The organism is Pseudomonas chlororaphis (genome assembly GCA_001023535.1).
In the GTDB taxonomy this organism is placed as follows: Bacteria; Pseudomonadota; Gammaproteobacteria; order Pseudomonadales; family Pseudomonadaceae; genus Aquipseudomonas; species Aquipseudomonas chlororaphis_E.
The window spans coordinates 6,155,262-6,270,604 of the sequence record CP011020.1 but is presented as its reverse complement, the minus strand read 5'-3'; the positions used below and the strand labels follow the sequence as shown (position 1 = coordinate 6,270,604).

The window sequence follows — 115,343 nt, the reverse complement described above, 5'->3', positions numbered from 1 at the left end:
CTCGACCTGCAAGACCGTATCTGCGCCGCCCTGGAAACCGAGGACGGTGGCACTCGCTTCGTCGAAGACGCCTGGTCCCGGCCTGCCGGTGGCGGTGGGCGCACCCGGGTGCTCGAAAATGGCACGGTGATCGAAAAGGGCGGCGTCAACTTTTCCCACGTCTTTGGCAGCGGTCTCCCACCGTCGGCCAGCGCCCATCGGCCGGAACTGGCCGGGCGCGGTTTCGAGGCCCTGGGCGTGTCGCTGGTGATCCATCCGCACAATCCCCATGTGCCGACGTCCCACGCCAACGTGCGCTTTTTCATCGCGGAAAAGGAAGGCGAAGAGCCGGTCTGGTGGTTTGGCGGCGGCTTCGACCTGACGCCCTACTACGGCGTGGAAGAAGACTGTGTGCACTGGCACCGCATTGCCGAGCAAGCCTGCGCGCCGTTTGGCCCGGAGGTGTATCCGCGCTACAAGGCCTGGTGCGACAGCTATTTCCACCTCAAGCACCGCAACGAACCACGGGGCATCGGCGGCCTGTTCTTCGATGACCTGAACGCCTGGGATTTCGACACCAGCTTCGCCTTCATGCGCGCCATCGGCGACGCTTACATCGACGCCTACCTGCCGATCATGCGGCGGCGCAAGCATGACGCCTTCACCGCCAAGCAGCGCGAGTTCCAGGAGTATCGCCGTGGGCGCTACGTGGAATTCAACCTGGTCTATGACCGCGGCACCCTGTTCGGGCTGCAATCGGGCGGACGTACCGAGTCGATCCTGATGTCCTTGCCACCGCAAGTGCGCTGGGGCTACGACTGGAAAGCGGAGCCGGGCAGCGAAGAAGCCCGATTGACCGAATACTTCCTGCAGGATCGCGATTGGCTGGCGACGGCCTGAACGAGGAGCGCTCATGGATCGCTACGTTGTAATGGGTAACCCGATCGGCCACAGCAAGTCGCCGCTGATCCACCGGTTGTTCGCCGAGCAGACCGGAGAGGCGTTGGAATACAGCACGCTGTTGGCGCCCCTGGAGGATTTTTCCGAGTGCGCGCGGGCATTCTTCCGTGAGGGCCGTGGCGCCAATGTCACCGTTCCGTTCAAGGAAGACGCCTTCCGCCTGGCCGACAACCTGACCGAGCGGGCGCAGCGCGCCGGGGCCGTGAACACGTTGAGCAAGTTGGCCGATGGCCGCCTGTTGGGGGACAACACCGACGGTGCCGGGCTGGTGCGGGACCTGACCGTCAACGCGGGGTTCAGCCTTCAGGGCAAGCGCATCCTGCTGCTGGGCGCCGGCGGTGCGGTGCGCGGCGCCCTGGAGCCGTTGTTGGCGCAAGCGCCGGCCTCGGTGATCATCGCCAATCGCACGGTGGAGAAGGCCGAGCTGCTGGCCGAGCTGTTCGCCGACCTGGGCCCGGTGTCTGCCAGTGGCTTCGATTGGCTGCAAGAGCCGGTGGACCTGATCATCAATGCCACCTCGGCGAGCCTGTCTGGGGAGGTGCCGCCGATTGCCGCCAGCTTGATCGAGCCGGGTAAGACGTTGTGCTACGACATGATGTACGGCAAGGAGCCGACCTCGTTCTGCCGTTGGGCACGCGAACACGGCGCGGTGGCGATGGATGGCTTGGGCATGCTGGCCGAACAGGCGGGTGAGGCCTTTTACCTGTGGCGCGGCGTGCGCCCGGACACCGCGCCGGTGCTGGCGGAGTTGCGCCGCCAGTTGGCGCTGTAGGGCGTTGTGGGGGCAGGCCTTGCTCCCACAACGCGAACCGCTCAATCCTCGAATTGAATCGGGCAGTGCTCCGCCCCCTCCAGCTTCTTCAGCTCTTCCACCACTTGGGGCCGGGCCCGGCGCAGGGTCAGGCTGCGGCCCTGGCTGCGCAGGCGCCGGGCCTCCTGGTGGAGCATTTCCACGCCGGAGTAATCGATGAAGTTGATTTGCTGGGCATCGATGACCACCTGTTGTGCCTGCAATCGCTGCAGCCGCACTTGCAGGAAATGACTGGCGCCGAAAAAGATCGAGCCGCCGACCCGCAGGACCTCCGTTTCCCCTTCGCAATAATGCTGCACTCGCGGTTGGGAGGTGCGCTTGAGGTAGAAAAACAGCGAGGCCAGCACGCCCGCGTAGATCGCGGTTTGCAGTTCCAATAGCAGCGTCGCCAGGCAAGTCAGGCTCATGACCACGAATTCGGCGCGGCTCACCCGGTACAGCGCGCGGATAGCGCGGTGGTCCACCAGGCCCCAGGCGATCAGCAGAATGCTGCCGGCCATGGCCGGGATCGGAATGTGCGCGATCAGCGTTGCGCCGGCTACGGCGAACAGCGCCACCCACAGGGCCGAGAACACCCCGGCCAACGGCGAGCAGGCCCCGGCCTCATAGCTGAGACCGGAACGGGTAAAGGAACCGGCCGACAATGATCCGGAGAAAAAACCTCCAATGATGTTGGAAAGGCCCTGCGCCCTCACCTCCTGGTTCGCGTCGAGCAATTGCCCGGAACGAACCGACAACGAGCGGGCGATCGACAGGCTGGTGACCAGCCCGAGCATCCCCACGGCGACGGCGCCGGGCAGCAGGCGCAGGATCAGCTCCAGGTCCAATGGCAGCGGTGAGAGCGGCGGCAAGCGTCCGCTAAAGGCACTGACCAGTGCCACATGCCCGAACATCGCGGGCCACAGCCAGACCACGAGGCTGCTGATAACCAGGGTTATCAACAGGCTCGGCCAACGCGGCAACGCCTTTTTCAGGGTTATCCCCAGGGCCAGCGTGGCCAAGCCCAGCAGCAAGGAGGGTTTATCCACAGCCCCGATGTGACTGAGCAGCGCCAGCACGCCCTTCAGGGCCGTGGCTTCGTTCGGCAGGTCCAGGCCCAGCAGGTTTGGCAGCTGGCCCAGGGCAATGACCACCGCCGCCCCCAACGTAAAGCCCAGCACCACCGAGTGCGAGACGAAATTCACCAGCGCCCCGAAACGCAACAACCCCAGCAACCACTGGAAAACACCCGCCAGCACGGTCAGCAGCAGGATCAAGGTGACGTAGTCCTGGCTGGCAGGCACGGCCAAGGGGCTGATGCTGGCGTACAGGACAATGGAGATCGCCGCCGTAGGACCGCAGATCAGATGCCAGGAGGAACCCCACAGGCAGGCAATCAGCACCGGCACGATCGCTGCGTACAAACCATATTCGGGGGGCAGGCCGGCAATCAGGGCGTAGGCAATGGACTGGGGCAACGCGAGAATCGCGCCGCTCAGGCCAACGATCAGGTCCCGCCCGACGCTGGCGCGGGTCTGACGGGGAAGCCAGCTCAGGAACGGAAAGAGTGAATGGCGCGTGGGCAATGCCATGGGGCCTCGAGGATGGGGTTTGGCGCAAGAGTAACAGGACAATGCACCGCTCTCTCTGTGGTGAAGATCATATCTGTGGCGAGGGGATAAATCCCCTCGCCACAACAGCCGGCCTTACAGTTTGGCCTTCACCGCCGCCAACGCGTCCTTGTCATCCACGGTCTTCACGCCGTCCAGCCATTTATCCAGCACGGCTGGGTTGGCCTTGATCCAGGCTTTGGCTGCGTCGGCGTTGCTGACCTTGTTGTTCACCACGTCGGCCATGATGCTGTTTTCCATCTCCTGGGTGAAACTCAGGTTGGTCAGCAGCTTGCCGACGTTCGGGCAGGCCTGTGCATAACCTTTGCGGGTCAGCGTATAGACGCTGCCGGTGTCGCCGAAGTACTTCTCGCCGCCCTTGAGGTAATGCATTTTCAATTGCACGTTCATCGGGTGCGGCGTCCAGCCGAGGAAGGTCACGAACTTCTGTTTCTTCACGGCCCGGGAGACCTCCGCCAGCATCGCCTGCTCGCTGGACTCCACCAGCTTCCACTCACCCATGCCGAAATCATTGGTCTTGATGATCTCTTTCAGGGACAGGTTCGCCGGCGCGCCGGAGCCGATGCCGTAGATCTTCTTCTCGAACTTGTCGGCGAATTTGTTCAGGTCGGCAAAGTCATGCACACCGGCATCCCAGACGTAGTCCGGCACTGCCAGGGTGAACTCGGTCCCTTCCAGGTTCTTGGCCAACTGCGTGACATCGCCGGTGGCGACGAATTTGTCGTAGAAGCCCTGTTGCGCCGGCATCCAGTTACCGAGGAACACGTCGACCTGGCCATCCTTGAGGCCTCCGAACGTGATCGGCACCGCCAAGGTATCGACCTTGGCCTTGTAGCCCATGCCGTCCAGCAGGAAACCGGCGATGGCGTTGGTCGCCGCGATGTCGCTCCAGCCCGGATCGGCCATCTTCACGGTTTCGCAGCTTTGCTCGGCCCAGGCCGACACACTGCTCAATGCCAACAGCCCGGCGGTCAGTACTGTGGGTAACTTTTGCATGTGCTTCCCCTTACGTTATTGGTGTTGGCAGGGTTGTGGATAACGGGCCTTGCGCTCCAGGTCATCGAGGTCGATGTGGTTACGCATGTACTGTTGGCTGGCGTCGACCAATGGCTGGTGGTCCCAGCTCTTGAGTTTGCCCAGGGTCAGCGCCTGGGCGACAAACCGACGGCGCCGCTGGCTGGCGAGCACTTGTCGGTGAATGGCGGGGATGTCCCACTTGGCCCGGGCTTCGGCGAGAAAATCGGCGAACAGGCGCTGATGCTCCGGAGACTGGCTGAGATCCTCCAGTTCTTTGGGGTCATTGTGGACATCGAACAGCAGGCACGGGTCGTCCTCGCTGTAGATGAATTTCCAAGGGCCACGGCGAATCATCATCAAGGGGCTCACGGTGCCTTCGGCCATGTATTCACCGAAGACTTCGTCATGCCCGCCCTGCCCTTGCAGGTGCGGCACCAGCGAGCGTCCGTCCAGCGGCAGCCCCGGTTCCAGCGTGCCACCGGCCAGTTCCACCAGGGTTGGCAGCAGGTCGGCGGTGGACACCGCTGCACTCACCCGTCCGCTGGCGAATTGCCCCGGCGCGCTGATCAACAGCGGCACCCGTGCGGCCATCTCGTACCAGTGCATTTTGTACCAGAGGCCCTTTTCTCCGAGCATGTCCCCATGATCGCCGGAGAAGACGATGATTGTGTCCTCCAGCAGCCCGGTGTCTTCCAGGGTCTGCAGGAGTTTTCCGACGTTGCTGTCAATGTAGCTGCACGCGCCGAAGTAGGCCCGGCGGGCGTCGCGAATCTTATCCACAGGCAGCGGCTTGCCCCACAGGTCATACACTTTGAGCAGGCGCTGGGAATGCGGGTCCAGCTCAGTCTGTGCCGGGGTGAGCGGTAACGGAATGTCGTTGTCGTCGTACAGGTCCCAGAACGCCTTGGGAATGGTGTACGGGTCGTGGGGGTGGGTCATGGACACGGTCAGGCAGAACGGCTGGTCGCCGTCCTCGCGAATGTGGTCGAACAGGTATTGCTGGGCCTTGAACACCACTTCTTCGTCGAAATCCAGCTGGTTGGTGCGTACGCAAGGGCCGGCCTGCAACACCGACGACATGTTGTGGTACCAGCTCGGCCGCACGTCCGGCTCATCCCAGTTTACGGCCCAGCCATAATCGGCCGGGTAGATGTCGCTGGTCAGGCGCTCTTCATAGCCGTGCAGCTGGTCTGGCCCGCAAAAGTGCATCTTGCCGGACAACGCCGTGCGGTAGCCGAGGCGGCGCAGGTAATGGGCGTAGGTGGGGATGTCCGCCGGGAAATCCGCGGCGTTGTCGTAGGCGCCGATCTTGCTGGGCAACTGGCCGCTCACCAGGGTGAAACGCGACGGCGCGCAGAGCGGGCTGTTGCAATACGCCGCGTCGAATACCACACCTTCGGCGGCCAGGCGCGACAGGTTGGGCAGTTTGATCGGCGAAGGACCGTAGATCGGCAACATTGGCGCGGCCATTTGATCGGCCATGATGAAAAGAATGTTCTTGCGCTTCATGTATTCGCGGCATTCCATAGTGAGCAGTTATGCGACATTGCTGCGATTGAGCATGTAGCCCCCGGGTTTTGGGGTAAAGCCCATGTAGGATAATGACTAGGATAAGCACAGCTTATGTATGACGCCTTGGGTGACCTGTCCCTGGAGTTGTTCCGTGCCTTCGAAGCGGCCGCCCGCCAGCAGAGCTTCACGGCAGCGGCGATTGAACTGGGCACCACGCAGCCAGCCATCAGCCAACAGATCAAGCGCCTGGAAGAACAATTGGGCACACGGCTGTTCGATCGCATTTACCGCGGCATCGAGCTGACGGAGGCCGGCTCGATCCTGTTCGAGCAAGTCCAGGCCGGCTTGCAGAGCATCGACGCCGGGCTGAGTGCGATCACGGCGCAGCACCAGCACGAGGTGTTGCAGGTGGCCACAGACTTCGCTTTTGCGGCCTATTGGCTGATGCCGCGATTGCATCGGTTTCACGCCGCGAATCCGCAGATCGACGTCAGCCTGGTAACCGGCGAGCGCAACCACAACATGCTCCGCACGGACATTGACGTTGCCGTATTGTTCGGCGACGGTCGCTTCAAACAAGGCGAAAGTCGCTGGCTGTTCAGCGAAGAAGTCTTTCCGGTGTGCAGTCCGCTGCTGCTCAAGGCGCGGCCCCTGCCCTTGCCCGCACCTGCCTTGGCGGAGTTCCCATTGCTGCACTTGCGCGCAGGCAACGGCAGCAACTGGTTTGACTGGAACGGGGTGTTTCGCGAGTTGGGCATCACCTCGCCCCCGGCCCCCGGACAGTTGCGCTTCGACAACTACACCCTGTTGATCCAGGCGGCCATCGGCGGCCAGGGCGTCGCCATTGGCTGGCGGCACCTTGTGGATAACTTATTGGCCCAAGGCCTGCTGTGCCGGCCCATTGCCGAGACCGTGCTGTCGCGGTTGGGGTATTACGTGGTCTTGCCCCAGCGCAAACGGCGTGGGGCATTGATCAGGCTGTTCGTGGACTGGTTGATGGAAGAGCAGGCCAACAGCGCCGAATCACTGACCGGGCTGCCCCTGCCCTCCATTGCCGTTTGAACGCGCGGCGCCTTCAGTGGGCGGCGATGAAACTCACGTGCTGGCCCACGTGCAGGTTCAGGCGCAGCTCGTCGGCGATCCCGACCGCCACCCGGTTCAACCGCTCCAGGGCGTCCGCCAGGCCCGGTTCCAGGCTGGTGCTGACCTGGCTGAAGTGTTCGATGCCCAGGCCCGGCGCGGCGTAGGGCGAGTTGATCAGCGTCCACTGCAAGGTGCTGTTCTGCAGGGCGTCGAGCACTTCTTCGGCGGCGTGGCGTTGCAGGTCGTCGTCGCCCTGCTCCTCGTCGAGCACGGCGAAATCACCCACCAGGAACAGCCGCGGAATGTTCACCGCTTCCATCCCGGCAATCAGTGCGTCCACCGCCAGTACTTGTTCCACGGGGCCTGGAATCAGGTTGCGCTCCACCTGCTCGCTGTTCATCGGCAACCCTGGCGCGTTCAGCAGGCAGATGACGGCGCTGGCACCGGCTACGCTTTGCTTGACCCGCTCGGGATCGAACAGATCACCGGGCTTGGTCCGCAGGCCCGGCCGTGGCGCCAGGGCGGTGAGGTCGTCGAGGATGGCGATCACTTCATGCTGGCGGCGCAGCATTTCAGCCATCAATGCACTGCCGAGGCTGCTCATGGCACCATAAAGCACCACTTTGATCACCGGGGTTTCTGCATTTTTCATGGCTTTGTTCCTTTTTTGTCCCACGTGTAAGGCCTCTGACCCGCGACAAACGGCTGGGGTTCGGCCTCTTTTCGAGGAGTGACAGATGCAACGCATCAAGGGCTACCACGCCCACGTGTATTTCGACGCCAGCACCCTCGACCAGGCGCGGGCGCTGTGCGAGGAAGCGGCACAGTTGTTCCCGCTGAAAATGGGCCGCATGCATCAGCGCCCGGTTGGTCCGCATCCGGACTGGAGCTGCCAGTTGTCGTTCGACCCGCAGTACATCGGAGTGGTCTTGCCGTGGCTGGCGCTCTACCGCAAAGGCCTGGTGATTCTCCTGCACCCCAATACGGGCGATGAACTGGCCGATCACACCGACCATGCGATCTGGATGGGCGCCATGCGGCCGTTGGATCTGTCGGGTTTCTAGCCCCACTGCGATCTCTGTGGCGAGGGAGCTTGCTCCCGCGGGGCCATGCAGTAGTCCCAAACCGGGCCGCTGCGCGACCCCGCGGGAGCAAGCTCCCTCGCCACGGTTGTTCTGACGCTTCATCTTCCGAACTCGACATCCGGTTGTTGCGCGAAAGCTGGCTGAAAGCTTGCGCGATTAGGATCGCCTCACTACCGGCAAAAGACCGGTGGCCAACAACGGCTTTCGCCGCGGTCCTGGCCCCTCTACAACAACAATGGTGATTCTGATGTCCGCAACTACCTGTCCCGCCGCGCCCACTCCATCCGTTCGTCCCGAGCCCCGCATCCTGCGCTGACCTGTCCGGTTCGCCCTTGCCCGCCGCGCCACGCCTGGAGTATTTCCTATGCTGACTTTCCTTGGCTTCGCCATGGTCATCACGTTCATGTTCCTGATCATGACCAAGCGCCTGTCCGCGCTGATCGCCCTGATCATCATCCCGATCCTGTTTGCCCTGTTCGGTGGTTTCGCCCCGAAAATCGGCCCGATGATGCTCGAAGGCATCACCAAGCTTGCCCCGACCGGGGTGATGCTGATGTTCGCCATTCTCTATTTTGCCCTGATGATCGACTCTGGCCTGTTCGACCCGGCCGTGCGCAAGATCCTCAAGCTGGTCAAGGGCGACCCGTTGAAAGTTTCGGTCGGCACCGCCGTTCTGGCGCTCGTCGTTTCCCTCGATGGAGACGGCGCGACCACTTACATGATCTGCGTGGCGGCGATGCTGCCGCTGTACAGCCGCATCGGCATGAGCCCACGGATCATGGCCGGCCTGATCATCCTCGCCGGCGGCGTGATGAACATGACGCCTTGGGGCGGCCCGACAGCCCGCGCCGCCAGTGCGCTGCATGTGGATCCGTCCGACATCTTCGTCCCGATGATTCCGGCGATGGCGTTCGGCGTGGTGGCGATCCTGTTGATTGCCTACATGTACGGCAAGCGTGAACGTGCGCGCCTGGGTGAACTGCACCTGGCCGGCGATGAAATCGACCACAGCGAAATCAGCGTTTCCCAGTTCCCGGATGCCCGTCGTCCGAAACTGATCTGGTTCAACGGCGCGCTGACCCTGGGCCTGATGTGCACCCTGATCGCCGGCCTGTTGCCGCTGCCGGTGCTGTTCATGGTGGCTTTCAGTATCGCGATGATCGTCAACTACCCTTGCCTGCAACAGCAGAAAGACCGCGTTGCAGCGCACGCCGGCAGCGTATTGGCGGTGGTCGGGCTGATTTTCGCGGCCGGTATCTTTACCGGCATCCTGTCCGGCACCGGCATGGTCGATGCCATGTCCAAGAGCCTGCTGGCAGTGATCCCGGACTTCCTCGGCCCGTACCTGGCCGTGATTACCGCCCTGGCGAGCATGCCGTTCACGTTCTTCATGTCGAACGATGCATTTTATTACGGGGTGTTACCGGTTCTCGCCGAAGCCGCCAGTCACTACGGCATCACCGCCGTGGAAATGGCCCGTGCCTCGATCGTTGGCCAGCCCGTCCACCTGTTGAGCCCGCTGGTTCCATCCACCTACCTGTTGGTGGCCCTGGCCGGCATCGAATTCGGTGATCACCAGCGCTTCACCCTGAAGTGGGCAGTGCTGGTTTGCCTGTGCATAATGGTTGCCGCCTTGCTGATGGGGATCTTTCCGCTGTTCAGCACTCTATAAAAGCAATGCCCCCTGCCCGGCGTCTCCAGGTCACTGGCGGCGCCGCGTGGCCTAACACACGCTAAAGGAACTCACATGGAATGGCTGACCAACCCGGAAATCTGGGTTGCCTTCTTTACCCTGACCGCCCTGGAAATTGTCCTGGGCATCGACAACATCATCATGATCTCGATCCTGGTCAGCCGCATGCCCAAGCACATGCAGGCGCGCACCCGGATCTTCGGCCTGGCGCTGGCCATGGTCACGCGGATCCTGTTGCTGCTGTCCATCACCTGGGTGATGCGCCTGACCGCCGATTTGTTCGAAGTGTTGGGCCAGGGCATCTCGGGTCGTGACCTGATCCTGTTCTTCGGTGGCCTATTCCTGCTGTGGAAAAGCTCCCAGGAGATGTACCACGCGCTCGAAGGCGAGGACGAGAGCAACGACGAGCCCTCGGGCAAGGGCGGCAACTTCCTCTACACCATCATCCAGATCGCGATCATCGACATCGTCTTCTCCCTGGACTCGGTCATCACCGCTGTCGGCATGGTCTCCCATGTCCCGGTGATGGTGGCGGCAATCGTCGTTGCGGTCCTGGTAATGATGCTGGCCTCGGGCACCATCAGCACGTTCATCGACAAGCACCCGTCGCTGAAAATGCTGGCGCTGTCGTTCCTGCTGGTGGTGGGTACCGTGCTGATCGCCGAGTCGTTCGACGTCCACGTACCAAAAGGCTACGTGTACTTCGCCATGGCCTTCTCCCTGGCGGTGGAAGCCATCAACATCAAGATGCGCACGGCGATTGCCCGCAAGCGCAGCCAGCAGGACCCGGTAAAACTGCGCAAGGATATCCCGGGCCAGTAAAAGGACCGCGGCAATGAACGAAGGGGCTCTTGGAGCCCCTTTTTCATGCCGGTATGAAAGTGGCCTGGTGCATGACCTGTGGGAGCGGGGTGTTTTCGAGGGTGCATTTTTTATGACAGTTTTGTTTCAATCGGTTCTTTAGCTGTGCAATGCTGGCGCTCGAACCGTTCGCCAACTACAGCTTAAGTACAACAACGAATCCATGTGGCATCGTCAATTTGTCCCTTTGGGACGCTAACAGGGGGCTTGTCATGCTGACCCTGCTGAATTTGCTCTCCGCGGTGGCCTTGCTGATCTGGGGCACGCACATCGTCCGTACCGGCATCCTGCGGGTCTATGGTTCGAACCTGCGCCATGTCATCGGCCAGAACATGTCCCGGCGCTGGCTGGCGTTCCTGGCCGGCATCATGGTCACCGCGCTGGTGCAGAGCAGCAACGCCACGGCGATGCTCGTCACCTCCTTCGTCGGCCAGGGCCTGATGGCGCTGACCCCTGCCCTGGCCACCATGCTCGGCGCCGATGTCGGCACCGCGTTGATGGCGCGGGTGCTGACCCTGGACCTGTCCTGGCTGTCGCCGCTGCTGATTTTTCTCGGGGTGATCTTCTTCCTCTCGCGCAAGCAGACCCGCGTCGGGCAAATGGGCCGGGTGGGGATCGGCCTGGGGCTGATCATCCTCGCCCTGCAACTGATCGTCGAAGCCGCCGCACCCATCACCCACGCCCAGGGTGTGAAGGTGATCTTCGCGTCGTTGACCGGCGACATCCTGCTCGATGCGCTGGTCGGTGCCCTGTTCGCGATGGTCTCCTATTCCAGCCTGGCGGCCGTGCTGCTGACCGCGACCCTGGCCGGCGCCGCGGTGATCAGCCTGCCGGTGGCCATCGGCCTGGTGATCGGCGCCAACATCGGCAGCGGCGTCCTGGCGTTCCTCAGCACCAGCATGCAGAACACCGCCGGGCGTCAGGTGGCGTTGGGTAGCCTGCTGTACAAGCTGATCGGCCTGCTGCTGATCATTCCGGTCCTCGACCCATTGGTGGGGTGGCTGGACAGCCTGGACTTCAGTCCCCAGGAAACGGTGATCGGCTTTCACCTGCTCTACAACACCGTGCGCTGCCTGGTGTTGCTGCCCAGCGTCGCGCCGATGGCCAGGCTCTGCGCCTGGTTGCTGCCGGAGCGACCCGAGACCAACGGCACGGCCAAGCCCCGGCACCTAGACCTCACCGCCCTCGCCACACCGAGCCTGGCCTTGGCGAATGCCGCCCGGGAAACCTTGCGTATCGGTGATTTGATCGAAGCCATGCTCGAAGCCATGCTGGACGTGCTGCATGGCCAGCAGACGGCGGTCACCCAGGACGTGCGGCGCATGGGTGATGACGTCGAGGTGCTGTGCGGCGCCATCAAGTTGTACCTGGCGCAGATGCCCCGCGAAGACCTCAGCGAACAGGACAGTCGCCGCTGGGCGGAAATCATCGAGCTGGCGATCAACCTGAAGCTGGCCAGTGACCTCATCGAGCGCATGCTGCGCAAGGTCCAGCAACAGAAAACCGCACAACGCCGCTCGTTCTCCGACGTGGGCCTGGAAGAGCTGGCCGGGCTGCACAGCCAGTTGATCGCCAACCTGCGGCTGGGCCTGTCGGTGTTCCTCAGCGCCGACCGGGAAAGCGCCCGCCAGTTGCTGCGTGAGAAACGGCGCTTTCGGGCGCAGGAACGGCGAATGGCCCACGCCCACGTCAGCCGCCTGCAACGCAAGGTTTTGCAAAGCCTGGAGACCAGCGCCCTGCACCTGGAGCTGATTGCCGACATGAGGCGTCTGAATTCGCTGTTCTGCGGCAGCGCCTACGTGGTGCTGGAGACCGCTGAAATCGGTGCGCTGGCGGCCGATGAAATATCGGACATCACCCATTCGCCTTGAACATCTGGCGCATTGTCCAGTCAGTAGGATTGGACTGTCAGTCGCCAGGAAGCCGTTTATGCGTGGTCTGTTATTCGCCCTTTTCTTGCTCGGCGCCTTGCCTGCAGTTGCCCTGGACCGGTTTCAGGTCGAGGGCTACGCCTTGCCCAACGGGATGCAACTGGTGCTCAAGCCGGGCAGCGAGCGCGGGCATGTGGCCATTCGCCTGGTGGTCGGCGTAGGCCTGGATGACTTCAGCTGCGCCGATAAGGAACTGCCGCACCTGCTTGAGCATTTATTGTTCAGCGGCGTTGACGAAACGGGCGAAGGCGGCCTGGAGGAACGCATGCAGAGCCTGGGCGGCGAATGGAACGCCTTCACCAGCAACGCCGACACCACGTTCGTCATCGAGGCGCCGGCCAGCAATCAGCGCAAGGTCCTGGACCTGCTGATGGCGTTGCTGACCCGCACCCGCATCGACGAAAAAGCCCTGGAGGCGGCCAAGCGCGTGGTGGAGCGAGAGGACGGCGGCCATTACACCCACCTGCAACGCTGGCTCGACCGCCAGGACCTGGGACACAAGGCCAGTAACCAACTGGCAGTGGAACTGGGCTTGCGCTGCGCGGAACGGGCCGAGGTCGAGCACCTGACCCTCGCCCGCCTCGAGCACGTGCGCAAGGCCTGGTATGCACCGAACAACATGACGCTGATCGTGGTCGGCGACCTCGATCGGCTGCTGCCGGCCTACCTGGAACGCACCTTCGGCCAACTTGAACCGGTCGAACCCAGCCAACACGAGCCGCTGCCGCAGATCCGCTACAGCGCGGTCACCAAGCGCAACCTGATCCACGGGCTGGTCGGCAACGGCGCCAAGCTTCACTGGCTGTTCCCCGAACCGGTGCTGGACGAGCAGCACGACGAAACCTTCGATTTGCTCAAGGATTACCTGGACTGGGCGCTCTATCGCCAACTGCGCCTGGCCCGCAGCCTGTCCTACGGGCCGTGGACGGAGCGCGAGGTGTTCGGCGGCGTCGGTTTCTTCAGCTTGAACGCGGACCTGGCCCGCGAGGACCTGCCCCAGGCCGAGGAAGCGCTCGAAGAACTGCGCCAGAACCTGCTCAAGGACGGCCTGGACCCCGCCAGTTTCATGCGCATCAAGCGTGCGGCCATCGCGCATCAGTCCTGGGCGGTCCAGGGCAACAGCGCCCTGGCCGATTACTACTGGGGCGCCCTGGGCGACTACGAGGACGGCCGCTTCGCCAACCCGGCGCTGCGCTTGCAGTCGGTGAGCCTGGACCAGGCCAACCTGGCCCTGCGCGAACTGCTCAAGGACCCCGGCTACCTGCGCATCGAGAAGCCGTTGCTCAGCGATGATGAGTTCGTGTGGGGCGTGGGCGCGCTGCTGGCGGTGCTGGTGCTGGGGCTGGTGGCGTGGCGATTGCGCCGCCGGGCTTGAAACTGTTTCCAATGCCACACGGGTCAGATGAAAGGCTGGCGACGCACACCATGATCCTCGCCACACCGCCCCCTGGACGATACTCTGTCAGGGATATTTCCTACGACTTACTGTGAAACCGCCTAATGCAAAGCCTGCCTCGTTTTATCCAGCGCATCCTTGAACTGATGAAGCGCTACCCAGGGGTCATTGCGCTCGGCGGTTTCATCTCCGGCGTCGGCAGTTTCATGCTGGTGGACCGCCAGCAGGGCCTGGCCACCTGGATCGCGGTCATGATGCTGGTGAGCTGGCTCTGGCTGATGGTGGAGAACAGCATGACCCGGCTGTTCACGCGGATTTTCAAGCGAGAAATCCCCCAGCCGCTGTTGCGCTACGCCACGCAGATGATTCACCAGGAAAGCCTGTTTTTTGTCCTGCCGTTTTTCTTCATCACCACCACCTGGAACAGCAGCCAGCTGATTTTCACCAGCCTGCTGGCGGCGGCGGCGCTGATTTCGATCACCGATCCGCTGTACTACAAATGGCTGGCACCCCGGCGCTGGGCGTTCCTGGCGTTGCACACCCTGACGCTGTTCGCCGCCCTCCTCACCGCGTTGCCGGTCATCCTGCACCTGACCACCGACCAGAGCTTCAAGCTGGCGCTGGGCATTGCCATGCTGTTGTCATTCCCCAGCCTGGCGTCGATCTTTCCGATCCGCACGGTGCGCAACGCCTTGGCGATCCTGTGCATCACCCTAGGCATCGGCGCTGCCGGCTGGGTGCTGCGCTCCTGGGTGCCGCCGGCCACGTTGTGGATGACCGAAGTGGCGATCAGTACCCAGGTGGAGGATCGCACCCCCGGCGCCAGCCTCAAGGAAGTCAGTGCGGAACAGATTCGTGGCAACGGCCTGTACGCCTACACGGCCATCAATGCGCCGCGAGGCCTCGATGAGCGGATCTATCACGTCTGGCAGTTCAACGGCAAAGAGGTGGATCGCATCGCCCTGGACATCCACGGCGGGCGCAAGGAAGGCTACCGCGCCTGGACCCACAAGCAGAATTTCCCGGACAACCCGGCGGGCAAGTGGCAAGTGCGGGTGCTGACGGAGAATGGCCAGATGATTGGGGTGCTGCGGTTCAATGTGACGGGGTCGGCAGGTGGTTGAACATCGGGGCGGGGAGCAAGCTCCCTCGCCACGATGAATTTCACCGGACTTGCGCGCTGGCCTCAGCCAAAGAACCAGTAGCAGACCCCGATCGCCGACAAGACCCCGGCCAGTTCCGCCAGCAGCGCGCAACCCACCGCATGGCGCGCCCGCTGGATGCCGACCGCGCCGAAATACACCGCCAGCACGTAGAACGTGGTCTCGGTGCTGCCCTGGATAGTCGCCGCCACCAGCGCCGGGAAGCTATCCACCCCTGAGGTCTTCATGGTTTCGATCAGCATCGCCCGGGCGGCGCTGCCGGAGAACGGCTTGACCATGGCGGTCGGCAGGGCATCGACGAAACGCGTGTCCCAGCCGGCCCATTGCACCAGGTGGCGAATGCCGTCCAGGCCGAAATCCAGCGCCCCGGATGCCCGCAGCACGCCGACCGCGCAAAGCATCGCCACCAGGTACGGCAGCAGGTTCTTGGCGACGTCGAAGCCCTCCTTCGCCCCTTCGACGAAGGCCTCATAGACCTTGACCTTGCGCAGCGCCCCCACCACCAGGAACAGGATGATCAGGCCGAACAGCGTCAGGTTGCCGAGGATCGACGACAAGCCCGCCAGCGCGGTGGCCGACAACGTGGCCAGCAGCGCCATGAAGCCGCCAAGGGCCAGCGCCCCCGGCACCAGGTAAGCCAGCACCACCGGATCCCATAGGCGCAGGCGTTGCATGAACGCCACCGACAACAGCCCCGTGAGGGTCGAGCCAGTGGTGGCGATCAGGATCGGCAGGAACACCAGGGTCGGATCCGGCGCGCCTTGCTGGGCGCGGTACATGAAGATGGTCACCGGCAGCAGTGTCAGCGACGAGGCGTTGAGCACCAGGAAAAGGATCTGGGCGTTGCTGGCGATGGTCGGGCTGGGATTGAGGTCTTGCAGGGCGCGCATGGCCTTGAGGCCGATGGGGGTGGCGGCGTTATCGAGGCCCAGGCCGTTGGCGGCGAAGTTGAGGGTGATCAGGCCGATGGCGGGATGGCCGGCCGGTACTTCCGGCATCAGGCGCAAGAACAGCGGCCCCAGGGCCTTGGCCAGCCAGTCGACGATGCCGGCCTTTTCGGCGATCCGCAAGAACCCCAGCCACAGCGTCAGGGTGCCGAACAGCAGGACCATCACCTCCACCGACAGCTTGGCCATGGCAAAGATGCTTTCCACCATCGCGGCGAAGATCCCGGCGTTGCCGCCGATCAGCCACTGTCCCAGCGCCGACACGGCTGCCACGATAAAGAAGCCAAGCCACAGGCCATTGAGCATCGGTTAATCCCCTCGGAAGATGCCGCGAATGATAGCGGGGCTGGCAGAAACGACAAACCCCGGAGTGCTCCGGGGTTTGTGTTAATGGCTTTGACCTGGCATGCCCTCAGCGGCTGGAGGTTTCACCCGCCGGCAGCGGCTCTTTACTGCGCCAGTGCGGCAGGGAGTTCCAGTAGCGCTGGCCCTTGGCGTCGTCGTACATGCCTTCCCAACGGGCGATCACCAACACGGCCAAGGCGTTGCCGATGACGTTCAGCGCGGTGCGGGCCATGTCCATGATGCGGTCGACACCGGCGATGAAGGCCAGGCCTTCGAGCGGAATGCCCACGCTGCCCAGGGTCGCCAGCAGCACCACGAAGGACACGCCCGGCACGCCGGCGATGCCTTTGGAGGTCACCATCAAGGTCAGCACCAGCAACAATTGCTGGCTGATGGACAAGTCGATGCCGTACAGCTGCGCGATGAAGATCGCCGCGATGCTCTGGTACAGCGTCGAACCGTCAAGGTTGAACGAATAGCCGGTTGGCACCACGAAGCTGCAGATTGCCTTCGGCGCGCCGTAGGCTTCCATTTTTTCGATCACGCGTGGCAGCACGGTTTCGGAACTGGCGGTGGAGTAGGCCAGCACCAGTTCGTCCTTGAAGATGCGCATCAGCTTGAGCACCGAGAAGCCGAACAGGCGGGCGATCAGGCCCAGCACCACGAAGGCGAAGAACGCGATGGCGACGTAAACCAGGATCACCAGTTTCGCCAGCGGCAGCAGGGAAGCGAAGCCGAAGTTGGCGACGGTCACCGCGATCAGTGCGAAAACGCCGATCGGGGCGTAGTTCATGATCATGTGGGTGACCTTGAACATGCTTTCCGATACGCCTTGGAACATCTTCACCAGCGGCTCGCGCAGGTCCGATTGCAGGCTGGACAGGCCCAGGCCAAACAGCACGGAGAAGAAAATGATCGGCAGCATCTCGCCACGCGCCATGGCGGCAAAGATGTTCGATGGGATCAGGTTGAGGATGGTCTCGATGAACGCGTGTTCATGCTGGACTTCCGCCGCCGTGGCCTGGTACTTGGAAATATCCACCGTCCCGAGGGTGCTCATGTCGATGCCATTGCCTGGCTGGAAGAAGTTGGCCAGCAGCAGGCCGACGACGATGGCGATGGTGGTGACGATTTCGAAGTAGATGATGGTCTTGAGGCCGATGCGCCCGAGTTTCTTCGCGTCACCGACCCCGGCAATGCCGACGATCAGCGAGGAAATCACGATCGGGATCACGATCATCTTGATCAGACGGATAAAGATATCGCCTGCCGGTTGCAGCACATTGCTGATCCACCAGGCCTTCTCGGCACTGAAATGGTTGAGCAGAGCGCCCAGTGCAATCCCGAGGACCAGACCGATGAGGATCTGCCAGGCGAGGCTTAGCTTTGCCTTCTTCATATCATTACCCTTACTTCAGTTGGACTCGGGCAGCGGCATGGACGATAAACATCCGCGCATCTGCCCCCGTATAAGGTCACCCCGAGCGCGCTAGCGGCTTACTGGCAGGCGAAAAAAGGCGCAACTATTGCGATGCGGGATAGGCTCGTCTAATGCCGTAAACGCCTACCCTATGCCGAATCGGCATGAGATTTTCTAAACGAAACCCGCGTCCCAACCGGTTTGCGTAGGACATTTATGCAGGCATAAGCGCCGTGAACCGGCCATTTCAGCGTAGCCGGGCTTCCTCCACAAGGCTTGTAGAACCGATGAGAGGACCGCGGCCAGACACGTGCTGCAAAAGAAAACTGCTGCCGCGCTTCTCCGATATACGGTCGGAAGCGGGAAATGACTGGAGTGTCTGGAGACAAAATGCCGCAGTCGCGGGCCGGTGACGGGACTCCATCCACCAGCCGCTCTGGCACAGGCATTTTATAAAAGCGAAGCCCTGCGCAGGTTCGCCAAGTCGCCTGGACTTTGCGAACCTGCGTCGTAGCTTTTTCCTGACCCGGCCCTTTCGCAGGCACCCCTTGTGCCCGTAGGTCACTCCGACTCGATCAGCCAGAACGTCCCAGCCCCCTGGTCATGCATCGGCCCTCTTCGGGCTGTGCAGAAGGGAAAGGCAGGGTTGCCTTTCCCGTTTTCAGATTCAGTACCAGTTCGGATCTTTCTTGAGTTGTTCCATTAACAATTTCTGCATACCTTCATCGGGCTTGCCGAGGAAACGGTAGTCGGCATGTCGGGTCGGCGACTTGTCGGCCGGCAGGCCGGCGGGCACTTCCACCAACATGGCGTAGGCTTCGTCCTTGTCAAAGCTGAAGGCGACGATCAGGCGTTTGCTGCGACAGGTCGCCTGGGTCTCGCACAGGGGGCCGACCAGGTACTTGTCGCCGTCTTCCTCGACCGCGTTCATCTGCTCGGCATCGCCCGATAGGTTCATCACCCATTCCGGCAAGCGCTCTTCTTTCTTGACCACGTGCTGCCAGGTCTCGCGGTACTGCGGGTCGGCGGTCAGTAGTTCATTGGCGCGCATCTGCCCGTCATTGGCAGCCATTGCCACGGCACTGCCGCCCAGCAACAGGGCGGCGGCCAGTCCTTTAAGGGAAACGCTCATGGTCAGCCTCGGCCGCGACGGCCAAAGAAGAAGGAAGCGATGAACATCACCAGGAATACGACAAAGAGAATCTTGGCGATGCCCGTGGCGGTGCCTGCGATACCACCGAAGCCCAGTACGGCGGCGATGATGGCAATGATCAGGAAGGTAATTGCCCAGCTCAACATGGTGATTCTCCTTACACTTTTCTATTTAGTTAGGGTCTGGCGGTTGATGGTTCCGGTGCGACAGACGACCGGTCCATCGGGGTTAAAACACCCAGCGCTCCTGACGGGGCAGGTCGGCCACAGGCTGGGCCTGGTCGACGTCCATCATGCGCATCGAAGCGGCTGCTTCTTTCATGCTCGTGCTGCTGACGGCGCTGAAATGGGTTTGGGGAGCACGTTGAATCGACACATGCGGCGTTTCGGGCTGTTGGCTTTCTTGCCAAAGCATCCACTGCTGACCGACGACGAGCGTGATCAGCAGCGCCAGCGCGGCCCACAAGCCCTGTTGGATATGCAGGGAAGTCATGCGAAACGAGGCGGCACTTTGACGATTCATCCTGAAATTCCTCCCAGCCGGGTGTCGTGATCGGGTTACGGCGCTGGAACGCCATGTTGTTCGAGATATTGCAGACGTCATGCCAGAATTTTTAAACGAATAAAATCGTTTAAAATCAATAAGTTATGAAATGTAGAAAAGAGGCTAGAGGCGCATCCTGCACGATGGCCCCGGCGGGAGTCGTGCGTATTGCACGAACGGAAGAGGGGAGGCGTTAGATTCTTTTTGAATTGCCCGTCGCAAACCGCTGTCGGAATGAGCGAGCCGAGCCCCTCGAAACCGGCGAAACGGAAAAAAACGGACTCAAATCAATCTTTTAGCCAACTGACGTCCACAGGGTCCCTCTCGGTGGGTAATATTCCCTCGGAAACGACCATGCAACTTGCCCGATTTTTCTGACACTAACCATCATCATTCATTAAGGAGCGTAGGAAAAATGGAATCCGCCACTGAGCACCAAGGCCGCATTCTGCTGGTAGACGACGAGTCTGCCATCCTGCGTACCTTCCGTTATTGCCTGGAAGACGAGGGCTACACCGTCGCCACCGCCAACAGTGCGGCCCAGGCCGATGCGCTGCTGCAACGCCAGGTGTTCGACCTGTGCTTCCTCGACCTGCGCCTGGGGGAAGACAACGGTCTGGATGTGTTGGCCCAGATGCGTATCCAGGCACCGTGGATGCGGGTGGTGATCGTCACGGCCCACTCGGCGGTCGACACGGCCGTGGACGCGATTCAGGCCGGGGCCGCCGATTATCTGGTCAAGCCCTGCAGCCCGGACCAATTGCGCCTGGCGACCGCCAAGCAGTTGGAAGTGCGCCAGTTGTCGGCCCGCCTTGAAGCCCTCGAAGGGGAGGTGCGCAAGCCCAAGGACGGCCTCGACTCCCATAGCCCGGCGATGAAGGTGGTGCTGGAGACCGCTCGCCAGGTGGCCAGCACCGACGCCAACATCCTGATTCTCGGTGAATCCGGCACCGGTAAAGGCGAGCTGGCCCGGGCGATCCACGGTTGGAGCAAGCGCGCGAAGAAATCCTGCGTCACCATCAACTGCCCGTCCCTGACCGCCGAGTTGATGGAAAGCGAGTTGTTCGGCCACAGCCGTGGGGCGTTCACCGGGGCCAGCGAAAGCACCCTGGGACGAGTCAACCAGGCGGACGGTGGTACGCTGTTTCTCGACGAGATCGGCGATTTTCCCCTGACATTGCAACCCAAGTTGTTGCGCTTCATCCAGGATAAGGAATACGAACGGGTTGGCGATCCGGTGACCCGTCGCGCCGATGTGCGGATTCTGGCGGCCACCAACCTGAACCTTGAAGACATGGTGCGCGACGGGCGTTTCCGCGAAGACCTGCTCTATCGCCTGAACGTCATTACCTTGCACCTGCCGCCGCTGCGCGAGCGCGCCGAAGACATCCTGACCCTCGCCGATCGCTTCCTGGCGCGCTTCGTCAAGGAATATGCACGCCCGGCCCGGGGCTTCAGCGACGAAGCCCGCGAAGCGCTGCTTGGCTATCGCTGGCCTGGCAACATCCGCGAACTGCGCAACGTGGTCGAGCGCGCCAGCATCATCTGCCCACAGGAAAAAGTCGAAATCAGCCACCTGGGCATGGCCGAGCAACCAGTCAACAATGCCCCTCGCATCGGCGCGCCGCTCAGCCTCGATGAATTGGAAAAGGCGCACATCGGTGCGGTGCTGGCCACCGCCGACACCCTGGACCAAGCCGCTAAGACCCTGGGTATCGACGCCTCCACGCTGTACCGCAAACGCAAGCAGTACAACCTGTGAGCGACACCCTATGAAACTGGCGATGAAGCTGCGTACACGGCTGTTCCTCAGCATCTCGGCGCTCATTACGGTGGCGCTGCTGGGGTTGGTGCTGGGCCTGGTCAGCGTGATGCAGATGGCCCATACCCAGGAGCAATCGGTACGCAACAACTTCATCCTGCTGGACCTGGGGCTCAAGCTGCGCCAGACCCTGGGCGACCAGTTGATGATCATGCTCGACGACAAGCCCGACCTGGCCGCCCTGGAGGTGTCCAAGAAACAGTACCTGGCGTTGATCGACGAGGGCATCGCCCACGAGCGGAGCCTGGACGAGGTGCCGGACAACTTCAGCAAGGCCAAGGCCGACTACCTCGACTTCTACGAGGCGTTTACCGCCTCTCGCCAGCAACCGAACCCGCTTTCCGCCATTCAGGAACTCACCGACAAATTCAACGTGCTGCGCAACGGCCTGATCGAGAGTTATCGGCAGGCCCTGAACAACATCAGTGAAACCCAGACGCGTGCCCGCGAGCGGGCATTGTTGATCTCCGGGCTGCTGGGGCTGGTGGGGCTGGCGGTGTTGATCATCGGCTTCGTCACCGCCCACGGCATCGCCCGGCGTCTCGGAGCGCCCATCGAGGCGCTGGCCGCGGCCGCGGATGATATCGGCCAGGGCAATTTCGAAGTGACGCTGCCGACGTCTTCCGCCGCCGAGGTCAACCTGCTGACACGGCGCTTCGGCGTCATGGCTCAGGCGTTGCGCGAACACCAGGCCACCAATGTCGATGAGTTGCTCGCCGGCCAGCAGCGCCTGCAAGCGGTGCTCGACAGCATCGATGACGGCCTGCTGATGATCGACCGGCAAGGTCGCCTGGAGCACCTCAACCCGGTCGCCCAGCGGCAACTGGGCTGGGATGAGGAGCGCCTGGGCCAGGGCCTGGGCGAAGCATTGGGTCGCCCGGACCTGGATGACGAGCTGCAACTGGTGCTGCGTGGCGGGACATTGGAGCGTGCGCCCGAGGACCTGAGCATCGAAGTGGACGGCGAGTCGCGGGTACTGACCTACAGTCTCACGCCGGTGAGCCATACCCAAGGCCATATCCTCGGCGCGGTGATGGTGCTGCACGACGTCACCGAGCAACGCGCCTTCGAGCGGGTCCGTAGCGAATTCGTGTTGCGCGCTTCCCATGAACTGCGCACGCCGGTGACCGGCATGCACATGGCCTTCGGCCTGTTGCAGGAGCGTCTGCATTTCCCTGCGGAGTCGCGCGAGGCCGACCTGCTCGACACGGTCACCGAAGAAATGCAGCGGCTGATGCAGCTCATCAATGACCTGCTGAATTTCTCCCGCTACCAGAACGGCCTGCAAAAGCTGACGCTGGCGCCGTGTTCCATCGAAGAGCTGCTGGAAGCGGCCCGGCTGCGGTTCGCCGAGCAGGCCAGTGCCAAGGGCATCGAATTGCTCGTGGCGATCCAGGGCCCGCTGCCACGCCTGCATGCCGACGCCGCGCAGTTGGACCGGGTGCTGGATAACCTGATCGACAATGCCATGCGTCACACCGGCGACCATGGCCAGATTCGCTTGCAGGCCCGCCGTCACGGCGAGCGGGTGATCATCAGTGTCGAAGACAACGGTGAAGGCATTGCCTACGGCCAGCAGGGACGGATCTTCGAACCTTTCGTCCAGGTCGGACGCAAGAAGGGCGGTGCCGGCCTCGGCCTGGCGTTGTGCAAGGAAATCGTTCAGCTCCACGGCGGTCGCATGGGCGTTTACTCCAGACCCGGCCAAGGCACGCAGTTCTACATGGCGTTGACGGTCTGACGGGCTTCAGGCTTCGTCGTCCAGGCGCCGGCCGAGCAAGCGTCGCCCGCGGGTAATCAGCTCGATCAACTGCACCGCACTGAGTGCATGGGCAAACAGCCAACCCTGACCGAACTTCACGCCCTCGCTGCTCAAGTACGAGGCTTGGGCTTCGTGCTCGATGCCTTCGGCGATCACCTTGAGCTGCAACGCGTGGGCCATGCGGATGATGTGCGGGGCGACACCGCTGCTGGCGGCATCGTGGCCCAAGGCATCGATGAAGGCTTTGTCGATTTTCAAGCAATCCACCGGCAAGGTTTGCAGGTACGCCAGGCTGCAATAGCCGGTGCCGAAGTCGTCGATCAGCACTTGATGCCCGTTGTCGCGTAACGACTGCAGGTTGTCCCGGGCCACCAGCACATCGATCAACCCGCGCTCAGTCACCTCGAAGGCAATCTGCCGGGCCGAGACCCGGTGCAGCGCCAGCAGGCGGGCGATCACTTCGCCGATTCGCGGCACCATCACGTCGCAGGCCGCCAGGTTGACCGAGATGTACAACTGCGGATTGGCCCGCAGCAACTGGCCCAGCTGATCGAACAGTCGTTGCAGCACGAAATCGGTGATCTGGCGGATCTGCCCGGTGTCTTCGGCCATCGGGATAAACAAGTCCGGGCTGGTCAGGGTGCCATCCGGCCGGCGCCAGCGCAGCAGGGCTTCGGCGCCGACGCAATTGCGGCTGTTGAGGTCGAAGATGGGTTGGTACAACACCTGCAATTCACCGCGCCGTATTGCGCCGTGCAGCTCGGCGTCCATGGACTGTCGCTGGCGGGCCAGCAGCAAGACCTGGACGCCGATGCCCAGCCCTAGCAGCAGGCTGATAGGCAACATCCACCAGGCGTTGGATGGCATGTTGAAACCCTTGCGCGGGGCGATCAGCACCAACTGGTATTCCGGGTTGTCGGTCGGCATTCGGTAGATCAGCCGGGTTTGCGTCACTTGCAAGGCGTTGCGGCCTTTCGGCGGCCAGGGCTCCGTGGGCGGCCAATGCTGGTTGGTGCCCAGCACTGGAATGGCCCGCTTGCCGTGATCCAGGACCACCAACAGGCTTCCGCCCGGCGGCAGATCGACCACATCGGTCAAATGCCCGCGAGAGGTGGCCACCCGAAAATTACCGCGCCCCAGCATCAGTGCCGCGCGGTCTTCGTCAGGTTCGGTGGTGGTGTTGAGCCAGTAGCTGTAGGTCGGACCGCGCAGGTCGGGCAGGCGGGTTACCGACAATCCGCTCTGGAGAGGCCGGTTCGAACACGCGCCGGCGCCGTCGACATACACCGCTTCATAAACGAAGCGGTAATTGAAGCTCACCTGCCGCAAGGTCGCGATCATGTCATCGCTACAGCCCCGCAGCGGCTGGTTCTGCAGGTCATCGAGGCCTTCACGCAATTGCCCGAAAAGTTGTTCCAGCCGTTGCAGGAAGCGCTCGCCCTGGGCGTTCATCTGGTCGCTTTCACGCTGCTGGATCTGCTGAACGACCACAAACAGACTTCCGGCCAGCAACAGCAGCGTACTCAGGGCAGCCGCCATCGTCGCCAAGAAAAGAGGGCGATGGAGCCAGCTCTGCAAGGTTTCGCGGGCAGCCGTCATCATGGGTAATCCTAAAGGTCCCAATGAGTTATAGCTGCTGTTTGGGATTTGGCCCTGTTCGTCAGACGGGCGTCATTATTTTGTCTGGTTGAGCACCTGCAAGATCGCCGCGCTTTGCGCGTCGGGCACGCCATCGAAGCGGGTCGGCCGGTAGTGCATCTGGAACGCGGCCAGCACGTGGTGAGTGGCCACGTCCCATTCGCCGGTCTGGGGCGTCGGGTAGCCCAGGCGCGCCAATTCGGCCTGGAACCAGCTGGCGCTGGGCAGTTGTGCGGCGAAGACGACCTGTTGGCGCGCGACGGCCTGTTCGTCAGGCCAGAGGCCCAGGCCTGCCTGGGCCAGGCGCTTCCAAGGGAACAGCGGGCCCGGATCCAGCTTGCGCAGGGGCGCGATGTCGCTGTGGCCGATGATGGCGCGTGGGTTGATGCCATTGCGTTGGATGATGTCCTTGAGCAACACGATCAAGGCCTGCACCTGGGCTTCGCTGTAGGGGTACCACAGGCGACCGGTAGGGGTGTCGACATAACCGGGGTTGACGATTTCGATGCCGATGGAGCTGGAGTTGAGCCAGGTGCGGCCTTCCCACTCGCTTTCCCCGGCATGCCAGGCCCGACGGTTTTCATCCACCAACTGATAGACGGTGGCGTTCTTATCGTCGCCGACCAGGTAGTGGGCGCTGACTTCGCCATGGGTCAGCAGGGCCAGGGAGCGTTCCAGGGAGGCCGAGGTGTAATGCACCACTACGAATTGGATGCGGCTGTCGTGATTGACCGATGGATGGCTGGTGTCGAGCCGAGGGCCGCTGGCGCAGCCGGCCAGGAGGAGCAGGGAAATGATGAACGGAGCGAATTTCATGGCAGGAGACGTTACACGTTGAAATTAATGCAACAGTGTAACGTATCGTTGCGCGATGAGCCGGGCCCGGCCGCAGATTAAACAAATTGGAACAATTGCCTTCAGCCCAGCTCCACCCGGTTACGTCCGGCGCTTTTCGCCCGGTACAGCGCTTGATCGGCTCTTTTAAGCACAGAATCGCTGTGTTCTCCGGGTTTGAACGCCGTCAGCCCCATGGACACCGTCACCGTGACAGGCTCGCCCTTGAAGTGGAATGGGCAGGCTTCGATGGCAGCACGCAGGGCCTCGGCCAACTGGGTCCCGGCTGTCAGGGGCGTGTCGGGCACCAACAGGACGAATTCCTCGCCGCCGAAACGGGCGATGAAATCGCTGCTGCGCAGGCGTTTGCGCAAAACCGAGGCAATCAGTTTCAGCACCCGGTCACCGGCCAGGTGGCCATAGTTGTCGTTGATCCGCTTGAAGTGGTCGAGGTCGAGCATGGCCAGCAACAAGCTGTTGCCGTGCTGTTGCCACTCGGCCACTTCCTTTTCAAGACGCTCGCTCCACGCTGCACGGTTGGGCAACCCGGTGAGTGGATCGATCAGCGCCTTGAGCCGCTGCTCTTCCAGATTCTCGCGAACGATCAGGGCATCCTGTTCCATCAGCGCTACGCGCTCGGCGAGGCTTTTCAGGCGCGCCGAGACTTCCTGTTCACGCTGCTCGCGTTGCTTTTGGTGCTGGTCCATCGTCCCCAGCAGGCCTTCCAGGTGGTTCTCAAGCACCTGCTTGAGGCTTTCCAGGTCATCGGCCTGCTGGACGCTGCTTTGCAGGCCATCGACGTGCTCGCGAATCTGGATGTCCATGTCCCGGGAGACCGAGAGATTTTCCGCATGGTCTTCGCTGGCGGCCAGCAAGCTGTTCTGGAACGCCTCCAGCCGATCGTTGAGGCGCTGCAGGTAGGCTTCGAATTCGTGCTGGCCGCTGTCGGTGATCGCCAGCATGAGCACCGCCAGATCGTCGAGAATCGGCAGTAACTCGTACCAGTTCAAACCATTTTGCAGCTTCTCACGCATTGCCTCGGCTTGCGGGCGGTGCCGCTCGGGCAGTGTCAGGTCACCCAGCAGGCCCAGCAAGGTGTCTTCAATGTGCCGGGCCACCGAGCTGTAGGACGGTTCCGGGGAGTCGGGCAGGGCGTATTGGGCATCGGCCGCCTCGACAGCGGCCTCGGCGGCGTTGGCCTCTGATTCTGGCTCTGTCGCAGGAAGAGGCGCTGGCGTCTGCGGCAGCAGCTCATCGGGGTTTGCAGGCGTCGCTTGCGGGGTAGGCGGTTCAACGGTGGCCGGCTCGGTGGTGTCGTCCGGTTCGCTGGCCGGCTGCGCCTCTTCGGGTGCTGGCGCCGGAACAGGGGGCGCGGCAGGCGCCACGGGGTCAGCTTCCGGCGCAGCGACGGTTGCCGGTTCAGGCCGTACTTGAGCGGCAGGCGCGGGCTCTGCCGAGGGCGCTGGTTCCGAGGTCGGTGTGGGTGCGGGCTGCGGTTCCGAATCCGGCTCGACAGGTGCTATATCGGTCGCGCGGCGCTGCGGCGTGGGTGCGGCCTGCGCGACGGGTGCCGCGTCGACCTGGGCAGGCTCTTGCGGCGCATCCTCGTGGCCCTGGCCGCCAAACAGCCGCTGCAGCAGGCCGGGACGATGGGCTTCGGCAGGGGGTTCCAGCGCGCTCAGGGCCTGGCCTTGCAAGGTGCTCAGCTCGCTCAGCAACAGCGGGATCTCTCGGGTCTGGCCGACCCGGTCGTCCAGTCGCTTGGAAAATTTCTTCAGGGGCCGGCTGACGTCCTTGGGCAGCGGCAGGGTCTGCAACTGCGCCACCAGGGCCGTCAGTGCGGCGCTCATCTGCTCGACCCGGGTCTCGCGGCGCTGTTCGGAGTCGAGTACGGCTTTCTCCAGGCGCGGCAGCAGGGTGGCAAGGGCCGCATCCATGTCATCGGTGCGGATCGCCTCACGCATTTCCTTCATGCATTCGTCGACCGCCCGGTCCGAGCCTTCGGCGGCCAAGGTGCTGCGGACCAGGCCGCGACGCAGCAAGTCGAGCCGGGCATCCCAGCGGCGCTCAAGCTTTTCCTGCTGTTCGAGACTCTTGAGGTACTTCTCTCTCCAGCGTTCGGCGTCGTCGCTCATTCATCGGATCCGCGAGGGGCCGGACTTAACGCAGGGAAGGCGTCGGCCGTGAGCGAACCCGGCAAACGAATCTCGACCGCGACCGGCAGGTGATCGGAAATGGGTTGGGCCAGCACCTCGACGCGTTCGAGGGTCAGGGTGGGGCTCAACAGGATATGGTCCAGGCAGCGCTGGGGGCGCCAACTGGGAAAGGTCGCTTGCAGTTGCGGCGCAAGCAGGCCGAGATCGCGCAGGGGCGAGGTTTGCAGCAGGTCGCTGGCGTGGGTGTTCATGTCCCCCATCAGCACCTGGTGCTTGTAACCGCCGATCAGCTCGCGGATGTAGGCCAGTTGCATCGTCCGGGTACGTGCGCCGAGGGCCAGGTGCATCATCACCACGATGAGCGCCTCCGGGCCTTCGCCGAACCGCGCCAGGATCGCCCCGCGCCCTTTGGGGCCAGGCAGCGGATGGTCTTCGATCGCCCACGGTCGCAGGCGACTCAGCACGCCATTGCTGTGCTGGCCGAAACGTCCGAGGTTGCGATTGAGTTGTTGGTACCAGTAGGGGAAGGCACCCAGTTGCGCCAGGTGTTCCACCTGGTTGACGTAGCCGGACCTCAAGCTGCCGCCATCGGCCTCTTGCAAGGCCACCAGGTCGAAATCCTTGAGCAGGTCGCCGATTTTCTGCAGGTTACCGGCGCGCCCGGTGTGGGGCAGCAGATGTTGCCAGCCGCGGGTCAAGTAATGCCGATAGCGCTCGGTGCTGATGCCGACCTGGATGTTGAAGCTCAGCAGTCGCAGGCGGCTGTCGGCGGGCAGGCCCGTGGAGGCGACATGATGTTCGTTGACCCGCGGTTCATGCAGGCCAACGAGGCGTTCGGTACTCCAGCGGGCCATGGGCGTGGGCCGCGCTTAGTTGGCAACTGCCTTGGTCGTCGCCCGTTCCTTGGCGATCAACTGGTCGGCCAGTTGCAAGGCTTGTTCCGCACCGCCGGCAGAGCCGATGTCGAAGCGATACTTGCCGTTGACGATCATGGTCGGTACGCCGGTGATCTCGTACTTCTTGGCCAGCTCCTTGGCTTTGACGATCTGGCCCTTGACGGCGAAGGAGTCGAAGGTCGCCAGGAATTTATCCTTGTCTACGCCCTGGGTTGCCAGGAAGTCGGCCATGTCATTCTTGTCGGTGAGTTTTTTGTGTTCTTTCTGGATCGCGTTGAAGACCGCCGCGTGAACCTGGTGCTCGACGCCCATGGCTTCAAGGGTCAGGAACATCTGGCCGTGGGCGTCCCATGGGCCGCCGAACATGGCCGGAATGCGAACGAAGTTGACGTCCTTGGGCAGCTTCTCGACCCATGGGTTGATGACTGGCTCGAATGCGTAGCAATGCGGGCAGCCGTACCAGAACAGCTCAACCACTTCGATCTTGCCAGGCGCTGACACCGGAACCGGGTTAGTCAATTCAACGTAAGGGGCCTTCGCCTCGTCGGCGGTGGCTTGGGCTGCCATGCCGAACAGGCTGGCGACGACGAGCGCGGCGCTGGTGATCAGATTACGCATGCTTTACTCCTGGACAATAAGGGGGCCTCGCGAGGTGTGTTTCTCAGACAGACCTTGGCGGGTTCAGTTTCGCTAGTGTAACGGCAGCGGCCACAAAAAAGGGCGGCCAAAGCCACCCTTTTGATGCTTGCATCGACAGATTAATCGAGCGTTAACGTTACAAGCGGTGTACGCCCCTCGTAACGTCGCCCGAGGACCTTAGTGCAGGCCCTGGATGTAGCTGGCGACGGCGGCGATGTCTTCGTCGCTCAACTTGCGAGCGATGGTACGCATGGTCATCGCGTCGCCGTCGTTGGCGCGGCCGGCTTCTTCCTTGCGGAAGTCGGTCAGCTGCTTGGCAACGTACTGGGCATGCTGGCCACCCAGGTGTGGGAAGCCGGCAGCGGCGTTGCCGGCGCCGTTAGGCGAATGGCAGCCGGTGCAGGCTGGCAGGCCCTTTTCCAGGTCGCCGCCGCGGAACAGCTTCTCGCCACGGGCCACGAGTTTTGGATCGGCTGCCCCGACGCTGCCTTTCTGGCTGGCGAAGTAGGCCGAGATGTCCGCCAGGTCCTGATCGCTCAGGTTGGTCAGCAAGCCGGTCATCTCCAGCACCGTGCGCTTGCCGGACTTGATGTCGTGCAGTTGCTTGTTCAGGTAACGCTCGCCCTGGCCCGCCAGTTTCGGAAAGTTGGGCGCCATGCTATTGCCATCTGGACCATGGCAGGCCCCGCATACCGCCGCTTTCGCCTGACCGGCAGCGGCATCGCCAGCGGCGTGGGCTACACCGGTCATCCCCAAGGTCAACAGCAGACTCACGATCAGTTTGTTCATCAGCTAATCCAACTACGGCTAAGGGTTAAAGAGTTATGGACCGGGATCACTCGCTCATCCACTGGATGATTGCTCGGTAATCCTCGGCACTGCAGTCCATGCACAAACCACGCGGCGGCATCGCCTTGAAACCCTGGGTCACGTGTTGCACCAGCGTCTCCATACCTTTCGCCAACCTCGGCGTCCAAGCTTCCTGGTCGCCCTTGCGGGGCGCTGTGGGGAGTTGGCCGGAATGACAGGCACCACAAACACGGTTGTACACAGCTTCCGGATCCTGTGTAGCCTGAGCGCTGTAAAGCGGCATCAAGACACCGGCAGCTAGCAGCCATTTCGTCATAAAACGACCTTTTCAGGGTTGAGAGCGAGCTGCGTTCTAGTGCGCAATTTCGGTCGATCGCTCCCGTGAGCTTCATCCTACGCTGGGACAAAGCGCACACAAAATCTGCGGCATTATATACTGGCGTCACTGAAACGGAAACGACACAGCTTGCCGCGTCCATTCCCGACGCCGCTCACATCGGAAATCCCATGCAACTGAAGAACCCCATCCTTGGCCTGTGCCAACAGTCCACCTTCATGCTCAGCGCCGCCAAAGTCGACCAGTGCCCTGACGACGAAGGCTTTGAAGTGGCCTTTGCCGGGCGTTCCAACGCCGGCAAGTCCAGCGCGCTGAACACCCTGACCCATGCGAGCCTGGCACGCACCTCGAAAACCCCAGGTCGCACGCAGCTCTTGAACTTCTTCAAGCTAGACGATGAACGCCGTTTGGTCGACCTGCCTGGTTACGGCTACGCCAAGGTGCCGATTCCGCTCAAGCAACACTGGCAGCGCCACCTGGAAGCCTACCTGGGCAGCCGCGAGAGTCTGAAGGGTTTGATTCTGATGATGGACATCCGCCATCCGATGACCGACTTCGACCTGCTAATGCTGGACTGGGCCGTGGCCAGCGGCATGCCGATGCACATCCTGCTGACCAAGGCGGACAAGCTCACCTACGGCGCGGCCAAGAACACCTTGCTCAAGGTGCAGTCGGAAATCCGCAAAGGCTGGGGCGACGCGGTCACCATCCAGCTGTTCTCGGCGCCCAAGCGCATGGGCCTGGAAGAGGCCTATACCGTGCTGGCCGACTGGATGGAACTGGCGGACAAGGGCAGCGAAGCGGCCGAATAAGCCAAATCGCAGGCAAAAAAAACCCCGGACTTCGTATGGGGAGGGGGAAGTTCGGGGTCCAAGTTCCGGACCGCTAGGGCGGGGTCCAGATATCTGCCAACACTTAACACAACATAGGAGCATTGAAGGGCTTCACCAGCCATTCAAAATCTCTGAGTGGCAATTCACGGGTTTAGTTCAGATTATTTTTGGAAATAACCGTAGGGCTTTTCCGAACTTAAACGTTTTTGCCGGTTGCGCAGTGCTTTCTGTGGCGAGGGAGCTTGCTCCCGCTTGAGCGCGAAGCGCTCACAAAATGTTGGGGGCGGCTGCGCCACCCAGCGGGAGCAAGCTCCCTCGCCACAGGCTGTTCTAGCGCCACCGGCAGACCTATCAGTGCGCCTCGTCCCAGTTATTACCCACGCCCACTTCCACCAGCAGCGGCACATCCAGCGTGGCGGCGGCGCTCATGTGCTGGCGAATTTCAGTGCTGACCTGGTCGACCAGGTCTTCGCGCACTTCCAGCACCAATTCATCGTGCACCTGCAGGATGACCCGGGCGTCCAGCCCTGAGTTCGACAACCAGCGGTCCACGGCCACCATGGCCTTCTTGATGATATCGGCGGCGGTGCCTTGCATCGGCGCGTTGATCGCCGTGCGCTCGGCGCCTTTGCGCAGGGCCGGGTTCTTCGCGTTGATGTCCGGCAGGTACAGCCGGCGGCCGAAAATGGTTTCGACGAAACCCTGCTCGGCCGCCTGGGCGCGGGTGCGCTCCATGTACTGCAACACCCCGGGGTAGCGGGCGAAATAGCGGTCGATGTAGGCCTGGGATTGCTTGCGGTCCACGCCGATCTGTTTGGCGAGGCCGAATGCGCTCATGCCGTAGATCAAGCCGAAGTTGATCGCCTTGGCGCTGCGACGCTGGTCATGGCTGACGGCTTCCAGCTCGACGCCGAATACTTCGGCGGCCGTGGCCCGGTGCACATCCAGATTGTTGCGGAACGCATGAAGCAGGCCTTCGTCCTTGGCCAGGTGCGCCATGATCCGCAGTTCGATCTGCGAGTAGTCCGCTGCCAGCAGCTTGTAGCCTTTGGGCGCGATGAACGCCTGGCGAATCCGGCGGCCTTCGGCGGTCCGGATCGGAATGTTCTGCAGGTTCGGGTCGATGGACGACAAACGCCCGGTCGCCGCGACGGCTTGTTGATAGTTGGTGTGCACGCGCCCGGTGCGGCTGTTGATCTGCTCTGGCAGGCGGTCGGTGTAGGTGCTCTTGAGCTTGCTCAACGAACGGTACTGCATCAGCACCTTGGGCAGCGGGTAATCCTGCTCGGCCAGTTCGGCGAGCACGGCTTCGGCGGTGGACGCCTGGCCCTTGGCGGTTTTGCTGAGCACCGGCAAGCCGAGTTTTTCGTACAGGATCACGCCCAGTTGCTTCGGCGAGCCGAGGTTGAATTCCTCGCCGGCGATGGCAAACGCCTCACGCTCCAGTGCCACCAGCTTCTCGCCCAACTCAACGCTCTGTACACCCAGCAGGTTCGCATCCACCAGCGCGCCCTGGCGTTCGATGCGCGCCAGGACCGGCATCAGCGGCATTTCGATGTCATTCAACACCGTGCCCAGGCTCGGCGTGGCGGCGAGTTTCTCCTGCAAGGCCTGGTGCAGACGCAAAGTCACGTCGGCCCCTTCGGCGGCGTACGGGCCGGCCAGTTCCAGGGCGATCTGGTCGAAGCTCAGTTGCTTGACCCCCTTGCCCGCGATGTCCTGGAAATCGGTCTTGCTCTGGCCCAGGTACTTGAGCGCCAGGCTGTCCATGTCATGGCGAGTCGCCGTGGAATCCAACACGTAGGATTCGAGCATGGTGTCGAAGGCGATACCCTGGACGAAGATGCCGTTGTTCTGGTCCCCGCCGATGGCGCAGTTCGCCAGGATGTTGGTTTCGAACTTGGCGTGCTGGCCGATCTTGAGCTTGTTGGGGTCTTCCAGCAGCGGCTTTAGGGTCTTGAGTACGGTGTCGCGGTCCAACTGCTCGGGCACGCCCATGTAGGAATGGGTCAACGGAATGTAGGCCGCTTCAAACGGCGCCACCGCGAACGACAAACCGACCAGTTGCGAATGCTGGGCGTCGTTGCCGTTGGTTTCGGTGACGAACGCGAACAGCGGCGCCTTGTTCAGCTTGTCGAGCAACGCCTCGAACTGCGCCTGTTCAAGAATGATCTCGTACTGGGCCTCGGCGGCGCCGGGCTGTTCGTCGCTGACTTCGACGATCTCCTGGCCAGCGCGCTTGGCGTCCCGCTGGTTTTCCTCGAACCAGCTCTTGAACTCCAGCAGGGTGTAGAGCTCGGCGAGTTTCTCGTGGTCCGGTTCGCCCATCTGCAGGTCGTCCAGGCCAACGTCCAACGGCACGTCGGTCTTGATGGTTGCCAGCTCGTAGGACAGGAACGCCATTTCCTTGTGCTCTTCCAGCTTGGCGGGCAGGGTCTTGGCGCCGCGGATCGGCAAGGTGGCGACGATGTCCAGTTGTGCGTACAGCTCGGTCAGGCCGCCGTTGACGCCCACCAGCAGGCCGGACGCGGTTTTCGGGCCGATGCCCGGCACGCCCGGGATGTTGTCGGAGGAATCGCCCATCAACGCCAGGTAATCGATGATCTGCTCCGGAGCGACGCCAAATTTCTCCTTAACGCCAGCCACGTCCAGTGCGCTACCGGTCATCGTATTGACCAAGGTAATGTGCCCATCGACCAACTGCGCCATGTCTTTGTCGCCGGTGGAGATCACCACCGGGCGATTGGCCGCCGCGCTGCTGCGGGCCAGGGTACCGATCACGTCATCGGCCTCGACGTTGTCCACGCAAAGCAGCGGGAAGCCCAGGGCCTTGACGCTGGCATGCAGCGGCTCGATTTGCACGCGCATGTCGTCGGGCATGCTCGGGCGGTTGGCCTTGTATTCGGCGTACAGCGCATCGCGAAACGTCCCGCCCTTGGCGTCGAACACCACGGCGAACGGGCTGTCCGGATACTGCTTGCGCAGGCTCTTGAGCATGTTCAGCACGCCCTTGACCGCACCGGTGGGCAGGCCTTTGGAGGTGGTCAGCGGTGGCAGCGCGTGGAAGGCGCGGTACAGATATGAAGAACCGTCCACCAGGACGAGGGGGGCTTGGCTCATGAGCACGATCAACCTTTTCGGCGGGTCCGGGGCTAGAATAGCGGGACCGTTGACGACAAAGGGACAAGGTTATCATGCGCACACTCAATCGCCTGTTACTGGCTGGCTTGTTTGCAACCGTTCCATTGGCCGTCATGGCCGCGGACGATGCCCCAACGCCAGAGCCGGAAGTTACCATCCGCACGGAAGGGGACAAGGTCATCCAGGAGTACCGCCAAAACGGTTTCCTGTACGCGATCAAGGTTACGCCCAAAGGCGCACCGCCGTATTTCCTGGTGCGCGCCGACGGGACAGATGCAAACTTCATCCGCTCGGACCAGCCGGACATGTTGATTCCGTCCTGGAAAATCTTCGAGTGGAAGTAGTTGCCTAACTTTAATCGGCGCCGCTGCACCGCGGCGCCAGAACTGAGCAGTTTTTAACCATGTCTGTGTTTACCCCCTTGGCCCGGCCCGAGCTGGAAACCTTTCTCGCCCCTTATGGGCTCGGCCGCCTGCTTGATTTCCAGGGGATTGCCGCCGGTAGCGAAAACACCAATTTCTTTATCAGCCTGGAGCGGGGCGAGTTCGTCCTGACCCTGGTTGAACGCGGCCCGGTGCAGGAAATGCCGTTCTTCATCGAACTGCTCGACGTGCTGCACGACGCCGACCTGCCGGTGCCGTACGCCTTGCGCACCACCGACGGCGTCGCGCTGCGGGAACTGGCAGGCAAACCGGCGCTGCTGCAACCGCGCCTGGCGGGTAAGCACATCAAACAGGCCAATGCCCAGCATTGCGCCCAGGTCGGCGAATTGCTGGCGCACCTGCACCTGGCCACCCGTGACAACATGATCAAGCGCAAGACCGACCGCGGCCTGGACTGGATGCAGGAAGAGGGCGCCAAACTGCTGTCGCACCTCGACGCCGAGGCCCGCCGGTTGCTGGAAGCCGCGCTGGAAGAAATCGCTCAGCAAAAGGTCGGCATCCTGGCGCTGCCTCGCGCCAACATCCACGCTGACCTGTTCCGCGATAATGCGATGTTCGAAGGCACCCACCTGACCGGCTTGATCGACTTCTACAACGCCTGTTCCGGGCCGATGTTGTATGACGTGGCCATTGCCCTGAACGACTGGTGTTCGGACGACGACGGCGTGCTCGACGGCCCACGGGCGCGAGCCTTGCTGGGCGCCTACGCGGCACTGCGACCGTTCACCGCCGCCGAGGCCGACCTCTGGCCGACCCTGCTGCGCGTGGCGTGCGTGCGCTTCTGGCTGTCGCGCTTGATCGCCGCCGAATCCTTCGCCGGGCAGGATGTGCTGATCCACGACCCGATGGAGTTTCAGCAGCGGTTGGCGCAGCGGCAGGCGGTTCGTGTGATGCTGCCGTTTGCGCTGTAGGCAGATGGGGCATCTGCTTTAATCGACTGGGCCTTGGAGCATTCAAGGCCTGTAGGTCGAGGGATGCTTCGAGTCAGATCATGGAGTCGACATCCAGCGCATAGGGTTTGCCAATGGAGTAGCCATGGGCATTTCTGAGCCCATCACCTTCGGCGTCCCGGGTCGGTGTAGGTGCCCATTGCACCATCCGCCGGTTCTGCGGGTGCGCCTGCCAACGGGTCAAACTTTGCGCCAACTGTTCGGGGCGCTCCGACACGCTGCCGTACACGTCTCTTTCACTGACCGAGGCGGTGCGTAAAGTCGCCAGGCGAGCGTGCGTGGTGCGTAGTTTGTCGATCTCGTGGGTAAGTGCGTCGTTAATGGGAATGTGGCTGCGCCCGTTGGGAGCACCCTGTTCCATCGCACGGGTTTCGCTGCGCAGTTGCTGGGTAATCCGTGCCAATGCGTTGGCCACCCATTCATATTCTCGCTTTGTCACCAATGTGTCTCCGGCTGCTTGCGCTTGCTGCCAGCGACGCAGCGTTGCCCAGCACGCGGGAATGTAGCCCGGGACCATGAAGTGATTGCCGGTATGGACCAGTTGAGCCAGTAACGACGGGCGATCCGGCAAACCATGGCGGTGCTGTAAGGCCACCTGGCAGGCGGCTTGCTGGGTGATGGTGTCGCAACTGGGGGTCCATAGGATCGAGGACTTTTCCTGGCGACCGAATTCAACCGGTAGGAAATGTCGCAAGGTGCCGTGGTGCGCGTAGTTTTCGCCTGTCCAGTTGGTGATGCCCGCCACGAACACCGAAAGTCCAACCGGTACGTTGACGAAAGTCAGTGCTGCACCTGTGCCATAAACGCCTGCCCGGGTGTTCATCCAGCTTCCGGGAACGCTGGGTATCGGGTCGTTGTGGTTGACCATGCGGTGGTGCGCAAGGGGCTCGGCATTTTTTGTGAAGGTGGCATCAGCCGCACGGGGTGCGCCGTAAGTGTAGAGCTGGATGCGGTAGTCAAAGCCTGCTCGGCGACGCAGCATTTCAGAAAGTAACAGGGCTACGGCACCGCCCAGGCTATGACCGCAAATCAATAGCTGTTGCCCGGTATGGAACCGGTCCAGATAACTTGTCACAAAGGCCGCCGCTTTTTTGGCCGCGCCATAGAATCCGCGATGTACTTGGCCATCACCCTCTTCAAATGGCACTTGAAGTGCATCGGCATCGCGCAAACCGTCAGCGAGCATTTCCGATGTACCGCGCACGGCAATCAGGATCACTTCGTCATGGTGGGTAATGAACGCTTGAGTATCAGTAGCTTCCTTGCCGAGCGTACGATCATCCAGAAAATGGACCTTGGCAGGGTGCTCCTGCTCTTCACCCAGTTTTGGGTCGTTCACCGCATAGAGTTCGATGTCGAACGGCACGATCTCCAGGCGTTTGGAGTAGGGAACATCTTCGTACAGCGGGTAGTAGCAGGGTTCTGGTTGCTCTGGGCCTAGCTTCCAGAGCTCCTCGGATTTGGCCAGGCCATCCGCGAACCAGTTGCCGACGCTGGGTTGGAGAGTGAAGCTTATCGGCGTGTTTATCGGAGGTTGGTCGGGTTTCTGGCCGAAGGGGCAATAGCTCAGTGTCGACATGAGGGCCAACTGATACAGGTTAAGCGCGCAGAATTCAGGAGTCAGTGATAACAAGGGCCGCAGGGCTCGCAACGGGCGCACTTCCAAAACCGTATGTTTTTCCGGCATCAAGGCCACGCCGAATTTGCCATGTTCGCCTAGCAGTCGTGCGGGGCCGCCGCGCAGCGGGTAATGACGATATACCTCGGGAGGCAAGTGAGCGGCGTGTTTGACCAGATGACGTACTTCCACCTGAAAGAAATCGTCCGCACTGGCTTGTGCAGGGTTTTCTCGGGTTCGGGTGGCATTGTTGTTCAGGTGACGGGTTTGTTCGGCACGGACTTGGAGTTCGGTGATTTCCAAGGGGTAGTGATCCCTGCCTTGAAGCGTTAAATAGAGCTCTTCGGGACCTCGATATTTTTGCTCAAAGATCAGGGCAACCGGTCCCGCATGGTGGTCATTGATCCTACCCATGCCGTTGGAGTCCAGGTTGTCCGTGTATTTTTGCCCTTCTGAATCGATTGCGACGTAAGTCAGTCCGGCGTAAGGCTCGCCAGAGCCGAACTCATCGACGAGTTGAAATCCAGTCCATTTTCCCTTCACGGGGCAGCTCAGAATGCGACTGCCCAGCCGGGATTCCAATTCCAATTGCATTGATGTCATGGTTGATGTCCTTATTCACTGCACCCTGGATAGAGGGTGCATTTCTGTCCGTCCGGCATCTGAAAGCCACTGAAGTCCTTGTGGTTTCCTAAACAGAATGCGTATGGATCCTCGAAGCTCTTGCCGAGGCAGCGCTTCCAGCCGTTAGGAAATTTCACCCAGGTGTCGCGCATGTAGGGCCGTTCCTCTTCCGCCAAGTTGATCCTCATCCTGAGCGTCTTGCCCGGTAGTTGATCCAGGGTATAAGCGGAGAACGGGCGACCAACTTGCAGCTCGCCTTGCGCATTGGTTTCCTTGCAGTCGAGGATCTTGACGATGCGACGCCTGGGCCCTGCGGTGCGGAACAGCCACTGGCATTGACCATAAAAGACACTTTCACCCGTTTCGCTGAAAGTGCCCTTGTATTGCGGCTCCAGCTCATCACGTATGGCAACGGTTGCGGCATCCCCGCTGATATCTCCCCAGTCGTCTCCGTAGGCCGAATTGATTTCGAGCTTGATCCTGTAAATCACCAGCTGGCAGCCGCTGACCCTTCGATACAGGGCGATTTTCGAATCTGGCTGGTAATGCTTTCGCCAGTGCAGGTTGTACCCAACTTCGGTATTTCTTCCACCCGGTACAGTGCAGGTTTGTCCTTTGGCAGGGACATATACGGCAATGGCCTGATAAGCAAAGTCAGGTGGCAGATCAGCGGTGAATGTGAAGGTATTGGATGGCTTGTAGATGCAGCCAGCCGTGATCGCCAGGCCCAAGCCAAGAATCGTTATCGGGAGGATCGTCATAGCGGTGCGCCTCCTTGCCAGAAGTCCGCCATCGATCGAACCCGGTCAAAATGCTCGTCGGGATCTTCGCCAGGACGTACGTGCCAGTACGGCGGCATCGGTTCGAGTGTGCGCAGGCGTTGGGTCAGCAAAAATTCCAACTGCCCAGGCGCCTGCCAGTTCCACGTTTCGGCCAGATCGAGTACGGATTGCAACCAGGTATCAGCGGCCTGCTGTTCGGCGAGTTCGGCATAGGCCTGGAGATGCTCGGCCAACAGAATCCGGTGTGCATTGAGCCGGCGGGCCTCCATCGCTTGCGGTCGTGGGAAGGGCACCTCTAACCAAAGCGGTGAGTCTGGCACCGGGTGCTTACCGGGGGCCGGGTTATCGACATTCTTCCAGCGCGTGCCCTGCCAGTAACATACGCTGATTGCTGGCCCGAGATAGGCGGGATAGGCCTCAAGGGGCAGGTGTTCAAGTGCCCGGCTCAATACCCGATTGTCATGAAAGCGATACAACGCCTGATGAGGGCGCGTTCCGACAATCATTCGCTCACGCCAGTGTTCGACCAGCCGGAAGAGGCTTCCCTTGGGCAGGCTGGCCAGCCATCCCCAGTGACTTTCTGGGCGCCTGAGCAGTTCGCTGACGTTCGGGTCGTCAGGTTGATCGAAACCAAAGACAAAGGGGCCGGCATCGTTGAGGTCGCTGGCCTCGGTTTGGCCATAGACGCTTAGGTACTGATCGGGTCGGCTGTTCTTGAGAAAGGCCTGGCGTGCCGGGCCCTCATTTTCCGAGTCCAGGACAACGCACAAACTGTGGCCAAGGTGTTGGTGCTCACTCAACCATTGATGGGGATAGGTTTGAGTCATGCGGCGACGGCTTCCGTACAGCAAATCCCTTCGCGGCAAGTCTCGCAAATCGGACAGAAGTCCAATCCCAGGGCTTTACTGGCGCTCATCAAGGCGCGCTGAGTAGGGGCGAGCGATCGAGGTGACTCTATCGGTGAAACAAGGGGGAGCGTTGTACCGTGCGTGTGTGATGAGGCGGGCGCAGCGGTTAGCGGTGCTCCGCCGATCTGAATTTCACTGCTGCTGTAGATGCCGCCGTGGCCTATGACGATGTGCTGACCTCCAGCATTCAAACTCAGGGTCGTGCCTGCGTGCAGAACCAGATGAGCGCCTGCCTTTATATGCACTTGCTGGCCAGCTTCGACGATCAATGTTTGATCGACGTGGGTATGTCGGTTGGCCGCGTGCAGGTGATCGTCCCCCTCCACCCGGATCGTGCGGTTGGAGGCCGTGGTTCGATGTTCTTCGGCACGTAGCACGGTGGTGCTGTTGCCCATGACGGTTTCCAGCCTTTCGTTGCCCACTTCCAACCGGCTGTCATGTTCAATCTTCTGTTCCATGTCGCGCTGGGCCCGCAGGTAGATCAATTCCTGCCCTTCGCGGTCTTCCAGATGCAGCTCATTGAACCCCTTGCCGCCCGGCGAACTGCGGGAGCGAAGCACCGTGCGCGTCTTGAGTTCGGGCAGGGGGTAGGGCAAAGGGTTACTGCTGTTGGTCAGACATCCGCTGATCAAAGGCTTGTCGGGGTCGCCTTCCATGAAGGTCACCAATACTTCCATCCCCACTCTTGGAATCGTCACGGCGCCGTAACCGTTGCCTGCCCAATTGGACGCGACGCGCAGCCAGCAACTGCTGCCATCGTCCAGAGGATCCGCGCGATCCCAGAAAAACCTGACCTTGACCCGACCGTAATGGTCGCAGTGGATGTCTTCGCCCTTGGGACCGGTAACCACGGCGGTCTGGCTACCCGCTATACAGGGTTTTTGATAGACCCGTCGTGCGCGAAAGATCACATCCCAAGGAGTCGCGACGAAGCGATTGCGATAACCCTGGTCGAAGTCTCCGGCGTGCGTGGAGGGGGCGCCAGCGGCGCCTTCTTCCAAGACTTGCGGCTGCCTGCCTTCGTGATGCACTTCCGTCAGCAGCCATAGATCATTCCATTCCTGGCGAGGATGTTCACTCAGCATCAGGAAGTGTCCGGCCGCCAGCGTGGGCTGACCACTGTGGCCTTCCGCCTGCTGGTAGTCGGCGCGATGGCGTTCCAGGCTGCGCCTGCTCAGCAGTCGACCTCGTTTATCCCGGGTAAAATTGCCGGGATAATCATAGTCCTCCAAGTCTGGTTGGACGCTTTCGTGGTCTGGCTGCCAGTTATTTTCCATTAGAACCGAGGCTTTTTCGAAATCGTAGTCTCGACGCCGGACTTGGCTGGTCCGGGTTTCCAGCCTTAAAGCAAAACGTCGTATCACCGGTTCATCGGCGATCATGCCGCTGTGCTGTTTATAAACACCAAGGTGGTCGATTCGGGGAAACACAGTCTGGTCATCGCCAAATACCAGGTAATGGCTCGATTCACTGTGCCGGAAATGATAGTGCAAGCCCTCTTCTTGACACAGGCGCTCAATGAAGTGCAAGTCTGATTCTCGGTACTGTACGCAATAGGCGCGGGGCGCGTAGTGTTCACTCAAGTGAAAGTGATGGGCATCGGAAAGAATGCCATGTTCCTTGAGGATCGATGTGATGATTTGCGGGACGCTGAGGTGCTGGAAGATCCGTTGATTAATGCGATGTGCCAAGTAGAAAAGTTGGGGTTTGAGTTTTACCTTGTAATGAGTGAGCCGCTTGCCGGAGTCGCCTTGTGCAGCGCGGTAGATGAGTCCGTGCACACCGCATGTCTGTTTTTCTTGTTGGCCGAATGTAAGAAATGCCTGTCTATGGAGCAGTTTCTCAAGATCGATGTCCTTTCGCTCACTGACGAGTTCTACATCGAACGAATAGGGCTGGCTGATAGCCTCTCTACCTTTGAATGTATGAACTTGAAATTCAGGTTCAAGGCCAGTGATGGCGATTCGGGATTTTGAACGGGCATGGAAGTGAGACATCGATTCGTCCTTGGGTTTGCAGTGGCTCCTGAGGACATTGAAGCAGCCTTGAAGGACAAAAACCTCAATAGATTAAAAAAAAGAAAAGTATGTAGGAAATTTCTCTTAACCATAAGTTTTGTCAACTTGTGTAATGATTTAGCTTTCTTGATGGTTGACGTGGAGTTCGACTTGGTATCAGTGATGTGATCTGGGTTGGGTTTTTACTGTCTGTTTGTCTTTTTCGTTTTGTTCCAAGTAAAAACCGAAATTTCCTACTTTTTTATTTGTTGAACCTTGGCATGCTCTGCTGCGTTCGAGTGGAGGGTAGCTGCTGGGGTGTAGTGGCAGTTGTCACCCACGTTATCTGAAGTATCCATTGCTTGCTTATGGATAGCCTGCGTCCTGAATAGTCGGACCATAAACCGAATTCATCTAAACAGAGTCGTGAATGTCGTACTCAGGAAAACTTTCCGCCCATTACCTGGCTCTCGCCAAGTCGCCTGTGTCCAAGGACAGCTTTGCGGGTGCGGACGTGCGTTTTTCCAATGAGTACGAAGCGTTGGAAAGCGAGTTGATCAAATCTCGATCGATGTATGAACACGATCAGGTCGATTGGCTGAAGGTTCTTGAACAGAGCGAATCGCTACTGCGCCGGCAGTCGAAGGATGTACGGGTCGCTGTCTGGCTGACATGGGCGCTGTATCAGCGTGAATCTTTCCAGGGGCTGTTGGCCGGCCTTTGTCTCTTGCATCACCTTTGTAAAAGCCATTGGGCCGAGATCCATCCCGCCAGGCTTCGAACCCGTGCCGCCAGCATCAATTGGCTGGTCACGCGCTTGGATCAAGTGCTGGGGGATAACGTGGCATTCAAAGAGCAGATGCCGTTGTTCCATCATCTGGCGGCTCAGCTTGAAGGCCTTGATGCGGTTTGCAGCGCTTATCTGGGCGACGAGGCGCCCTTGCTGTTACCGCTTTGCCGGCGAATCAAACACATGATCCAACGAGTCGCCCAGCACCAGCCGCAACCCGGTGTCATCCATGCGGCAGTTGCCCAGGTGAAACAGACGGCCGCTCAATTGCTTGCCTGCGAGACTCCGATTGAAAGCGAAAAAGAGGCTTGTAGAACCCTGCGCGTCCAGCAGGAAGGTGCCCGTTCACTGTGTGCCTGGTGGCTCAAGCAAAAAGCAACCGACGCTCGGGCCCTGCGGTTGAATAGGGCCTTGTTATGGCTCTCGATCGATGTAATGCCTGAGCGCAACGCAGAACAGGTTACTCAACTGCGTGGCGTACCGATGGACAGACTCAAGAGCTATCAGGAAACCTTCTTGCAGGGCCGCTATGCGGACCTGCTTGTTCAAGTCGAAGCCAGTCTGGCCAAGGCTCCATTCTGGTTCGATGGTCAAAGGCTCGCCTGGGAATGCCTACAAGGCTTGAATGCCGAGCAGGCCATGCGGGAAGTGGAAGTCCATTTTGCGCAGTTCATCCAGCGCCTGCCGGGTGTATTGGAACTGCGCTGGCATGACGGCGTGCCGTTTGCCGATCCGGCGACTCGTGGTTGGATCGCCGCCCATGTGATGCCTCACTTGCAATGCTCCAATGCCCCGCTTGGCATCGATGTCGTCAACAGCGACGCGCCGTGGGACCTGGCCCTCGAAGAGGCGCGGTCGATTCTGCATGAGGATGGCCTCAAGCCTGCTGTCCAGTCACTCAGGCACGGCATGCGAAGCGCTCTTGGCTCCCGTGAGCGATTTCTCTGGCGGTTCGCAATGGCTCGCTTGTGCATATCGGCCAAGAAATACGAACTCGCCAAGATCCAGCTCGAAGCACTGGATCAGAACCTTCAGCACGCCGACTTGAATGGGTGGGAGCCCGATCTTGGGCTTCAGGTACTGCACCAGTTGCATCACTGCTGTGAGCTTCTGCCACAGAGCCACGCCGTACGTGAGTGCAGGAACGAGACCTATCGCAGATTGTGTTACCTCGACCTGGAACGGGTCATTGAATAGGCCTGCGGGTCAAAATCTTAAGGAAAAAACCATGGCCAAAGATGGCTCTGTAGCGCCCAAGGAACGTATCAACATTACGTTCAAGCCCACGACTGGCGGGGCTCAGGAACAGATTGAACTACCGCTGAAATTAGTCGCAATGGGTGATTACACCCACCGTGCAGACGAGCGCAAGGTTGAGGATCGCAAGCCGATCAGCATCGACAAGATGACGTTCGATGAGGTCCTGGCCAAGCAAGAGTTGAAGCTGACGCTGAGTGTGCCGAACCGTTTGCTGGAAGAAAGCGAAACAGAAACGTTAGTTGTGCAACTGAGCGTTAATTCGATGAGGGATTTCAATCCGGCCAGCCTGGTCGAGCAAGTACCTGAGCTCAAGAAACTGATGGAGCTGCGCGACGCGCTGGTAGCTCTCAAGGGGCCCCTGGGTAACGCACCTGCATTTCGAAAAGCGATTGAGGGCGTGCTCGCCGTCGATGAGTCCCGGGCTCGTGTGCTGAGCGAGCTGGGCCTTGAAGCTGACCCCATTAGCCAAGGAGGCTAACCCCATGAGCAGCAGCGTAGCGCAGCAGAAAAACAATGAAGCAGTCGAGTACAGCCTTCTCGACAGCATCATCGCTCAAACCAGTCTTTCTCCGGACGACGAGGCCTACGACATCGCCAAGCGCGGCGTCTCTGCATTCATCGAGGAATTGCTCAAACCGCAGAACAGCGGTGAACCGGTCAAGAAAGCCATGGTTGACCGCATGATCGCCGAGATCGATGCCAAGCTCAGTCGTCAGATGGATGAGATTCTGCACGACCCGGAGTTCCAGGCCTTGGAGTCCTCTTGGCGCGGTTTGCAGTTGCTGGTGGATCGGACCAATTTCCGCGAAAACATCAAGGTTGAAATGCTTAATGTCTCCAAGAGTGATCTGTTGGACGACTTTGAAGACTCGCCAGAGGTCATGCAATCGGGCTTGTACAAACATATCTACACCGCAGAGTACGGTCAGTTCGGCGGGCAACCAGTAGGGGCGATCATTGCCAACTACTTCATGTCGCCAAGTTCGCCGGATGTGAAGCTCATGCAGTATGTATCCAGCGTTGCGTGCATGGCCCACGCGCCATTCATCGCCGCTGCCGGTCCTAAATTCTTTGGCCTGGAAAGCTTCGCCGGCCTACCGGACCTCAAGGACCTGAAAGATCACTTCGAGGGCCCGCAATTTGCCAAATGGCAAAGTTTTCGTCAGTCGGAAGATGCGCGCTACGTTGGATTGACGGTGCCACGCTTCTTATTGCGGACTCCTTATGATCCAGAGGAGAACCCGGTCAAGTCGTTTGTGTACAAGGAGACCGTTGCCAATAGCCACGAGCACTATTTGTGGGGCAATACCGCGTATGCATTCGGCTCGCGTCTGACCGACAGCTTCGCCAAGTTTCGCTGGTGTCCCAACATCGTTGGCCCACAAAGCGGCGGCGTGGTTGAAGACCTGCCTTTGCATCATTTCGCAAGCATGGGTGAGATCGAAACCAAGATCCCGACCGAAGTCCTGGTGTCCGATCGCCGCGAATACGAGTTGGCCGAAGAGGGTTTCATTTCCCTCACCATGCGCAAGGGCAGCGATAACGCCGCGTTCTTCTCAGCCAATTCCGTTCAGAAACCTAAGCTCTTCGGCAACAGTGTCGAGGACAAGCAGGCTGAGCTGAACTACAAACTGGGCACCCAACTGCCTTACATGATGATCGTCAATCGCCTTGCTCATTACCTGAAGGTTTTGCAGCGGGAGCAGTTGGGATCGTGGAAAGAGCGCATGGATCTGGAGCGTGAGCTCAACAACTGGATTCGCCAGTACGTGGCTGACCAGGAAAATCCAAGCGCCGAGGTCCGTGGTCGTCGTCCATTGCGTGCGGCAAAGATTGTTGTAAGCGATGTGGAAGGCGAACCAGGCTGGTATCGCGTTGGCTTGAATGTGCGCCCGCATTTCAAATACATGGGGGCCGATTTCACCCTGTCGCTGGTTGGCAAGCTGGACAAGGCGTAAGCACGGGTCATGGCCTATGGCAGCCTTTTCGAGCGCCTGGCCGGCGAAGCCCAGATGCGCAACGGTTTGAATGTCGAGGCTTGCATCATGGCATCCGTGGCCGCTCATCTGGCCAGGATGCTCAGCGTCCGCGCAGGCAGTGTGCGGACGCTATCCGATTACGGGCTGCCGGACCTCAATGACATGCGCTTGAGCCTGCATGATGCAAAAAGCCAGGCCCGCCGCGCGATCGAAGCCTTCGTTGAGGCTTACGAGCCTCGTCTCAGCAATGTTTGTGTCACTTCGATGCCGGGTCATCACGGCCAGCTGAGGTTGTCCTTCAGCATCGAGGGCTTGCTGGATGTTAAGGGTTTCAAGCGACAGGTTAGTTTTCTCGCGTGCCTGGATGGCGGCGGTCAGGTCAAGGTCAGACAAGGATAGCGATGCATGGCATTTAACCATTACTACCAGAGCGAGCTGACGGCGCTTCGTCAGCTGGGTCGACGTTTTGCCGATCGAAACCCGGCGCTGGCTCCTTTTCTGGGGCAGGCTGGACGGGATCCGGATGTCGAGCGCCTGCTGGAGGGATTTGCTTTTTTGACCGGGCGACTGCGCGAGAAGCTCGATGACCAGTTGCCGGAGCTGAGCCATTCGTTGATGCAGCTGCTGTGGCCTAACTATATGAGGCCATTGCCGGCCTTCAGTATTCTGCAATTTGATTCATTGTCGCGTTCCGGACCCGCACTGCGGGTAGAGCGCGATACACCGGTTGAAAGCAAGCCGATCCAAGGTGTGCGATGCCATTTCCGGACGTGCTATCCAACCGATGTCCTGGCCCTGGACCTGACCCGTTTGAGTTACTCGGTGAAGGGTACCGGCTCGCTGCTGAGCCTGCGCTTGGAGATGCCTTGCGACGGCCACTTGGGTGAAGTGCAGTTGAGCCGTTTGCGCCTGCACTTCACGGGCGAGCGGTATATCAGCCAGATGCTCTATCTCAGCCTGGTACGTAATCTTGAAGGCATTGAGCTGGTCCCATTGAACGGTGCCGGCGAGCCATTCAGCGCCGTGGATGGCAATCCGATGACGTTCAGGATTCCGGCTGAGCGTGTCCAGCCGGTGGGATTTGCGGAGGAGGAAGCGTTGATCCCGTATCCGCTGAACACCTTCCGCGGCTATCGCTACCTGCAGGAGTATTTCGCGTTCCAGGACAAGTTTTTGTTCGTCGACGTGATTGGCCTGGACGTGATCAGCACGTTGCCAGTGGACCGTCTGAAACAGGTGCGCGGTTTGGACCTGCGCTTTGATATCCGCAAAAGCGGCATCGAGCGCATGCGCCCGACGCTGGACAACGTGAAGCTTTACTGCACGCCAATCGTCAATCTGTTCAAGCATGACGCTCAGCCGATCCGCCTGGATGGCAAACAAGACGAGTATCCGTTGCTGCCGGCCGGTTATGACCTGGAGCACTGCTCGGTCTATTCAGTCGACAGCGTCATTGGCTGGCGGCCTGGTGGCCTGGGGTATCAGTCCTATGTGCCGTTCGAGTCGTTTGAGCATGATTCAAGTTTCGACGTCCCCACTGGCCGTCCGTATTACAGCGTTCGCCAGCGCCCCTCGTTGTTGAACAGCGGCCTCGATACCTGCCTGGCCTTTGGTATTCAACCAGCCCAGACCTATGAAACGCTGTCGATCGAACTGACGTGCACCAACCAGGACCTGCCACGCCAGCTCAAGCCCGGCGATATCGATCAACCCGGTGAGAGAACGCCGGAGTCTCTCAGTTTCCGCAATATCGGCCCGGTTACACCCAGCTTCGCGCCGCCACTGAACCGCGATTACCTGTGGAAGCTGATCAGCAACATGTCGCTCAACTACCTGTCGCTGGCGGACGTCAATGCGCTCAAGGTAATCCTCGAAAGCTACGATTTTCCGCGTTACTACGACGAGCAAACCGAGAAGGTCAGCAAGCGTCTGTTGGGCGGTCTCAAATCGATCAGGCACCTGCATGTCGATCGGCTGCATCGGGGGCTGCCGGTTCGGGGTGTACGTACCGAACTGACCGTCGACCCACAAGGTTACATCGGTGAAGGCGACCTATTTGTCTTCACTTCGGTTCTCAACGAGTTTTTTGCGCTCTATGCCAGCCTCAATTCGTATCACGAACTGCGGGTGAACAGCACACAGGGAGAGGTGTATCAATGGTCACCCCGCATGGGCCAACAGCCGCTTCTATGAACGTGCTGACACGAGGAATACGCGAGTACTCGCTGTTCCAAGCCGTGTTACTGGTCCTGAATCGGCTGCGTGAGGCCCATCCGGGCCTGGATGATGAGGCGCTTTACGATCAATTGGAATTCCAAGCCAATCCAAGCCTGGGTTTCCCGGCCAGCGATATCGATCGCGTGGAGTTTTTCGAGGAGCAGGGGAAGGTGCGCGCACGTATGCGCTTGAACCTGCTCTGTCTGATAGGTGCAGGTTCGCCTCTACCGGCGTTCTACGGCGAGCAAGCTTTGGGTGAGGAAGGCGGAAATTCGACTCGCCAGTTCCTCGACATATTCCACCATCGTCTTCAGCGACTGATGCTGCCGATCTGGCGCAAATACCGGTATTGCACAAGCTTTCAGAGCGGAGCTCGAGACCCCTTCTCCGAGCAGTTGTTTGCCTTGATCGGACTGGGTGGCGAAGAAATCCGCAAGGCCAGCCAACTGAACTGGAAGCGCCTGCTGCCGTACCTGGGCTTGTTGAGCCTGCGTGCTCACTCGGCGGCGCTGATCGAGGCGGTGCTGCGTTACTACTTCAAACACGCCGAGCTGGTTCTGGAGCAGTGCATCGAGCGTCGGGTGGAGATTCTCGACGAGCAGCGCAATCGGCTGGGGAGTGCCAATAGCCTGTTGAGCAACGACTTGGTGCTCGGTCAGCGGGTGCGCGACCGAGGCGGCAAATTTCGTATTCATATCTGTGAGCTGGATTGGCAACGCTTCCACGAATTCCTGCCCATTGGCCTCGGTTATCGACCGCTGTGCTCGTTGGTGCGATTCACGCTGCGCGATCCCCTCGAGTACGACATCCGCCTGGTCCTGCGTCAGCAGGAAATACGAGCCCTGTGCATTGGAGAACTGAACAGTTGTCGCCTGGGATGGACCAGTTGGCTGGGGCATGAGCGCGCGGACGGCGTGGTGATCCTAGGCAGTAAAACTCATTAGGAAATGGATGACATGATCAACGTAGATCTTCAGCGACTCATACAGGCATTGGATGCCGAAACCCGGGATGATCTGGAGCGTTCTGCCGAGCAGTGTGTGGCGCGTGGTGCCGATAAAGTCCTGGCGGAAGATCTGCTGCTGAGGTTGTTGGAGCGGCCCCGAGGCCTGCTCGAACGCGCATTACAAGATGCTCAGGTAAACGCCCAAGCGCTGTCTGCCACCTTGCAACCGCGGATGGAACATAGCGCGTCCTGTAATCCGGTGTTCGCGCCAGAGCTGGTGCAATGGTTGCAGGATGCGCTGTCGGTGGCGACGCTTGAACTTGAGCAAGAACTGATCGACCAGACGGCCTTGATCCTGGCATTGCTCCGTAACCCCGCTCGCTATACAGGCCGCTCCTGCAGCATTTTGTTGGCCCGGTTGAACACTGATCGGCTGAAGGATTTCGCCCTTTCACTGCCAATCCGGTCGCGCGACTGTCCGTCCATTCAAGCGGCAGGCTCCTTGCTGGAGCGCTTTACCCATAACCTGACCCGGCAGGCCCGTGAGGGTGGCCTTGACCCGGTGCTGTGTCGGGACGGCGAGATTAGGCAGATGATCGACATTCTCGTGCGACGGCGCAAAAACAATCCAATCGTGGTGGGAGATGCGGGCGTCGGCAAGACAGCCATTGTCGAAGGTCTGGCGCTGCGTATTGCAGCCGGAGAAGTGCCATCCGTACTGGAAGATGTTGAAGTGCTTTCGCTGGATATGGGGTTGCTACAGGCCGGCGCCAGTATAAAAGGCGAGTTCGAGCGACGCCTCAGGGGCGTGATCGACGAGATCAGGACATCATCCGGCTCCATCATCCTGTTCATCGACGAGGCCCACACCTTGATCGGTGCCGGTAGCAATGCTGGTGGCTCGGATGCAGCCAATTTGCTCAAGCCCGCCTTGGCCAGGGGGGAGCTGCGTACTATCGCGGCTACCACGTGGGTCGAGTACAAAAAATACTTTGAAAAAGACCCGGCACTGACCCGTCGCTTTCAACCAGTGCAACTGCATGAGCCGACAGTCAGTCAAGCGGTGACCATTCTGCGCGGTCTCGCCCCGGCCTATGAGAGCAGCCACGGTATCTACCTGCGCGATGATGCGGTGGTCGCGGCGGCTCAATGGTCGGCCCGTTACCTGACCGGACGCCAACTACCCGATAAAGCCGTCGATGTGCTCGATACCGCTTGCGCTCGCGTGCGTATCAGCTTGGCCAGCGCACCGCAAAACCTTGAGCGGTTACGCAGCGAACTGGCCGAAGGTGAGCGTCAGCGCCAGGCGCTGCGTCGCGACGCCGAAGCCGGCCTCTCGATCGATGCTCAGGTCTTGGAGGCACTGGAGGCGCGCCTGGATACCGTCGAAACCGAGTGCCAGGCGCTGGAAACTCAGTGGACCGAGCAACGCATCCTTGCGGAGCGTCTGCTGTCGCTGCGCCGCCAACTGATCGGTGCGCGGGAAACCGTGGCTGATCAAGCCCTGAGCATCGAGACTCTGGAGTCGGCATTGCGCGAAACCCGCGACACCCTGGTGGCTGCACAAGCCCGGGAACGTCTGGTCAGCTACGAGGTTTGCCCGCGTCTGGTGGCTGAAGTCATCAGTGCGTGGACCGGCATTCCCCTGGCGCAGTTGGCGCAAGAGCATGATGTAAACATCGCCAGTTTTGCGACTGACCTGCGAGCTCGCATACGGGGTCAGGAGCAGGCCGTTCAGGCGCTTGACCGCGTAGTCCGCGCCGCCGCTGCCGGCCTGAACAAACCCGACGCTCCGGTGGGCGTGTTCCTGTTGGTGGGGCCGAGCGGCGTCGGCAAGACAGAGACGGCCCATGCGCTGGCCGACCTGTTGTATGGCGGTGATCGTTTTCTAACCACTTTCAACATGACCGAGTTCCAGGAAAAGCACACGGTTTCCCGACTGATCGGTGCGCCACCCGGCTATGTCGGTTTTGGCGAGGGTGGAATGCTGACGGAAGCCGTGCGGCAAAAGCCCTATTCAGTGGTGTTGTTGGATGAAGTCGAGAAGGCCGACTCGGATGTGATGAACCTGTTTTACCAGATCTTCGACAAAGGCCTGGCCAACGACGGCGAGGGTCGAGAGATTGATTTTCGCAACACGCTGATCCTGATGACGTCGAACCTGGGCAGTGAGCGGATCACTGAACTGTGCGAGAGCGGCGCGCCGCCGAGCACAGAACGCCTCGAGGCGTGCATTCGCCCAATCCTCAGTAAACATTTCAAACCTGCACTGTTGGCACGCATGTGTGTCGTTCCCTATTACCCGGTTGGCGGATCAGTCCTGCGTGAGTTGGTGGAGCTTAAACTCGATCGCTTGGGCGAGCGGCTGCGTCGTCGTCAGTTGGGCTTCAGCTATTGCGCGCGTCTCGTGGATCACCTGGTAGGGCACTGCACTCGCAGCGACAGTGGCGCGCGGCTAATTGACCGTTTGCTCGATCTGCACTTGATGCCGCTGGTGGCCGATCGGCTGCTTGTTTCCAAGGCGGCCGAGGAACCCCTGCGGCACGTTCACGCGATGCTCAACAGCGAAGCCAACGTAGCGTGTGAGTTCACTTGAGGTGAGTGTCATGTTCGAGAGTGTTCCGCAACCGCTTGCCTATGCCCAGGCGCTTCTACTGCAGTTTTCCAGTCTTTCGCGCCTGGAGGACGAGGCTGTGCTGGTGGGGCATTTCATCCAAGGTGCTGCTCGACTCAGCGGGTGTGAACTGGCCCAGTTGTACTTGCTCGATGCAGCCCGTGGTCATTTGGGGTTGAACGCCGAATGCCTGGAAGGGCATCTGCGGAGCCGTGATCAGACAAATCTTCCCAGCGACTACAACCACGAGCCACTTTTGCAATTTGTGCTGCGCCAGAACCGTGTCGTATGCCTCGATGCGTTAAGCGACAGCCTCCATGAAACCGGATTTCTGCCAGGCCGGGCTACGCCGTGGCAATCGATGCTCTGCATCCCTCTCGTCAACTCCCGAGGGACCGCTGATGGTGTATTGCTGTGTGCCAGTGAAAACCACCTCGACCTCCATGGGTTTGCCGAGTCCCTGGGGCATCTTGGAACGTTTGCGCTGGGCCAACTCCGCCTGTTGCAACGCCTGCGTCGTTCCGTCGGCGAACTCCAATCCATCAATCGAAACCTGCCGAGCGCCAATGACTACGGCCTGATCGGCAAGAGTGCCGCGATGCGCAAGACCTGTTCGATGATCAGTAAGGTCGTGCACAGTCCTTTTACCATCCTGCTGCGGGGTGAGACCGGTACTGGCAAGGAGGTAGTGGCCCGCGCCATTCATGACGCCAGTCAGCGTCGGGCCAAGGCACTCGTTGTGCAGAACTGCGCAGCGGTGCCCGAAAACCTGCTGGAAAGTGAGCTTTTCGGCTATCGCAAGGGGGCTTTTACCGGAGCTGATCGGGACCGTGTCGGGCTGTTCGATGCCGCCAACGGAGGCACGTTGTTACTCGATGAGATCGGCGACATGCCATTGTCCCTCCAGGCGAAACTGCTGCGAGTGCTGCAGGAAGGTGAGATCCGTCCACTGGGGTCCAATGAAACTCACAGCGTCGACGTACGGATCATTGCAGCTACCCATCGCGACCTGAAGCAGTTGATGAAGGAGGGCAAGTTTCGCGAGGACCTGTACTACCGCCTGGCCCAGTTTCCGATCCAGTTGCCCTCATTGCGCCAGCGTGATGGGGACATTATCGAGCTGGCGCGACACTTTGCCGACAAGGCTTGTGCACTTTTGCAGCGCGATCCGGTGAGCTGGTCGGATGCGGCGCTTGACCATCTGAGCGCCTACGGTTTCCCGGGAAACGTACGCGAACTCAAAAGTATCGTGGAAAGGGCTGTGCTGTTGTGCGAGGGCCACGAGCTGCTTGTCGAGCATTTCGGGTTGCGCATCGAGAGCCCGGTGGAGCGCGGTCGTGTAAGTCTGCGAGAGCGGATGATGCAGATCGAGCGAAATCTTTTGATCGATGGTTTGCGCGAATTTGGCGGCAACAAGGCTCGTACCGCCCGTGAACTGGGCCTTCCACTGCGCACTCTGCTTTACCGTCTCGAGCGCCTGAACATTCAGCGCGGTGATTTCGATGACTGATCCTTTCCTTGTCTCGACGTATCCATTGCCGCGTCACCCATTAGCCCTGGAGCCATTTCCATGCGTGTCTTTTCCTGGTCCGCATTTGCTTTGTCCTGCGTCATGTCCTGCAGCCTTGTCGGGTGCAACAGCAATTACACATTCAACGACAGCGTTTATCGCCCTCTGGGTGATCCACAAGCGCTCAACCGCGGCAAATGAGCCGAGGAGCTTCTATAGATGGAACTTGTTCTCGAGATGCTGAACCCCGGCCGACCTGGCGCCGTACGGCATCGCCGGAAAGCTTTCGGGCCGGCTGGAGGTGTCATAGGCCGAGGTGAGGACTGCGACTGGATCATCCCTGACTGCCAGCGCGTGGTGTCCAAGCAGCACGCATTGGTGAGCTTTCGTGAAGGTACGTTTTGCCTGACCGATCTCAGCGCCAACGGTACGATCGACCGCGAGAGTGGCCTGCCCCTGCCCAAAGGCAAGCCGGTGCGGATAAAGGACGCTAATACCTACATCATGGGGGATTTCCAGATCCGGGTGCGGCAGGTCTGCGGACTCACTCGTAGCATTGCCGAACCAGGCCACCTGGCGTCGGGCGATCGGCTGATCCCGGATGACGCGTTTCTGGATCTGGACCCACTTAAAGCTCTCGATCAACAGGAGCGTACCTCCCTGGACATCGATGAGCTGATAAATCCTGTTGCACGAACGCGCAGCAGATTCGGGAGCTTGAACCCCGCTCGTCTCGATGTAGAAAACCTGTTGTTGCCGGAACTGGTCGAGGCTCCGGCCGATATTGAGTTCAAGCGCCATCCGCCAAGCGACTATCCGGATGACAGTTTCTGGGGACGCTTCGGCCACGCGTTGGGCATGGACCTCAATGACCTGGATAAGGCAGCCCGTGAATCCCTGGCGATCACAGCTGCGCAATGGTTCCAGCGAACTGCCCAGGCCTATGAAGAGCAAGCTCGCCTGATTTCCTCCCCGCCTATCGATCGCCACGGATGACGACCATGCCCCGTTTCACGATGTTCTTCTGCAGGACGCTTACAGCTTTTGTCGTAACGCTTTTGTTGAGCGGTTGCGCCGTCTGGTCGCCATTCTCGACGATGACCAAACTCAATCTCACACTGGCCGCCAGCGACCAGCTCAATCCCGACCTCAATGGGCGGCCGTCGCCAGTGGTGGTTCGGTTGTTTGAACTGAGGCAGCCGGTTGCGTTTGAGAACGCAGACTTCTTCAGCCTCTATGAGCGCGCGAGGGAAACGCTGTCGCCCGATCTGGTGGCCAGTGAAGAATTGGAGTTGCGCCCGGGCGACAGCGTCGAGCTCAGGTTGGGTCTTACCGGCGATGGTCGTTACGTTGGCCTGCTCGCGGCGTACCGAGACCTGCCGCACGCGCGATGGCGCTACACATTACCGGTTGCGCCGGCGCAGTTGACCGAGGCGAGCCTGATCCTCGCTCAAGACGGGATTACCAACCCTCTGGCCAAGGTGGATGACCAATGAATCACGATAAGGTCGTCTGGCAGGAAGGCATGCTCCTGCGCCCGCAACACCTGCAGCATAACGATCGTTACTTCGATCACCAGTTGAAGGTCCGCACTCGGTTGTTGAGCCGTTATGCGTGGGGATTCCTGGGGCTGGAAATCGATCTGCAGTTTCTTAACATGGGCCAACTGGTGGTCAGCCAGGCCAGCGGGATCCTGCCGGATGGCAGTCTGTTCGAGCTGGGTGGTCACGCCGAACCGCTGGTCTTGGAAGTCCCTTCCAATACCCGCAATACACCCATCTACCTCGCTTTGCCCTTGGTGACCGGTAATCACATCGAGTCCCGTCGTCCGGAACAGTCCGACGTACTGGCGCGCTACACCGTCTACGATGCACAGGTGGCTGACTCCAATGCCGGAGAAACCGGCGCAAGCCAGATCAGCTGTGGTCGTCCGGACCTGCGTCTGCTGTTGGGAGAGCAACAGAGCGATGACGCGTTCGTGAAGCTCAAGCTGTGTGAGGTACTCGACACCACGGCCGATGGCGTTATCAGGCTCGATCCGGACTTCGTGCCGACCTTCATCCTGGCTGCTTCATCGCCCTATCTGCTGTCTTGCCTCAAGGAAGTCCTCGGCATGCTCGCCCATCGGGGCGATAGCCTCGCCGAGCGAATCGGCGCCCATGGCAAGGCGGGTGGCGCCCAGGTGGGTGATTTCATGATGTTGCAACTGATCAACCGCAGCGAACTGTTGCTACGTCATTATCTGGACCTGGAGCATATGCATCCGGAAACGCTGTATCGAACGTTGCTGGCGCTGTTGGGCGAACTGGCGACATTCTCCGGTGACAGTAAACGCCCCTCGTTCAACAACCGTTATCAGCACAGTAACCAAGGCATGTGTTTTCGCCACTTGATGCAGGCGATTCGTCAGGCGTTGTCGATGGTGCTCGAGCAGCATGCAATCGAGTTGCAAATGCAGGCGCGTCAATACGGCATCATCGTTTCGCCGGTGAAGGATCTTTCGCTTCTGGACTCCGCCTCGTTTGTGCTGGCGGCAAGTGCCAACTGTGACAGTGATGAGCTGCGTCATCGACTGCCGTCGCACCTCAAGATCGGTTCGGTGGAACGCATCCGCCAGTTGGTCAACCTGCATCTGCCAGGCATCAGGATCAGACCTCTACCGGTAGCGCCGCGACAGATCGCATTTCATGCCAACAAAACCTATTTCATTCTCGAACCGGGCACCGAAGACCTGGCTCAGTTGAGGCGCTCAGCAGGCTTTGCATTCCATGTTTCTGGTGATTTTTCCGAACTTGAACTGAATTTTTGGGCCATCAGGAATTGAACGACATGGAGAAGGAAAATCCTCAAGACGAAGCGACAGTCTTGCTCGACCATCATGGGCAGCGCCCTGCTTCGGGCCCCTTGACCGATGCTGTCGCGTCGCCGCGCATGGAGCACCTGCAGGAACGAATGATCTATGCGGCGCAATTGCCGCCGTCCCAGGTATTCAATGCCAGTCTCAACCCGTTGGTGGCAGCGGCCTCCGAATTGTTATCGCAAGTGGTGCAGCTCAAGTACGGTCAGGAACGTGGGGACCTGCTGGCACTCAAGCGCGAGTTGTGCCTGGACCTGGAGCGGTTCGAGGCCCGAGCCTTAAAGGCGGATGTCGAGAGCACGCAGTTGATCGCTGCACGCTATGTACTCTGTACCGTGATTGACGAGGCGGTCGTCACCACGCCCTGGGGGCAGGGGAGCGACTGGTCGAAGCTGAGTCTGCTCAGCACGTTCCACAATGAAACCTTCGGTGGCGAAAAAGTCTTCCAGTTGATTGATCGATTGTCGAAGAACCCCGTCAAGCACCTGCCGATGCTTGAGTTGATGTATCTGTGCCTGTCCCTGGGTTTTGAAGGCAAATACCGGGTTCAAGCTCGCGGGGTGCTTGAGCTCGAAGGCCTGCGCGATGCCTTGTACCGGCTGATTCGCCAGGTACGCGGCGACGCCCCGCGCGAACTGTCACCTCACTGGGAAGGCGCAGGTGGCATGCGTCGCCGTCCAATGCGCATTGTCCCGGTCTGGGCGGTGGCGGCCTTTACGGTGTTGTGCCTGGGCGTGATGTATTCGAGCTTCGCCTGGGTACTGGCCGAGCAACGCCAAAGCGTGCTGCAACCTTACCAACTGCTGGAACCGGTTACCGCCAAGCGGCTGCCTTGAACAGGGATGTGTCATGAAATTGCTTTACAGAAAAATCGATACCTGGGTTCGTCAAACCTGGGCCTGGTCGCTGCTGCTGGTGCTTTGTGCGTCGCTGCTGGTGTGGTTTGTCGGCCCACTGCTGGCAATCAATGACTACAAGTTCTGGGCAAGCCCTGTCGCCAGGCTGCTGAGTGTCAGTGTACTTACACTGGGGTGGGGCCTGGGTATGGTCTTCGCTAATGGGCGTGTCGGTTCGCCCGCGACGGTTCAGGAAAGCAACACTGATCAGTCACGTGGCTCGCATCGCACAAGGCTCGATAACGAGCGGCGCGAAGTGCGCTCGCGCTTCAGTAAGGCGCTAAGAACGCTAAAGTCCGCAGGTTTTTATCCTGGCCAGGGTCAACGCTGGCGCAACGATCTGCCGTGGTACTTGCTGGTAGGTCCGCCCGCCAGCGGCAAGACCAGCCTGCTGGAAGGCTCGGGCCTGGAGTTTCTCGACCGAGGTGAGCGTGCGCCGCCCAGCGATACGTCGGGTACTCGATATTGCGAGTGGTATTTCACTGAACACGCGGTCTTGGTCGACACAGCCGGGCGCTTTCTCACCCAAAGCAACGGCGATGTCGACAGCAGCGCGTGGACCGTGCTGCTTGAGTTACTGAAAAAACGTCGCCGGAGTCGGCCATTGAGCGGTGTGCTCTTGATGGTTCCGACCGAACTTTTGCTGCTGGACGGCGAGGGGGAGGTAACCGCTCTGGCTCGACAGATCCAGGGCCGGTTACAGGAACTCAGGCGACGGCTGCACGTCGATGTACCGGTGTATCTGGTCCTGAGCAAAGCGGACTGTGTGCCTGGTTTCAATGAGTTTTTCGATTCGCTGGCTCGCGAAGAGCGCGACCAGGTGCTTGGAGCCAGTTTCAGTCGAGATCACCATGCAATCGACGTGACCGAGTTGCGCGACAACTTCGAAGCGTTGCTGCAGCGGCTCAACAGCCAGGTCCTCCTGCGCATGCATCAGGAGCGCGATACCCGGCGTCGTAGCTGCATTCTTGATTTCCCGCACCAACTTGAGCAACTCGGCGGCAATCTTTGCTTGCTGGTCGAGCAGGCATTCACCGGAAGTAATCGTTGCCTGCGTGGCTTCTATCTAACCTGCGCCCCACGCCCCAGCTTGGCCATGAAACCGGACGTTGGGCAGGGAAATTCTGGCGCTTGGGCCAGCAACGCCCCGTCTGGCGATTCGCCTCGATTCATCCGTCACCTGGTCACTCGGGTGATCTTTCCAGAGGCCGATCGGGTCGACCTCGATCAGCGTGAGCGCCGCCTTATCAACTGGGGGCAGCGGACTTCGTACCTTGCCGGATTGATGGTCCTTGGCGTATTTGGGGTGTTGTGGGCGAACGGTTTTTCGACCAATCACGAACGCCTGGAAAGCTTGCGCGCATTGGCGCAGCGCTGGGATCAGCAGCAATCGACTGCTGTGACAGACGATGACTGGGTCGCGATGCTTCGATCACTTGATACCCGTTTCGAAGCCACCCAGGTTTTTCCACCCTTAACGGCAGTGCCCTTGTATGAACGCATTGGTTTGTACCAGGGTAAAGCCAGCAATCAAGCGGTGACCGACGCGTATGTGCGGGAATTGCAGGCTCAACTGCTGCCCAGGGTCGCATTGCGATTGGAAGAGCATATCCGTGACTACCGTCATGATCGCGAGCAATTGTTCAACAGCTTGCGTGCATACCTCATGCTGAATCTGCGCGAGCGTCGTGACACCGAGTGGCTCAAGGACCGGTTGGGCAAGGATTGGTCTCTTCGCTACGCTGGCGACACTGTGCTTCAAGAGGGCTTGAATAGTCATTTTGCGCGTTTATTGGAGCAGCCCTTCTCCCTTGCGCTGGACGAGTCGCTGGTGGCACAGGCAAGGGAAGTCCTGCGCAGTGAATCCCTGGCCGTTGTCGTGTACAGGATGTTGCATGAACAGGCCAGCCATCTACCGCACTATCGGCTCAGCCATCATCTGGGTTCACAGGGCGCGTTGTTGGTCGGCACCGATCATGTGATTCCTGGCTTCTACACCCGACAGGGTTTTGAGCGGTACTTTTCGACTCAAGGGACGGTCCTGGTCACTGAACTCTTGCGAGATAACTGGGTGCTGGGTGATGGCGAAAGTCTCAGCCACATGGACATGCGTCGCCTGATGGCCGAGCTGGAACAACTGTATTTTCGCGACTATGCCGACCGCTGGAGTGAGGCGATCGGTCGAGTGACCTTGCAGCCGATGACCGGCACTGGGACAGGAGCCGAGCAACTCGCAGGGCTGGCTTCGGCGCATTCGCCCATTTTGCAGTTGCTGGTGCAGGTGCGCGAAAACACACGAATCCAGTTGGGGGCCGAACGAGTAGTCGCTGTGGCGCAAACGGCAGGGGAAGGCGGCTCTGTTGAAAAACTCGCTGTGGCAGTGGGGAAAGCCGCTGATTCCCTGACCGAAAAGCTACCGGACACTGCACGAAAATCCTTGCAACGACGTTTCGAACCACTGCATCGGCTGCTGGACGCGGACAACGGCCCGACTGCTGATCTGAACCAGGCCTTGCGGGCTCTCGATGACCTGCAGTTGCAGTTGGCGAGCCTGGCCCGAGCCGGTGCGCCGGAGCACGCCGCATTCGAGTTGGCTCGAGGCCGCATGGGAGGGCACCGTGATGCATTGAGTCACTTGCGCAGTGCGTCAGTTCGGCTGCCGCGTCCGGTCAGTGCCTGGTTCAACGGGCTGGCCGAGGACAGTTGGCGCTTGGTACTCAGTGATTCGTACCGCTATCTGAACCAGCGCTATCAGAGCGAGCTGTACAGCTTTTACGGCAAGGCGATCGACAAACGGTACCCGTTCAACGCCCACAGCGTCAGTGACGTGGCACTCGATGATTTCCGGGAGTTTTTCAGGAGTGATGGCATTGTCGATCAATTCTTCGAACGCTACCTACGGCCTTTCGTCAGTGGGACTGCGGGGCACTACAGGCTGCGCAGCATCGATGGGCAAAGTTTGCCGATGTCCAGGGGCTTTCTCGACCAGATGACGACGACGGACACTATTCGCCGCAGCTTCTTCGCGCATAACCCGACTGAACCACAGGTGCAGTTCACACTTGAGCCCTACACCCTCGATCCTACGGTGAGCCGCTCTGAATTCAGCTTTGGCGGCAGGACGCTCGAGTACCGCCATGGTCCGATCCTGCCCCGGACGTTCACCTGGCCCAGCGACGAGCAGAACGGACGAACGGCTTTGGTGTTGGAAAAAATGGTCGGGCGAGGCGTGGGCATCGAAAAGAATACCGGCCCTTGGTCGCTGTTTCGCATGTTCGACCTGATGCCAACCGAATACCTGAGCGGGCGCGATGTGGCTGTGCTCAAGACCGATTTGGGCGGATTACGTGCCAACTACCTGCTGACAAGCCAGCGCACACCGAACCCCTTCGACATGGCTGCATTGCGGACATTTCGAATGCCGGTGCAACTCTGATGCAGACCGATGGCCCCTGGCGCAGTGCTGCGCGCACGGATACCGGTAAGGTCCGGACGCGTAATGAGGATGCCTTTCTAGAATGTCCGCAACAGGGGTTATGGGCCGTTGCCGACGGAATGGGCGGATACAGGGGCGGTGACATTGCCAGCCAGCTGATTGTTGCCCACCTGGCCGAGTTACCGATGCATCCAGACCTCTATGAACGCGCCAGTGCAGTGCGTCGGTGCTTGCGCTGGAGCAATCGGCGGCTTAGCCAGGAGCTGACCGTCACCGAGCGTCATCCCGGTATGATGGGCAGCACGGTGGTGGTGCTGCTATTGGAAGGCAACCATGGCATCTGCATCTGGGCCGGCGACAGCCGCTGCTACCTCTGGCGCGGCCGGCGGTTGTATCAGCTGTCCAAGGACCACTCCCTGCAACAGCAACTCATCGACACCCAACGCATCAGCCGCGCCGAGGCCTGTGCGCACCCCGCGGGCAAGGCACTGACCCGCGCGGTGGGCGCCGAGCAAGAATTGACGCTGGAGACGTTGGAACTGGCGGTGTATCCCGGTGATACGTTCTTGCTGTGCAGTGATGGCCTGTATCAAGGCCTTGGCGCAGAGGCCTTGGGCGGCGCGTTGGGGCTGGCTTCACCGTGTTCGGCAGTGGAGCGCTTGTTCGACGAGGTTCTGGGTGGCGCGGCGCGGGATAACCTTACGGCGGTGGTGATCCGGCGGTGAGTGTACAGAGCGGCCAGCACACCTATTTCGCCTTCGCCGATGCCCCGCTGGCGGTGGTCGCGACCGAACGCGACGCTAACCAAGCGCCGCTTGTCCTGGCCGGGCGTTTTCGTCTGGAGCGTTTACTGGGGGCGGGCGGCATGGGGCTCGTGTACCGCGCTCGGGATCTGCTGCACGAACAGTTCGGTGACCCCGCGCCCTACATCGCGCTAAAAATGCTCAGCGAGCCCTTCAACGCATCCCCCGACGCCAGTGCGCTGCTGTTCAGCGAGTTTGCCCTGAGCCGGCATTTGCACCACCCGAACGTGCTGCGCCCGTTCAGTTTTGAAGTGGATGCGACTCACCGGGAGGCGTTCATCACCATGGAGCTGATGCGCGGCCAGACCCTCGACCAGCTGCTTTGCGAGCGTCCGCAGGGCGTGCCCTGGCGCGAGTTACAAGCGATTGCCGTGCCGCTGCTCGATGCTTTGGCGTATGCCCACGGGCGGGGTGTACTGCACGGCGACGTGAAGCCCAGCAATGTCATGTTGGGTGAAGCACAGCTGCGTTTGTTCGATTTCGGTTTGGGCCAGGCACAGAGGGGGCCGTTGACGCGCTTGGCCAACCTTGACCGCAAACGCCTCAACGCCTGGACACCCGCCTATGCCGCGCCGGAACTGCTGGAGGGGGCGGCCCTGTCGCCGTCGGCCGACATCTATGGCGTGGCTTGTTTGTTGTACGAGCTGGCCAGCGGCAGCCACCCGTTTCGCCGCTTGCCGTCCACCCAGGCCCGCGCTGCTCGCCTGGAACGCCAACTCAAGGCACCGCGCAACCTTCCCGGGCGCTGCTGGCCGGCGCTGCGCTTGGCCTTGGCGTTCGATCCGGGCCGACGGGCTATCCGTGCGGCGCAATTGCGCGATGTTTTCAACAAGGGGAGGTTGTGGTGGTGAGGGGCGGCGTTGATCGCTTTCGCGAGCAGGCTCGCCCCCACAGGCGCAGGCGTGAGGATTAGAGCGGCTTGCTGCCGATGCTCACGCCCAGGGTATGGCTGGCGTCGGGCAGCAGCGTCACCACGTCATTCATGACATTCGCCGTTTCGATGCACAGCATGCGCTGCCAGCCGTCGTCGGCCATGTCGCTGAAGGCCTTGGCGCGTTCGGTCCAGGGGTTCCAGATGACCGCCGAGCGCGAGCCGCGGCTGGTCAGTTCGATCCGTCGTTGCCAGTGCGCATCGACGATGCTCAGTGTTGGCGGGGTATCGAGGTAGATGCGATCGGTTTCGCCGGCAAAGTGCAGGTCGCCGGCCTGGGTGACGGTTTTCCAGTCGTCCAGGGTTTCGATATAGCTCAGGCCGTCGACGCCTTGGACATGCACGTTGCGCACGTCGCTCACGGCAAAATAGCTGTGCAGCGCCTGGCTGAGGCTGACGGTTTCGCTGCCACGGTTGTGGCTGGTCAGGCTGATGTGCAACTGCTCGTCCATTTCGATGGTCAGCGTCAGGTCCACCTGGTGAGGCCAGCCCGGCAGGCCGTTCTCGGGGTAAGGCAGCACGAACTCCACCTTGAGGCGTTCGCCCTCGGCCTCGATGCCTTGCAGTTCCCAATCCATCGTCCGCACCAGGCCGTGGGCCGTGGCCGGGTCGTTGCTCACGCGCATGGCTTGCACGCTGTCGGGGTTGCGCGTCAGGTTGCCGAACCACGGCCAGCACACCGGCACGCCGGCGCGGATGCTCTTGCCGGCCTTGAACGTCGCCTGGTCGTTGAGCCAGATCAGCGGCGGCTGGCCGTCCACTTGATAGCTGAGGATATGCGCGCCTTGCTGGGCCACCAGCAACTCGGCCTGACCGTGGCGGATCCGCCAAGCGTTCAGTTCATCCAGTTTGACGGCTTCGACGTTGGGCGTGGACATGGTGCAATCTCGCTCTGGAACAGGGGCTACGATGGACCGCAAAACGGCCGCCGCGTTTAACGCGCGCGTGGCGGTACCGAGCGGGTGCGTCCACTGCCGTCGATGGCGACGAAGACGAACACCGCCTCGGTCACTTTACGCCACTCGCTGGACAGCGGATCGTCGCTCCAGACCTCAACCATCATCTGGATGGAGCTACGGCCGATTTCCAGCGCCTGGGTATAGAACGACAGCTGTGCGCCCACGGCCACGGGCACCAGGAAGGCCATGCGATCGATCGCCACGGTCGCCACGCGGCCGCCGGCGACCTTGCTGGCCATGGCGGTGCCGGCCAGGTCCATCTGGGACACCAGCCAGCCGCCGAAAATATCGCCAAAGCCGTTGGTCTCGCGCGGAAGCGCGGTGATTTGCAGGGCCAGGTCGCCTTGCGGGATTGGATCTTCTTGTTCGAGCTCTATCATGCCGAGGGGCCTCTGACCCGTAACGCTGTCTGGTGCTTCAGGTGAATAGCCGTCCTTGTAAAAAACGATTCAGCCCGAAGAGGCTACGTTCATCACGTTTTTCGTAAAGGCGTACCAAAGGGAGACTCTGCGAAACCGGCTGGTTCTGTCTGGCCCTACACCGCCAACGACGTTTTCGCACAGCAACCCCTTACAGAGTGTTGCAGGTTGCGAGTATATCGGGCGATAGACGTAGAGACGACCACCCGGTGCTGTTTTCGACTGTCAATTACGCGCCTCTATGTGCTTTTTCGAACAATTTGCTATGGTGCCGAACCTGCCCAGGCCCCAACTATCCTCCGGCCGGCAGAATCGACTATAAGAGAAGCCCTTGCCATGACCACTGCGCCTTCGAGCACGGCGACGCCCGCACAACCCGCACGTCCACTGACTCGCAACGATTACAAGACTTTGTCGCTATCTGCCCTGGGCGGTGCGCTGGAGTTCTACGATTTCATCATTTTCGTGTTCTTTGCCACCGTGGTCGGCAAATTGTTCTTCCCTGCCGAAATGCCCGAGTGGCTGCGCATGATGCAGACCTTCGGCATCTTTGCCGCCGGCTACCTGGCCCGGCCGCTGGGCGGGATCATCATGGCTCACTTCGGCGACCTGCTGGGGCGCAAGAAAATGTTCACCCTGAGCATTTTCATGATGGCCGTGCCGACCCTGATCATGGGCCTGCTGCCGACCTACGCGCAGATCGGCATGTGGGCGCCGATCCTGCTGTTGCTGATGCGCGTGATCCAGGGTGCAGCCATTGGCGGCGAAGTGCCAGGCGCCTGGGTGTTCGTATCCGAACACGTGCCGGCGCGCCATATCGGCTATGCCTGCGGCACCCTGACCTCCGGCTTGACGGCAGGCATCCTGCTGGGTTCGCTGGTCGCTACCGCGATCAACAGCCTTTATACGCCCGTGGAAGTGGCCGATTACGCCTGGCGGATTCCGTTCCTGCTGGGTGGCGTGTTCGGGCTGTTCTCGGTGTACCTGCGCCGCTGGCTGCACGAAACCCCGGTGTTCGCCGAGTTGCAGTTGCGCAAGGCCCTGGCCGAGGAAGTGCCGCTGCGCGCGGTGCTGCGCGACCATCGCGGCGCCATTGTCGTGTCGATGCTGCTGACCTGGTTGTTGTCCGCCGCCATCGTGGTGCTGATCCTGATGACCCCGACCGTGCTGCAGACGGTCTACCACTTCGCACCGACCACCGCGTTGCAGTCCAACAGCGTGGCGATTGTGATGCTGACCATTGGTTGCATCCTGGCCGGCGCCCTGGCGGATCGCTTCGGCGCGGGCCGTGTCTTTGTGTTCGGCTGCGCCGCCTTGCTGGCCAGCTCCTGGACCTTCTACCACAGCCTGGCCGAGCACCCTGACTGGCTGTTCCCGCTGTACGCCCTGACCGGGCTGCTGGTGGGCACCATCGGCGCGGTTCCCTACGTCATGGTCAAGGCGTTTCCGCCGGTGGTGCGCTTCAGTGGCCTGTCGTTTTCCTACAACGTGGCCTACGCCATTTTCGGTGGCTTGACCCCGATGGTCGTCAGCCTGCTGCTCAAGGAAAACCCGATGGGGCCGGCTTACTATGTGGCGGTGTTGTGTGGGCTGGGGATGGTGGTGGGGGCCTATCTCTGGAAGAAGGGGCGCTAGGTCGCTCACTTGCGTATAGGTTGACCGACTTCGCGAGTAGGCTCGCCCCCACGGATGCCGTGCAGCCCACTCGCGAAAAGGCCCGTTCAATCAGCCGATGTCTTCGGCGCTGCCAGGGCCTTCAACGCCGCTTTACGCGCCTCGATAGGCAGCCTGCCAAGCTTCTCGACCGCCGAATAGAACGCCTCCCAGTCTCCGTCTTGCTGCCTGTACAGCGCCGCAAACGCCGGGACCCATTGGTCGTACAGGCCGAACGGCAATAAGCGGGCGTTGTTCATGGGCGCATAGACCCAGGCATCGTAGCGCTTGTCGCCCGCCCACTGGCTGTCGCGCAGGTGTTCGTAGTCGCTGCGCAGGCGTTCGAATGCCTGTGCCTTGCGCTGGCGCATTTGCTCGGCTGGCAGTGGCTGGGCGTAGAGGGTCTCCAGCCGTTGCCGGGTGTCGAGCACCAGTTGGGTGAATTGGTCGCGCTGCTGCATCCGCTTGCCGTTGTCCGGCGCCAGGCCGCGGCTGGCCCGCCATTGCCGGGTGCCTTCCTGTTCGACGAAGGTGGCGAAGGACTCATTGAATTCGGTGTCGTCCTTTACATAGAACCGCTGGTGCGCCAATTCATGAAAAATCAGCGTCGCCAGGCGCTCGTCGCCCCAGTGCATCATCGAACTCAGGATCGGGTCGTTGAACCAGCCCAGGGTCGAATAGGCCTCCACGCCGCCAATCGATACGTCCATGCCCTGCAAGCGCTGCAAGGCCGCCTCGCCACGGGCGGCGCCCTGGCTGTAGTAGCCGCGGTAGGCCACGCAGCCGGCGATGGGGAAACAATGGGTTTGCGGCGCCAGGGAAAACTCTGGCGTGGCGAAGACATTCCAGACCACGAACGGCCGGCCAATGTCGGCGTACAGGCGATAGCTCTTGTTGTCCGGCAGGTGCAGGTGGGCGCTGGCGAACGCGCGGGCCTCGCGGGCTTGGGCCAGGTGCGTGCGTAATTGGGCATCGCGCGTGGGGTCGGCAATCACCTTGTCGATCGGCTCGCGGGCTTGCAGCAAGCGCAGTTGTCCGCCGACCAACTGGCTGTAGTAGCCAACACTGGAGCAACCGTTGAGTAACAAAAGCAGGAGGCCTGGAAACAAAACCCGGAAAACACGGTCGAGTAACCGATGGCTTGAACGCGGCCTGATCAATTGGAATCACCTTGGGAGAGTCTGCCCACAAGACTATCTCGCTTGCCTGGAGCTTCGCTATGCGCGTGTTGATGCTGACAAGTGGCCTTTTGCTGCTGACCGGTTGTGCCGGGCTGCCGGACCCCGATCCGTCCCAGGCGTGGATTGACCTGGGAAGCCATCAGGACACCGCGTTGCAAGCGTTGGAGGTCGACGACAAGACGTCCATCGACAAGCGTTATTTCGAAGTGCAGCCTGGCAGCCATGAGCTGACGGTGCGTTATCAATTTGCCGTCGAGCCCGGCAACATCGGCCCGGATGCCGAGCCGCTGTGGCGTGATTGCCGGCTGAACGTCAAGTTCAAGGACTTCAACGCTGGCCAGCGTTACCAGTTGCAGGCCGGCAGCATTGGTTTCCGGCCGTGGGCCAAGCTCTACGATCAACAGCGCAAAGTGGTGGGGCAAGGTACGCCGGCAGGCTGCCAGCAAAGCTGATCGGCGCTATGCTCAGGGCCTGATTTTCCAGGACGCTGAACATGCGCGCTCTTATACCGATACTGACGCTCATTGCTCTGGGCGGCTGCGCAATGACCCCGCTTCCCCCGGTTGACCCGAACATGGCCTGGGTCGATTTCGCCACGCCATCGCCGGGTGGCAAGGTCCTGATGGCGCAAAGCCTGGATGGGCAACGCTTACGGGATGGGCGATTTTTCCAGGTGTCACCAGGCAGCCACGAACTGGAAGTGCGCTTCGACTTCGAGGTGTTCGGTGGTGGCGGGTTGGGGATGTTTTCCGAACCGCAAGAGCGGCTGTGCTACCTGACCGTGCGCTACGATGGCTTCGAGGCCGGCCAACGCTATCGCCTGGAGGCCCGTAACCTGGCCTATAGCCCAAGCGCCAGGCTATACAACGCCAAGCGAGAAGTGGTCGCCGAAGACCGACAAGCCCATTGCCTGATGTAGCGCGGCTAGCGGTCGTTCTTCTGGTAGATGATTTTCTTCGTGCCGTTTTCGCACGTCCCCACCACCATGTTCTGGTCGTGGACTTCATCATTGGTGACGATTTCCAGCGTGTAGGACGTTACGCCCTGCGCCTGGATCTTGGCTTCGATCTCGGCCTTGAGCTCTTCGCACGGTTTGGGCGCCGCGAGGGCGGATGTGGCGAAGGCGCAACCAATGACCACCACGGCAAATCGTTTCATGCTCGAAATTCCTCATGGCAGCGCGCACTGCCTGTGCGCAGACACTGCATACCTTCATTCGACCACAGATTGCTGATGGGGTGACAGGGTAAAAAGACCGCAGCCTGCGGCGGCCCAGAGGCTGCGATCTTCGGTTTGTCAGCTCACCAGGGTCGCGTCCAGGGTGATCTTGGCGTTCAGCACCTTGGAAACCGGGCAACCTTCCTTGGCCTTGTTGCTCAGTTCTTCGAACTGCTGCTGGCTGGCGCCGGGGATCTTGGCCTTGAGCGTCAGTTTCACCGCGGTGATCGCAAAGCCGCCATCGACCTGATCCAGGGTGACGTCGGCGTTGGTGTCGATGGCGTCAGCCTTGAGCCCGGCTTCGCCGAGAATCATCGAAAACGCCATAGAGAAGCAGCCAGCGTGGGCCGCGCCGATCAGTTCTTCGGGGTTGGTGCCCTTGCCGCCTTCGAAGCGGGCCTTGAAGCCATAAGGTGCTTCGCGCAACACACCGGTTTCAGTGGAGATGGAGCCGATGCCGGTTTTCAGGTCACCTTCCCAGTGAGCCGATGCTTTCTTAATGATAGCCATGTCTGCCTCCTCAAGGTCCGGCGCGAGGTTTCGCGTCCGTGTTTGTCATTACCAGGGTTGTGAGGATAGACCGGCCAGGAAAGTTCATCCTGTCGATTAGTTGACCAATTTAGTAGGAAAATTCATTGTTGCTATTGAAACTCGGGTATATGCCCACATTGCATAGCACACACCTTTAGAAACGGCAGGCTTTCGCCCTTAGGAAAGCCCGGAACGCCGTTGGAGACCCCGGCCCATGAAACAGTTGTCCGAAGTGAAATTCTCAACCCTGGACCTTGTGCCCGTTCGCGCCGACGGCAATGCCGCCCAGTCCCTGCGCAACTCCCTGGACTTGGCGCAGCACGTGGAAAAATATGGCTACACCCGCTTCTGGGTGGCCGAGCACCACAACATGGATGGCATCGCCAGCTCCGCGACGGCGGTGCTGCTGGGTTACCTGGCGGGAGGCACTTCGACCATTCGTGTCGGTTCCGGCGGGGTGATGTTGCCCAACCATGCGCCGTTGGTCATTGCCGAACAGTTCGGCACGTTGGAAAGCCTCTACCCCGGGCGAATCGATCTGGGCTTGGGCCGGGCGCCGGGTTCCGACCAGATGACCGCCCGGGCGCTGCGTCGCGAGCGCTCTGGCAGCGCCGACGACTTCCCTGATGACGTGGCCGAGCTGATGCGCTATCTCGGCCCGCGCACGCCGGAGCAGCGCATCATTGCCATGCCGGGCACCGGGACCAACGTGCCGGTGTGGCTGTTGGGTTCCAGTCTGTTCAGCGCGCAACTGGCCGGTGAGCGCGGTTTGCCCTATGCCTTTGCCTCACATTTCGCACCGCGCTTCATGCACGAGGCGATTCGCATCTACCGCAACCACTTCAAACCGTCCGCGGTGCTCGACAAGCCTTACGTGATGCTCGGCGTGCCACTGGTGGCCGCGGACACGGACGAGCGGGCTGATTACCTGGCGACGTCGGTGTACCAGCGGATCCTGGCGCTGATGCGTGGGCAGAGCCTGGTGCAGCGCCCGCCGGTGGAGTCCATGAACGGGCTCTGGCTACCTCATGAGAAAGAAGCGGTTGGCGACTTCCTTGGCCTGGCTATGGTCGGTGGCCCGCAGAAGATTCGCGCCAAGCTGGAGGTGTTGATCGAACAAACCCAGGCGGATGAGCTGATTTTCACCAGCGACCTGTATGAACATGCCGATCGCCTGCACTCGTATGAGCTGCTGGCCCAGGTCATGAAAGGCTGAATCGCAGCCATGAAAAAGCCGACGCATTGCGTCGGCTTTTCGTATGCATCAGATCAACCGCGTTTGTAGGTAATCACCTTACTGCCGGCCTCGCAGGTGCCGACGACCTTGGCGTCAGCCGCTGCGCTTTTTTCGACGATTTCAAGGGTATAACCTGACACGCCCTTGGCATCCAGCTTCGCTGCGATTTCGCTTTTCAGCTCTTCGCAAGGCTTGCCGGCCGCCAATGCGCCACCCGCAAGGCTCAGCAAACCCACGGCCACCATTAACTTTTTCATCGCTTGCACTCCTTGGTCGGATCAAATAGGGCAGGTATTGGAAAGACGTGACACGCAGACAATAGCGCATCGCCAGTCCCTATGGCACTCCGCCAGCGCGCAAGTTCATTGTCCTCAGCTGTTGGCGATGCGGAATCCGACCTTGATGGTCACTTGAAAGTGCGCGGCCCGGCCGTTTTCGATGTGTCCGCGGGTTTCCGTGACTTCAAACCATTCCAGGTGCTTGAGGCTTTTGCTGGCCTCGGCGAGGGCGTTGTTGATGGCGTCCTCGATGCTGGTGGGAGACGAGCCGACCAGCTCGACTTTCTTGTACGTGTGATGATCAGTCATGACGTTCTCCTGTAGGGGTCTTTAACAGCCTAGCAGCGATTTTTCGCCTTACATCTGGCGCCGCTTGCCCCTGGAAAGTTCAGATTTACTGCACTTTCAGAAATGGCTGGAGTCCCAATTCACACCACTCAACCACTGCAGGAGAGAGCCACCATGGCCAGCAATTCGTTACGTAAAGCCTCGTTGCAAAGCATGGAAGCGGAGATCGAGAGTCTGCTCAAGTCGTTGGAAAGCTTGAAGGACGACGCCTCTGATGAGTCGCGCAAGACCCTCAAGACGCTCAAGGCGAATGCCGAAAGTGCGTTGAAACATTCTCGGCACCTGCTCAGCGATGCGTATGAAGAGGTCAAGGTGAAAACCCGCGAAACCGGGCTCGCCACTCGCGATTACGCGCAAGAGCACCCTTGGACCACGGCCGGTGTCGCGGTGGGGGCCATTGGCCTGCTGGCCGCTTACCTGTTGTGCAAACGCAGTGACTGAGCCGGTTGGCCCAACTCATGCCTGAGCCACTGGGCCAATTGACGAGCGCGCCCGTCCGCGGCGCGCTTGGGTAGCCACAACGCCAGTCGCGCCGGGGTTTCACCGAAGCCCCAGGGCGCGACCAGCCGCCCGGCACGTACGTCCTCGGCCACCAACGGCTCGGGGGCGATAGCGACGCCCAGTCCGGCGACGGCGGCCTCCAGCAAATAATACAAATGTTCGAAGCCTTGCCCGAATGTCAGTGCCCGGGATTCGAGGGCGTTTTGCTGTGCCCAGGTCGGCCACGCCTGGGGGCGGGACGTGGTGTGCAGCAGCGGCTCATCCAGCAGCGCATTGGCCGGGGCGCCTTGCAGCCGGGCGAACCCGGCGTAGTGCGGGCTCATCACCGGGCCGATGCGTTCGACCGCCAGTTCATACACCTGCATGTCGGCTGGCCAGGGCGGTTCGGCGAAGACCAGCAAGGCGTCCAGGCCCGGTCGCCTGGGGTCCAGGTCGCCTTCACCGGCGGACAGGTGCAGGCGCAGGTCCGGCAAGTCGGCATTGAGCCGGCCCAGGCGGGGAATGAACCAGCGCGCCAGCAGGCTGCCCGAGCAACCCAGTACGAACGGAGCATCCGCCGTGCTTTGGGTCAGTTCCGCGCACACGCTGCGCAGGCGTTCGAAGGCGTCGCTGCTGGCGTCGCGCAGACGTGCGCCCGCATCTGTGAGTTTCAAGCCGCGCCCATCCTTGACGAACAGACTCACGCCCAAGTGTTCCTCCAGTGCTTTGAGCTGGCGACTGACCGCACCGTGGGTCACGTGCAGTTGTTCGGCCGCCTGGCTTACGCTGTTGAGTCGGGCGGTGGCCTCGAAGGCGCGCAGGGCGTTGAGCGGAGGAAGATCGTGACGCATTTTATCTGTGAGTTTTCCTGACAGGTTGTGGCGATCTTATCGGTTTTCAGCGGGCAATGTCAGGGGTAGAGTGAGCCTCATTGTCTCTCTACACATTTGCCTGGAGCGCCCCGATGACCCAGCCTACGACCCCTTTCAACCTGCGCAGTGGCCCCGACGCCAATGGCCTGTTCGGTGCATTCGGCGGCCGCTATGTGGCCGAAACCCTGATGCCGCTGATCCTGGACCTGGCCCGTGAATACGAAGCGGCGAAGGAAGATCCTGCGTTTATCGAGGAGTTGGCCTACTTCCAGCGCGATTACGTCGGGCGTCCGAGCCCACTCTATTTCGCCGAACGCCTGACCGAATACTGCGGCGGCGCCAAGATCTACCTCAAGCGCGAGGAGCTGAACCACACCGGCGCCCACAAGATCAACAACTGCATCGGCCAGATCCTGCTGGCGCGGCGCATGGGTAAAAAACGCATCATCGCCGAGACCGGCGCCGGCATGCACGGCGTGGCCACTGCCACCGTGGCCGCACGGTTCGGGCTCGATTGCGTGATCTACATGGGCACCACCGACATCGAACGCCAGCAGGCCAACGTGTTCCGCATGAAGCTGCTGGGCGCTGAGGTGATCCCGGTGGTGGCTGGCACGGGCACCTTGAAAGACGCGATGAACGAAGCGCTGCGCGATTGGGTGACCAACGTCGACAGCACGTTCTACCTGATCGGCACGGTGGCAGGCCCGCACCCTTATCCAGCCATGGTGCGCGACTTCCAGGCCGTCATTGGCAAGGAAACCCGCGATCAACTGCAAGCTCAGGAAGGCCGCCTGCCGGACAGCCTGGTGGCGTGCATCGGTGGCGGCTCCAATGCCATGGGCCTGTTTCACCCGTTCCTGGACGATAAGAGCGTCGACATCATCGGCGTCGAGGCCGCCGGCTATGGCATCGAGACCGGTAAACATGCGGCGAGTCTGAACGGCGGCGTGCCGGGTGTGCTGCACGGCAATCGCACCTTCCTGTTGCAGGACGACGACGGCCAGATCATCGACGCTCATTCGATTTCCGCCGGCCTCGATTATCCGGGTATCGGCCCGGAGCACGCCTGGCTGCACGACATCGGCCGCGTCCAGTACACCTCGGTCACCGATGCCGAAGCTCTGGAAGCGTTCCACAAGTGCTGCCGCCTGGAAGGGATCATTCCTGCGCTGGAAAGCGCCCACGCCCTGGCTGAAGTGTTCAAGCGCGCGCCCAACCTGCCCAAGGATCACCTGATGGTGGTCAACCTGTCCGGCCGTGGCGACAAAGACATGCAAACCGTGATGCACCACATGGAACAGTCCCAGCAGGAGAAACACTGATGAGCCGCCTGCAAACCCGTTTTGCCGAACTCAAGCAACTGAACCGCGCTGCCCTGGTGACGTTCGTCACGGCCGGTGATCCGGACTACGACACGTCGCTGGCGATCCTCAAGGGCCTGCCGGCGGCCGGTGCCGACGTGATCGAGTTGGGAATGCCGTTCACCGACCCGATGGCTGACGGCCCGGCGATCCAGTTGGCGAACATCCGTGCCTTGGGCGCCCAGCAGAACCTGGCGAAAACCCTGCAGATGGTGCGCGAGTTCCGCAAGGACAATAACCAGACGCCGCTGGTGTTGATGGGCTACTTCAACCCGATCCATCGCTATGGCGTTCAGCGTTTCATCGGCGAGGCGCTGGATTCTGGCGTTGATGGCCTGATCGTGGTCGACATGCCGCCTGAGCACAACGCTGAGCTGTGCGATCCGGCCCAGGCAGCGGGGCTGGACTTTATCCGCCTGACGACGCCCACCACCGACGATGTGCGGTTGCCCACCGTACTCAACGGTAGCTCTGGCTTCGTCTACTACGTATCGGTAGCGGGCGTGACCGGTGCTGGCGCCGCCACCCTGGAGCACGTCGAAGAAGCCGTGACTCGCCTGCGTCGTCATACCGATTTGCCCATCAGCATTGGTTTTGGCATCCGCACACCGGAGCAGGCCGCGGCGATCGCACGATTGGCCGATGGCGTGGTGGTCGGTTCGGCGTTGATCGACCATATCGCCAGCGCCGATACCCCGGCCCAGGCAATCGATGGTGTACTGAGTTTGTGTGCCGCATTGGCCGAAGGTGTGCGTAACGCGCGCTGAGTGTTCAGCCAGCGGGACACGAAAAAGGGTTCAGAACCAGGTTCTGAACCCTTTTTTGTTGTGCATGACGTGGTCGGTGGCTGGCGTCAGGGCAACTCCAACCCTCCGCCTGCCTTGTGCAGTTTTCGCAGGTGCTCGCCGATCTCTTTGACGTTGGCCTCGCTCGCTGCAATTTCGGCGGCGCGGCTTGGCTCCAGTAATGCCCGGACTTCCTTGTCCAGGTCGCCGGTCAGCGTTTGCAACTGTTTCTGTCGCAAGTTGCTCTCCGATTCCAGGCGCTGCCACTCACTGGGTTGGGGCAATCCGTAGCCGCTTGTGCCCAGCAACTCGGCGGGGCGGCTCAGAAAACCGCTGTTGGCGAGAATCTGTTGCAGCGTGGCATTCGCCCTTTCCATGCCGCCGTTTTGCAGCTCGCGGGCTCCGAGGTAGCGTTGCTTGACCTCGTCCTGGGCCAGCAGCAACTGCCGGCGGTAGCTGGCCTGCTCCAGCAACAGCAATGCCGCGCTGGTGCGCAGATCGGCCTGCTCGAACCAGACGCGGCGCTCGGCGGCATCCAGGGCCAGCCAGTCTTCCACGGTTTGTTGCTTGATGGGCAGGTACTTTTTCAGCACGTTGAACATGGCCTGGTAGCGTTCGCGGAACGAGTCGAAGCGGTAGCCCAGGCGCAAGGCTTCCTTGGGGTCGTCCAGCACGCTGGTGTCGGCCAGGCCCCGACCCTTGAGCACTTCCAGCAAACCATTGGGCATGATGCTGTCCAGGCCGGTGAGTTGCTGGTTGTTACTGCCGCTGCGCAGCAGTTTCAAGCTCTCGACTGCGCAGTTATTGGACAGGAAGTAATAGTTGCCGTCATAGCTCCAGTGCATTTCGGCGGCGTGTTCGACGGTTTCCTCGATTTCGCGGCGTGACAGCTTCAGTGGCACCGACGCCAGGCTGCGTAGTTCGGTCTTGGTGTACTCGTCGATCACCTGGGACAACGGCAATACGAACAGGCGCGACGGGTATTTGCCCACCAGGCCGTCCCAACTGGACAACTGCACATCGCCCACGAAAGCGCGATACGACAGCACCAGGTGTTGGTCCAGGTCCAGCCGGCAGTCGGGGCCACGGGGGCGGCCTGGAGCACAGATCACCAGTCGCAGCATGCTGTGGCCCCAGCGGCTGACCCAGTTCTGGTTGGCTTCGGCCAGCAGATAATCGATGGCGTAGACTCGCTCCGGGTCGACCTTGCCCAGCGGGGTCTTCGCGAAGTCGTTGCCGGCGTTGAGGAAGGCGAACGACTTGGCGCAGGCGTCCTTGGCAGCGGGAGCCCAGCCGAAGTGTTCCTGATAATAACGGTACAGGGCGGGTCGGCGGCAGGCATAGCTGGAGTCCAGGAGGAAGTACTCCATGTTGACCGCGACGAATTCCTTGGGGCTGCTTGTTTCGTAGAGGTCCGGGCTGCGGGCGACCTGGCGATTGTGTTGTTCCCGTTCGCCGCGCCGACCTACGTACTGCGGCCAGCCGGCGAGGTCCAGCAAGCGTGGATCATCGCTGAGGGTAAAGCGGCGGCCGTTCTGACCGCGGCATTCGTCTGGAAGGCCGATCAGCCCGGCGCTGTCGTTGCGTCGGGTGCAGCGCTGGATCAGCGCGCGTTCGGCATCAGGCCATAGACGCGAACGGTCATAGATGTGGGTCAGTTCATGGAGCACCGTGGCGAGCATCTCTCGCCGCACAGTGCCGTGGGGGCGGTGGGTCTTTTGGGTCGCGGCGCTGCCGTCGGTGAGGCTGTCGAGCAGGTTGCTGTTGAGGTCCAGTTGCGACACCAGCGAAGCCTGGCCGTAAGCATTGGCTGGCATCTGGTCGGTCCAGCCGACATCGATGCGTCGGTCCAGACGTTCGATGAAGCGCGGCGGCAGGGCCTGCATGGCCTCATCGAGCAGCGCCTGGCTGGCCTGCTGTTGTGCGGGGCTGAGCCCTTCGGTGTTGAGGTGCAGTTGCAGGCCGGCCTGGGCCATGCTGCCCATGAGCAACAGGACCCCGGCCGTCAGCCAGGCGGCGAGCCGCCTCACAATGCGAGGATGGCTTCGGCGAGAACCTGGTCGCTGGCGTCACGCGCTTCCGGCACGCGGGTGCGCAAGGTGTCGAAGGCTGCCTCGAGATGAGCGCCACGGATCTCGCCATTGCTGGCGACAAAACTGGCGGCATCGTCGTGGGCTTCACGGACGATTTTCGAATCGCGGATCGACGTGGTGGTGTCGGAAGTGAAATCGATCGTGCGCTGGGAGGCGCGGACGATGATATTACTGGTGGCTACCAGGGTATGTGCCTGGGCCACATCGGCCAGTACCAGCAGGCCTAGGGCGGCAGCAATCAGCGGGCTACGCATGGAACGACTCCGGAGAATAAAGATAACTATTGGACGAGAATTGCCTGTGCCAGTTCAAGGTCGCTGACGTGAAGTTTTGGTTGGGTCCGGCGCAGGTAGTCCAGGGCCGATTCCAGTTGTGCACCTCGCAGTTGTCCGTCACTGGCGACAAACGCCGCGGCGTCATCGTGAGCGGCGACGATCAGTTTATGGTCGAAGGGCGCGGAGGTCACCATGCTCGTGGCATAGCCGCTGGCCACCACTTGCTGCGTGGACACATCGAAGGCATGGGCCGGAACAGACCAGCACGCCGCTACACAGGCAATTGCTAAGAACAGATCTGAGTAAAAACGCATGGGGCTCGACGGTTGACGGTGGACCTGAAGGCTAGCGCAAACCCCCGGCCCAGAGCCAGCGTTGAAACATCGGAACATATTTTGAAGCCCGATGTTTCATGTTGCATCAGATAACCAGGATGGCCTGGGCCAACTGCGCGTCGGTGGCGTTCAACTGAGGTGCCTGTTGGCGGATGTAGTCCAGGGCGCTTTCCAGCTTCACGCCGCGAATGGCACCTTCGCTGGCCACGAAGCTGGCGGCGTCGTCACGGGCCGCCTGGACGATTTTGTTGTCCCGCAGTGACGAAGTGGCATCGGAGGTCGCGTCGGAAGTGGCCTTCAACGCGCCGACGAGGGAGTCGGTCGTGACGATGAAGCTGCTGGCGTTGGACTGGGCGGCTACGGCCAGCAAGGCAACTGCGCTAAGCAGACGAAGACGGGTCATGATGGAACTCCTTGGGCATTGAGGTGATGTCGGTGCGTGTAGCTGAAGGAGGAGACGCGTGCTCGACTCGCTTCGCCACGGTTGCACCGATATTAGGGCAGAACGAGTCGGCTGGCAGCCCTGCATGACTGATCAGTTCTGATGTCATTGATTCAGTGGCGCCTCTAATGTAACTGTTATGGTTGATTTTTATTGATCTAGAAACTGTTATGGTGCCGCTTTTTTACCCGATCGAGGACCTGAAACGACAAGACCCGTCGTGGTTTCCCACGACGGGTCTTGTTTGTTCAATTCGGTGCTGGCGGTGGACCCGGAGGGTCAGGGCCAGCGACGCTGAGTTAGCGCCAGAACGGCTTGCTCAGCTCTTCGTAGCGTTGTGCTTCGCTGATACCGGCGTCAGCCAGCAGGCGCGAATCCAGACGAGCCAGTTGATGGCGGCTGGCGATGCGGCGCTGCCACAGCATCAGGTTGGCAATAAAGCGAAGAGGCAGGGAAGCCTGGTTTTTTGCAGCGTTGTCTTCGAAGAACAGCTCGGAACTGAGTGTACGTTCCATGGTGACATCCTTCCGCTTGTGGCGGGATTAGGTAGTGGTTTGACTGGTGCCCATGATCCTCTCGTTTGGCCAGTCTCTCTAGATACAGTTCACCTGTATTGTGAGAGACCAGTTAACTGTTAAACAGCGGTGTACTGGTCGATATTGAGGCAACTGTACCTATGTGCTCCAACTTGGTGCGAAACTGGAGGTCTGGCAAGTGTTTCTAGGAAAAGACTGTAAGAAAACACCGGTACAGCAGTACAGTTTTTGCCGAGAGTGAGCTGAGTTGCCGAGCATGGCCAAAACTGTAATTGCCAATAGGCCGATCCAACTGTGTCAAACCGCCAACATGCGACCGGTTTCTTCCAGGTTCACGTGCCAACTCAGTGCATCACGCAGAATGTGCGGGGTATGGCCTCCCAGTTTGCATGCTGCTTCGAAATACTGGTTCAAGGCCTCGCGATAGCTAGGGTGCACACACTTGTCGATGACCACGCGTGCCCGCTCCCTTGGAGCCAGGCCCCGAAGGTCGGCGAGGCCGATCTCGGTCACCAGGATGTCGACATCATGCTCGGTATGGTCCACATGGCTGACCATTGGCACGACGCTGGAAATCGCACCGCCCTTGGCAATCGACTTGGTGACGAAAATGGACAGGTGCGCATTGCGGGCAAAGTCCCCCGAGCCGCCGATGCCGTTCATCATCCGTGTGCCACAGACGTGGGTAGAGTTGACGTTGCCATACAGGTCGAACTCCAGCGCAGTGTTAATACCAATGATGCCCAGGCGGCGCACCACCTCGGGATGGTTGGAAATTTCCTGCGGGCGCAGGACCAGTTTGTCCTGGTAGCGCTCCAGGTTCCCGAACACATCGGCATTGCGCCGGCTCGACAGCGTGATGGAGCTGCCCGAGGCGAAGCTCAGTTTGCCGGCGTCGATCAAATCGAACGTGGAGTCCTGCAGGACTTCGGAATACATGGTCAGGTCTTCGAACGGAGAGTCGATCAACCCGCACATCACCGCGTTGGCAATATTGCCGATGCCGGCCTGCAGCGGGCCGAGCTTGTTGGTCAGGCGCCCAGCCGCCACTTCCTGCTTGAAGAACTCGATCAGGTGATCTGCAATGGCCTGGGTGTCGTTATCCGGTGGCGTGACGGTCGAGGGTGAATCGCCCTGATGGGTGATGACGATGGCGGCGATTTTTTCCGGCGGGATCGGGATCGCGGTACTGCCAATGCGGTCGTCGACCTTCACCAGCGGTATTGGCGTGCGGGTCGGCCGATAGGTCGGAATATAGATGTCATGCAACCCTTCCAGGTTCGGATTGTGGGCCAGGTTGATTTCCACGATCACCTGTCGGGCAAAGATGGCGAAGCTGGCGGAGTTGCCCACCGACGTGGTCGGTACGATGTGGCCTTGCTCGGTGATGGCGACGGCTTCGATCACGGCAACATCGGGCAGCTTGAGTTGGGCGTTGCGCAGTTGCTCGACGGTTTCCGAAAGATGCTGGTCGATGAACATCACTTCGCCTGCGTTGATCGCCTTGCGCAGCGTGCTATCGACCTGGAAGGGCATACGCCGGGCCAGTACGCCGGCTTCGGTGAGCTCTTTGTCGAGGTCGTTCCCCAGGCTCGCACCGGTCATCAGGCTGATCTTCAGCGGAGTGACCTTGGCGCGTTGGGCCAGCGCGTGAGGTACCGCTTTCGCTTCGCCGGCACGGGTGAAACCGCTCATGCCGACGGTCATTCCGTCCTGGATCAGCAGGGCGGCTTGCTCGGCGCTCATCACTTTGTTCAACAACGAAGGCAGGCGGATGCGATCACGGTACATGGTGTGTTATCTCGGGCTGGAAGCAAGGAGTGCGCAGTCTAGTGAATTCGCGCCATGCCCGACCCGCTACAAAAGTCGCATTTAAGGCGTCTATTACGGGGGTTTCAGGCAAAACATTATTACCGGATCGGTAACGCTGGGCCTTGATACAAATCAAAACGCCCCGACGAGGCGGGGCGTTTTGACGAAGCGAGGGAGTGTTTATTCCACGGCTTTGACCATGTCTTCGATGACCTTCTTGGCGTCACCGAAGACCATCATGGTCTTGTCGAGGTAGAACAGTTCGTTATCCAGGCCGGCGTAGCCGCTGGCCATGGAGCGCTTGTTGACGATGATGGTCTTGGCCTTGAAGGCCTCGAGGATCGGCATGCCGGCAATCGGCGATTTCGGATCGTTCTTCGCCGCCGGGTTGACCACGTCGTTGGCGCCGAGCACCAGCACCACATCGGCCTGGCCGAACTCGGAGTTGATGTCCTCCATCTCGAACACCTGGTCATAAGGCACTTCGGCCTCGGCCAGCAGTACGTTCATGTGCCCGGGCATGCGGCCCGCCACCGGGTGGATCGCGTATTTCACCGTTACGCCGTGGTGGGTCAGCTTCTCGGTCAGCTCTTTCAACGCGTGTTGTGCGCGTGCCACCGCCAGGCCGTAGCCCGGAACGATGATGACCGTGTCGGCGTTGGTCAGCAGGAACGTCGCATCGTCCGCCGAACCGGACTTCACCGGACGGGCCTCTTGCGAACCGGCCGGGCCTGCCGCGTCGGCGCTGTTGCCGAAGCCGCCCAGCAGCACGTTGAAGAACGAACGGTTCATCGCCTTGCACATGATGTACGACAGGATCGCACCGCTCGAACCCACCAGGGAGCCGGCGATGATCAGCATCGAGTTGTTCAGCGAGAAGCCAATGCCCGCGGCTGCCCAACCCGAATAACTGTTGAGCATCGACACCACCACCGGCATGTCGGCGCCACCGATCGGGATAATGATCAACACGCCCAGCACGAACGCCAGGGCCAGCATCAAGGCGAATGCGCCGAGGTTGCCAGTGAACATGAAGGTCAGGCCCAGGCCCAGCGTGGCCAGGCCCAGGATCAGGTTGAGCTTGTGCTGGCCACCGAACTGTACGGGTGCGCCCTGGAACAGGCGGAACTTGTACTTGCCGGACAGCTTGCCGAAGGCGATCACCGAGCCGGAGAAGGTGATTGCACCAATTGCCGCGCCGAGGAACAGCTCTAGGCGGTTACCGGCCGGAATCGAATCGCCCAGTTGCTTGACGATGCCCAGCGATTGCGGCTCGACGACGGCGGCAATGGCGATGAACACCGCTGCCAGGCCGATCATGCTGTGCATGAAAGCGACCAGTTCCGGCATCTTGGTCATCTCGACGCGTTTGGCCATGATCGAGCCAGCGGTACCGCCGATCAGCAGGCCGACGATGACGTAGCCGATGCCGGCGGTTGCCAGCTCAGCGCCCAGCTTATAAATGAGGCCAACGGTGGTGAGGACCGCCAGCGCCATGCCGAGCATGCCGAACAGATTGCCGCGACGGGACGTGGTCGGGTGCGACAGGCCTTTGAGGGCCTGGATGAAGCAGATCGACGCGATCAGGTAGAGCGTCGTTACCAGGTTCATGCTCATTACTTGGGCGCCTCTTCTTTTACGGCTTTCGGGGCTTTTTTCTTGAACATCTCAAGCATGCGGCGCGTCACCAGGAAGCCACCGAACACGTTCACGGCGGCCAGGGCCACGGCGAGGGTGCCCATGGTTTTGCCCAGGGGCGTGACGGTCAGCGCGGCGGCGAGCATGGCGCCGACGATCACGATGGCCGAAATGGCGTTGGTCACCGCCATCAATGGCGTGTGCAGCGCAGGTGTGACGTTCCAGACCACGTGGTAACCGACATAAATAGCCAGCACGAAGATGATCAGGTTGTAGATACCGGGGGAGATAAGCTCTTCCATTGTCTGAATCCCTGCTTAGGCGTTTTTGCGGATGACCTGGCCATCGCGGCACATCAGGCACGCGGCGACGATGTCGTCTTCCAGGTTCACGTCGAACTGACCTTCCTTGGTGAAGACCAGCTTCAGGAAGTCCAGCAGGTTGCGGGCATACAGCGCCGACGCGTCAGCGGCGACCTCACCGGCCAGGTTGGTCGGGCCGACGATGGTCACGCCATGCTCGACCACCACTTGATCGGCCACGGTCAGCGGGCAGTTGCCGCCCTGGGCTGCGGCGAGGTCGATGACCACCGAGCCGGGTTTCATCTGCGCGACGGTGTCGGCGCTCAGCAGGGTCGGTGCCTTGCGGCCCGGGATCAACGCGGTGGTGATGACAATGTCGGCCTGTTTGGCGCGCTCATGCACGGCTTGCGCCTGGCGCTGCATCCAGCTGGCAGGCATTGGCCGGGCATAACCCCCCACGCCAACGGCGCACTCACGCTCTTCGTCGGTTTCGTAAGGCACGTCGACGAACTTGGCGCCGAGGGACTCGATCTGTTCCTTCACAGCCGGGCGCACATCCGAAGCCTCGATCACTGCACCCAGGCGCTTAGCCGTGGCAATCGCCTGCAACCCGGCCACACCCGCGCCGAGAATCAGCACGCGCGCCGCTTTCACGGTACCCGCCGCGGTCATCAGCATCGGCATGAAGCGTGGGTAGTAGTGGGCAGCCAACAGCACGGCCTTGTAGCCGGCAATGTTCGCTTGAGACGACAGCACATCCAGGCTTTGCGCGCGCGAGGTGCGCGGCGCGGCCTCCAGAGCGAACGCGGTAATGCCGCACTCGGCCAGCTTGGCGATGGTTTCGTTGTTGAACGGGTTGAGCATGCCCACCAGAACGGTGCCGCGTTTGATCAACGTCAGTTCGCTGTCGTTGGGGGCGACCACCTTGAGAATCAGCTCGGCGCCGAATGCCTCGCTGGCGCTGCCAATGGTGGCGCCTGCTGCCTCGTAAGCACTGTCGATAACGCTGGCCTTGATGCCGGCGCCGCTCTGGACGGTGACTTTGTGGCCTTGGCCGATCAGCTTCTTGATGGTTTCCGGGGTAGCAGCAACCCGTGTTTCACCCGGTTGGGTTTCGAGGGGAACACCAATGTGCACGTCAAATCTCCTGCGTGATCTTATTGAGTAAACCCATGCACTTCGGATGGTGCGGTTGGGGCGGCGGATCAGCACGACCCCACTGATTCAGGCGGGGCGCAGCATTTTGCAGGCGAAAATTCAGGCCTTCAAGGGATTATGACGTGTGACGGAAAATTAACTACAAGTCACCCTGTGACCGAATGTCGCAAGCGCCCCTGGACGTTCCTCTGAAACCCTTGCCCTGTAAGGCTTCAGGGGGTTTTCAAAGGTTTTGCCATGAATCAGGTGAATATGCATTGGTGAATATGGCGATATGGCTCAAAGCCACGTATTTAAACGCTTTCGAGACTACCGTACTGATTTCCAACAGATTGACTGAAAGCGACAAAAACTTATATCTGTAGCGCTTTTTATTAGCTGACTACCGGAGTCGGTTATCGATTTATGGCTATTTTTCAAGGTGATAGTCCTTGGCTTGATCCACCAGCCAATCACGAAAAGCACGGAGCGACGCCGACTCCACCTTGCGTTCCGGGATCATCAGGTAATAAGCCTTGATGCTCGACAGCGCGCTGCGATTGGCAATGACCAGGCGCTTTTCCGCCAGTTCGCGCTGGATCAGAAACGGCGGGATCAGGGCAATGCCCATGTCGTGCATGGCCGCTTGGGCCAGCATGGAGAATAGTTCATAACGCGGGCCTGTCAGGTCGCGAGCGATGTTCAGGTTCTGGGCGTTGAACCATTGGCGCCATGCATAAGGACGAGTGGTCTGCTGGAGCAGGGGGAGTTCGGCGATGGCTTCTGGCGTCAGACCTTTGCGGCCATCCAGTAGCGCTGGGCTGCACACCGGCATCGGATTCTCACCCATCAGTTTGTGGGACTCGGTCCCGGACCAGTCCGCATCACCGAAATAGATGGCGGCGTCAAATTCCGTGTCTGCAAAGAGAAAGGGTCGTGTGCGGTTCGTCAGGTTAACGGTGACCTCCGGGTGCTGCTGTTGGAAATCCTTGAGGCGGGGCAGCAACCATTGGGTACCGAACGTCGGGACCACAGCCAGCTCGATCACGTTCGCACCGGTATGCCCCATCACCGACAGCGTATCTCGCTCAACGGCATCCAATTGAGCGGCCACCCGCCGACTGTAGGAAAGGCCTGCCTCGGTCAATTTGACTCCTCGCCGTGAACGTCGAAAAAGCTCGACGCTGAGGAAGTCTTCCAGGCCCGCGATCTGTCGGCAGATGGCACCTTGGGTCAGGGAAAGTTCTTGAGCGGCCTTGGTGAAGCTCTCATGCCGGGCGGCGGCCTCGAAGCTGATCAGGGCGGCGGTACTGGGGATTTTGCGGCGCATGTACGGCTACCTCACTCATTACCGTTGTAAACAGGGTATACGGCATTTACGGAGTGAGAAATTAGCACAAGAGGATGCGTAATCCTCGTTTGCCCTTGTAGGAAACCGCGCCTAGGATCAACCCACGATTTTCATCTAATTGGCGAGGACTCTTTCATGGCCGGTAAAGCGAGCTTCAACTGGATCGATCCATTGTTGCTGGACCAGCAACTCACCGAAGAAGAGCGCATGATCCGCGACACTGCCGAGCAGTTTGCCCAGCAGAAGCTGGCGCCGCGGGTGCTGGAAGCTTTCCGTCATGAAAAGACCGACCCGGCGATCTTTCGCGAGATGGGCGAAGTGGGGCTGCTGGGTGCAACCATTCCCGAACAATACGGTGGCAGCGGGCTGAACTATGTCAGCTATGGCCTGATTGCGCGTGAAGTGGAGCGCGTCGATTCCGGCTATCGCTCGATGATGAGCGTCCAATCCTCCCTGGTCATGGTGCCGATCAATGAATTTGGCACCGAAGCACAGAAGCAGAAGTACTTGCCCAAGCTGGCCTCCGGTGAATGGATAGGCTGCTTTGGCCTGACGGAGCCGAACCACGGTTCCGACCCTGGCGCGATGATTACTCGTGCGCGCAAGGTGGAAGGCGGCTACAGCCTGACGGGCAGCAAGATGTGGATCACCAACAGCCCGATAGCCGACGTGTTTGTCGTCTGGGGTAAGGATGACGCGGGCGATATCCGCGGCTTCGTTCTCGAAAAAGGCTGGAAAGGCCTGAGCGCTCCGGCCATCCATGGCAAGGTTGGTTTGCGTGCGTCGATCACCGGCGAGATCGTCATGGATAACGTGTTTGTCCCCGAAGAAAACATCTTCCCGGATGTGCGTGGCCTGAAGGGGCCGTTCACTTGCTTGAACTCGGCACGCTATGGCATTTCCTGGGGCGCGTTGGGTGCTGCTGAATTCTGCTGGCACACCGCTCGCCAGTACACGCTGGATCGCCAGCAGTTTGGCCGTCCTCTGGCGGCTAATCAGTTGATCCAGAAAAAACTGGCCGACATGCAGACAGAAATCACGCTGGCCTTGCAGGGTTGCCTGCGCCTGGGCCGTATGAAGGATGAGGGTTCGGCTGCGGTCGAAATCACGTCGATCATGAAGCGCAACTCCTGCGGCAAATCCCTGGATATCGCCCGCATGGCGCGGGACATGCTGGGCGGCAACGGCATATCCGATGAGTTCGGTATCGCGCGTCATTTGGTGAACCTGGAAGTCGTGAACACCTATGAAGGTACCCATGACGTTCATGCGCTGATCCTGGGGCGTGCACAAACCGGTATCCAGGCGTTCTATTAATAGGAGAGCGGTCATGGGCGCGCTTTCGCATCTGCGGGTGCTGGACTTATCGAGAGTATTGGCCGGGCCTTGGGCCGGACAGATCCTGGCGGACCTGGGGGCGGAGGTCATCAAGGTCGAGCGCCCTGGCAATGGTGACGACACGCGTGCCTGGGGCCCGCCGTTCCTGACGGATGCGTCTGGCGAGAATACGACCGAAGCGGCTTATTACCTGTCGGCCAATCGCAACAAGCAATCGGTAACGATCGACCTCACGCGCCCGGAAGGGCAGCAACTGGTTCGGGAGCTTGCGGCCAAGTCCGACATCCTGATCGAGAATTTCAAGGTGGGCGGGCTGGCGGCTTATGGCCTGGACTATGACTCGCTGAAAGCGATCAATCCGCAACTGATCTATTGCTCGATTACCGGCTTTGGCCAGACTGGACCTTATGCCAAGCGTGCCGGGTATGACTTCATGATCCAGGGGCTCGGCGGCCTGATGAGTCTTACCGGTCGGCCTGAAGGTGACGAGGGGGCGGGCCCGGTGAAGGTCGGGGTGGCGCTGACGGATATCCTTACGGGCCTGTATTCGACCGTTGCGATTCTGGCGGCGTTGGCTCATCGCGATCAGGTGGGTGGCGGGCAGCACATTGATATGGCCCTGCTGGACGTCCAGGTGGCTTGTTTGGCCAACCAGGCGATGAACTACCTGACCACGGGGCAGGCGCCGAAGCGGTTGGGCAACGCTCATCCGAATATCGTGCCTTATCAGGATTTTCCTACGGCTGATGGCGACTTCATTCTCACCGTGGGTAATGACAGCCAGTTCCGCAAATTCGCCGAGGTGGCCGGGCAACCTCAGTGGGCCGATGATCCACGGTTTGCGACGAATAAACTGCGGGTGGCGAACCGGACGGTGCTGATCCCCTTGATTCGCCAGGCGACGGTGTTCAAGACCACGGCGCAATGGGTGGCTCAGTTGGAGCAGGCGGGTGTGCCGTGTGGGCCGATCAATGATCTGGCGCAGGTGTTCGCGGATCCACAGGTGCAGGCCCGAGGGCTGGCGGTGGAGCTGCCTCATGCGCTGGCCGGCAAAGTACCTCAAGTGGCTAGTCCGATTCGTCTGTCCGAGACGCCCGTTGAATACCGCAGCGCGCCGCCTTTGCTGGGGGAGCATACCCAGAAAGTGCTCCGGCGCGTGCTGGGGTTGGACGAGGCCGCGGTGACCGCACTCAAGGAAGCTGGCGTTCTTTGAAACCGTCCTTCTATATAAAGGGACCCCCATAAGGGTTTTCCGGGCTCACTTAACTTATTGATAGGAAAGTGAAATTAAGTGTTGACGGCAGATTCCAGACGTCTATAATTCGCCCCACTTCCGGCGCAGTCGAAACGAAAAACTCCTTGAGTTTCAATGAGTTAAACGATTTTAGGCAGTGCAGGGCTTCAGTTCATCGAAGTCCGGAAGCCGTGGATAAGGCGCTGTAGTTTGGCTTTATCAGCGGTTCGATCCTCCCGATCGAAAGCGGTGAAAAAGAGGTGTTGACAGCAGCGAACAACGCTGTAGAATTCGCCTCCCGCTAACGAGAGATCGAAAGCGCAAGTGGTTGAAGTTGTTAGTGTTTCCCACGGGAAACTTTGAAAAACTTCTTAAATAACCGCTTGACAGCAACACCGGGCGCTGTAGAATGCGCGCCTCGGTTGAGACGAAAGAATCAACCACCGCTCTTTAACAACTGAATCAAGCAATTCGTGTGGGTGCTTGTGGAGTCAGACTGCTAGTCAACAGATTATCAGCATCACAAGTTACTCCGCGAGAAATCAAAGATGTAACCAACGATTGCTGAGCCAAGTTTAGGGTTTTCTCAAAACCCAAAGATGTTTGAACTGAAGAGTTTGATCATGGCTCAGATTCGCTGGCGGCAGGCCTAACACATGCAAGTCGAGCGGTAGAGAGAAGCTTGCTTCTCTTGAGAGCGGCGGACGGGTGAGTAATGCCTAGGAATCTGCCTGGTAGTGGGGGATAACGTTCGGAAACGGACGCTAATACCGCATACGTCCTACGGGAGAAAGCAGGGGACCTTCGGGCCTTGCGCTATCAGATGAGCCTAGGTCGGATTAGCTAGTTGGTGGGGTAATGGCTCACCAAGGCGACGATCCGTAACTGGTCTGAGAGGATGATCAGTCACACTGGAACTGAGACACGGTCCAGACTCCTACGGGAGGCAGCAGTGGGGAATATTGGACAATGGGCGAAAGCCTGATCCAGCCATGCCGCGTGTGTGAAGAAGGTCTTCGGATTGTAAAGCACTTTAAGTTGGGAGGAAGGGTTGTAGATTAATACTCTGCAATTTTGACGTTACCGACAGAATAAGCACCGGCTAACTCTGTGCCAGCAGCCGCGGTAATACAGAGGGTGCAAGCGTTAATCGGAATTACTGGGCGTAAAGCGCGCGTAGGTGGTTAGTTAAGTTGGATGTGAAATCCCCGGGCTCAACCTGGGAACTGCATTCAAAACTGACTGACTAGAGTATGGTAGAGGGTGGTGGAATTTCCTGTGTAGCGGTGAAATGCGTAGATATAGGAAGGAACACCAGTGGCGAAGGCGACCACCTGGACTGATACTGACACTGAGGTGCGAAAGCGTGGGGAGCAAACAGGATTAGATACCCTGGTAGTCCACGCCGTAAACGATGTCAACTAGCCGTTGGGAGCCTTGAGCTCTTAGTGGCGCAGCTAACGCATTAAGTTGACCGCCTGGGGAGTACGGCCGCAAGGTTAAAACTCAAATGAATTGACGGGGGCCCGCACAAGCGGTGGAGCATGTGGTTTAATTCGAAGCAACGCGAAGAACCTTACCAGGCCTTGACATCCAATGAACTTTCTAGAGATAGATTGGTGCCTTCGGGAACATTGAGACAGGTGCTGCATGGCTGTCGTCAGCTCGTGTCGTGAGATGTTGGGTTAAGTCCCGTAACGAGCGCAACCCTTGTCCTTAGTTACCAGCACGTAATGGTGGGCACTCTAAGGAGACTGCCGGTGACAAACCGGAGGAAGGTGGGGATGACGTCAAGTCATCATGGCCCTTACGGCCTGGGCTACACACGTGCTACAATGGTCGGTACAGAGGGTTGCCAAGCCGCGAGGTGGAGCTAATCCCATAAAACCGATCGTAGTCCGGATCGCAGTCTGCAACTCGACTGCGTGAAGTCGGAATCGCTAGTAATCGCGAATCAGAATGTCGCGGTGAATACGTTCCCGGGCCTTGTACACACCGCCCGTCACACCATGGGAGTGGGTTGCACCAGAAGTAGCTAGTCTAACCTTCGGGAGGACGGTTACCACGGTGTGATTCATGACTGGGGTGAAGTCGTAACAAGGTAGCCGTAGGGGAACCTGCGGCTGGATCACCTCCTTAATCGACGACATCAGCTGCTCCATAAGTTCCCACACGAATTGCTTGATTCATTGAAGAAGACGAAAAGAAGCAGCCCGAAATTGGGTCTGTAGCTCAGTTGGTTAGAGCGCACCCCTGATAAGGGTGAGGTCGGCAGTTCGAATCTGCCCAGACCCACCAATTTTGTGTGGGAAACGCCTGTAGAAATACGGGGCCATAGCTCAGCTGGGAGAGCGCCTGCCTTGCACGCAGGAGGTCAACGGTTCGATCCCGTTTGGCTCCACCACTACTGCTTCTGTTTGTAGAAAGCTTAGAAATGAGCATTCCATCATTGTGATGGTGAATGTTGATTTCTAGTCTTTGACTAGTTCGTTCTTTAAAAATTTGGGTATGTGATAGAAAGATAGACTGAACGTTACTTTCACTGGTAACGGATCAGGCTAAGGTAAAATTTGTGAGTTCTCTTAATTGAGAAATTCGAATTTTCGGCGAATGTCGTCTTCACAGTATAACCAGATTGCTTGGGGTTATATGGTCAAGTGAAGAAGCGCATACGGTGGATGCCTTGGCAGTCAGAGGCGATGAAAGACGTGGTAGCCTGCGAAAAGCTTCGGGGAGTCGGCAAACAGACTTTGATCCGGAGATGTCTGAATGGGGGAACCCAGCCATCATAAGATGGTTATCTTGTACTGAATACATAGGTGCAAGAGGCGAACCAGGGGAACTGAAACATCTAAGTACCCTGAGGAAAAGAAATCAACCGAGATTCCCTTAGTAGTGGCGAGCGAACGGGGACTAGCCCTTAAGTGGCTTTGAGATTAGCGGAACGCTCTGGAAAGTGCGGCCATAGTGGGTGATAGCCCTGTACGCGAAAATCTCTTAGTCATGAAATCGAGTAGGACGGAGCACGAGAAACTTTGTCTGAATATGGGGGGACCATCCTCCAAGGCTAAATACTACTGACTGACCGATAGTGAACTAGTACCGTGAGGGAAAGGCGAAAAGAACCCCGGAGAGGGGAGTGAAATAGATCCTGAAACCGTATGCGTACAAGCAGTGGGAGCCCACTTTGTTGGGTGACTGCGTACCTTTTGTATAATGGGTCAGCGACTTATTTTCAGTGGCGAGCTTAACCGAATAGGGGAGGCGTAGCGAAAGCGAGTCTTAATAGGGCGTCTAGTCGCTGGGAATAGACCCGAAACCGGGCGATCTATCCATGGGCAGGTTGAAGGTTGGGTAACACTAACTGGAGGACCGAACCGACTACCGTTGAAAAGTTAGCGGATGACCTGTGGATCGGAGTGAAAGGCTAATCAAGCTCGGAGATAGCTGGTTCTCCTCGAAAGCTATTTAGGTAGCGCCTCATGTATCACTGTAGGGGGTAGAGCACTGTTTCGGCTAGGGGGTCATCCCGACTTACCAAACCGATGCAAACTCCGAATACCTACAAGTGCCGAGCATGGGAGACACACGGCGGGTGCTAACGTCCGTCGTGAAAAGGGAAACAACCCAGACCGTCAGCTAAGGTCCCAAAGTTATGGTTAAGTGGGAAACGATGTGGGAAGGCTTAGACAGCTAGGAGGTTGGCTTAGAAGCAGCCACCCTTTAAAGAAAGCGTAATAGCTCACTAGTCGAGTCGGCCTGCGCGGAAGATGTAACGGGGCTCAAACCATACACCGAAGCTACGGGTATCACCCTCGGGTGATGCGGTAGAGGAGCGTTCTGTAAGCCTGTGAAGGTGAGTTGAGAAGCTTGCTGGAGGTATCAGAAGTGCGAATGCTGACATGAGTAACGACAATGGGTGTGAAAAACACCCACGCCGAAAGACCAAGGTTTCCTGCGCAACGTTAATCGACGCAGGGTTAGTCGGTCCCTAAGGCGAGGCTGAAAAGCGTAGTCGATGGAAAACAGGTTAATATTCCTGTACTTCTGGTTATTGCGATGGAGGGACGGAGAAGGCTAGGCCAGCTTGGCGTTGGTTGTCCAAGTTTAAGGTGGTAGGCTGGAATCTTAGGTAAATCCGGGATTCTAAGGCCGAGAGCTGATGACGAGTTACCCTTTGGGTGACGAAGTGGTTGATGCCATGCTTCCAAGAAAAGCTTCTAAGCTTCAGGTAACCAGGAACCGTACCCCAAACCGACACAGGTGGTTGGGTAGAGAATACCAAGGCGCTTGAGAGAACTCGGGTGAAGGAACTAGGCAAAATGGCACCGTAACTTCGGGAGAAGGTGCGCCGGTGAGGGTGAAGGACTTGCTCCGTAAGCTCATGCCGGTCGAAGATACCAGGCCGCTGCGACTGTTTATTAAAAACACAGCACTCTGCAAACACGAAAGTGGACGTATAGGGTGTGACGCCTGCCCGGTGCCGGAAGGTTAATTGATGGGGTTAGCTAACGCGAAGCTCTTGATCGAAGCCCCGGTAAACGGCGGCCGTAACTATAACGGTCCTAAGGTAGCGAAATTCCTTGTCGGGTAAGTTCCGACCTGCACGAATGGCGTAACGATGGCGGCGCTGTCTCCACCCGAGACTCAGTGAAATTGAAATCGCTGTGAAGATGCAGTGTATCCGCGGCTAGACGGAAAGACCCCGTGAACCTTTACTATAGCTTTGCACTGGACTTTGAATTTGCTTGTGTAGGATAGGTGGGAGGCTTTGAAGCGTGGACGCCAGTTCGCGTGGAGCCATCCTTGAAATACCACCCTGGCAACTTTGAGGTTCTAACTCAGGTCCGTTATCCGGATCGAGGACAGTGTATGGTGGGTAGTTTGACTGGGGCGGTCTCCTCCTAAAGAGTAACGGAGGAGTACGAAGGTGCGCTCAGACCGGTCGGAAATCGGTCGTAGAGTATAAAGGCAAAAGCGCGCTTGACTGCGAGACAGACACGTCGAGCAGGTACGAAAGTAGGTCTTAGTGATCCGGTGGTTCTGTATGGAAGGGCCATCGCTCAACGGATAAAAGGTACTCCGGGGATAACAGGCTGATACCGCCCAAGAGTTCATATCGACGGCGGTGTTTGGCACCTCGATGTCGGCTCATCACATCCTGGGGCTGAAGCCGGTCCCAAGGGTATGGCTGTTCGCCATTTAAAGTGGTACGCGAGCTGGGTTTAGAACGTCGTGAGACAGTTCGGTCCCTATCTGCCGTGGACGTTTGAGATTTGAGAGGGGCTGCTCCTAGTACGAGAGGACCGGAGTGGACGAACCTCTGGTGTTCCGGTTGTCACGCCAGTGGCATTGCCGGGTAGCTATGTTCGGAATAGATAACCGCTGAAAGCATCTAAGCGGGAAACTAGCCTCAAGATGAGATCTCACTGGAACCTTGAGTTCCCTGAAGGGCCGTCGAAGACTACGACGTTGATAGGTTGGGTGTGTAAGCGCTGTGAGGCGTTGAGCTAACCAATACTAATTGCCCGTGAGGCTTGACCATATAACACCCAAGCAATTTGCTTGCCTGAAGCTGAAAAGCCCAAGAGCACCAGATTGCGGTGTGTGAAGACGAAACGAACCGAAAGTTCGAATGCACAAGACACCGACTCTATTACATACCCAATTTGCTGAAGCGAGGCCGTTTGGTCACGACTCAGTACCCGAATTTCTTGACGACCATAGAGCATTGGAACCACCTGATCCCATCCCGAACTCAGCAGTGAAACGATGCATCGCCGATGGTAGTGTGGGGTTTCCCCATGTGAGAGTAGGTCATCGTCAAGATTAAATTCCGAAACCCCAATTGCGAGAGCAGTTGGGGTTTTGTTTTGGGCGCTCGAAAAGTCTCGCAAAGGCTTGGCAGAGTGTTCGATTGAAGTCCCTCTATCACCTGCCAGCTTGCTTTCTATGCAATGGCTTTATGCATGGCTATCATGCGTGCCTCATTGTGAGGCGAGACTTGCATGCTGACGTTGTTAAAACTTCTGAAAGATGGTCGATTCCACTCGGGGGAAGCGTTAGGCGCGGCCCTGGGTGTCAGTCGTAGTGCTGTGTGGAAGCAGCTCCAGCATCTGGAGGCCGAACTGGGCCTGACAATTCACAAGGTCAGGGGTAGAGGCTATCAATTGCCGTCTCCACTGGTTCTATTGAGTGCTGACGAGATCGCGTTGAGGTCGCAGGTCTGTGCGGGTTCGGTTTTCATATCGGATACCATCGATTCTACTAATGCCGAGGCGTTGCGCCTAATCGATGCCGGGCAAGCGGCACCGTTCCTGGTTCTCTCGGAGCAGCAGACAGCAGGTAGGGGGCGCCGAGGGCGTAAGTGGGTCAGTCCATTTGCACAGAACGTTTACTACAGCCTTGTACTTCGTATCGATGGAGGGCTCCGACAGCTTGAGGGGTTGAGTCTTGTCGTGGGCTTGGCGGTCATGCAAACCTTGCGCGATCTTGGTGTCAATGGCTCTGGTTTGAAATGGCCGAATGATGTTCTTGTTGGAGCGAAGAAGGTTGCGGGCATCCTTCTTGAGTTGGTCGGGGATCCTGCTGATGTATGTCATGTAGTGCTCGGCATTGGTATTAATGCAAACATGCAGAGTGCTGCGCAAGTTGATCAGCAGTGGACATCGATACAGCTCGAAACAGGTCGTGCGGTAGATCGAAATCATCTGGTCGCTCATCTGAGTCAAGCGTTGCAGGTTTATCTGGAGCGTCATAGGGGTTCCGGCTTCTCGGTAATTCGTGAGGAGTGGGAGCGGAATCATTTATGGCAGGGTAAGGCTGTGTCGTTGATCGCAGGTGTTAACCAGGTCGATGGGGTGGTGTTGGGTGTCGACGGCCAAGGCGCGCTACGTCTCGACGTAGATGGTATTGAGAAAAAATACAGCGGTGGTGAGTTAAGCCTGAGGTTGCGTGATGATTCTTGAGCTCGACTGTGGGAATAGCTTCATTAAATGGCGAGTCCTCAAGGCAAGTCAGGCAGGCGTTTTCGCTGAGGGCGTTGTTGATTCCGATGTGGCGTTGTTGGGTGGCCTTCATTCACTGGTCGGTCTTTCGCTGCAGCACTGCAGATTAGTCAGCGTGCGCGCACAGGAAGAGACGAATCGTCTGGTAGGTGTATTGGTTGCAGCCTTTGGTGTCTCTATAAGTTGTGCAGCGCCATCGCGTGAGGTGGCGGGTGTGCGCAATGGGTATGAGGATTATGCGCGCCTGGGGCTGGATCGCTGGCTGGCGATGCTTGGGGGCTTCCAGCTAGCCTCTGGGGCATGTCTGGTGCTTGATTTTGGTACCGCAGCCACTGCTGATTTCATTGCGGCAAATGGCGAGCATCTTGGGGGGTTTATCTGCCCTGGCATGCCGCTGATGCGTAACCAGTTGCGAACCCATACCCGTAAAATACGGTATGACGACGTTGCTGCTGAGCGTGCGCTGGAAAGCCTGGTGCCTGGGCGCACGACAGCGCAAGCTGTTGAGCGAGGTTGTACGCTCATGCTTCGTGGGTTTGCGCAGTCGCAGCTGGAGCTGGCCCGTAGTTACTGGGGGGAGGACTTCTCGGTTTTCCTTACGGGTGGTGATGCGGGGCTGGTCGTGGATGCTTTGCCGGGCGCTCGCTTCGTTCCGGACTTGGTATTTGTTGGCTTGGCGATGGCGTGCCCTTTGTCTTGAGGTTTTTATGCGTTGGTTGTTTCTGCTGTTGCTGGTTCTCAATGTCTTCTATTACGTCTGGCACCAGCAGGAGGCTCCGTTGCGTGCAAAGGATGTAACGCCCCTGGCGCTATACCGGGGTTCCCAGCAGGATATTCAGTTGTTGAGTGAGTCAGGCGAGGCAATGACGCGTCGCGACCGGTCCAGAGTCCCAGAGGTGCCGGCCGGTTGTTTGTATATTGGTGGTTTTGCCAGTCAGGAGCAGGCGCAGTACCTCGAGCAGCGCCTGACTAGCCTGGATATCAAGGTAAGGATTCAGTCATTGGTTGCCGCGAACACGTAGGTCCATTTACCGCTGCGCGACGGACGCGTCTCGATACGGGTCAGGTCGATGCCATTGTCATGGAACGGCACCAACAGCTCATGGAGCGCACCGGGCTTGTTGCTCATGGAAACGATGATCGATGTCTTCTCGATCTCCGGTCGCGGTACTGTTGTGACTGGTCGTGTTGAGCGTGGCATCGTCCGCATCCAGGAAGAGGTTGAGATCGTCGGTCTGCGCGACACTCAGAAAACTACCTGCACCGGCGTTGAAATGTTCCGCAAGCTGCTCGACGAAGGTCGTGCTGGCGAGAACTGCGGCGTGCTGCTGCGCGGCACCAAGCGTGACGACGTTGAGCGTGGCCAGGTTCTGGTCAAGCCAGGCACCGTCAAGCCGCACACCAAGTTCACCGCAGAAGTTTACGTTCTGAGCAAGGAAGAAGGCGGTCGTCATACTCCGTTCTTCAAAGGCTACCGTCCACAGTTCTACTTCCGTACCACTGACGTGACTGGTAACTGCGAGCTGCCAGAAGGCGTTGAAATGGTAATGCCAGGTGACAACATCCAGATGACTGTCACTCTGATCAAGACCATCGCGATGGAAGACGGTCTGCGTTTCGCTATCCGTGAAGGCGGTCGTACCGTCGGCGCTGGCGTCGTAGCCAAAGTCATCGAGTAAACAGTTGTAATGTCTTTTTCGGGCCGGCATAATGGTCGGCCTGATTTTGTTTTAGGTCAGTAGCTCAATTGGCAGAGCGACGGTCTCCAAAACCGTAGGTTGGGGGTTCGATTCCCTCCTGACCTGCCAGATTCACTCGGTGTGTCTGGCTTTCTTTTCACAGGATCTGATAGATGACTCCTAAAGCTGAAGCTCAAGGCTCTCGCTTCGATCTGCTTAAGTGGCTAGTGGTAGTCGCTTTGGTGGTTGTTGGCGTTGTTGGCAATCAGTATTACTCTGCTTCGCCGATCCTGTACCGCGTACTTGCATTGCTCGCCATTGCTGCCGTTGCTGCCTTCGTTGGTCTGCAGACAGCCAAGGGCAAGTCTTTCTTTGTACTCGCTAAGGAAGCTCGCACCGAGATTCGTAAAGTCGTATGGCCGACTCGCCAAGAGACCACGCAGACCACGCTGATTGTCGTGGCTGTTGTCCTGGTCATGGCGTTGCTGTTGTGGGGTCTTGATTCCCTGCTCGGTTGGCTTGTTTCCTTGATTGTTGGCTAAGGGTGTCCCGTGGCTAAGCGTTGGTACGTTGTGCATGCTTACTCGGGTTACGAGAAGCATGTCATGCGCTCGCTGATTGAGCGCGTAAAGCTGGCTGGCATGGAAGACGGCTTTGGCGAGATTCTGGTCCCCACTGAAGAAGTGGTTGAGATGCGTAATGGCCAGAAGCGCAAAAGTGAACGCAAGTTCTTTCCAGGCTACGTGCTGGTACAGATGGATATGAACGAAGGGACTTGGCACTTGGTCAAGGATACCCCTCGGGTGATGGGTTTCATTGGCGGTACCGCTGATAAGCCTGCGCCAATTACTGACAAAGAGGCAGAAGCCATTCTGCGTCGTGTTGCTGATGGTAGCGACAAGCCTAAGCCGAAAACGCTGTTTGAGCCGGGTGAAGTGGTTCGCGTCACCGACGGTCCATTCGCCGACTTTAACGGTACGGTTGAAGAAGTTAACTACGAAAAGAGCCGGATCCAAGTGGCAGTGCTCATTTTCGGACGCTCTACTCCGGTAGAGCTCGAGTTCAGTCAGGTCGAAAAGGTCTGATTGAGCAGGCATCCCAACCCCGCAGCCCTAGGCTGTGGGGTTTTGTCGTCACTGGGATAAACGCGCAAGTAACCGGGGAGCCTTTCGAGGCGTTCGAACCCGTAATTGGAGTGCCTCATGGCCAAGAAGATTACCGCTTACATCAAGCTGCAAGTGAAGGCCGCTCAGGCTAACCCAAGCCCACCTGTTGGTCCTGCTCTGGGTCAGCACGGCGTGAACATCATGGAATTCTGCAAGGCTTTCAACGCCCGTACTCAGGGTCTTGAGCCAGGTCTGCCGACTCCAGTGATCATCACTGTCTACAGCGACCGTAGCTTCACTTTCGAAACAAAAAGCACCCCTGCTTCGGTTCTGCTGAAGAAGGCTGCAGGTTTGACCAGCGGTTCCGCTCGTCCAAACACCGTTAAGGTTGGCACCGTTACCCGTGCTCAGCTGGAAGAAATCGCGAAAACCAAAAACGCGGATCTGACTGCAGCTGATATGGATGCAGCCGTGCGTACTATCGCCGGTTCTGCTCGTAGCATGGGCCTTAACGTGGAGGGTGTGTAATGGCTAAGCTGACCAAGCGCCAAAAGGCTATCGCCGGCAAAATCGAAGCAGGCAAGGCCTACAACTTTGTAGACGCCGCCGCTCTGCTGGCTGAGCTGTCGACTGTCAAGTTCAGCGAGTCGTTCGACGTTGCTGTAAACCTGGGCGTTGACCCACGTAAATCCGACCAGGTCGTTCGTAGCGCTACCGTGCTGCCACACGGCACTGGCAAGACCGTTCGTGTTGCCGTGTTCACCCAGGGCCCAGCGGCTGAAGCTGCTCTGGCTGCTGGCGCTGACCGCGTAGGCATGGACGATCTGGCTGCTGAAATGAAGGGCGGCGACCTGAACTACGACGTAGTGATCGCATCCCCGGATGCCATGCGCGTTGTGGGTCAGTTGGGTCAGATCCTCGGTCCACGTGGTCTGATGCCTAACCCTAAAGTCGGCACCGTAACACCAGACGTAGCCACCGCGGTCAAGAACGCCAAGGCTGGTCAGGTTCGTTATCGCACCGACAAAAACGGCATCATCCACACTTCCGTTGGCAAGATCGGCTTCGACGCCGTCAAGCTGAAGGAAAACGTTGAAGCCCTGATCGCTGATCTGAAGCGTATCAAGCCAGCTTCCTCGAAAGGTATCTACGTCAAGCGCGTTACCCTGAGCACCACCATGGGCCCAGGTCTGGTCATCGATCAGAGCTCGCTCGACGCGTAAGACTTAAGGTTGGCGCAAGCAATTGCGTCAATCGAAAAATTGGGGTCCCTGCCTGGCGGGGGCTGTCCAAGACCGTAGGCGACGCAAGTCTTAAACCACAAGCCTACGCAGATGGTGCTCCCGGTTCCTTACCGAATCAGACACCAAAACGACATTCGGTTCCGACCGAATGAAACGGTAACAAGCAGGAGTTAAACCCGTGGCAATTAAACTCGAAGACAAGAAGGCCATCGTCGCTGAAGTCAACGAGGCTGCCAAAGCTGCTCTGTCCGCTGTCGTGGCTGATGCCCGTGGCGTAACAGTAGGCGCAATGACCGGACTCCGTAAAGAGGCTCGTGAAGCTGGCGTTTACGTACGTGTTGTACGTAACACCCTGCTCAAGCGCGCTGTTGCTGACACTGAATACAGTGTTCTCAACGACGTGTTCACCGGCCCGACCTTGATCGCGTTCTCCACCCAACATCCTGGCGCTGCTGCCCGTTTGTTCAAGGAATTCGCCAAAGGTCAGGACAAGTTCGAGATTAAGGCAGCTGCGTTCGAGGGCAAGTTCCTCGCAGCTAACCAGATCGACGTACTGGCAACTCTGCCGACCCGTGACGAAGCAATTTCTCAGCTGATGAGCGTGATTCAAGGCGCAACCAGCAAATTGGCTCGTACTCTGGCGGCATTGCGCGACCAGAAAGAAGCTGCCGCAGCCTAAGGCTCGACACTCCTTTCCGCGTTTTTTGTTTATTTCGATGGTCGCGTAGGCCGTCCCCCAATCCAGGAATTTAGATTCATGTCTATCTCTCAAAACGATATCCTCGAAGCCGTTGGCAACATGTCCGTAATGGAAGTTGTTGAGCTGATCAAAGCTTTCGAAGAAAAATTCGGCGTTACCGCTGCTGCTGCTTCTGCCGGCCCAGCTGTTGCTGTTGCTGCTGCTGAAGAGCAAACCGAGTTCAACGTTATCCTGACCGCCGCTGGCGAGAAGAAAGTTAACGTGATCAAGGCTGTTCGTGAGCTGACCGGTCTGGGCCTGAAAGAAGCCAAGGAGAAGGTTGACACCGCTCCTCAGGTCATCTCCGAAGGCGTTACCAAAGAAGTTGCTGAAGACGCCAAGAAGAAGCTGGAAGAAGCAGGCGCTGCTGTCGAAATCAAGTAATTTCGACCTTGCGTCTCCAGCCCGAGCGTTAAGCGACAGGCTGATGGCTGGTGGCTCTTGCCACCGGCCTTTTTCCGTTATTGGCAGCCGACTGGGTTGGTGCTGGTAACGAGCTGTAACCACCCGATGTGGTGGCGCAAACCATGGGGTTTGCACGATTTTCTGGCTGCTCCCGTCGGGAGAGGCCAAACAAGCAGGTGACCAAGCTGGGGAACGCTGATGGCTTACTCATATACTGAGAAAAAACGTATCCGCAAGGACTTTAGCAAGTTGCCGGACGTCATGGATGTGCCGTACCTCCTGGCCATCCAGCTGGATTCGTATCGTGAATTCTTGCAAGCGGGAGCGACTAAAGATCAGTTCCGCGACGTGGGCCTGCATGCGGCCTTCAAATCCGTTTTCCCGATCATCAGCTACTCCGGCAATGCTGCGCTGGAGTACGTCGGTTATCGCCTGGGCGAACCGGCATTTGATGTCAAAGAATGCGTATTGCGCGGTGTAACTTACGCCGTACCTTTGCGGGTAAAAGTGCGCCTGATCATTTTCGACAAAGAATCGTCGAACAAAGCGATCAAGGACATCAAAGAGCAAGAAGTCTACATGGGTGAAATCCCCCTGATGACTGAGAACGGTACCTTCGTAATCAACGGTACCGAGCGTGTAATCGTTTCCCAGCTGCACCGTTCTCCGGGCGTGTTCTTCGACCACGACCGTGGCAAGACGCACAGCTCCGGCAAACTGCTTTACTCCGCGCGCATCATTCCTTACCGCGGTTCGTGGTTGGACTTTGAGTTCGACCCGAAAGACTGCGTCTTCGTGCGTATCGACCGTCGTCGCAAGCTGCCGGCTTCGGTACTGCTGCGCGCGCTCGGCTATACCACCGAGGAAGTGCTGGACGCGTTCTACACCACCAACGTCTTCCACGTGCAGGGTGAAAACCTCAGCCTGGAACTGGTGCCTCAGCGCCTGCGTGGTGAAATCGCGGTCCTGGACATCCAGGACGACAAAGGCAAGGTTATTGTCGAGCAGGGTCGTCGTATCACCGCTCGCCACATCAACCAGCTGGAAAAAGCCGGGATCAAAGAGCTGCAGGTGCCGATGGACTACGTCCTGGGTCGCACCACGGCGAAGGCCATCGTGCATCCGGCCACTGGCGAAATCATTGCAGAGTGCAACACCGAGCTGTCCGTCGAAATCCTGGCGAAAATCGTCAAGGCTCAGGTCGTTCGTATCGAAACCCTGTACACCAACGATATCGACTGCGGTCCGTTCATCTCTGACACGCTGAAGATCGACTCCACCGGCAACCAGCTGGAAGCCCTGGTCGAGATCTATCGCATGATGCGTCCTGGCGAGCCGCCAACCAAGGATGCAGCCGAGACCCTGTTCAACAACCTGTTCTTCAGCCCTGAGCGCTATGATCTGTCTGCGGTCGGCCGGATGAAGTTCAACCGTCGTATCGGTCGTACCGAGATCGAAGGTTCGGGCGTGCTGAACAAGGATGACATCGTTGCGGTCCTCAAGACCCTGGTCGACATCCGTAACGGCAAAGGCATCGTCGATGACATCGACCACCTGGGTAACCGCCGTGTTCGCTGCGTAGGCGAAATGGCCGAGAACCAGTTCCGCGTTGGCCTGGTGCGTGTAGAGCGTGCGGTCAAGGAACGCCTGTCGATGGCTGAAAGCGAAGGCCTGATGCCGCAAGACCTGATCAACGCCAAGCCAGTGGCTGCGGCGGTGAAGGAGTTCTTCGGTTCGAGCCAGCTGTCCCAGTTCATGGACCAGAACAACCCGCTGTCCGAGATCACCCACAAGCGTCGCGTCTCCGCACTCGGCCCAGGTGGTCTGACCCGTGAGCGCGCAGGCTTCGAAGTTCGTGACGTACACCCGACCCACTACGGTCGTGTATGCCCGATCGAGACGCCGGAAGGTCCGAACATCGGTCTGATCAACTCCCTGGCAGCCTATGCGCGCACCAACCAGTACGGCTTCCTCGAGAGCCCGTACCGCGTGGTGAAAGACGCCCTGGTGACCGACGAGATCGTGTTCCTGTCCGCCATCGAAGAGGCCGATCACGTGATCGCCCAGGCTTCGGCCACGATGAACGACAAGAAAGTCCTGGTCGACGAGCTGGTTGCTGTTCGTCACCTGAACGAGTTCACCGTCAAGGCGCCGGAAGACGTCACCTTGATGGACGTGTCGCCCAAGCAGGTTGTTTCGGTGGCTGCGTCGCTGATCCCGTTCCTCGAGCACGACGACGCCAACCGTGCATTGATGGGTTCGAACATGCAGCGTCAGGCTGTACCGACCCTGCGTGCCGACAAGCCGCTGGTGGGTACCGGCATGGAACGTAACGTTGCTCGCGACTCCGGCGTTTGCGTCGTGGCTCGTCGTGGCGGTGTGATCGATTCCGTCGACGCCAGCCGTATTGTGGTTCGTGTTGCCGATGACGAAGTTGAAACGGGCGAAGCCGGTGTCGACATCTACAACCTGACCAAATACACCCGCTCCAACCAGAACACCTGCATCAACCAGCGTCCGCTGGTCAGCAAGGGTGATCGGGTTCAGCGCAGCGACATCATGGCTGACGGTCCGTCCACCGACATGGGTGAACTGGCGCTGGGCCAGAACATGCGCATCGCGTTCATGGCGTGGAACGGCTTCAACTTCGAAGACTCCATCTGCCTGTCCGAGCGTGTGGTTCAGGAAGACCGCTTCACCACGATCCACATTCAGGAACTGACCTGTGTGGCCCGTGACACCAAGCTTGGCCCAGAAGAAATCACTGCGGACATCCCGAACGTGGGTGAGGCTGCACTGAACAAGCTGGACGAAGCCGGTATCGTTTATGTGGGTGCCGAAGTCGGCGCAGGCGACATCCTGGTGGGCAAGGTCACTCCGAAAGGCGAGACCCAGCTGACGCCGGAAGAGAAACTGCTGCGTGCCATCTTCGGTGAAAAAGCCAGCGACGTGAAGGACACCTCCCTGCGTGTGCCGACTGGCACCAAGGGTACCGTCATCGACGTACAGGTCTTCACTCGCGACGGCGTCGAGCGTGATGCTCGTGCACTGTCCATCGAGAAGACTCAGCTCGACGAGATCCGCAAGGACCTGAACGAAGAGTTCCGTATCGTTGAAGGCGCGACGTTCGAACGTCTGCGTGCTGCGCTGGTTGGCCACAAGGCCGAAGGCGGCGCCGGCTTGAAGAAAGGTCAGGAAATCACCGACGAAGTCCTCGACGGTCTTGAGCACGGCCAGTGGTTCAAACTGCGCATGGCTGAAGACGCTCTGAACGAGCAGCTCGAGAAGGCGCAGGCCTACATCGTTGATCGCCGCCGTCTGCTGGACGACAAGTTCGAAGACAAGAAGCGCAAACTGCAGCAGGGCGATGACCTGGCTCCAGGCGTGCTGAAAATCGTCAAGGTCTACCTGGCAATCCGTCGTCGCATTCAGCCGGGCGACAAGATGGCCGGTCGTCACGGTAACAAAGGTGTGGTCTCGGTGATCATGCCAGTTGAAGACATGCCGCACGATGCCAATGGCACCCCGGTCGATGTGGTCCTCAACCCGTTGGGCGTACCTTCGCGTATGAACGTTGGTCAGATCCTTGAAACCCACCTGGGCCTCGCGGCCAAGGGCCTGGGTGAGAAGATCAACCGTATGGTCGAAGAGCAGCGCAAGGTCGCGGACCTGCGTAAGTTCCTACACGAGATCTACAACGAGATCGGCGGTCGCAACGAAGAGCTGGACACCTTCTCCGACCAGGAAATCCTGGACCTGGCGAAGAACCTGCGCGGCGGCGTTCCAATGGCGACTCCGGTGTTCGACGGTGCCAAGGAAAGCGAAATCAAGGCCATGCTGAAGCTGGCAGACCTGCCGGAAAGCGGCCAGATGCAGCTGTTCGACGGCCGTACCGGCAACAAGTTCGAGCGTCCGGTTACCGTTGGCTACATGTACATGCTGAAGCTGAACCACTTGGTGGACGACAAGATGCACGCTCGTTCTACCGGTTCTTACAGCCTGGTTACCCAGCAGCCGCTGGGTGGTAAGGCGCAGTTCGGTGGTCAGCGTTTCGGGGAGATGGAGGTCTGGGCGCTGGAAGCGTACGGTGCTGCCTACACTCTGCAAGAAATGCTCACAGTGAAGTCGGACGATGTGAACGGCCGGACCAAGATGTACAAAAACATCGTGGACGGCGATCACCGTATGGAGCCGGGCATGCCCGAGTCCTTCAACGTGTTGATCAAGGAAATTCGTTCCCTCGGCATCGATATCGATCTGGAAACCGAATAACACGTGACGCGAATCGAGAGCGGGGCTGTTTGGCCCGCTCTCTGCTCCGCCAGGAGGAAAGGCCTTGAAAGACCTACTGAATTTGCTGAAAAACCAGGGTCAAGTCGAAGAGTTCGACGCCATCCGTATTGGATTGGCCTCGCCTGAGATGATCCGTTCGTGGTCGTTCGGTGAAGTTAAAAAACCGGAAACCATCAACTACCGTACGTTCAAGCCTGAGCGTGACGGCCTGTTCTGCGCCAAGATCTTTGGTCCGGTCAAGGATTACGAGTGCCTGTGCGGTAAGTACAAGCGCTTGAAACACCGTGGCGTGATCTGCGAGAAGTGCGGCGTTGAAGTTGCGCTGGCCAAGGTTCGTCGTGAGCGCATGGCGCACATCGAACTGGCTTCGCCGGTTGCCCACATCTGGTTCCTGAAATCGCTGCCGTCCCGTATCGGCTTGCTGATGGACATGACCCTGCGTGATATCGAGCGTGTTCTCTACTTCGAGAGCTACGTCGTAATCGACCCGGGCATGACCACCCTTGAAAAGGGCCAGTTGCTCAACGACGAGCAATATTTCGAAGCGCTGGAAGAGTTCGGTGACGATTTCGATGCCCGCATGGGTGCCGAAGCTGTCCGTGAACTGCTGCACGCGATCGATCTGGAGCACGAGATTGGCCGTCTGCGTGAAGAAATTCCGCAAACCAACTCCGAAACCAAGATCAAGAAGCTGTCCAAGCGCCTGAAGTTGATGGAAGCCTTCCAGGGTTCCGGCAACCTGCCTGAGTGGATGGTGCTGACCGTTCTGCCGGTTCTGCCGCCAGACCTGCGTCCGCTGGTTCCGCTCGATGGCGGTCGTTTCGCGACTTCCGACCTCAACGATCTGTATCGTCGAGTGATCAACCGTAACAACCGTTTGAAGCGTCTGCTGGATCTGTCCGCTCCTGACATCATCGTGCGCAACGAAAAGCGCATGCTGCAGGAAGCTGTGGATGCCTTGCTGGATAACGGTCGTCGCGGTCGCGCTATCACCGGTTCGAACAAGCGTCCTCTGAAATCCCTGGCCGACATGATCAAGGGTAAGCAAGGTCGTTTCCGTCAGAACCTGCTCGGTAAGCGTGTTGACTACTCCGGTCGTTCGGTAATTACCGTAGGCCCGACCCTGCGTCTGCACCAGTGCGGTTTGCCGAAGAAGATGGCTCTCGAGCTGTTCAAACCGTTCATTTTCGGCAAGCTGGAAATGCGTGGTCTGGCGACCACCATCAAGGCCGCCAAGAAGATGGTCGAGCGCGAGCTGCCAGAGGTCTGGGACGTTCTCGCCGAAGTGATTCGCGAACACCCCGTGCTGCTCAACCGTGCACCGACCCTTCACCGTCTGGGCATCCAGGCGTTTGAACCAGTACTGATCGAAGGTAAGGCTATCCAGCTGCACCCGCTGGTCTGCGCTGCGTACAACGCCGACTTCGACGGTGACCAGATGGCCGTGCACGTACCGCTGACGCTGGAAGCCCAGCTCGAAGCGCGTGCGTTGATGATGTCGACCAACAACATCCTGTCGCCAGCCAACGGTGAGCCAATCATCGTGCCGTCGCAGGACGTTGTATTGGGTCTGTACTACATGACGCGTGAAGCGATCAACGCCAAGGGCGAAGGTCGTGTGTTCGCGGATCTGCAGGAAGTTGACCGTGTGTTCCGTGCCGGCGAAGCCGCACTGCATGCCAAGGTCAAGGTGCGGATCAACGAAACCGTGAACGATCGCGATGGCAACAGCGTGACCAACACCCGTATCGTCGACACCACCGTCGGCCGTGCGCTGTTGTTCCAGGTTGTGCCAAAAGGCCTGTCGTTCGATGTCGTCAACCTGCCGATGAAGAAAAAGGCGATCTCCAAGCTGATCAACCAGTGCTACCGCGTGGTTGGCTTGAAGGAAACCGTGATCTTCGCTGACCAGTTGATGTACACCGGTTTTGCCTATTCGACCATTTCCGGCGTTTCCATCGGTGTTAACGACTTCGTTATCCCGGATGAAAAAGCCCGCATCATCGGTACCGCTACCGAGGAAGTGAAAGAGATCGAAAGCCAGTATGCTTCCGGCCTGGTAACCCAGGGCGAGAAGTACAACAAGGTGATCGACCTCTGGTCCAAGGCGAACGACGAAGTTTCCAAGGCGATGATGGCCAACCTCTCGAAAGAGAAAGTCATCGACCGTCATGGCGACGAGGTCGAGCAGGAATCCTTCAACTCGATGTACATGATGGCCGACTCGGGCGCACGGGGTTCTGCTGCGCAGATCCGTCAGCTCGCCGGTATGCGTGGCCTGATGGCCAAGCCGGACGGCTCCATCATCGAGACCCCGATCACCGCGAACTTCCGTGAAGGCCTGAGCGTACTCCAGTACTTCATCTCCACGCACGGTGCTCGTAAGGGTCTTGCGGATACCGCGTTGAAAACGGCGAACTCCGGTTACCTGACACGTCGTCTGGTAGACGTAGCGCAAGACCTGGTGGTGACCGAGATCGATTGCGGCACCGAACATGGCCTGGTCATGACTCCGCACATCGAAGGCGGCGACGTGGTCGAGCCGTTGGGTGAGCGCGTATTGGGTCGTGTCATCGCCCGTGACGTATTCAAGCCAGGTACCGAGGACGTCATCGTTCCTGCCGGCACCCTGGTAGACGAGAAGTGGGTAGAGTTCATCGAGCTGAACAGCATCGATGAAGTGATCGTGCGTTCGCCGATCAGCTGCGAAACCCGCTACGGCATTTGCGCCAAGTGCTACGGCCGCGACCTGGCTCGTGGTCACCAGGTGAACATCGGTGAATCGGTCGGCGTTATCGCGGCCCAGTCCATCGGTGAGCCGGGTACCCAGCTGACCATGCGTACGTTCCACATCGGTGGTGCGGCCAGCCGGACCTCCGCGGCCGACAGCGTACAGGTGAAGAATGGCGGTACTGTCCGCCTGCACAACCTCAAGCACGTTGAGCGTGTGGACGGTCACCTGGTTGCCGTGTCCCGTTCCGGTGAACTGGCGATTGCCGACGACTTCGGTCGTGAGCGCGAGCGCTACAAGCTGCCGTATGGTGCGGTGATTTCGGTCAAGGAAGGTGACAAGGTCGACGCTGGCGCCATTGTGGCCAAGTGGGATCCGCACACTCACCCGATCGTTACCGAAATGAAAGGTACCGTGACCTACGTGGGCATGGAAGAAGGCATCACGATCAAACGTCAGACCGACGAATTGACCGGTATGACCAACATCGAAGTGCTCGATCCGAAAGATCGTCCAGCTGCTGGCAAGGACATCCGTCCTGCCGTGAAGATGGTCGACGACAACGGCAAGGATCTGTTGCTGCCAGGCACTGACGTTATCGCTCAGTACTTCCTGCCAGCCAACGCCCTGGTCGGTGTTGCGGACGGTGCGCGGATCGCGATCGGTGATGTTATCGCCCGTATCCCGCAGGAAACTTCGAAGACCCGCGACATCACCGGTGGTCTGCCGCGTGTTGCCGACTTGTTCGAAGCCCGTCGTCCGAAGGAAGCCTCGATCCTGGCTGAAGTCAGCGGCACCATCGCGTTCGGTAAGGAAACCAAGGGCAAGCGCCGTCTGGTCATTACCCCGAACGACGGTAGCGATCCGTACGAAGAGCTGATTCCGAAGTGGCGTCACCTGAACGTCTTCGAAGGCGAACAGGTCAACCGCGGCGAAGTAATCTCCGACGGTCCGAGCGATCCACACGACATCCTGCGTCTGCTGGGTGTGAGTGCGCTGGCCAAGTACATCGTGAACGAGATCCAGGACGTTTATCGCCTGCAAGGCGTGAAGATCAACGACAAGCACATCGAGACCATCTTGCGTCAGATGCTGCGTAAAGTTGAGATCTCCGAGTCCGGCGATTCCAGCTTCATCAAGGGTGACCAGATGGAACTGACTCACGTACTGGTAGAGAACGAGCGTCTGAGCACGGAAGACAAGTTTGTCGCCAAGTTCACCCGCGTTCTGTTGGGTATCACCAAGGCGTCGTTGTCCACCGAATCGTTCATCTCGGCGGCTTCCTTCCAGGAAACCACTCGCGTACTGACCGAAGCGGCGGTAACCGGCAAGCGCGATTACCTGCGCGGCCTGAAAGAAAACGTGGTCGTGGGTCGTCTGATCCCGGCCGGTACCGGTTTGGCCTATCACAGCGAGCGTAAGCGTCGCCGTGATGCAGACAAGCCGTTGCGCGTAAGCGCCAGTGAAGTGGAAGCTGCACTGACCGAAGCGCTGAACTCGAGCGGTAACTGAGTTCTGCGGTAATTGAGTGCCGGGCCCTGGTCGCCCCGTTCGGCGGATCAAGACAAATTGTCGAGATCCGGCGAGCGGGGAGGTCGGGGCCTTGCCTTGACTGGGGACAAGATCCTCTTTAGACTCTTGATCCCCTAAATTTGGCGGGAATTCGTTCCTGCCATTTTGCTTTTCTTGCAAGACAATAGCGTCGCAAGACAACAGTGGAGCTAGTAGATGGCAACTATCAACCAGCTGGTACGTCAGCCGCGTAAGCGTATCGTCGAGAAATCCGACGTACCTGCGCTGCAGAACTGCCCGCAACGTCGTGGCGTATGCACCCGCGTGTATACCACTACGCCGAAAAAACCTAACTCGGCACTGCGTAAAGTATGCCGTGTGCGCCTGACCAACGGTTTCGAGGTTTCCTCGTACATCGGCGGTGAAGGCCACAACCTGCAAGAGCACAGCGTGGTACTGATCCGCGGCGGTCGTGTAAAAGACTTGCCAGGTGTTCGTTACCACACCGTTCGCGGTTCTTTGGATACTTCCGGCGTTAAAGGTCGTAACCAGGGTCGTTCGAAATACGGTACCAAGCGTCCGAAATAATCGGCCGTTTTTTGCAGTTTTTAATTTTATTGAGTCGATAAGAGTAAGGTCGGGCACGCGTCAGCTGTCCCGGGCTAACCTGAAGACCGTTTGAGGGCTTATCAATGCCAAGACGTCGCGTAGCAGCCAAGCGTGAGATTCTGGACGATCCGAAATACGGAAGCCAGATCCTCGCCAAGTTCATGAACCACGTAATGGAAAGCGGCAAGAAAGCCGTTGCCGAACGTATCGTTTATGGCGCGCTGGAAAAAGTTAAAGAGCGTAAGAACTCCGATCCCCTGGAACTCTTCGAAAAAGCACTCGACGCCATCGCTCCGCTGGTCGAAGTGAAGTCGCGCCGCGTAGGCGGTGCTACCTACCAGGTTCCGGTTGAAGTTCGTCCGTCCCGTCGTAACGCTCTGGCCATGCGCTGGCTCGTAGACTTCGCCCGCAAGCGCGGCGAGAAGTCCATGGCTCTGCGTTTGGCTGGTGAACTGTTGGACGCTGCTGAAGGTAAAGGTGCTGCAGTTAAGAAGCGTGAAGACGTGCACCGTATGGCTGAAGCCAACAAGGCTTTCTCGCACTACCGCTTCTAATTTTAGCGTCACTCAATTTGCGAGGGCTTTATGGCTCGTACTACACCGATTAACCGCTACCGTAACATCGGTATCGTCGCTCACGTGGATGCTGGTAAAACCACCACCACCGAGCGCGTCCTTTTTTACACCGGCAAAAGTCACAAAATGGGCGAGGTGCATGACGGCGCCGCGACCACAGACTGGATGGTGCAGGAGCAGGAGCGTGGTATTACCATTACCTCTGCTGCCATCACCGCCTTCTGGAAGGGTTCCGAGAAGCAGTACCCACACGAGCATCGCTTCAACGTCATCGATACCCCGGGCCACGTAGACTTCACCATTGAAGTTGAGCGTTCCCTGCGTGTACTCGACGGCGCGGTCGTTGTGTTCTGCGGTACTTCGGGTGTTGAGCCTCAGTCGGAAACCGTATGGCGTCAGGCCAACAAATACGGCGTTCCACGTCTTGTTTACGTAAACAAGATGGACCGTGCTGGTGCCAACTTCCTGCGCGTGATCGGTCAGATCAAGCAGCGTCTGGGTCACACTCCGGTGCCTATCCAGCTCGCTATCGGTTCGGAAGACAACTTCCAGGGCCAGATCGACCTGATCAATATGCAAGCGGTTTACTGGAATGACTCCGACAAGGGCATGGTCCCTGTTCGCAAGGACATCCCGGCCGAGCTGTTGGAAGAAGCCGAGCAGTGGCGCAGCAACATGGTCGAGGCTGCGGCCGAAGCCAATGAAGAGCTGATGAACAAGTACCTCGAGGGCGAAGAGCTCACCATCGAGGAAATCAAGGCCGCTCTGCGTCAGCGTACTATCGCTGGTGAGATCGTCCTGGCTGTTTGCGGTTCTTCCTTCAAGAACAAGGGCGTTCCCCTGGTTCTCGACGCTGTTATCGACTTCCTGCCTGCTCCAACCGACATTCCTGCTATCAAGGGCTCCAACCCTGATAACGAGGAAGAGGAAATGGAGCGTCACGCAAGCGACGACGAGCCGTTCGCGGCCCTGGCGTTCAAGATCGCTACCGACCCATTCGTGGGTACCTTGACCTTCGTTCGAGTTTACTCGGGCGTGTTGGCCTCCGGCGACGGCGTGATCAACTCGGTAAAAGGCAAGAAAGAGCGCGTGGGTCGTATGGTGCAAATGCACGCAAACGCCCGTGAAGAAATCAAGGAAGTGCGCGCTGGCGACATCGCGGCCTTGATCGGCATGAAGGACGTCACCACTGGTGAGACTTTGTGCAACGCTGACAAGCCAATCATCCTGGTTCGCATGGACTTCCCAGAGCCGGTTATTTCGGTTGCCGTTGAGCCAAAAACCAAGGATGACCAGGAAAAAATGGGTATCGCTCTGGGCAAGCTTGCTCAGGAAGACCCGTCTTTCCGCGTCAAGACTGATGAAGAGACTGGTCAAACGATCATCTCCGGCATGGGCGAGCTGCACCTGGACATCCTGGTTGACCGGATGCGCCGTGAGTTCAACGTCGAAGCCAACATCGGTAAGCCTCAGGTCTCCTATCGTGAGCGCATCACGAAGAGCTGTGAGATCGAAGGCAAGTTCGTTCGTCAGTCCGGCGGTCGTGGTCAGTTCGGCCACTGCTGGATCCGTTTTGCTCCTGCTGACGAAGGTCAGGAAGGTCTGCAATTCCTGAACGAAGTCGTGGGTGGTGTGGTTCCTAAGGAATACATCCCGGCGATCCAGAAGGGTATCGAAGAGCAGATGAAGAACGGCGTTGTTGCCGGCTATCCGCTGATCGGCCTGAAGGCGACCGTGTTCGACGGTTCTTACCACGACGTCGACTCCAACGAGATGGCGTTCAAGGTGGCTGCTTCCATGGCGACCAAGCAACTGGCCCAGAAGGGCGGTGGTGAGTTGCTCGAGCCGATCATGGCCGTTGAAGTCGTTACGCCTGAAGACTACATGGGTGATGTCATGGGCGACCTTAACCGTCGTCGCGGCATGATTCTGGGTATGGAAGATACGGTTTCCGGCAAGGTCATTCGCGCCGAGGTTCCGTTGGGTGAAATGTTCGGTTACGCAACCGACGTTCGTTCCATGTCTCAGGGTCGCGCAAGCTACTCCATGGAATTCAAAAAATACAATACAGCTCCGTCGCATATCGTCGAAACTGTTACCAAAAAGCAAGGCTGATTCAGCCCTTTAAGCTAGGAGTTAATTGTCGTGGCTAAAGAAAAATTTGAACGGAACAAACCGCACGTCAACGTCGGCACCATCGGCCACGTTGACCACGGTAAAACCACTCTGACCGCTGCTCTGACCCGTGTCTGCTCCGAAGTTTTCGGTTCGGCCAAGGTTGACTTCGACAAGATCGACAGCGCCCCGGAAGAGAAAGCTCGCGGTATCACCATCAACACCGCTCACGTTGAATACGATTCGTCCGTGCGTCACTACGCACACGTTGACTGCCCAGGTCACGCCGACTACGTAAAAAACATGATCACCGGTGCTGCCCAGATGGACGGCGCGATCCTGGTTTGCTCGGCCGCCGATGGTCCGATGCCACAAACCCGTGAGCACATCCTGCTGTCCCGTCAGGTAGGCGTTCCGTACATCGTTGTCTTCCTGAACAAGGCTGACATGGTTGACGACGCTGAGCTGCTGGAACTGGTTGAGATGGAAGTGCGCGACCTGCTGAGCACTTACGACTTCCCAGGTGATGACACTCCAATCATCATCGGTTCGGCTCTGATAGATCGGAAGAGCGTCGCTGCCATAACAGTGTKCATTGGACACGAAGGCAGCCTTGAGCTGAGCGGAAACCGAGCACACAGGTTTTGGCTTCAAACGCCGCTGACGAGCTTCGTAAAACCCCGAACGACTGATCCGCAACACCCGGCAGATACGCGCCACCGGGTAGGCCTTGCATTGGACTTGGTGAACCAACTGGTGGATCACTTCAACTCGCGGGCAAAGAAGGCCGTAGCTTTTTTTAATATGTCATTATCCGTCTTCAGTTCGCGGACTTGCTGTTCAAGCTGGCGAATACGCTGCTGGTCGCTGGTCAATGGTTTGCCAATCCCCGTACCGCCCGACTGCTCGGTTTGATACTGCTGAACCCAGCGGCGCACGGCGGTATCGCTCAGGCCTAAATCGGTACAAACCGAGTTCACGCTCAGACCTTGATCAACAACCATCTTGCAGACCTTCAGCTTGAACTCGGCGTCGAATTTTCTGTACTTCTTAGTCATGGAATATTCCTCAATGAGTGTAGTTTCACCCATTGAGGTGTCCGGGGCTATTAGACCAGCTCAAACATCCCCCATTAATTGTGGGAGCGGGCTTGCTCGCGAAGGCCAAGGTCTGAGGTGGTCAATTTTTTCCGGACACCTCAATCGGTGTTTTTCAGGCTGCTTGCCGCTCATACTGATTGGGCGGCAAATAGCCCAAGGATGAATGGATTCGCCTTCCGTTATAGAACCGCACGATGTAGTCCGTGATGTCTTTGATCGCTTCGCCATGGTTGGCGTAATCCTTGCGCCAAACACGCTCCATCTTCAGATTCAAGAAGAAGCGCTCCATGACCGCATTGTCCCAGCAGTTGCCCTTGCGACTCATGCTGCAACGCATTCCATGTCGCGTCAGCAAGTTCTGGTAATCCGTACCGGCATACTGGCTGCCTCGATCCGAATGAGCGATCAAGCCCGGTTCAGGTTAAGCGGTCATGTCATTGCCCCAGCTTGCGCGGCTGCCATTGGTGTTTGCACGCAGACAATCCCTGCTGGTAGAGCCAGACCGCTTCGCAGGAAAAGTCATTGTCGCCATCGCAGTTCGACAACCGGCGACTCCAGTCCGGGTTTGGCGGCATGGACGCTTCCTGGGTCGACAGTTTGACGTACAGAACCCGGATCCGGTTTTCGGGCGTGCACCCTTGGTCGGGGCAGATATGAGCGGCCGGCCGATGTTCGCCGTGCCGCCGACAGTGCGCCGGGTTCAAGCGGAATAGGTGGTTTCTTCGGAAGGACCGTAGAGGTCGTAGACATGCTCAAGGGTCGGCGACTCATACAGCGCCTCCACCAGGCTTTGCTTCAGCGGCTCTCCCGCCAGGTTGATGATCCGCACACTGGCCGGAATCCCGCCGCTGCGCTGCAACGCGGCGATGGCCGACGGCACCGTGTTGATCAGGCGCACCTGATCCCGGGCCGGCAGTTGCGGCAGCTCCAGCGCATTGCGGGCGATGATCAGCGAGCCACCGTTGGCCAGGGTCACGAACAGCTCCCACACCGACAAGTCGAAGCACACCGAGGTGGACGCCAGCACGCCCTGGATATCTTCGCGACGGTACACCGCGCGCGACCAATCGATCAGCGCCAGCACGTTGCGATGGGCAATCGCCACGCCTTTGGGCAGGCCGGTGGAACCGCTGGTGTAGATCACGTAGGCCAGGTTGTCCGGGGTCACGCCGGTGCGGGGGGCAGCGAGGGAATAACCGTCCAGGTCGAGACGATCGAGCATCAGCACCGCCGTGGCCTCAGGCACCGACAAAGTCGCCGCCACTGCCTGTTCGGTCAGCAGCACCCGCGCACGACTGTCGTCGAGCATGTAAGCCACGCGCTCGGCCGGGTAATCCGGATCGAGAGGCACGTAAGCACCACCGGCCTTGAGCACCGCCAGCAAGGCGATCAGCAACTGCTCGGAACGCGGCATCGCGACGCCGACGCGGACTTCCGGGCCAACGCCCAATTCGATGAGCTTGTGGGCCAGGCGATTGGCACGGCCATCCAGCTCGCTGTAGCTCAGTGACGTGTGGGCGAAGGTCACGGCCAAGGCATCCGGCGTGGCTACCGCTTGACGGGCGATCACCTGGTGAATGCACAGGCTGTGCTCGAACGACCCATCGACCGGGTTCCAGTCGTGGATCAGGCGTTGGTACTCGTCGGCTTCGAGCAGTGTCAGCTCAGCCAGCCGGCGCTCGCCGCCATCGACCATCTGCGCCAACAGTTGCGCCAGGTGCGCGGCCAGTCGCGTGACGGCGGCCGGCTCGAAACTCGAGCGCTGGTAACTCAGGTGCACCGACAGTTGCCGCTCCAGGCTCACCAACAGCGTCAACGGGTAGCTGGTTTGCTCCCGGGTGGCCGCCGGGCCGAAGCGCAAGCCGTCCGGGGCGCCCTGTTCCAGGGCCTGGGCAATCGGGTAGTTCTCGAACACCAGCAGGCTGTCGAACAACGCCTCACCGCCCTGCCCGGCCCAGCGCTGGATGTCCAGCAACGCCGTGTGCTCGAATTCGCGCAGGGCCAGGTTCTGCTCTTGCACCGCGTGCAGCCAACTGTCCAGGGTCTGCTCGGCCCGTGGGCTGGCGATCACCGGCAGGGTGTTGATAAACAGGCCGATCTGCTGCTCGATGCCGGGCAACTGCGCCGCACGCCCGGCCACGGTGGCGCCGAAGGCCACGGTGTCCTTGCCGGTGTAACGCTGCAACAGCAGCAGCCAGGCGGCCTGCACCAGTGTATTGACGGTGACTTTCGAGGCGCGGGCAAAGGCCTCCAGGCGCCGGGTCAGCGCTTCGTCCAGGCCATGCACGTGATCGCCATACCCCGTCTCATCCATCGCCGGTTTTGCCAGCACCTCGGCCAGCCGGGTCGGCGTCTCCAGGCGGCGCAGGGCCGGCGTCCAGAACGCCTCGCTGGCCGTCACGGCCTGGCGTTGCAGCCAGGCGATGTAATCGCGGTAGCGGCTGACCGGCACGGGCACGTCCTGGCCGCTGTAGCGTTGCAGCACTTCGCCGAGCAATTGCGAGTTGCTCCAGCCGTCCATGAGGATGTGGTGATGGCTGTAGATCAGGTGATAGCGCTGTGCGTCGAGGCGCACGATCGCCAGCCGCAGCAGCGCCGGCGCGCCCAGGTCCAGTTGCCGGCGTTCGGCCTCGGCCAGGGCCGCCACGGTTTCATCGCGCTGCGGATCGTTGCGCAAGTCGTGCAGGCAGTAAGGCAATGCCAGGTGTTTGCTGACCACCTGCACCGGATCAGGCAGGTCGCCTTGCCAGACGAAACGCGTGCGCAGGATGTCATGGGCGTCCACTGCCGCCTGCCATGCCTGGTGGAAGCGGTCCGGGTCCAGGCCTTCGACGTCCAGGCGCAACTGGTTGATGTAGGCGCCGCTGGCCTGGCCATAGACGCTGTGGAACAGCATGCCCTGTTGCATCGGCGACAACGGATAGAGGTCGGCGATCTGCGCCGCCGCCATCGGCAGGCCGTCCAGTTGTCGCTGGTCCAGGCGAGCCAGCGGGAAGTCCGACGGCGTGACGCCGCCATGGGTGCCGTCACAGCAATGCTCGATCAGCCCTTGCAGCTCCCGGGCGTAGTCATCGGCCAGGGCCTGCACGGTGGCCGCGTCGAACTGCTCGCGGCTGAAGGTCCAGCCCAGGTTCAGTTCGCCGCCGAACACCTGGCCGTTGAGGGCAAGGGTGTTGGACAACGGCGCATCGGCGTGCAACTCGTCGCCGGCGCCTTCGCTGGCCGGCACGAACAAGGCCCCGTGCGCCTCATCGAAACTGGCGTCGAACTGGCCCAAGTAATTGAAGGTCAGGCCCGGCGTGGGCAGCCCGGCCAGGCAGGCTTGCGCCGTGGCATCCCCTAGTTGAGCCAGGGCCCCGAAGCCCAGGCCCTTGTTCGGGATCGAGCGCAGTTGCTCCTTGACCTGTTTCAGTGAATCCCCCAGGTCCGCCGTCGGCGTCAGTCGGGCCGGGTACAGGCTGGTGAACCAGCCGACGGTACGGGTCAGGTCGACGTCGGCGAACACCGCTTCGCGGCCATGGCCTTCGAGCTGGATCAATGCGCTGTCGGTGCCGGTCCAGCGCACCATCACCCGGGCCAACGCGGTCAGCAGCAGATCGTTGACCTGGGTGCGATACGCCTTGGGCGCGTCCTGCAGCAATTGGCGGGTCAGCGCCGCATCGAGGCGGGTACGCACGGTGAGGGCAAGGCGGTTCTGCCGTCCGCCCTGGGGGTTGTCCAGCGGCAACCGGCCGTCAGCACCGTCGAGGTGCGCCTGCCAGAACGCCAGTTCCTCCTGTAATGCGGCACTGCGGGCGTAGCCTTGCAAACGGTCGGCCCAGGCTTGTGCCGAGGTGGTTTTTGCCGGCAGTTGCAGCGCCTGGCCGGCAGACAATTGGCGGTAGGTGCTCTGCAGGTCTTCCAGCACAATCCGCCACGACACACCGTCCACCACCAGGTGATGGATCGCCAGCAGCACGCGCTGGGTGCCATCGGCGAGGGTCGCCAGCGCGGCCCGCAACAACGGCCCGGCTTGCAGGTCCAGGCTGCGTTGCACTTCGTTGGCCAGGTGTTCCAACGCCGCGGCATCGGCCACCTCCGCCACCCACAGCAGACCCTCGGGCTGCTGGGCCAGCGACCGATAGCTGGCCTGCCAACCTTTGCCGTCATCGACAAAGCTCAAGCGCAGGCCGTCGTGATGCACCACCAGGGCGTCCAGGGCCTGCTCCAGCGCACGGGCGTCCAGAAGCTGGGTCGGCTTGAGCAACACCGACTGGTTCCAGTGCTGGCGCTCGGGGATCGACTCCTGGAAAAACAGCCGCTGCACCGGCAGCAGCGTCAGCTCGCCGGTCACCGGTCCCTGGTCGACCCCTTGCGCGGTTTCGCCCTGGCGCGCCACCGCGGCCAACGCTTCGATGGTCTGGTGCTGGAACAAATCCTTGGGCGTGAAGTGAATCCCGAGCTGGCGGGCGCGGCTGACCACCTGGATCGAA

Annotated in this window: 92 protein-coding genes, 3 tRNA genes, 3 rRNA genes and 4 pseudogenes (2 of these 102 cut by a window edge); 58 read left to right on the top strand and 44 right to left on the bottom strand. The window is 59.6% G+C overall.

The annotated features are described in order from the left end of the window. A protein-coding gene (locus VM99_27370) for a coproporphyrinogen III oxidase (protein AKK01567.1) crosses the window boundary here: on the top strand, positions 1-879 show its 3' portion. It extends 36 nt beyond the left edge of the window; the window shows 879 of its 915 coding nt (coding positions 37-915); the start codon falls outside the window, past its left edge; its stop codon occupies positions 877-879. A 13-nt stretch (positions 880-892) separates the two neighbouring features. After that, the gene (aroE, locus tag VM99_27365) at positions 893-1,711 is read left to right on the top strand and encodes a shikimate dehydrogenase (protein ID AKK01566.1); all 819 of its coding nucleotides are present in this window, start codon (positions 893-895) and stop codon (positions 1,709-1,711) included. Between the two features lie 41 nt (positions 1,712-1,752). On the opposite strand, the gene VM99_27360 is transcribed toward aroE, so the two are convergent. The 3 genes from VM99_27360 to VM99_27350 all read right to left on the bottom strand — a co-directional run bounded on the left by VM99_27360 (position 1,753) and on the right by VM99_27350 (position 5,886). Then, on the bottom strand, positions 1,753-3,321 hold the full coding sequence (locus tag VM99_27360) for a SulP family inorganic anion transporter (GenBank protein ID AKK01565.1): 1,569 nt from the start codon (positions 3,319-3,321) through the stop codon (positions 1,753-1,755). A 114-nt stretch (positions 3,322-3,435) separates the two neighbouring features. Further along, the gene (locus VM99_27355; GenBank protein AKK01564.1) at positions 3,436-4,356 is read right to left on the bottom strand and encodes a glycine/betaine ABC transporter substrate-binding protein; all 921 of its coding nucleotides are present in this window, start codon (positions 4,354-4,356) and stop codon (positions 3,436-3,438) included. 15 nt (positions 4,357-4,371) lie between these two features. Continuing rightward, a complete protein-coding gene (locus VM99_27350; GenBank protein ID AKK01563.1) occupies positions 4,372-5,886 on the bottom strand; it encodes a choline-sulfatase in 1,515 nt (504 codons plus the stop codon). Between the two features lie 114 nt (positions 5,887-6,000). On the opposite strand from VM99_27350, the gene VM99_27345 reads away from it, so the two are divergent. Continuing rightward, positions 6,001-6,951, top strand: a complete 951-nt coding sequence (locus VM99_27345) for a LysR family transcriptional regulator (GenBank protein AKK01562.1) — start codon at positions 6,001-6,003, stop codon at positions 6,949-6,951. Positions 6,952-6,964: 13 nt separating this feature from the next. Here VM99_27345 and VM99_27340 read toward each other — a convergent pair whose 3' ends face one another. Beyond that, positions 6,965-7,624, bottom strand: coding sequence for an NADH-flavin reductase (locus VM99_27340; protein AKK01561.1), 660 nt, complete (start codon positions 7,622-7,624; stop codon positions 6,965-6,967). Between the two features lie 85 nt (positions 7,625-7,709). Between VM99_27340 and VM99_27335 the strand changes: the two genes are divergently transcribed. From VM99_27335 to VM99_27310, 6 genes are all read left to right on the top strand, one after another. After that, positions 7,710-8,036: a 4,5-dioxygenase gene (locus VM99_27335; GenBank protein AKK01560.1), complete on the top strand. Its 327-nt coding sequence runs from the start codon at positions 7,710-7,712 to the stop codon at positions 8,034-8,036. 385 nt (positions 8,037-8,421) lie between these two features. Next, on the top strand, positions 8,422-9,729 hold the full coding sequence (locus VM99_27330; GenBank protein AKK01559.1) for a citrate transporter: 1,308 nt from the start codon (positions 8,422-8,424) through the stop codon (positions 9,727-9,729). A 75-nt stretch (positions 9,730-9,804) separates the two neighbouring features. Continuing rightward, complete coding sequence (locus VM99_27325) at positions 9,805-10,572, top strand: membrane protein (protein AKK01558.1); 768 nt, start codon at positions 9,805-9,807, stop codon at positions 10,570-10,572. Between the two features lie 251 nt (positions 10,573-10,823). Next, positions 10,824-12,482 carry a membrane protein gene (locus tag VM99_27320; GenBank protein AKK01557.1) on the top strand — a complete coding sequence of 553 codons (1,659 nt, stop codon included), beginning with the start codon at positions 10,824-10,826 and terminating at the stop codon, positions 12,480-12,482. 58 nt (positions 12,483-12,540) lie between these two features. Then, a complete protein-coding gene (locus VM99_27315; GenBank protein ID AKK01556.1) occupies positions 12,541-13,917 on the top strand; it encodes a peptidase M16 in 1,377 nt (458 codons plus the stop codon). Positions 13,918-14,042: 125 nt separating this feature from the next. After that, positions 14,043-15,062: a membrane protein gene (locus VM99_27310; GenBank protein AKK01555.1), complete on the top strand. Its 1,020-nt coding sequence runs from the start codon at positions 14,043-14,045 to the stop codon at positions 15,060-15,062. Between the two features lie 62 nt (positions 15,063-15,124). Here the strand turns inward: VM99_27310 and VM99_27305 are convergent, their stop codons facing one another. The 5 genes from VM99_27305 to VM99_27285 form a co-directional block, all read right to left on the bottom strand. After that, a complete protein-coding gene (locus tag VM99_27305; protein AKK01554.1) occupies positions 15,125-16,354 on the bottom strand; it encodes a membrane protein in 1,230 nt (409 codons plus the stop codon). 106 nt (positions 16,355-16,460) lie between these two features. Next, the gene (locus VM99_27300; protein AKK01553.1) at positions 16,461-17,792 is read right to left on the bottom strand and encodes a glutamate:protein symporter; all 1,332 of its coding nucleotides are present in this window, start codon (positions 17,790-17,792) and stop codon (positions 16,461-16,463) included. A gap of 688 nt (positions 17,793-18,480) precedes the next feature. Then, positions 18,481-18,945, bottom strand: coding sequence for a hypothetical protein (locus VM99_27295; GenBank protein ID AKK01552.1), 465 nt, complete (start codon positions 18,943-18,945; stop codon positions 18,481-18,483). Positions 18,946-18,947: 2 nt separating this feature from the next. Beyond that, complete coding sequence (locus tag VM99_27290) at positions 18,948-19,112, bottom strand: membrane protein (protein ID AKK01551.1); 165 nt, start codon at positions 19,110-19,112, stop codon at positions 18,948-18,950. Positions 19,113-19,194: 82 nt separating this feature from the next. Further along, positions 19,195-19,488: a hypothetical protein gene (locus VM99_27285; protein AKK01550.1), complete on the bottom strand. Its 294-nt coding sequence runs from the start codon at positions 19,486-19,488 to the stop codon at positions 19,195-19,197. A 436-nt stretch (positions 19,489-19,924) separates the two neighbouring features. On the opposite strand from VM99_27285, the gene VM99_27280 reads away from it, so the two are divergent. Further along, positions 19,925-21,271: a chemotaxis protein CheY gene (locus VM99_27280; protein AKK01549.1), complete on the top strand. Its 1,347-nt coding sequence runs from the start codon at positions 19,925-19,927 to the stop codon at positions 21,269-21,271. Positions 21,272-21,281: 10 nt separating this feature from the next. Continuing rightward, complete coding sequence (locus tag VM99_27275) at positions 21,282-23,072, top strand: histidine kinase (GenBank protein AKK01548.1); 1,791 nt, start codon at positions 21,282-21,284, stop codon at positions 23,070-23,072. 6 nt (positions 23,073-23,078) lie between these two features. On the opposite strand, the gene VM99_27270 is transcribed toward VM99_27275, so the two are convergent. The 7 genes from VM99_27270 to VM99_27240 all read right to left on the bottom strand — a co-directional run bounded on the left by VM99_27270 (position 23,079) and on the right by VM99_27240 (position 30,382). After that, a complete protein-coding gene (locus tag VM99_27270) occupies positions 23,079-24,692 on the bottom strand; it encodes a diguanylate phosphodiesterase (protein AKK01891.1) in 1,614 nt (537 codons plus the stop codon). 75 nt (positions 24,693-24,767) lie between these two features. After that, entirely contained in the window at positions 24,768-25,547 is a 780-nt protein-coding gene (locus VM99_27265; protein AKK01547.1) for an N-acetylmuramoyl-L-alanine amidase, read from the bottom strand. 101 nt (positions 25,548-25,648) lie between these two features. Further along, the gene (locus VM99_27260; protein ID AKK01546.1) at positions 25,649-27,700 is read right to left on the bottom strand and encodes a DeoR faimly transcriptional regulator; all 2,052 of its coding nucleotides are present in this window, start codon (positions 27,698-27,700) and stop codon (positions 25,649-25,651) included. Further along, on the bottom strand, positions 27,697-28,575 hold the full coding sequence (locus tag VM99_27255; GenBank protein ID AKK01545.1) for an endonuclease: 879 nt from the start codon (positions 28,573-28,575) through the stop codon (positions 27,697-27,699). The genes VM99_27260 and VM99_27255 overlap by 4 nt, the downstream gene beginning before the upstream one ends. 15 nt (positions 28,576-28,590) lie before the next feature. After that, on the bottom strand, positions 28,591-29,235 hold the full coding sequence (locus VM99_27250) for a thiol:disulfide interchange protein (protein AKK01544.1): 645 nt from the start codon (positions 29,233-29,235) through the stop codon (positions 28,591-28,593). A gap of 198 nt (positions 29,236-29,433) precedes the next feature. Continuing rightward, positions 29,434-30,045, bottom strand: coding sequence for a cytochrome C (locus VM99_27245; protein ID AKK01543.1), 612 nt, complete (start codon positions 30,043-30,045; stop codon positions 29,434-29,436). 46 nt (positions 30,046-30,091) lie between these two features. Next, positions 30,092-30,382: a cytochrome gene (locus VM99_27240; GenBank protein AKK01542.1), complete on the bottom strand. Its 291-nt coding sequence runs from the start codon at positions 30,380-30,382 to the stop codon at positions 30,092-30,094. A gap of 191 nt (positions 30,383-30,573) precedes the next feature. On the opposite strand from VM99_27240, the gene VM99_27235 reads away from it, so the two are divergent. Then, a complete protein-coding gene (locus tag VM99_27235; protein ID AKK01541.1) occupies positions 30,574-31,215 on the top strand; it encodes a GTP-binding protein in 642 nt (213 codons plus the stop codon). A 372-nt stretch (positions 31,216-31,587) separates the two neighbouring features. On the opposite strand, the gene VM99_27230 is transcribed toward VM99_27235, so the two are convergent. Then, a complete protein-coding gene (locus VM99_27230; protein AKK01540.1) occupies positions 31,588-34,356 on the bottom strand; it encodes a DNA polymerase I in 2,769 nt (922 codons plus the stop codon). A 74-nt stretch (positions 34,357-34,430) separates the two neighbouring features. On the opposite strand from VM99_27230, the gene VM99_27225 reads away from it, so the two are divergent. Together VM99_27225 and VM99_27220 are read left to right on the top strand one after the other, a co-directional pair. Continuing rightward, positions 34,431-34,721 carry a hypothetical protein gene (locus VM99_27225; protein AKK01539.1) on the top strand — a complete coding sequence of 97 codons (291 nt, stop codon included), beginning with the start codon at positions 34,431-34,433 and terminating at the stop codon, positions 34,719-34,721. A gap of 59 nt (positions 34,722-34,780) precedes the next feature. After that, entirely contained in the window at positions 34,781-35,731 is a 951-nt protein-coding gene (locus VM99_27220; GenBank protein ID AKK01538.1) for a serine kinase, read from the top strand. Positions 35,732-35,804: 73 nt separating this feature from the next. Here VM99_27220 and VM99_27215 read toward each other — a convergent pair whose 3' ends face one another. From VM99_27215 to VM99_27200, 4 genes are read right to left on the bottom strand one after another with little or no spacing between them, the layout of a single operon-like run. After that, positions 35,805-37,991 carry a lipase gene (locus VM99_27215; GenBank protein ID AKK01537.1) on the bottom strand — a complete coding sequence of 729 codons (2,187 nt, stop codon included), beginning with the start codon at positions 37,989-37,991 and terminating at the stop codon, positions 35,805-35,807. Between the two features lie 11 nt (positions 37,992-38,002). Then, positions 38,003-38,773: a lipoprotein gene (locus VM99_27210; GenBank protein AKK01536.1), complete on the bottom strand. Its 771-nt coding sequence runs from the start codon at positions 38,771-38,773 to the stop codon at positions 38,003-38,005. Continuing rightward, positions 38,770-39,621 carry a hypothetical protein gene (locus VM99_27205; GenBank protein ID AKK01535.1) on the bottom strand — a complete coding sequence of 284 codons (852 nt, stop codon included), beginning with the start codon at positions 39,619-39,621 and terminating at the stop codon, positions 38,770-38,772. Before VM99_27205 ends, VM99_27210 begins: the two co-directional genes overlap by 4 nt. Then, entirely contained in the window at positions 39,618-41,699 is a 2,082-nt protein-coding gene (locus VM99_27200) for a type IV secretion protein Rhs (protein ID AKK01534.1), read from the bottom strand. Before VM99_27200 ends, VM99_27205 begins: the two co-directional genes overlap by 4 nt. A 430-nt stretch (positions 41,700-42,129) precedes the next feature. Between VM99_27200 and VM99_27195 the strand changes: the two genes are divergently transcribed. Genes VM99_27195 through VM99_27160 form a run of 8 tightly spaced genes read left to right on the top strand, consistent with a single transcriptional unit; the run spans position 42,130 to position 53,015 of the window. Then, on the top strand, positions 42,130-43,686 hold the full coding sequence (locus VM99_27195; protein ID AKK01533.1) for a type VI secretion protein ImpA: 1,557 nt from the start codon (positions 42,130-42,132) through the stop codon (positions 43,684-43,686). 31 nt (positions 43,687-43,717) lie between these two features. Further along, positions 43,718-44,227 (top strand): type VI secretion protein, encoded by a 510-nt coding sequence (locus tag VM99_27190; GenBank protein ID AKK01532.1) that lies wholly within the window; start codon positions 43,718-43,720, stop codon positions 44,225-44,227. 4 nt (positions 44,228-44,231) lie between these two features. Next, positions 44,232-45,707 carry a type VI secretion protein gene (locus VM99_27185; GenBank protein AKK01531.1) on the top strand — a complete coding sequence of 492 codons (1,476 nt, stop codon included), beginning with the start codon at positions 44,232-44,234 and terminating at the stop codon, positions 45,705-45,707. Between the two features lie 9 nt (positions 45,708-45,716). Continuing rightward, positions 45,717-46,127, top strand: a complete 411-nt coding sequence (locus VM99_27180; GenBank protein AKK01530.1) for a type VI secretion protein — start codon at positions 45,717-45,719, stop codon at positions 46,125-46,127. A gap of 6 nt (positions 46,128-46,133) precedes the next feature. Then, the gene (locus VM99_27175) at positions 46,134-47,921 is read left to right on the top strand and encodes a type VI secretion protein (protein ID AKK01529.1); all 1,788 of its coding nucleotides are present in this window, start codon (positions 46,134-46,136) and stop codon (positions 47,919-47,921) included. Further along, positions 47,885-48,889: a type VI secretion protein gene (locus VM99_27170; GenBank protein AKK01528.1), complete on the top strand. Its 1,005-nt coding sequence runs from the start codon at positions 47,885-47,887 to the stop codon at positions 48,887-48,889. Before VM99_27175 ends, VM99_27170 begins: the two co-directional genes overlap by 37 nt. A 12-nt stretch (positions 48,890-48,901) precedes the next feature. Then, positions 48,902-51,487 carry an ATPase AAA gene (locus tag VM99_27165; GenBank protein ID AKK01890.1) on the top strand — a complete coding sequence of 862 codons (2,586 nt, stop codon included), beginning with the start codon at positions 48,902-48,904 and terminating at the stop codon, positions 51,485-51,487. 10 nt (positions 51,488-51,497) lie between these two features. Continuing rightward, positions 51,498-53,015, top strand: a complete 1,518-nt coding sequence (locus VM99_27160) for a Fis family transcriptional regulator (GenBank protein ID AKK01527.1) — start codon at positions 51,498-51,500, stop codon at positions 53,013-53,015. A gap of 213 nt (positions 53,016-53,228) precedes the next feature. Here VM99_27160 and VM99_27155 read toward each other — a convergent pair whose 3' ends face one another. Next, the gene (locus VM99_27155; GenBank protein ID AKK01526.1) at positions 53,229-54,005 is read right to left on the bottom strand and encodes a hypothetical protein; all 777 of its coding nucleotides are present in this window, start codon (positions 54,003-54,005) and stop codon (positions 53,229-53,231) included. A gap of 11 nt (positions 54,006-54,016) precedes the next feature. Here VM99_27155 and VM99_27150 point away from each other — a divergent pair, with 11 nt between their 5' ends. The 6 genes from VM99_27150 to VM99_27125 are packed head-to-tail and all read left to right on the top strand — an operon-like array spanning position 54,017 to position 61,858. Beyond that, the gene (locus VM99_27150; GenBank protein ID AKK01889.1) at positions 54,017-54,511 is read left to right on the top strand and encodes a type VI secretion protein; all 495 of its coding nucleotides are present in this window, start codon (positions 54,017-54,019) and stop codon (positions 54,509-54,511) included. Further along, entirely contained in the window at positions 54,508-55,839 is a 1,332-nt protein-coding gene (locus VM99_27145; protein AKK01525.1) for a type VI secretion protein, read from the top strand. The genes VM99_27150 and VM99_27145 overlap by 4 nt, the downstream gene beginning before the upstream one ends. A 5-nt stretch (positions 55,840-55,844) precedes the next feature. After that, complete coding sequence (locus VM99_27140; protein ID AKK01524.1) at positions 55,845-56,708, top strand: membrane protein; 864 nt, start codon at positions 55,845-55,847, stop codon at positions 56,706-56,708. 13 nt (positions 56,709-56,721) lie between these two features. Next, entirely contained in the window at positions 56,722-60,204 is a 3,483-nt protein-coding gene (locus tag VM99_27135; protein ID AKK01523.1) for a type VI secretion protein VasK, read from the top strand. Then, positions 60,204-60,929, top strand: a complete 726-nt coding sequence (locus VM99_27130; GenBank protein AKK01522.1) for a protein phosphatase — start codon at positions 60,204-60,206, stop codon at positions 60,927-60,929. The genes VM99_27135 and VM99_27130 overlap by 1 nt, the downstream gene beginning before the upstream one ends. Further along, positions 60,926-61,858 (top strand): serine/threonine protein kinase, encoded by a 933-nt coding sequence (locus VM99_27125; protein AKK01521.1) that lies wholly within the window; start codon positions 60,926-60,928, stop codon positions 61,856-61,858. The genes VM99_27130 and VM99_27125 overlap by 4 nt, the downstream gene beginning before the upstream one ends. Positions 61,859-61,916: 58 nt before the next feature. Here VM99_27125 and VM99_27120 read toward each other — a convergent pair whose 3' ends face one another. Then, entirely contained in the window at positions 61,917-62,816 is a 900-nt protein-coding gene (locus VM99_27120; GenBank protein AKK01520.1) for an aldose epimerase, read from the bottom strand. A 56-nt stretch (positions 62,817-62,872) separates the two neighbouring features. Then, positions 62,873-63,277, bottom strand: coding sequence for a long-chain acyl-CoA thioester hydrolase (locus VM99_27115; GenBank protein AKK01519.1), 405 nt, complete (start codon positions 63,275-63,277; stop codon positions 62,873-62,875). 375 nt (positions 63,278-63,652) lie between these two features. Between VM99_27115 and VM99_27110 the strand changes: the two genes are divergently transcribed. Then, positions 63,653-64,951 carry an MFS transporter gene (locus VM99_27110; protein AKK01518.1) on the top strand — a complete coding sequence of 433 codons (1,299 nt, stop codon included), beginning with the start codon at positions 63,653-63,655 and terminating at the stop codon, positions 64,949-64,951. 86 nt (positions 64,952-65,037) lie between these two features. Here VM99_27110 and VM99_27105 read toward each other — a convergent pair whose 3' ends face one another. Then, positions 65,038-66,129, bottom strand: coding sequence for an aminopeptidase (locus VM99_27105; protein AKK01517.1), 1,092 nt, complete (start codon positions 66,127-66,129; stop codon positions 65,038-65,040). Positions 66,130-66,188: 59 nt separating this feature from the next. On the opposite strand from VM99_27105, the gene VM99_27100 reads away from it, so the two are divergent. Both VM99_27100 and VM99_27095 read left to right on the top strand, forming a co-directional pair. Next, positions 66,189-66,602 carry a lipoprotein gene (locus VM99_27100; protein AKK01516.1) on the top strand — a complete coding sequence of 138 codons (414 nt, stop codon included), beginning with the start codon at positions 66,189-66,191 and terminating at the stop codon, positions 66,600-66,602. A gap of 41 nt (positions 66,603-66,643) precedes the next feature. Then, a complete protein-coding gene (locus VM99_27095; protein AKK01515.1) occupies positions 66,644-67,069 on the top strand; it encodes a lipoprotein in 426 nt (141 codons plus the stop codon). Positions 67,070-67,074: 5 nt separating this feature from the next. Here the strand turns inward: VM99_27095 and VM99_27090 are convergent, their stop codons facing one another. Both VM99_27090 and VM99_27085 read right to left on the bottom strand, forming a co-directional pair. Next, positions 67,075-67,308: a hypothetical protein gene (locus tag VM99_27090; protein ID AKK01514.1), complete on the bottom strand. Its 234-nt coding sequence runs from the start codon at positions 67,306-67,308 to the stop codon at positions 67,075-67,077. A 138-nt stretch (positions 67,309-67,446) separates the two neighbouring features. Further along, entirely contained in the window at positions 67,447-67,878 is a 432-nt protein-coding gene (locus VM99_27085) for a peroxiredoxin OsmC (GenBank protein ID AKK01513.1), read from the bottom strand. A gap of 235 nt (positions 67,879-68,113) precedes the next feature. Here VM99_27085 and VM99_27080 point away from each other — a divergent pair, with 235 nt between their 5' ends. Beyond that, on the top strand, positions 68,114-69,115 hold the full coding sequence (locus VM99_27080; GenBank protein AKK01512.1) for a hypothetical protein: 1,002 nt from the start codon (positions 68,114-68,116) through the stop codon (positions 69,113-69,115). Positions 69,116-69,168: 53 nt separating this feature from the next. Here VM99_27080 and VM99_27075 read toward each other — a convergent pair whose 3' ends face one another. Continuing rightward, entirely contained in the window at positions 69,169-69,393 is a 225-nt protein-coding gene (locus VM99_27075; GenBank protein AKK01511.1) for a hypothetical protein, read from the bottom strand. Between the two features lie 114 nt (positions 69,394-69,507). Then, complete coding sequence (locus VM99_27070; protein ID AKK01510.1) at positions 69,508-69,723, bottom strand: dodecin flavoprotein; 216 nt, start codon at positions 69,721-69,723, stop codon at positions 69,508-69,510. Between the two features lie 153 nt (positions 69,724-69,876). Between VM99_27070 and VM99_27065 the strand changes: the two genes are divergently transcribed. Further along, on the top strand, positions 69,877-70,203 hold the full coding sequence (locus VM99_27065; GenBank protein ID AKK01509.1) for a hypothetical protein: 327 nt from the start codon (positions 69,877-69,879) through the stop codon (positions 70,201-70,203). On the opposite strand, the gene VM99_27060 is transcribed toward VM99_27065, so the two are convergent. Beyond that, complete coding sequence (locus VM99_27060; protein AKK01508.1) at positions 70,176-71,093, bottom strand: LysR family transcriptional regulator; 918 nt, start codon at positions 71,091-71,093, stop codon at positions 70,176-70,178. The genes VM99_27065 and VM99_27060 overlap by 28 nt on opposite strands. Before the next feature lie 113 nt (positions 71,094-71,206). Between VM99_27060 and VM99_27055 the strand changes: the two genes are divergently transcribed. Then, entirely contained in the window at positions 71,207-72,439 is a 1,233-nt protein-coding gene (locus VM99_27055) for a tryptophan synthase subunit beta (protein AKK01507.1), read from the top strand. Further along, a complete protein-coding gene (trpA, locus tag VM99_27050; GenBank protein ID AKK01506.1) occupies positions 72,439-73,245 on the top strand; it encodes a tryptophan synthase subunit alpha in 807 nt (268 codons plus the stop codon). Before VM99_27055 ends, trpA begins: the two co-directional genes overlap by 1 nt. 86 nt (positions 73,246-73,331) lie before the next feature. Here the strand turns inward: trpA and VM99_27045 are convergent, their stop codons facing one another. From VM99_27045 to VM99_27000, 10 genes are all read right to left on the bottom strand, one after another. Continuing rightward, the gene (locus tag VM99_27045) at positions 73,332-75,293 is read right to left on the bottom strand and encodes a hypothetical protein (GenBank protein AKK01505.1); all 1,962 of its coding nucleotides are present in this window, start codon (positions 75,291-75,293) and stop codon (positions 73,332-73,334) included. Then, complete coding sequence (locus VM99_27040; GenBank protein ID AKK01504.1) at positions 75,290-75,610, bottom strand: hypothetical protein; 321 nt, start codon at positions 75,608-75,610, stop codon at positions 75,290-75,292. Before VM99_27040 ends, VM99_27045 begins: the two co-directional genes overlap by 4 nt. Before the next feature lie 26 nt (positions 75,611-75,636). After that, on the bottom strand, positions 75,637-75,945 hold the full coding sequence (locus VM99_27035) for a Holliday junction resolvase (protein AKK01503.1): 309 nt from the start codon (positions 75,943-75,945) through the stop codon (positions 75,637-75,639). 106 nt (positions 75,946-76,051) lie between these two features. Further along, positions 76,052-76,369: a holliday junction resolvasome, helicase subunit gene (locus tag VM99_27030; GenBank protein ID AKK01502.1), complete on the bottom strand. Its 318-nt coding sequence runs from the start codon at positions 76,367-76,369 to the stop codon at positions 76,052-76,054. Positions 76,370-76,707: 338 nt separating this feature from the next. Continuing rightward, positions 76,708-76,923, bottom strand: a complete 216-nt coding sequence (locus VM99_27025; GenBank protein AKK01501.1) for a hypothetical protein — start codon at positions 76,921-76,923, stop codon at positions 76,708-76,710. A gap of 318 nt (positions 76,924-77,241) precedes the next feature. Beyond that, positions 77,242-78,735 carry an acetyl-CoA hydrolase gene (locus VM99_27020; GenBank protein ID AKK01500.1) on the bottom strand — a complete coding sequence of 498 codons (1,494 nt, stop codon included), beginning with the start codon at positions 78,733-78,735 and terminating at the stop codon, positions 77,242-77,244. A gap of 201 nt (positions 78,736-78,936) precedes the next feature. After that, positions 78,937-80,373, bottom strand: coding sequence for an NAD synthetase (locus VM99_27015; protein AKK01499.1), 1,437 nt, complete (start codon positions 80,371-80,373; stop codon positions 78,937-78,939). Beyond that, complete coding sequence (locus VM99_27010; protein AKK01498.1) at positions 80,373-80,696, bottom strand: NAD(P) transhydrogenase; 324 nt, start codon at positions 80,694-80,696, stop codon at positions 80,373-80,375. Before VM99_27010 ends, VM99_27015 begins: the two co-directional genes overlap by 1 nt. Before the next feature lie 15 nt (positions 80,697-80,711). Next, the gene (locus tag VM99_27005) at positions 80,712-81,833 is read right to left on the bottom strand and encodes an NADP transhydrogenase subunit alpha (protein ID AKK01497.1); all 1,122 of its coding nucleotides are present in this window, start codon (positions 81,831-81,833) and stop codon (positions 80,712-80,714) included. 430 nt (positions 81,834-82,263) lie between these two features. Continuing rightward, a complete protein-coding gene (locus VM99_27000; protein AKK01496.1) occupies positions 82,264-83,163 on the bottom strand; it encodes a LysR family transcriptional regulator in 900 nt (299 codons plus the stop codon). Between the two features lie 156 nt (positions 83,164-83,319). Here VM99_27000 and VM99_26995 point away from each other — a divergent pair, with 156 nt between their 5' ends. From VM99_26995 to fusA, 23 genes and pseudogenes are all read left to right on the top strand, one after another. Continuing rightward, positions 83,320-84,501: an acyl-CoA dehydrogenase gene (locus tag VM99_26995; GenBank protein ID AKK01495.1), complete on the top strand. Its 1,182-nt coding sequence runs from the start codon at positions 83,320-83,322 to the stop codon at positions 84,499-84,501. Between the two features lie 13 nt (positions 84,502-84,514). After that, entirely contained in the window at positions 84,515-85,735 is a 1,221-nt protein-coding gene (locus VM99_26990) for a CoA-transferase (protein ID AKK01494.1), read from the top strand. 626 nt (positions 85,736-86,361) lie between these two features. Next, positions 86,362-87,905: ribosomal RNA gene (locus VM99_26985) — 16S ribosomal RNA — on the top strand. Between the two features lie 72 nt (positions 87,906-87,977). Next, positions 87,978-88,054 (top strand) — tRNA-Ile (locus VM99_26980). Between the two features lie 30 nt (positions 88,055-88,084). Next, positions 88,085-88,160, top strand: a tRNA-Ala gene (locus tag VM99_26975). A gap of 240 nt (positions 88,161-88,400) precedes the next feature. After that, positions 88,401-91,318 (top strand): 23S ribosomal RNA (locus VM99_26970). Between the two features lie 151 nt (positions 91,319-91,469). Continuing rightward, positions 91,470-91,585 (top strand): 5S ribosomal RNA (locus tag VM99_26965). The 16S, 23S and 5S rRNA genes sit together here with 2 tRNA genes alongside, the layout of an rRNA operon. Before the next feature lie 179 nt (positions 91,586-91,764). Beyond that, positions 91,765-92,724: a biotin--protein ligase gene (locus VM99_26960; GenBank protein AKK01493.1), complete on the top strand. Its 960-nt coding sequence runs from the start codon at positions 91,765-91,767 to the stop codon at positions 92,722-92,724. Continuing rightward, complete coding sequence (locus tag VM99_26955; protein AKK01492.1) at positions 92,714-93,463, top strand: pantothenate kinase; 750 nt, start codon at positions 92,714-92,716, stop codon at positions 93,461-93,463. The genes VM99_26960 and VM99_26955 overlap by 11 nt, the downstream gene beginning before the upstream one ends. Before the next feature lie 7 nt (positions 93,464-93,470). Further along, a pseudogene (locus VM99_26950) lies at positions 93,471-93,773 on the top strand (hypothetical protein). A gap of 102 nt (positions 93,774-93,875) precedes the next feature. Next, positions 93,876-94,442, top strand: a pseudogene (gene tuf / locus VM99_26945) (elongation factor Tu). A 53-nt stretch (positions 94,443-94,495) separates the two neighbouring features. Next, a tRNA-Trp gene (locus VM99_26940) sits at positions 94,496-94,571 on the top strand. Positions 94,572-94,615: 44 nt separating this feature from the next. Next, the gene (locus VM99_26935; protein ID AKK01491.1) at positions 94,616-94,984 is read left to right on the top strand and encodes a preprotein translocase subunit SecE; all 369 of its coding nucleotides are present in this window, start codon (positions 94,616-94,618) and stop codon (positions 94,982-94,984) included. Between the two features lie 9 nt (positions 94,985-94,993). Further along, complete coding sequence (locus VM99_26930) at positions 94,994-95,527, top strand: antitermination protein NusG (GenBank protein AKK01490.1); 534 nt, start codon at positions 94,994-94,996, stop codon at positions 95,525-95,527. A 117-nt stretch (positions 95,528-95,644) separates the two neighbouring features. Beyond that, complete coding sequence (locus VM99_26925) at positions 95,645-96,076, top strand: 50S ribosomal protein L11 (GenBank protein AKK01489.1); 432 nt, start codon at positions 95,645-95,647, stop codon at positions 96,074-96,076. Then, entirely contained in the window at positions 96,076-96,771 is a 696-nt protein-coding gene (locus VM99_26920) for a 50S ribosomal protein L1 (GenBank protein AKK01488.1), read from the top strand. The genes VM99_26925 and VM99_26920 overlap by 1 nt, the downstream gene beginning before the upstream one ends. 199 nt (positions 96,772-96,970) lie before the next feature. Further along, positions 96,971-97,471, top strand: a complete 501-nt coding sequence (gene rplJ / locus VM99_26915) for a 50S ribosomal protein L10 (protein ID AKK01487.1) — start codon at positions 96,971-96,973, stop codon at positions 97,469-97,471. Positions 97,472-97,549: 78 nt separating this feature from the next. After that, on the top strand, positions 97,550-97,915 hold the full coding sequence (gene rplL / locus VM99_26910; protein AKK01486.1) for a 50S ribosomal protein L7/L12: 366 nt from the start codon (positions 97,550-97,552) through the stop codon (positions 97,913-97,915). A 219-nt stretch (positions 97,916-98,134) separates the two neighbouring features. After that, positions 98,135-102,208: a DNA-directed RNA polymerase subunit beta gene (rpoB, locus tag VM99_26905; GenBank protein ID AKK01485.1), complete on the top strand. Its 4,074-nt coding sequence runs from the start codon at positions 98,135-98,137 to the stop codon at positions 102,206-102,208. A gap of 64 nt (positions 102,209-102,272) precedes the next feature. Beyond that, entirely contained in the window at positions 102,273-106,472 is a 4,200-nt protein-coding gene (locus VM99_26900) for a DNA-directed RNA polymerase subunit beta' (GenBank protein ID AKK01484.1), read from the top strand. Between the two features lie 216 nt (positions 106,473-106,688). Beyond that, positions 106,689-107,060: a 30S ribosomal protein S12 gene (locus VM99_26895; GenBank protein AKK01483.1), complete on the top strand. Its 372-nt coding sequence runs from the start codon at positions 106,689-106,691 to the stop codon at positions 107,058-107,060. Positions 107,061-107,164: 104 nt separating this feature from the next. Then, positions 107,165-107,635 carry a 30S ribosomal protein S7 gene (locus tag VM99_26890; protein AKK01482.1) on the top strand — a complete coding sequence of 157 codons (471 nt, stop codon included), beginning with the start codon at positions 107,165-107,167 and terminating at the stop codon, positions 107,633-107,635. A gap of 30 nt (positions 107,636-107,665) precedes the next feature. After that, positions 107,666-109,771 carry an elongation factor G gene (gene fusA, locus VM99_26885; protein AKK01481.1) on the top strand — a complete coding sequence of 702 codons (2,106 nt, stop codon included), beginning with the start codon at positions 107,666-107,668 and terminating at the stop codon, positions 109,769-109,771. Positions 109,772-109,792: 21 nt separating this feature from the next. Here the strand turns inward: fusA and VM99_26880 are convergent, their stop codons facing one another. The 4 genes and pseudogenes from VM99_26880 to VM99_26865 form a co-directional block, all read right to left on the bottom strand. Beyond that, positions 109,793-110,176 (bottom strand): hypothetical protein, encoded by a 384-nt coding sequence (locus tag VM99_26880; GenBank protein ID AKK01888.1) that lies wholly within the window; start codon positions 110,174-110,176, stop codon positions 109,793-109,795. Positions 110,177-110,532: 356 nt separating this feature from the next. Further along, on the bottom strand, positions 110,533-110,829 hold the full coding sequence (locus VM99_26875) for a transposase (protein AKK01480.1): 297 nt from the start codon (positions 110,827-110,829) through the stop codon (positions 110,533-110,535). A gap of 154 nt (positions 110,830-110,983) precedes the next feature. Further along, positions 110,984-111,292: pseudogene (locus tag VM99_26870) on the bottom strand (integrase). A 282-nt stretch (positions 111,293-111,574) separates the two neighbouring features. Beyond that, positions 111,575-115,343, bottom strand: a pseudogene (locus VM99_26865) (peptide synthase) (it continues 6,029 nt past the right edge of the window).

Excerpts from the sequence above, each read along its gene's own strand:
- VM99_27205 (AKK01535.1), bottom strand. The coding sequence starts at position 39,621 with ATGACTCAAACCTATCCCCATCAATGGTTGAGTGAGCACCAACACCTT.
- VM99_27300 (AKK01553.1), bottom strand. The coding sequence starts at position 17,792 with ATGAAGAAGGCAAAGCTAAGCCTCGCCTGGCAGATCCTCATCGGTCTG.
- VM99_27145 (AKK01525.1), top strand. The coding sequence starts at position 54,508 with ATGAATCACGATAAGGTCGTCTGGCAGGAAGGCATGCTCCTGCGCCCG.
- trpA (AKK01506.1), top strand. The coding sequence starts at position 72,439 with ATGAGCCGCCTGCAAACCCGTTTTGCCGAACTCAAGCAACTGAACCGC.
- VM99_27170 (AKK01528.1), top strand. The coding sequence starts at position 47,885 with ATGGTCACCCCGCATGGGCCAACAGCCGCTTCTATGAACGTGCTGACA.
- VM99_27315 (AKK01556.1), top strand. The coding sequence starts at position 12,541 with ATGCGTGGTCTGTTATTCGCCCTTTTCTTGCTCGGCGCCTTGCCTGCA.
- VM99_27080 (AKK01512.1), top strand. The coding sequence starts at position 68,114 with ATGAAACAGTTGTCCGAAGTGAAATTCTCAACCCTGGACCTTGTGCCC.
- VM99_27095 (AKK01515.1), top strand. The coding sequence starts at position 66,644 with ATGCGCGCTCTTATACCGATACTGACGCTCATTGCTCTGGGCGGCTGC.
- VM99_27275 (AKK01548.1), top strand. The coding sequence starts at position 21,282 with ATGAAACTGGCGATGAAGCTGCGTACACGGCTGTTCCTCAGCATCTCG.
- VM99_27270 (AKK01891.1), bottom strand. The coding sequence starts at position 24,692 with ATGACGGCTGCCCGCGAAACCTTGCAGAGCTGGCTCCATCGCCCTCTT.
- VM99_27175 (AKK01529.1), top strand. The coding sequence starts at position 46,134 with ATGGCATTTAACCATTACTACCAGAGCGAGCTGACGGCGCTTCGTCAG.
- rpoB (AKK01485.1), top strand. The coding sequence starts at position 98,135 with ATGGCTTACTCATATACTGAGAAAAAACGTATCCGCAAGGACTTTAGC.
- VM99_27020 (AKK01500.1), bottom strand. The coding sequence starts at position 78,735 with ATGTACCGTGATCGCATCCGCCTGCCTTCGTTGTTGAACAAAGTGATG.
- rplL (AKK01486.1), top strand. The coding sequence starts at position 97,550 with ATGTCTATCTCTCAAAACGATATCCTCGAAGCCGTTGGCAACATGTCC.
- VM99_27360 (AKK01565.1), bottom strand. The coding sequence starts at position 3,321 with ATGGCATTGCCCACGCGCCATTCACTCTTTCCGTTCCTGAGCTGGCTT.
- VM99_27165 (AKK01890.1), top strand. The coding sequence starts at position 48,902 with ATGATCAACGTAGATCTTCAGCGACTCATACAGGCATTGGATGCCGAA.
- VM99_27335 (AKK01560.1), top strand. The coding sequence starts at position 7,710 with ATGCAACGCATCAAGGGCTACCACGCCCACGTGTATTTCGACGCCAGC.
- VM99_26875 (AKK01480.1), bottom strand. The coding sequence starts at position 110,829 with ATGACTAAGAAGTACAGAAAATTCGACGCCGAGTTCAAGCTGAAGGTC.
- VM99_27140 (AKK01524.1), top strand. The coding sequence starts at position 55,845 with ATGGAGAAGGAAAATCCTCAAGACGAAGCGACAGTCTTGCTCGACCAT.
- VM99_27265 (AKK01547.1), bottom strand. The coding sequence starts at position 25,547 with ATGAAATTCGCTCCGTTCATCATTTCCCTGCTCCTCCTGGCCGGCTGC.
- VM99_27320 (AKK01557.1), top strand. The coding sequence starts at position 10,824 with ATGCTGACCCTGCTGAATTTGCTCTCCGCGGTGGCCTTGCTGATCTGG.
- VM99_27220 (AKK01538.1), top strand. The coding sequence starts at position 34,781 with ATGTCTGTGTTTACCCCCTTGGCCCGGCCCGAGCTGGAAACCTTTCTC.
- VM99_27030 (AKK01502.1), bottom strand. The coding sequence starts at position 76,369 with ATGACCCGTCTTCGTCTGCTTAGCGCAGTTGCCTTGCTGGCCGTAGCC.
- VM99_27150 (AKK01889.1), top strand. The coding sequence starts at position 54,017 with ATGCCCCGTTTCACGATGTTCTTCTGCAGGACGCTTACAGCTTTTGTC.
- VM99_26890 (AKK01482.1), top strand. The coding sequence starts at position 107,165 with ATGCCAAGACGTCGCGTAGCAGCCAAGCGTGAGATTCTGGACGATCCG.
- VM99_27195 (AKK01533.1), top strand. The coding sequence starts at position 42,130 with ATGTCGTACTCAGGAAAACTTTCCGCCCATTACCTGGCTCTCGCCAAG.
- VM99_27190 (AKK01532.1), top strand. The coding sequence starts at position 43,718 with ATGGCCAAAGATGGCTCTGTAGCGCCCAAGGAACGTATCAACATTACG.
- VM99_27230 (AKK01540.1), bottom strand. The coding sequence starts at position 34,356 with ATGAGCCAAGCCCCCCTCGTCCTGGTGGACGGTTCTTCATATCTGTAC.
- VM99_27260 (AKK01546.1), bottom strand. The coding sequence starts at position 27,700 with ATGAGCGACGACGCCGAACGCTGGAGAGAGAAGTACCTCAAGAGTCTC.
- VM99_27185 (AKK01531.1), top strand. The coding sequence starts at position 44,232 with ATGAGCAGCAGCGTAGCGCAGCAGAAAAACAATGAAGCAGTCGAGTAC.
- VM99_27350 (AKK01563.1), bottom strand. The coding sequence starts at position 5,886 with ATGAAGCGCAAGAACATTCTTTTCATCATGGCCGATCAAATGGCCGCG.
- VM99_27115 (AKK01519.1), bottom strand. The coding sequence starts at position 63,277 with ATGATAGAGCTCGAACAAGAAGATCCAATCCCGCAAGGCGACCTGGCC.
- VM99_27210 (AKK01536.1), bottom strand. The coding sequence starts at position 38,773 with ATGACGATCCTCCCGATAACGATTCTTGGCTTGGGCCTGGCGATCACG.
- VM99_27310 (AKK01555.1), top strand. The coding sequence starts at position 14,043 with ATGCAAAGCCTGCCTCGTTTTATCCAGCGCATCCTTGAACTGATGAAG.
- VM99_27290 (AKK01551.1), bottom strand. The coding sequence starts at position 19,112 with ATGTTGAGCTGGGCAATTACCTTCCTGATCATTGCCATCATCGCCGCC.
- VM99_27280 (AKK01549.1), top strand. The coding sequence starts at position 19,925 with ATGGAATCCGCCACTGAGCACCAAGGCCGCATTCTGCTGGTAGACGAC.
- VM99_27250 (AKK01544.1), bottom strand. The coding sequence starts at position 29,235 with ATGCGTAATCTGATCACCAGCGCCGCGCTCGTCGTCGCCAGCCTGTTC.
- VM99_27015 (AKK01499.1), bottom strand. The coding sequence starts at position 80,373 with ATGAGCATGAACCTGGTAACGACGCTCTACCTGATCGCGTCGATCTGC.
- VM99_27295 (AKK01552.1), bottom strand. The coding sequence starts at position 18,945 with ATGAGCGTTTCCCTTAAAGGACTGGCCGCCGCCCTGTTGCTGGGCGGC.
- VM99_27055 (AKK01507.1), top strand. The coding sequence starts at position 71,207 with ATGACCCAGCCTACGACCCCTTTCAACCTGCGCAGTGGCCCCGACGCC.
- VM99_26995 (AKK01495.1), top strand. The coding sequence starts at position 83,320 with ATGGCCGGTAAAGCGAGCTTCAACTGGATCGATCCATTGTTGCTGGAC.
- VM99_26925 (AKK01489.1), top strand. The coding sequence starts at position 95,645 with ATGGCCAAGAAGATTACCGCTTACATCAAGCTGCAAGTGAAGGCCGCT.
- VM99_27305 (AKK01554.1), bottom strand. The coding sequence starts at position 16,354 with ATGCTCAATGGCCTGTGGCTTGGCTTCTTTATCGTGGCAGCCGTGTCG.
- VM99_27160 (AKK01527.1), top strand. The coding sequence starts at position 51,498 with ATGTTCGAGAGTGTTCCGCAACCGCTTGCCTATGCCCAGGCGCTTCTA.
- VM99_27090 (AKK01514.1), bottom strand. The coding sequence starts at position 67,308 with ATGAAACGATTTGCCGTGGTGGTCATTGGTTGCGCCTTCGCCACATCC.
- VM99_26935 (AKK01491.1), top strand. The coding sequence starts at position 94,616 with ATGACTCCTAAAGCTGAAGCTCAAGGCTCTCGCTTCGATCTGCTTAAG.
- VM99_27070 (AKK01510.1), bottom strand. The coding sequence starts at position 69,723 with ATGACTGATCATCACACGTACAAGAAAGTCGAGCTGGTCGGCTCGTCT.
- VM99_27325 (AKK01558.1), top strand. The coding sequence starts at position 9,805 with ATGGAATGGCTGACCAACCCGGAAATCTGGGTTGCCTTCTTTACCCTG.
- VM99_27130 (AKK01522.1), top strand. The coding sequence starts at position 60,204 with ATGCAGACCGATGGCCCCTGGCGCAGTGCTGCGCGCACGGATACCGGT.
- VM99_27200 (AKK01534.1), bottom strand. The coding sequence starts at position 41,699 with ATGTCTCACTTCCATGCCCGTTCAAAATCCCGAATCGCCATCACTGGC.
- VM99_26895 (AKK01483.1), top strand. The coding sequence starts at position 106,689 with ATGGCAACTATCAACCAGCTGGTACGTCAGCCGCGTAAGCGTATCGTC.
- aroE (AKK01566.1), top strand. The coding sequence starts at position 893 with ATGGATCGCTACGTTGTAATGGGTAACCCGATCGGCCACAGCAAGTCG.
- VM99_27075 (AKK01511.1), bottom strand. The coding sequence starts at position 69,393 with ATGAAAAAGTTAATGGTGGCCGTGGGTTTGCTGAGCCTTGCGGGTGGC.
- VM99_27010 (AKK01498.1), bottom strand. The coding sequence starts at position 80,696 with ATGGAAGAGCTTATCTCCCCCGGTATCTACAACCTGATCATCTTCGTG.
- VM99_26920 (AKK01488.1), top strand. The coding sequence starts at position 96,076 with ATGGCTAAGCTGACCAAGCGCCAAAAGGCTATCGCCGGCAAAATCGAA.
- VM99_27035 (AKK01503.1), bottom strand. The coding sequence starts at position 75,945 with ATGCGTTTTTACTCAGATCTGTTCTTAGCAATTGCCTGTGTAGCGGCG.
- VM99_27180 (AKK01530.1), top strand. The coding sequence starts at position 45,717 with ATGGCCTATGGCAGCCTTTTCGAGCGCCTGGCCGGCGAAGCCCAGATG.
- VM99_27245 (AKK01543.1), bottom strand. The coding sequence starts at position 30,045 with ATGAACAAACTGATCGTGAGTCTGCTGTTGACCTTGGGGATGACCGGT.
- VM99_27085 (AKK01513.1), bottom strand. The coding sequence starts at position 67,878 with ATGGCTATCATTAAGAAAGCATCGGCTCACTGGGAAGGTGACCTGAAA.
- VM99_27215 (AKK01537.1), bottom strand. The coding sequence starts at position 37,991 with ATGACATCAATGCAATTGGAATTGGAATCCCGGCTGGGCAGTCGCATT.
- VM99_27100 (AKK01516.1), top strand. The coding sequence starts at position 66,189 with ATGCGCGTGTTGATGCTGACAAGTGGCCTTTTGCTGCTGACCGGTTGT.
- fusA (AKK01481.1), top strand. The coding sequence starts at position 107,666 with ATGGCTCGTACTACACCGATTAACCGCTACCGTAACATCGGTATCGTC.
- VM99_26960 (AKK01493.1), top strand. The coding sequence starts at position 91,765 with ATGCTGACGTTGTTAAAACTTCTGAAAGATGGTCGATTCCACTCGGGG.
- VM99_27235 (AKK01541.1), top strand. The coding sequence starts at position 30,574 with ATGCAACTGAAGAACCCCATCCTTGGCCTGTGCCAACAGTCCACCTTC.
- VM99_27255 (AKK01545.1), bottom strand. The coding sequence starts at position 28,575 with ATGGCCCGCTGGAGTACCGAACGCCTCGTTGGCCTGCATGAACCGCGG.
- VM99_26990 (AKK01494.1), top strand. The coding sequence starts at position 84,515 with ATGGGCGCGCTTTCGCATCTGCGGGTGCTGGACTTATCGAGAGTATTG.
- VM99_27355 (AKK01564.1), bottom strand. The coding sequence starts at position 4,356 with ATGCAAAAGTTACCCACAGTACTGACCGCCGGGCTGTTGGCATTGAGC.
- VM99_27340 (AKK01561.1), bottom strand. The coding sequence starts at position 7,624 with ATGAAAAATGCAGAAACCCCGGTGATCAAAGTGGTGCTTTATGGTGCC.
- VM99_27000 (AKK01496.1), bottom strand. The coding sequence starts at position 83,163 with ATGCGCCGCAAAATCCCCAGTACCGCCGCCCTGATCAGCTTCGAGGCC.
- VM99_27330 (AKK01559.1), top strand. The coding sequence starts at position 8,422 with ATGCTGACTTTCCTTGGCTTCGCCATGGTCATCACGTTCATGTTCCTG.
- VM99_27060 (AKK01508.1), bottom strand. The coding sequence starts at position 71,093 with ATGCGTCACGATCTTCCTCCGCTCAACGCCCTGCGCGCCTTCGAGGCC.
- VM99_27285 (AKK01550.1), bottom strand. The coding sequence starts at position 19,488 with ATGAATCGTCAAAGTGCCGCCTCGTTTCGCATGACTTCCCTGCATATC.
- VM99_27240 (AKK01542.1), bottom strand. The coding sequence starts at position 30,382 with ATGACGAAATGGCTGCTAGCTGCCGGTGTCTTGATGCCGCTTTACAGC.
- VM99_27065 (AKK01509.1), top strand. The coding sequence starts at position 69,877 with ATGGCCAGCAATTCGTTACGTAAAGCCTCGTTGCAAAGCATGGAAGCG.
- VM99_27135 (AKK01523.1), top strand. The coding sequence starts at position 56,722 with ATGAAATTGCTTTACAGAAAAATCGATACCTGGGTTCGTCAAACCTGG.
- VM99_27110 (AKK01518.1), top strand. The coding sequence starts at position 63,653 with ATGACCACTGCGCCTTCGAGCACGGCGACGCCCGCACAACCCGCACGT.
- VM99_27025 (AKK01501.1), bottom strand. The coding sequence starts at position 76,923 with ATGGAACGTACACTCAGTTCCGAGCTGTTCTTCGAAGACAACGCTGCA.
- VM99_27120 (AKK01520.1), bottom strand. The coding sequence starts at position 62,816 with ATGTCCACGCCCAACGTCGAAGCCGTCAAACTGGATGAACTGAACGCT.
- VM99_27225 (AKK01539.1), top strand. The coding sequence starts at position 34,431 with ATGCGCACACTCAATCGCCTGTTACTGGCTGGCTTGTTTGCAACCGTT.
- VM99_27345 (AKK01562.1), top strand. The coding sequence starts at position 6,001 with ATGTATGACGCCTTGGGTGACCTGTCCCTGGAGTTGTTCCGTGCCTTC.
- VM99_27040 (AKK01504.1), bottom strand. The coding sequence starts at position 75,610 with ATGCGTAGCCCGCTGATTGCTGCCGCCCTAGGCCTGCTGGTACTGGCC.
- VM99_26955 (AKK01492.1), top strand. The coding sequence starts at position 92,714 with ATGATTCTTGAGCTCGACTGTGGGAATAGCTTCATTAAATGGCGAGTC.